At 71.1% G+C, this 115,343-nt stretch carries 91 protein-coding genes, 2 tRNA genes, 2 pseudogenes and 1 riboswitch (1 of these 96 running past the window's edge); of the genes and pseudogenes, 30 read left to right on the forward strand and 65 right to left on the reverse strand.

The annotated features are described in order from the left end of the window. Positions 1-275: pseudogene (locus AC4H2H_RS09500) on the forward strand (phospholipid carrier-dependent glycosyltransferase); the annotation flags it as partial. Between the two features lies 1 nt (position 276). On the opposite strand, the gene AC4H2H_RS09505 reads toward AC4H2H_RS09500, so the two are convergent. From AC4H2H_RS09505 to AC4H2H_RS09515, 3 genes are all read right to left on the reverse strand, one after another. Further along, entirely contained in the window at positions 277-1,959 is a 1,683-nt protein-coding gene (locus AC4H2H_RS09505) for a hypothetical protein (RefSeq protein WP_494370565.1), read from the reverse strand. Between the two features lie 84 nt (positions 1,960-2,043). After that, the gene (locus AC4H2H_RS09510; RefSeq protein WP_494370566.1) at positions 2,044-3,513 is read right to left on the reverse strand and encodes a beta-N-acetylhexosaminidase; all 1,470 of its coding nucleotides are present in this window, start codon (positions 3,511-3,513) and stop codon (positions 2,044-2,046) included. A gap of 160 nt (positions 3,514-3,673) precedes the next feature. After that, the gene (locus AC4H2H_RS09515; protein WP_494370567.1) at positions 3,674-5,317 is read right to left on the reverse strand and encodes a hypothetical protein; all 1,644 of its coding nucleotides are present in this window, start codon (positions 5,315-5,317) and stop codon (positions 3,674-3,676) included. A gap of 165 nt (positions 5,318-5,482) precedes the next feature. Here AC4H2H_RS09515 and AC4H2H_RS09520 point away from each other — a divergent pair, with 165 nt between their 5' ends. Then, positions 5,483-5,995 carry a hypothetical protein gene (locus tag AC4H2H_RS09520; RefSeq protein ID WP_494370568.1) on the forward strand — a complete coding sequence of 171 codons (513 nt, stop codon included), beginning with the start codon at positions 5,483-5,485 and terminating at the stop codon, positions 5,993-5,995. 159 nt (positions 5,996-6,154) lie between these two features. On the opposite strand, the gene AC4H2H_RS09525 is transcribed toward AC4H2H_RS09520, so the two are convergent. The 15 genes from AC4H2H_RS09525 to AC4H2H_RS09595 all read right to left on the reverse strand — a co-directional run bounded on the left by AC4H2H_RS09525 (position 6,155) and on the right by AC4H2H_RS09595 (position 17,486). Continuing rightward, positions 6,155-6,817, reverse strand: a complete 663-nt coding sequence (locus AC4H2H_RS09525; protein ID WP_494370569.1) for a 3-oxoacid CoA-transferase subunit B — start codon at positions 6,815-6,817, stop codon at positions 6,155-6,157. After that, positions 6,801-7,613, reverse strand: a complete 813-nt coding sequence (locus AC4H2H_RS09530) for a CoA transferase subunit A (RefSeq protein WP_494370570.1) — start codon at positions 7,611-7,613, stop codon at positions 6,801-6,803. The genes AC4H2H_RS09525 and AC4H2H_RS09530 overlap by 17 nt, the downstream gene beginning before the upstream one ends. After that, a complete protein-coding gene (locus tag AC4H2H_RS09535; protein WP_494370571.1) occupies positions 7,610-8,521 on the reverse strand; it encodes a fumarylacetoacetate hydrolase family protein in 912 nt (303 codons plus the stop codon). The genes AC4H2H_RS09530 and AC4H2H_RS09535 overlap by 4 nt, the downstream gene beginning before the upstream one ends. Continuing rightward, positions 8,518-9,735 (reverse strand): FAD-dependent monooxygenase, encoded by a 1,218-nt coding sequence (locus AC4H2H_RS09540; RefSeq protein WP_494370572.1) that lies wholly within the window; start codon positions 9,733-9,735, stop codon positions 8,518-8,520. The genes AC4H2H_RS09535 and AC4H2H_RS09540 overlap by 4 nt, the downstream gene beginning before the upstream one ends. 10 nt (positions 9,736-9,745) lie before the next feature. Beyond that, positions 9,746-10,345 (reverse strand): maleylpyruvate isomerase N-terminal domain-containing protein, encoded by a 600-nt coding sequence (locus AC4H2H_RS09545; RefSeq protein WP_494370573.1) that lies wholly within the window; start codon positions 10,343-10,345, stop codon positions 9,746-9,748. Beyond that, entirely contained in the window at positions 10,342-11,439 is a 1,098-nt protein-coding gene (locus AC4H2H_RS09550; protein ID WP_494370574.1) for a cupin domain-containing protein, read from the reverse strand. The genes AC4H2H_RS09545 and AC4H2H_RS09550 overlap by 4 nt, the downstream gene beginning before the upstream one ends. Next, positions 11,429-12,064, reverse strand: coding sequence for an MBL fold metallo-hydrolase (locus AC4H2H_RS09555; protein WP_494370575.1), 636 nt, complete (start codon positions 12,062-12,064; stop codon positions 11,429-11,431). The genes AC4H2H_RS09550 and AC4H2H_RS09555 overlap by 11 nt, the downstream gene beginning before the upstream one ends. Before the next feature lie 30 nt (positions 12,065-12,094). Beyond that, positions 12,095-12,790, reverse strand: coding sequence for a DinB family protein (locus AC4H2H_RS09560; RefSeq protein ID WP_494370576.1), 696 nt, complete (start codon positions 12,788-12,790; stop codon positions 12,095-12,097). After that, entirely contained in the window at positions 12,787-13,488 is a 702-nt protein-coding gene (locus tag AC4H2H_RS09565; RefSeq protein ID WP_494370577.1) for a class II aldolase/adducin family protein, read from the reverse strand. The genes AC4H2H_RS09560 and AC4H2H_RS09565 overlap by 4 nt, the downstream gene beginning before the upstream one ends. After that, on the reverse strand, positions 13,485-13,820 hold the full coding sequence (locus AC4H2H_RS09570; protein WP_494370578.1) for a ferredoxin family protein: 336 nt from the start codon (positions 13,818-13,820) through the stop codon (positions 13,485-13,487). Before AC4H2H_RS09570 ends, AC4H2H_RS09565 begins: the two co-directional genes overlap by 4 nt. A gap of 2 nt (positions 13,821-13,822) precedes the next feature. Beyond that, positions 13,823-14,827, reverse strand: coding sequence for an NAD(P)/FAD-dependent oxidoreductase (locus tag AC4H2H_RS09575; protein WP_494370579.1), 1,005 nt, complete (start codon positions 14,825-14,827; stop codon positions 13,823-13,825). Between the two features lies 1 nt (position 14,828). Then, positions 14,829-15,842, reverse strand: a complete 1,014-nt coding sequence (locus AC4H2H_RS09580; protein WP_494370580.1) for a TAXI family TRAP transporter solute-binding subunit — start codon at positions 15,840-15,842, stop codon at positions 14,829-14,831. Next, complete coding sequence (locus tag AC4H2H_RS09585; protein WP_494364593.1) at positions 15,839-16,108, reverse strand: hypothetical protein; 270 nt, start codon at positions 16,106-16,108, stop codon at positions 15,839-15,841. Before AC4H2H_RS09585 ends, AC4H2H_RS09580 begins: the two co-directional genes overlap by 4 nt. An 89-nt stretch (positions 16,109-16,197) precedes the next feature. Beyond that, entirely contained in the window at positions 16,198-16,740 is a 543-nt protein-coding gene (locus AC4H2H_RS09590; RefSeq protein WP_494370581.1) for a cupin domain-containing protein, read from the reverse strand. Then, positions 16,740-17,486: a hypothetical protein gene (locus AC4H2H_RS09595; RefSeq protein WP_494370582.1), complete on the reverse strand. Its 747-nt coding sequence runs from the start codon at positions 17,484-17,486 to the stop codon at positions 16,740-16,742. Before AC4H2H_RS09595 ends, AC4H2H_RS09590 begins: the two co-directional genes overlap by 1 nt. A 274-nt stretch (positions 17,487-17,760) precedes the next feature. On the opposite strand from AC4H2H_RS09595, the gene AC4H2H_RS09600 reads away from it, so the two are divergent. Beyond that, positions 17,761-18,801, forward strand: coding sequence for an alpha/beta hydrolase (locus tag AC4H2H_RS09600; protein WP_494370583.1), 1,041 nt, complete (start codon positions 17,761-17,763; stop codon positions 18,799-18,801). A gap of 36 nt (positions 18,802-18,837) precedes the next feature. After that, positions 18,838-19,875 (forward strand): helix-turn-helix domain-containing protein, encoded by a 1,038-nt coding sequence (locus AC4H2H_RS09605; RefSeq protein ID WP_494370584.1) that lies wholly within the window; start codon positions 18,838-18,840, stop codon positions 19,873-19,875. A gap of 28 nt (positions 19,876-19,903) precedes the next feature. On the opposite strand, the gene AC4H2H_RS09610 is transcribed toward AC4H2H_RS09605, so the two are convergent. The 6 genes from AC4H2H_RS09610 to AC4H2H_RS09635 form a co-directional block, all read right to left on the reverse strand. Then, on the reverse strand, positions 19,904-20,692 hold the full coding sequence (locus AC4H2H_RS09610; RefSeq protein WP_494370585.1) for an IclR family transcriptional regulator: 789 nt from the start codon (positions 20,690-20,692) through the stop codon (positions 19,904-19,906). A gap of 65 nt (positions 20,693-20,757) precedes the next feature. After that, complete coding sequence (locus AC4H2H_RS09615) at positions 20,758-21,063, reverse strand: hypothetical protein (protein ID WP_494370586.1); 306 nt, start codon at positions 21,061-21,063, stop codon at positions 20,758-20,760. 27 nt (positions 21,064-21,090) lie between these two features. Next, on the reverse strand, positions 21,091-22,704 hold the full coding sequence (mhpA, locus tag AC4H2H_RS09620) for a bifunctional 3-(3-hydroxy-phenyl)propionate/3-hydroxycinnamic acid hydroxylase MhpA (RefSeq protein WP_494370587.1): 1,614 nt from the start codon (positions 22,702-22,704) through the stop codon (positions 21,091-21,093). A gap of 3 nt (positions 22,705-22,707) precedes the next feature. Continuing rightward, a complete protein-coding gene (locus AC4H2H_RS09625) occupies positions 22,708-23,463 on the reverse strand; it encodes a GntR family transcriptional regulator (RefSeq protein WP_494370588.1) in 756 nt (251 codons plus the stop codon). Then, a complete protein-coding gene (locus AC4H2H_RS09630; RefSeq protein ID WP_494370589.1) occupies positions 23,463-24,326 on the reverse strand; it encodes a fumarylacetoacetate hydrolase family protein in 864 nt (287 codons plus the stop codon). The genes AC4H2H_RS09625 and AC4H2H_RS09630 overlap by 1 nt, the downstream gene beginning before the upstream one ends. Then, entirely contained in the window at positions 24,323-24,958 is a 636-nt protein-coding gene (locus AC4H2H_RS09635) for a VOC family protein (protein ID WP_494370590.1), read from the reverse strand. Before AC4H2H_RS09635 ends, AC4H2H_RS09630 begins: the two co-directional genes overlap by 4 nt. 385 nt (positions 24,959-25,343) lie before the next feature. Here AC4H2H_RS09635 and AC4H2H_RS09640 point away from each other — a divergent pair, with 385 nt between their 5' ends. After that, positions 25,344-29,726, forward strand: coding sequence for a family 78 glycoside hydrolase catalytic domain (locus AC4H2H_RS09640; protein ID WP_494370591.1), 4,383 nt, complete (start codon positions 25,344-25,346; stop codon positions 29,724-29,726). A gap of 91 nt (positions 29,727-29,817) precedes the next feature. On the opposite strand, the gene AC4H2H_RS09645 is transcribed toward AC4H2H_RS09640, so the two are convergent. The 12 genes from AC4H2H_RS09645 to AC4H2H_RS09700 form a co-directional block, all read right to left on the reverse strand. Further along, positions 29,818-31,077: an alpha-hydroxy acid oxidase gene (locus AC4H2H_RS09645; RefSeq protein WP_494370592.1), complete on the reverse strand. Its 1,260-nt coding sequence runs from the start codon at positions 31,075-31,077 to the stop codon at positions 29,818-29,820. After that, positions 31,074-32,513, reverse strand: a complete 1,440-nt coding sequence (locus AC4H2H_RS09650; protein WP_494370593.1) for a rhamnulokinase — start codon at positions 32,511-32,513, stop codon at positions 31,074-31,076. The genes AC4H2H_RS09645 and AC4H2H_RS09650 overlap by 4 nt, the downstream gene beginning before the upstream one ends. Further along, positions 32,510-34,546, reverse strand: a complete 2,037-nt coding sequence (locus AC4H2H_RS09655) for a bifunctional aldolase/short-chain dehydrogenase (protein WP_494370594.1) — start codon at positions 34,544-34,546, stop codon at positions 32,510-32,512. The genes AC4H2H_RS09650 and AC4H2H_RS09655 overlap by 4 nt, the downstream gene beginning before the upstream one ends. Positions 34,547-34,612: 66 nt before the next feature. Next, on the reverse strand, positions 34,613-36,046 hold the full coding sequence (locus tag AC4H2H_RS09660; RefSeq protein WP_494370595.1) for an arabinose isomerase: 1,434 nt from the start codon (positions 36,044-36,046) through the stop codon (positions 34,613-34,615). Between the two features lie 3 nt (positions 36,047-36,049). Continuing rightward, complete coding sequence (rhaI, locus tag AC4H2H_RS09665) at positions 36,050-37,216, reverse strand: L-rhamnose isomerase (protein ID WP_494370596.1); 1,167 nt, start codon at positions 37,214-37,216, stop codon at positions 36,050-36,052. Between the two features lie 136 nt (positions 37,217-37,352). Continuing rightward, on the reverse strand, positions 37,353-38,357 hold the full coding sequence (locus tag AC4H2H_RS09670) for a LacI family DNA-binding transcriptional regulator (protein WP_494370597.1): 1,005 nt from the start codon (positions 38,355-38,357) through the stop codon (positions 37,353-37,355). A 71-nt stretch (positions 38,358-38,428) separates the two neighbouring features. Further along, positions 38,429-40,906, reverse strand: coding sequence for a family 43 glycosylhydrolase (locus AC4H2H_RS09675; RefSeq protein WP_494370598.1), 2,478 nt, complete (start codon positions 40,904-40,906; stop codon positions 38,429-38,431). Positions 40,907-41,005: 99 nt separating this feature from the next. Further along, positions 41,006-42,007, reverse strand: a complete 1,002-nt coding sequence (locus AC4H2H_RS09680) for a substrate-binding domain-containing protein (protein WP_494370599.1) — start codon at positions 42,005-42,007, stop codon at positions 41,006-41,008. 85 nt (positions 42,008-42,092) lie between these two features. Next, entirely contained in the window at positions 42,093-43,154 is a 1,062-nt protein-coding gene (locus AC4H2H_RS09685; RefSeq protein WP_494370600.1) for an ABC transporter permease, read from the reverse strand. Then, positions 43,141-44,154: an ABC transporter permease gene (locus AC4H2H_RS09690; protein ID WP_494370601.1), complete on the reverse strand. Its 1,014-nt coding sequence runs from the start codon at positions 44,152-44,154 to the stop codon at positions 43,141-43,143. Before AC4H2H_RS09690 ends, AC4H2H_RS09685 begins: the two co-directional genes overlap by 14 nt. Further along, positions 44,151-45,671: a sugar ABC transporter ATP-binding protein gene (locus AC4H2H_RS09695; protein WP_494370602.1), complete on the reverse strand. Its 1,521-nt coding sequence runs from the start codon at positions 45,669-45,671 to the stop codon at positions 44,151-44,153. The genes AC4H2H_RS09690 and AC4H2H_RS09695 overlap by 4 nt, the downstream gene beginning before the upstream one ends. Positions 45,672-45,906: 235 nt before the next feature. Next, positions 45,907-46,974, reverse strand: coding sequence for a hypothetical protein (locus AC4H2H_RS09700; RefSeq protein ID WP_494370603.1), 1,068 nt, complete (start codon positions 46,972-46,974; stop codon positions 45,907-45,909). 145 nt (positions 46,975-47,119) lie between these two features. Between AC4H2H_RS09700 and AC4H2H_RS09705 the strand changes: the two genes are divergently transcribed. Continuing rightward, a complete protein-coding gene (locus AC4H2H_RS09705; protein WP_494370604.1) occupies positions 47,120-47,605 on the forward strand; it encodes a MarR family winged helix-turn-helix transcriptional regulator in 486 nt (161 codons plus the stop codon). A gap of 954 nt (positions 47,606-48,559) precedes the next feature. Here AC4H2H_RS09705 and AC4H2H_RS09710 read toward each other — a convergent pair. From AC4H2H_RS09710 to AC4H2H_RS09740, 7 genes are all read right to left on the reverse strand, one after another. Continuing rightward, entirely contained in the window at positions 48,560-50,740 is a 2,181-nt protein-coding gene (locus tag AC4H2H_RS09710; protein WP_494370605.1) for an ATP-binding protein, read from the reverse strand. 458 nt (positions 50,741-51,198) lie between these two features. Further along, positions 51,199-52,596 carry a DNA cytosine methyltransferase gene (locus tag AC4H2H_RS09715; protein WP_494370606.1) on the reverse strand — a complete coding sequence of 466 codons (1,398 nt, stop codon included), beginning with the start codon at positions 52,594-52,596 and terminating at the stop codon, positions 51,199-51,201. 162 nt (positions 52,597-52,758) lie between these two features. After that, positions 52,759-53,793 (reverse strand): HNH endonuclease, encoded by a 1,035-nt coding sequence (locus AC4H2H_RS09720; protein ID WP_494370607.1) that lies wholly within the window; start codon positions 53,791-53,793, stop codon positions 52,759-52,761. Between the two features lie 90 nt (positions 53,794-53,883). After that, complete coding sequence (locus AC4H2H_RS09725) at positions 53,884-59,253, reverse strand: DEAD/DEAH box helicase (protein ID WP_494370608.1); 5,370 nt, start codon at positions 59,251-59,253, stop codon at positions 53,884-53,886. Beyond that, entirely contained in the window at positions 59,250-62,438 is a 3,189-nt protein-coding gene (locus AC4H2H_RS09730) for a hypothetical protein (RefSeq protein ID WP_494370609.1), read from the reverse strand. Before AC4H2H_RS09730 ends, AC4H2H_RS09725 begins: the two co-directional genes overlap by 4 nt. Positions 62,439-62,711: 273 nt before the next feature. Then, on the reverse strand, positions 62,712-63,203 hold the full coding sequence (locus AC4H2H_RS09735; protein WP_494370610.1) for a very short patch repair endonuclease: 492 nt from the start codon (positions 63,201-63,203) through the stop codon (positions 62,712-62,714). Positions 63,204-63,273: 70 nt separating this feature from the next. Continuing rightward, entirely contained in the window at positions 63,274-64,905 is a 1,632-nt protein-coding gene (locus AC4H2H_RS09740) for a DNA cytosine methyltransferase (RefSeq protein ID WP_494370611.1), read from the reverse strand. A 258-nt stretch (positions 64,906-65,163) separates the two neighbouring features. On the opposite strand from AC4H2H_RS09740, the gene AC4H2H_RS09745 reads away from it, so the two are divergent. Continuing rightward, entirely contained in the window at positions 65,164-65,745 is a 582-nt protein-coding gene (locus tag AC4H2H_RS09745) for an HNH endonuclease (protein ID WP_494370612.1), read from the forward strand. Here AC4H2H_RS09745 and AC4H2H_RS09750 read toward each other — a convergent pair. The 6 genes from AC4H2H_RS09750 to AC4H2H_RS09775 all read right to left on the reverse strand — a co-directional run bounded on the left by AC4H2H_RS09750 (position 65,663) and on the right by AC4H2H_RS09775 (position 74,258). Then, positions 65,663-66,889 carry a hypothetical protein gene (locus AC4H2H_RS09750; protein ID WP_494370613.1) on the reverse strand — a complete coding sequence of 409 codons (1,227 nt, stop codon included), beginning with the start codon at positions 66,887-66,889 and terminating at the stop codon, positions 65,663-65,665. The genes AC4H2H_RS09745 and AC4H2H_RS09750 overlap by 83 nt on opposite strands. 364 nt (positions 66,890-67,253) lie before the next feature. After that, positions 67,254-67,326, reverse strand: a tRNA-Ala gene (locus AC4H2H_RS09755). A 64-nt stretch (positions 67,327-67,390) separates the two neighbouring features. Further along, on the reverse strand, positions 67,391-68,629 hold the full coding sequence (locus AC4H2H_RS09760; protein WP_494370614.1) for a hypothetical protein: 1,239 nt from the start codon (positions 68,627-68,629) through the stop codon (positions 67,391-67,393). Between the two features lie 61 nt (positions 68,630-68,690). Then, positions 68,691-69,341, reverse strand: a complete 651-nt coding sequence (locus AC4H2H_RS09765) for a GNAT family N-acetyltransferase (protein WP_494370615.1) — start codon at positions 69,339-69,341, stop codon at positions 68,691-68,693. A 134-nt stretch (positions 69,342-69,475) separates the two neighbouring features. Next, entirely contained in the window at positions 69,476-71,932 is a 2,457-nt protein-coding gene (locus AC4H2H_RS09770; RefSeq protein ID WP_494370616.1) for a glycoside hydrolase family 94 protein, read from the reverse strand. Between the two features lie 61 nt (positions 71,933-71,993). Further along, positions 71,994-74,258: an NTP transferase domain-containing protein gene (locus tag AC4H2H_RS09775; protein ID WP_494370617.1), complete on the reverse strand. Its 2,265-nt coding sequence runs from the start codon at positions 74,256-74,258 to the stop codon at positions 71,994-71,996. Between the two features lie 188 nt (positions 74,259-74,446). On the opposite strand from AC4H2H_RS09775, the gene AC4H2H_RS09780 reads away from it, so the two are divergent. Continuing rightward, positions 74,447-75,079: a 5-formyltetrahydrofolate cyclo-ligase gene (locus tag AC4H2H_RS09780; protein WP_494370618.1), complete on the forward strand. Its 633-nt coding sequence runs from the start codon at positions 74,447-74,449 to the stop codon at positions 75,077-75,079. Positions 75,080-75,727: 648 nt separating this feature from the next. On the opposite strand, the gene AC4H2H_RS09785 is transcribed toward AC4H2H_RS09780, so the two are convergent. Beyond that, positions 75,728-78,247: a penicillin acylase family protein gene (locus tag AC4H2H_RS09785; protein WP_494370654.1), complete on the reverse strand. Its 2,520-nt coding sequence runs from the start codon at positions 78,245-78,247 to the stop codon at positions 75,728-75,730. 300 nt (positions 78,248-78,547) lie between these two features. On the opposite strand from AC4H2H_RS09785, the gene AC4H2H_RS09790 reads away from it, so the two are divergent. The 3 genes from AC4H2H_RS09790 to mscL all read left to right on the forward strand — a co-directional run bounded on the left by AC4H2H_RS09790 (position 78,548) and on the right by mscL (position 80,428). Then, positions 78,548-78,859, forward strand: a complete 312-nt coding sequence (locus AC4H2H_RS09790) for an FmdB family zinc ribbon protein (RefSeq protein WP_494370619.1) — start codon at positions 78,548-78,550, stop codon at positions 78,857-78,859. A 150-nt stretch (positions 78,860-79,009) separates the two neighbouring features. After that, positions 79,010-79,780: an SAF domain-containing protein gene (locus AC4H2H_RS09795; RefSeq protein ID WP_494370620.1), complete on the forward strand. Its 771-nt coding sequence runs from the start codon at positions 79,010-79,012 to the stop codon at positions 79,778-79,780. 186 nt (positions 79,781-79,966) lie between these two features. Further along, entirely contained in the window at positions 79,967-80,428 is a 462-nt protein-coding gene (mscL, locus tag AC4H2H_RS09800; protein WP_494370621.1) for a large conductance mechanosensitive channel protein MscL, read from the forward strand. Between the two features lie 90 nt (positions 80,429-80,518). Here mscL and AC4H2H_RS09805 read toward each other — a convergent pair whose 3' ends face one another. After that, positions 80,519-80,755: a hypothetical protein gene (locus tag AC4H2H_RS09805; RefSeq protein ID WP_494370622.1), complete on the reverse strand. Its 237-nt coding sequence runs from the start codon at positions 80,753-80,755 to the stop codon at positions 80,519-80,521. Positions 80,756-81,073: 318 nt separating this feature from the next. Further along, positions 81,074-85,177: a PDDEXK-like endonuclease domain-containing protein gene (locus tag AC4H2H_RS09810; RefSeq protein ID WP_494370623.1), complete on the reverse strand. Its 4,104-nt coding sequence runs from the start codon at positions 85,175-85,177 to the stop codon at positions 81,074-81,076. A 637-nt stretch (positions 85,178-85,814) separates the two neighbouring features. Between AC4H2H_RS09810 and AC4H2H_RS09815 the strand changes: the two genes are divergently transcribed. Further along, positions 85,815-86,873 carry a hypothetical protein gene (locus AC4H2H_RS09815; RefSeq protein ID WP_494370624.1) on the forward strand — a complete coding sequence of 353 codons (1,059 nt, stop codon included), beginning with the start codon at positions 85,815-85,817 and terminating at the stop codon, positions 86,871-86,873. 24 nt (positions 86,874-86,897) lie between these two features. Here the strand turns inward: AC4H2H_RS09815 and AC4H2H_RS09820 are convergent, their stop codons facing one another. The 3 genes from AC4H2H_RS09820 to AC4H2H_RS09830 all read right to left on the reverse strand — a co-directional run bounded on the left by AC4H2H_RS09820 (position 86,898) and on the right by AC4H2H_RS09830 (position 90,153). Next, positions 86,898-89,096, reverse strand: coding sequence for a DEAD/DEAH box helicase (locus AC4H2H_RS09820; RefSeq protein WP_494370625.1), 2,199 nt, complete (start codon positions 89,094-89,096; stop codon positions 86,898-86,900). A gap of 324 nt (positions 89,097-89,420) precedes the next feature. Beyond that, a tRNA-Arg gene (locus tag AC4H2H_RS09825) sits at positions 89,421-89,493 on the reverse strand. 180 nt (positions 89,494-89,673) lie between these two features. Continuing rightward, a complete protein-coding gene (locus AC4H2H_RS09830; RefSeq protein ID WP_494370626.1) occupies positions 89,674-90,153 on the reverse strand; it encodes a MarR family transcriptional regulator in 480 nt (159 codons plus the stop codon). 47 nt (positions 90,154-90,200) lie between these two features. On the opposite strand from AC4H2H_RS09830, the gene AC4H2H_RS09835 reads away from it, so the two are divergent. Continuing rightward, on the forward strand, positions 90,201-91,136 hold the full coding sequence (locus AC4H2H_RS09835) for an alpha/beta fold hydrolase (RefSeq protein WP_494370627.1): 936 nt from the start codon (positions 90,201-90,203) through the stop codon (positions 91,134-91,136). A gap of 10 nt (positions 91,137-91,146) precedes the next feature. Here AC4H2H_RS09835 and AC4H2H_RS09840 read toward each other — a convergent pair whose 3' ends face one another. Beyond that, complete coding sequence (locus tag AC4H2H_RS09840) at positions 91,147-91,527, reverse strand: DoxX family protein (RefSeq protein WP_494370628.1); 381 nt, start codon at positions 91,525-91,527, stop codon at positions 91,147-91,149. A 78-nt stretch (positions 91,528-91,605) separates the two neighbouring features. Here AC4H2H_RS09840 and AC4H2H_RS09845 point away from each other — a divergent pair, with 78 nt between their 5' ends. Continuing rightward, positions 91,606-92,484 (forward strand): sigma-70 family RNA polymerase sigma factor, encoded by an 879-nt coding sequence (locus tag AC4H2H_RS09845; RefSeq protein WP_494370629.1) that lies wholly within the window; start codon positions 91,606-91,608, stop codon positions 92,482-92,484. A 389-nt stretch (positions 92,485-92,873) separates the two neighbouring features. On the opposite strand, the gene AC4H2H_RS09850 is transcribed toward AC4H2H_RS09845, so the two are convergent. Further along, complete coding sequence (locus tag AC4H2H_RS09850; RefSeq protein ID WP_494370630.1) at positions 92,874-94,076, reverse strand: GDSL-type esterase/lipase family protein; 1,203 nt, start codon at positions 94,074-94,076, stop codon at positions 92,874-92,876. 106 nt (positions 94,077-94,182) lie between these two features. On the opposite strand from AC4H2H_RS09850, the gene AC4H2H_RS09855 reads away from it, so the two are divergent. Beyond that, on the forward strand, positions 94,183-94,641 hold the full coding sequence (locus tag AC4H2H_RS09855; protein ID WP_494370631.1) for a MarR family winged helix-turn-helix transcriptional regulator: 459 nt from the start codon (positions 94,183-94,185) through the stop codon (positions 94,639-94,641). A 111-nt stretch (positions 94,642-94,752) separates the two neighbouring features. Next, entirely contained in the window at positions 94,753-95,184 is a 432-nt protein-coding gene (locus AC4H2H_RS09860; protein WP_494370632.1) for a MarR family winged helix-turn-helix transcriptional regulator, read from the forward strand. 52 nt (positions 95,185-95,236) lie between these two features. Here AC4H2H_RS09860 and AC4H2H_RS09865 read toward each other — a convergent pair whose 3' ends face one another. Then, a complete protein-coding gene (locus tag AC4H2H_RS09865) occupies positions 95,237-95,872 on the reverse strand; it encodes an HD domain-containing protein (protein ID WP_494370633.1) in 636 nt (211 codons plus the stop codon). A 53-nt stretch (positions 95,873-95,925) separates the two neighbouring features. On the opposite strand from AC4H2H_RS09865, the gene AC4H2H_RS09870 reads away from it, so the two are divergent. The 4 genes from AC4H2H_RS09870 (at position 95,926) to uriH (ending at position 98,476) form a co-directional block, all read left to right on the forward strand. Then, positions 95,926-96,375 carry a hypothetical protein gene (locus AC4H2H_RS09870; protein ID WP_494370634.1) on the forward strand — a complete coding sequence of 150 codons (450 nt, stop codon included), beginning with the start codon at positions 95,926-95,928 and terminating at the stop codon, positions 96,373-96,375. Then, positions 96,372-96,704 (forward strand): hypothetical protein, encoded by a 333-nt coding sequence (locus AC4H2H_RS09875; RefSeq protein ID WP_494370635.1) that lies wholly within the window; start codon positions 96,372-96,374, stop codon positions 96,702-96,704. Before AC4H2H_RS09870 ends, AC4H2H_RS09875 begins: the two co-directional genes overlap by 4 nt. Before the next feature lie 62 nt (positions 96,705-96,766). Then, positions 96,767-97,351, forward strand: coding sequence for a GNAT family N-acetyltransferase (locus AC4H2H_RS09880; RefSeq protein WP_494370636.1), 585 nt, complete (start codon positions 96,767-96,769; stop codon positions 97,349-97,351). Positions 97,352-97,513: 162 nt separating this feature from the next. Continuing rightward, entirely contained in the window at positions 97,514-98,476 is a 963-nt protein-coding gene (uriH, locus tag AC4H2H_RS09885) for a uridine-preferring nucleoside hydrolase UriH (protein WP_494370637.1), read from the forward strand. 51 nt (positions 98,477-98,527) lie between these two features. On the opposite strand, the gene AC4H2H_RS09890 is transcribed toward uriH, so the two are convergent. Both AC4H2H_RS09890 and AC4H2H_RS09895 read right to left on the reverse strand, forming a co-directional pair. Continuing rightward, the gene (locus AC4H2H_RS09890) at positions 98,528-99,133 is read right to left on the reverse strand and encodes a dihydrofolate reductase (protein WP_494370638.1); all 606 of its coding nucleotides are present in this window, start codon (positions 99,131-99,133) and stop codon (positions 98,528-98,530) included. Positions 99,134-99,151: 18 nt separating this feature from the next. Then, on the reverse strand, positions 99,152-99,970 hold the full coding sequence (locus AC4H2H_RS09895; protein WP_494370639.1) for a thymidylate synthase: 819 nt from the start codon (positions 99,968-99,970) through the stop codon (positions 99,152-99,154). 131 nt (positions 99,971-100,101) lie between these two features. Between AC4H2H_RS09895 and AC4H2H_RS09900 the strand changes: the two genes are divergently transcribed. The 4 genes from AC4H2H_RS09900 to AC4H2H_RS09915 all read left to right on the forward strand — a co-directional run bounded on the left by AC4H2H_RS09900 (position 100,102) and on the right by AC4H2H_RS09915 (position 102,479). Beyond that, a complete protein-coding gene (locus AC4H2H_RS09900; RefSeq protein ID WP_494370640.1) occupies positions 100,102-100,365 on the forward strand; it encodes a GlsB/YeaQ/YmgE family stress response membrane protein in 264 nt (87 codons plus the stop codon). An 88-nt stretch (positions 100,366-100,453) separates the two neighbouring features. Next, positions 100,454-100,966: an OsmC family protein gene (locus tag AC4H2H_RS09905; protein ID WP_494370641.1), complete on the forward strand. Its 513-nt coding sequence runs from the start codon at positions 100,454-100,456 to the stop codon at positions 100,964-100,966. A 23-nt stretch (positions 100,967-100,989) separates the two neighbouring features. Further along, complete coding sequence (locus tag AC4H2H_RS09910) at positions 100,990-101,907, forward strand: hypothetical protein (protein WP_494370642.1); 918 nt, start codon at positions 100,990-100,992, stop codon at positions 101,905-101,907. 86 nt (positions 101,908-101,993) lie between these two features. Next, positions 101,994-102,479 (forward strand): SRPBCC family protein, encoded by a 486-nt coding sequence (locus tag AC4H2H_RS09915; protein WP_494370643.1) that lies wholly within the window; start codon positions 101,994-101,996, stop codon positions 102,477-102,479. Between the two features lie 90 nt (positions 102,480-102,569). Here AC4H2H_RS09915 and AC4H2H_RS09920 read toward each other — a convergent pair whose 3' ends face one another. Further along, on the reverse strand, positions 102,570-103,463 hold the full coding sequence (locus AC4H2H_RS09920) for a PadR family transcriptional regulator (protein ID WP_494370644.1): 894 nt from the start codon (positions 103,461-103,463) through the stop codon (positions 102,570-102,572). 303 nt (positions 103,464-103,766) lie between these two features. On the opposite strand from AC4H2H_RS09920, the gene AC4H2H_RS09925 reads away from it, so the two are divergent. From AC4H2H_RS09925 to AC4H2H_RS09935, 3 genes are read left to right on the forward strand one after another with little or no spacing between them, the layout of a single operon-like run. Then, positions 103,767-104,711: a dimethylarginine dimethylaminohydrolase family protein gene (locus AC4H2H_RS09925; RefSeq protein WP_494370645.1), complete on the forward strand. Its 945-nt coding sequence runs from the start codon at positions 103,767-103,769 to the stop codon at positions 104,709-104,711. Then, the gene (rocD, locus tag AC4H2H_RS09930; protein WP_494370646.1) at positions 104,708-105,940 is read left to right on the forward strand and encodes an ornithine--oxo-acid transaminase; all 1,233 of its coding nucleotides are present in this window, start codon (positions 104,708-104,710) and stop codon (positions 105,938-105,940) included. The genes AC4H2H_RS09925 and rocD overlap by 4 nt, the downstream gene beginning before the upstream one ends. A 10-nt stretch (positions 105,941-105,950) precedes the next feature. Beyond that, positions 105,951-107,288, forward strand: a complete 1,338-nt coding sequence (locus tag AC4H2H_RS09935; protein WP_494370647.1) for an aspartate aminotransferase type Ic — start codon at positions 105,951-105,953, stop codon at positions 107,286-107,288. A 40-nt stretch (positions 107,289-107,328) separates the two neighbouring features. Here the strand turns inward: AC4H2H_RS09935 and AC4H2H_RS09940 are convergent. After that, positions 107,329-108,497, reverse strand: a pseudogene (locus tag AC4H2H_RS09940) (IS30 family transposase). Between the two features lie 1,109 nt (positions 108,498-109,606). Between AC4H2H_RS09940 and AC4H2H_RS09945 the strand changes: the two are divergent. After that, positions 109,607-110,608 (forward strand): ATP-binding cassette domain-containing protein, encoded by a 1,002-nt coding sequence (locus AC4H2H_RS09945; RefSeq protein WP_494370648.1) that lies wholly within the window; start codon positions 109,607-109,609, stop codon positions 110,606-110,608. Beyond that, entirely contained in the window at positions 110,608-111,459 is an 852-nt protein-coding gene (locus AC4H2H_RS09950) for an ABC transporter permease (protein ID WP_494370649.1), read from the forward strand. The genes AC4H2H_RS09945 and AC4H2H_RS09950 overlap by 1 nt, the downstream gene beginning before the upstream one ends. An 8-nt stretch (positions 111,460-111,467) precedes the next feature. Here AC4H2H_RS09950 and AC4H2H_RS09955 read toward each other — a convergent pair whose 3' ends face one another. The 3 genes from AC4H2H_RS09955 to AC4H2H_RS09965 all read right to left on the reverse strand — a co-directional run bounded on the left by AC4H2H_RS09955 (position 111,468) and on the right by AC4H2H_RS09965 (position 114,448). Then, positions 111,468-112,409 (reverse strand): universal stress protein, encoded by a 942-nt coding sequence (locus AC4H2H_RS09955; RefSeq protein WP_494370650.1) that lies wholly within the window; start codon positions 112,407-112,409, stop codon positions 111,468-111,470. A 175-nt stretch (positions 112,410-112,584) separates the two neighbouring features. Next, on the reverse strand, positions 112,585-113,349 hold the full coding sequence (locus AC4H2H_RS09960) for a C40 family peptidase (protein ID WP_494370651.1): 765 nt from the start codon (positions 113,347-113,349) through the stop codon (positions 112,585-112,587). Between the two features lie 50 nt (positions 113,350-113,399). Next, a riboswitch (cyclic di-AMP (ydaO/yuaA leader) is annotated at positions 113,400-113,590 on the reverse strand. A gap of 138 nt (positions 113,591-113,728) precedes the next feature. Further along, positions 113,729-114,448 carry an iron-dependent transcriptional repressor DtxR gene (locus AC4H2H_RS09965; protein WP_494370652.1) on the reverse strand — a complete coding sequence of 240 codons (720 nt, stop codon included), beginning with the start codon at positions 114,446-114,448 and terminating at the stop codon, positions 113,729-113,731. A 158-nt stretch (positions 114,449-114,606) separates the two neighbouring features. On the opposite strand from AC4H2H_RS09965, the gene serC reads away from it, so the two are divergent. After that, positions 114,607-115,343: the 5' portion of a phosphoserine transaminase gene (serC, locus tag AC4H2H_RS09970; protein ID WP_494370653.1), read on the forward strand. The gene runs 406 nt beyond the window's last position; only the first 737 of its 1,143 coding nucleotides appear in the window; its start codon is at positions 114,607-114,609; the stop codon falls past the right edge of the window.

Below are 115,343 nucleotides of genomic sequence, written 5' to 3' on the forward strand. Positions count from 1 at the left end.
GGGCCCCGTGGTTCCTCTACGCCGAGCGGACCATCTTCACCTTCTACTCGATCGTCTTCACGCCGTGGGTCGTGCTCACGCTCGTCTACGTGCTGACGGTCGCGCTGGAACGGACGGAGCGCGACGCCGCGGCCCGCTCGCGGGTACGCGTCGCGATCACGGTCCTCCTCACGACGATCGGCGTGGTGAGCGTGTTCTTCTACCCGGTCTGGACGGGGTGGCAGGTCCCCTACTGGTTCTGGAACATGCACATGTGGCTGCCGAGCTGGATCTGACTCACTGGTAGCTGATGAAGTCCGGTGTCGGCTGGACCGCCCACGTCTGCTCGGGCGTGAGCATGGGCGCGTCCTCGTCGTAGAAGTTCTTCCAGCCCCAGAACACCCCCGGCGGGGCGTCGCGGTGGAGGTTGGCCCACGTCGCGGCCTTCGCCTGTTGGCCGCCCTGCCCGTCGGCGTGGATCACGGTCGCGAGCTCGGGATGGGCGGTGTCGAGGCGCTGGCGGTCGGTGATCATCGCCGTCCGGAACTGGTGCAGCAGGAAGATCTTCTGCGGCAGGTCGCGCTCGCGCACGAGCCCCGCGAGGTAGTCGCCCACGGCGTTCACCTCGTCCACGCCGACCGACCCGATCTGCGCGAGGTGGACCTGGTCCGGCGCGAGCCGCCACTCCGGGTCGAGCGCCACGCCGACGTGCGGCTCCACGACGAGGTCCTCGTAGGCGCGCACCTGCGTGAGGAAGTCCGTGCGCCCGGGCTGGAAGTCGAGCACGACGTACACGCCCGCGTCGCGCGCGGCGTCGACGTACGGCCGGATCAGGTCGGCCGACCGCTCGTTCGAGTAGTTCCCGTCCCCGCCCGCGCTCCCCGAGGCGACGGTCGTGATGATCTCGAGCGTCGGGACGACGGGCTCGGCCGTGAATCCCTGGTACCAGGCCGCGTGCTCCTGGGCGCGCGCGATGGTCGCCGGCGCGTCCTGCTCACCGAGCACGCCCAGCACGGGCGCGCCGGGCGACCCGTACAGGGCGACGTACCGCTTGCCCGGCAGGGCGAGCTGTCCGCCGCCCGGCAGCTCGACGCCGGTCGCCGCGGTCTCGACGCGCCACGCGAGGTCGTCGGGGCTCCCGAACGACGGCCCGAGGCCGACGGTGGCCGTCGGACCGCCGTCCGCCGCGGCGGCGTGGACCCCCTGCACGCTCGCGGAGGTCGCGCGCGGGTCGCCCCCGGGCACGTCGAGCACGGTGGCCCCCGACGCGCGGGCGGTCGCGGCGGCCGGACCGCCTCCCGGCGTGGTCGCCAGGTCGGTGAGCGCGAGCACGCCCGCCGACGTCTCGGGGTCGCCCGCCACGGGCAGGTCCGCCAGCGCCGCGTCGAGCGCCGCGTCGAGCGCCCCCTCGTCGACCTGGCCGCCGGGCGCGAGGGTCGCCGGGTCCACGGACGCGGTGGCCACGCCGTCGGGGACGTCCGACGGCGGCGCCGCCGCCCCGGCCCCGGCGTCGCCGCCCGGCGTGACGACCACGACGCCCTCGACCGCGAGACGCCGCAGCTCCTCGGCGAGATCGCCCGGAGGGACGGCCGCACCTCCGACCAGGACCGGACCGGCCACCCGCTCCGCCGCCGCCTGGGCGACGCCGAGCGCACCGGCGTCGGACGCGGCGTCCGCCGGGACGAGGACGGCGAGTGGCGCCGACTCGAAGAACGTCCGGCTCGCGGCGAGAGCGAGAGCGTCGGTCTCCTGCTCCGGGACCGTCACCGTGCCCTCGGGCGTCGCGGCGCGTGCCGTGGCCGGGGCGGGCGCGCTCGTCGTGCCCGTGGTGTCGGTGGCGTCCGGCGACGGCTGCGGCGAGCCGCCCCCCGTGCACGCGGCGAGCCCCAGAGCGAGCACAGCCGTCACGGCGAGGGCGCCGCCGCGTCGGGTCGGGCGCGCACGGGTGAGGACGGAAGCACGGGGCGTCGCGGGGGGCATCGCTCGATGCTCGCAACCCTGCGCGGGGTTCGCGACCTCAGCGGCGACAGCGAGGCGTGTCGCCCGCCACCGAGCGCGGCGCCGTCACCAGTCGATCTGCGGCGACTCGTGAAAGGCGGTGCCGGTACGTCGCCACGTCGCGGCCTCGACCGCGACGCGGCGGCGGTAGTCGTCCCAGTCCTTGCGCTCGGGCGCGGTCCAGGCGACCTCCGCGACGGCGGTGAGCCGGGGCAGGAGCATGGTGAACAGGTCGTCGAGCGCGGGGATCCGCTCGGTCCAGACGGCCGCCTCGACCCCCTCGATCGACGCCGCGGGAAGATCCGGCACGACGTCCTCGGGCTCCCAGGCGTAGGAGTCGCGGACCTCGACGAGGCCGGCCCACTCCTGGCCCAGCGGGAAGTCCGCGGTGTACTTCATGTCGAGGTAGACGCGGTTCGCCGGCGACAGGAGCACGCGCGCCCCCGCCCGGGCGGCGTCGACGAGGTAGGTGAGGTCCGCCGGGTGCGTGTCCCAGTACTGCACGATCGTCCCGGGACGCAGGGGCGCCTTCGCCACCTCCTGCCACGCCACCGGCTTCTTCCCCGCCTCGAGCACGATCCGCTCGCACAGCTCGACGAAGCGCGCGTACTCCGCGGGCTCCATCTTCAGCACCTCGTCCCCGCCGAAGTGGACGTGCTCGCCGTCGGTCGCGTGCGCGAGGTCGGTGAGCACGTCCCGCAGGAACGGCTCCGTCGCGGGCAGGTCGAACGTGAGCCGCGAGAAGCCGACCTCGACGCCGGAGTACTCCTCGGTCGGGGTGCCGTCGGGCGTGAGCTCGCCGTACACGTGCGTCGCCGCGTTGATGTGGCCGGGCACGTCGATCTCGGGGACGACGCTCACGAACCGCTCGGCCGCGTAGTCCTGCAGGAGGTGGAAGTCGGCCAGGGAGAGGCGGCCCCCCGTGCCGCCGGAGACGTCGCTCCCGGACGAGAGCTTCGCGAGCTCGGGCCGCGACGGCGTCTCGATCCGCCAGCCCTGGTCGTCGGTGAGGTGCAGGTGCAGCACGTTGAGCTTGTAGGACGAGGCCACGTCGATCACGGCCTCGAGCTCCGGGACGCCGAAGAAGTGCCGCGCGACGTCCACGGACAAGCCGCGCCACGGGTACCGGGGCGCGTCGTGCACGACGACGGAGGGCACCCGGGCGGCCTGCTCGCCCGCGCCGGGAGCCTCGACGAGCTGGCGCAGCGTGTGCACGGCATGCAGCAGACCGGCCGGCTCGGGCGCGGAGAGCGTCACCCCGTCCGTGTCGACGACGAGGCTGTACCGCTCGGCGCTCGTCGAGCCCTCGGGCCCGGCGGTCTCGTCGATCTCCAGCACGACGGCGGTCGGCGACCCAGCGCGGTCGGCAGCACCCTCGACGGCGGGCCGGGCGACGACACCGGCCAGGATCTCGCCGGCCAGCCCGGTCAACCAGGGTGCCCGCGCGAGCCCGGTCGAGCGGACGTCGAAGGAGTCGACGGAGACGTACCTGTTTCCGGCCCGGACCTGCAGGGGCTGGGGGATGATCGAGACCATCGAGAACCTCGTTGTCGTGGGCTGGCGCGTCAAGGACCGTGCGCGAACACCGGACGCGACGGTGCGGCGGGCGGTCGAAACGATTCGGTTTTGCTAGGAGCACACCCTAACCCCGACACCGGAGCGCGACCAAGCGTCGCCGGCCCCGGGAGGAGGACCGTCAGCCCGCCGCGACGTAGCGCGGGCTCGGCTCGAGCGAGAGCACGCCGTCGACGTCACGCGCCGGGTCGGACGAACCGGTCGTCCAGCCGCCCACGACGCCGTCGGGCAGGTCGTCGAGGAGCTCCTCCCAGTCCTGCACGCGCGCACCGTAGCCGCCGCCCGCCGTGGACTGCAGCACGACCGCCACCTCGCCGGAGCCGACGTCGAGGGCGCCGGCGTCCTGGATCGCGTCCGCGTCGGGGCGCTGCACGACGACGAGCTTCTGCGGGAGCGACTCCGTACGCACGATCGTCCCGACGGCCTCGACGGCCGCCGTGAGCTCGGCCGACCCGACCGTGCCGGAGCCCGAACCCTGCGTAGCGCGGCGCGCCTCGACGTCGAGCACCACGCCCACGGTCGGACGGGCGAGGACGTCCGCGTACTCGGCGACCTGCTCGTCGAACGTCGACCGGCCCGGCTCGAACCGCAGCACCACGAGGACCCCGGCGGCCGTAGCCGCGTCCACGAGCGGCAGGAGCTCCTCCGGAGGGATCTCCGTCGAGTAGTCGCGGTCGCTCCCGGCGGTCGACGACTCCCGCGTCGCCGGCACCTCGAGCACCGGCACGACGACACCCTCCGGCGCGCCCTGGGGCGCGGCCTGCGCGTACGGCATGACAGCCTCCTGCGCCCGCTCGATCGCGTCGGCCACCTCCTCCTCCCCCACGGAGTCGAGGCCCTGCGTCACCGCGTCCGCGCCGACGACGACGTACCGGACGCCGTCGGCCAGGACGAGCTGCGTGCCGCTCGGGAGCAGCGCGCCGGCCTCGGCGACGTCCAGGCGCCATCCGAGGTCGTCCGCGGTGCCGAAGCTCGCGCCGATGCCCACGACCGCGAGCGCCTTCGCCGCCGAGATCTCCTCGACGACGGCCGCGGACGAGCGCGGGTCGCCCTGCGGCACCTCGAGCGGCACGGCGCCGGCGGCCCGCGCGGTCGCGAGGGCGGCGGACTGCGTTCCTCCCGGCTCGGCGAGGGCGCCGGGCTCCGTGAGGACGAGGACCTCGGTGAGCGTCTCGGGCTCACCACGCTCGGGGAGAGCGGCGAGGACGTCGTCGAGGTCGTGCGGGTCGAGGATGCCGGTGGCGCCCAGCGCGTCGACGTCGAGCGGCACCTCCTCGACCTTGTCGACCGCGCCCAGGGACGCGCCGCGTGACGACGCGCCCTCGTCGGCCGGCTCCTGACCGGGCGGCACCTCGTCCTCCCCCACCACGACGACGGCCGCGGCCCCGAGACGGCCCAGCTCGGTGCGCAGCCCGCCGTCCGAGATGGCGCCGCCGACGAGGAGCACGGGCGCGGCGAGCTCGACCGCGGCGGCGGCCGCGGTCGCCCGCGCGGCGGCGTCGTCCGCGCGCGCGAGCACGACGACCGGGGCGGTCGCGAAGAAGGACTGGCTCGCGGTGAGGGCGAGCTCGGCGGGGTCGGTCGAGCCGAGCACGAGCACGCTGTCGCTCGGCTCCGCGGCGCGTGCGACGAGCCCCGTCTCGCCCGACGTCGGGCCGTCGGCCTCCGCACTCTCCGCAGCACAGCCGCCCAGGACCGCCCCTGCGCACACGGTGAGCACGGCAGGGAGCGCGACGGGGACGAATCGGACCTTCCGAGAGTTCACGACCCCATCATCGCGTACGGCGCGCACCCCGCCGACCGGAGGATGTGAGGGACTCGTGACGGCGGGCAGGCGCGGCCAGGGCCGGACGCGCCGTCAGATGTCGAGACGGCGGCGGGACCGGACCGGCATACTGGCCGGGCCCATCCCCACCGCCGAGGAGATCGCATGTCGACCCCCGACCAGCCCGACCAGAACCCGCAGCCCGGCGGGACGCCGACCGGTCCGCCCGCCTACGGCGCGCCCCAGCCCGGCCAGCCTCAGCAGCCGCCGCAGGCCCCCCAGTACGGCGCGTCGCAGCCGCCCCAGGCCCCGCAGTACGGCGCGCCGCAGGCGAGCCCGGTCCCCGGGAGCAGCCCGGGCTACGCGGCACCCGCCCAGGACCCGGGCAAGACCATGGGCATCGTCGGCCTCATCCTGTCGTTCCTCGGCTGCCTGTCGATCGTCGGTCTGATCCTCAGCATCGTGGCGCTCAACAAGTCGAAGAAGGCGGGCTACAAGAACGGCATCGCGCTCGCCGGCATCATCGTGGGCGCCGTCGTCCTGGTCGCCACCGTGATCGGCTCGATCATCTTCTTCAGCACGATCGGGGAGGTCGCCCAAGAGGTCGTGGACGCGTGCTCTGGCCAGCCGTCCGGGACGGTCGTCGAGGTCCGGGGCGAGTCCGTCACCTGCCCCTGACCGGTCCGGAGGCCGCACGGGACACCCGCAGCACGTCGACGAGGGCCCCCACCCACGGCGGGGGCCTTCGTCGACGAGCTGGCACGCAGCCAGCGGAGGAACAGCCCTGTCTGCGGCTTCCCGGCGGCGACGGCGACCATCACCTCGTCGGGTGGCCGCTCACGCCCCGACCTTCACGATGGACAGCCCCGCACTGACCGAGAAGCCCGGCTCGGTACGCTCGCGCACCTGCTCCACGCCGACGTCCGGGGCGAGCTGGACGAGCTCCAGCCCGTCACGCGTGATGTCGAAGACCGCCAGGTCGGTGATGACCCGGTGAACGACCGCCTTTCCCGTCAGCGGGAGGGAGCAGGAGCCGACGATCTTGGCCGAGCCGTCCTTCGCCGTGTGCTCCATGAGGACGATGATGCGCTGGGCACCGTGGACCAGGTCCATCGCTCCGCCCGGGCCCTTGATCATCTTGCCCGGGACCGTCCAGTTCGCGAGATCTCCGGTGGCGGAGACCTGCATCCCTCCGAGGATGGCGATGTCGATCTTCGCGCCTCGGATCATCCCGAAGGAGGTGGCGGAGTCGAAGAACGACGCCCCCGGCAGGACGGTGACGGTCTCCTTGCCGGCGTTGATCAGGTCGGGGTCGACGTCGTCCTCGGCCGGGTACGGGCCCACCCCCAGGATGCCGTTCTCCGACTGCAGCATCACCTGCCGACCGTGGGGGAGGTAGTTCGGCACCAGCGTCGGCAGGCCGATGCCCAGGTTGACGTAGTCGCCGTCGGCGAGCTCCGCCGCCGCCCGAGCGGCCATCTGCTCACGCGTCAGTGCCATCGCCGACCTCCGCCTTCCGTACGGTGCGCTTCTCGATCCGTTTCTCGATCCCCGTGCCGACAGCCACCACGCGATGGACGTAGACGCCCGGCAGGTGAACCTGGTCGGGATCGATCTGCCCAGGCTCGACGAGCTCCTCGACCTGGGCGATGCACACCCGTCCCGCCGTCGCCGCGACCGGCGAGAAGTTCCGGGCTGCCTTGGAGAAGACCAGGTTGCCGTAGCGGTCTCCCCGGACCGCGTGAACGAGGGCGTAGTCGGTGGTGATCGACTCCTCGAGCACGAACTCCCGAGCCACGCCCGCCGTCGTGAACCGGCGCACCTCCTTCGGCGACGACGCCTGCACGACGCGTCCTTCGCTGTCGTAGCGCTGCGGCAGCCCGCCCTCGGCGACCTGCGTCCCCACCCCCGTCGGGGTGAAGAACGCCGCCACGCCTGCCCCTCCCGCGCGCAGCTTCTCCGCGAGCGTTCCCTGGGGAACGAGCTCGAGCTCCAGCTCGCCGGAGAGGTACTGTCGGGCGAACTCACGGTTCTCCCCGACGTACGACGAGGTCATCTTCCGGATCATCCCGGCGGCCAGTAGCAGGCCGAGACCCCAGTCGTCCACGCCGCAGTTGTTGGACACGACCGACAGGTCGCGGACGTGCCGCGCCAGCAAGGCCTCGATCAGCGCCATCGGGTTCCCCGAGAGCCCGAATCCCCCCACGGCCACCGACGCTCCGTCGGGTATGTCCTCCACCGCAAGGGCCACGGACGGGAGGACCTTGTCCAGCCCTGCGCCTCCCGCGCGGGTCATCGCGTCCGGACCGGAGTGACGGTCTGCGGCGGCTTGGGACCCCGGTTCGCCCCCTTCGTCGGGCAGCTCACCGCCCCCTCGCTCGACACGGCGACCTCGAGGCGACCCAGCCCGGTGACCTCCACGGCGATCCGGTCGCCGTCGGCGACCCGTCCGATGCCCGCCGGCGTACCCGTCGTGACGATGTCACCCGGGTGCAGGGTCATGACCGAGGAGGCGTACGCGATGAGCCGGGGGACGTCCCAGATCAGGTCGCTGACGTCGGCGTCCTGGCGCAGGTCGTCGTTCACCCAGGTGCGCAGCCGCATCGCGTCCGGGTGCCCCGCCTCGTCCGGCGTGACCAGGTAGGGGCCGACGGGCGAGAAGGTGTCGAAGGACTTCCGCGTCGAGCGGTCCTCTCCGCCACGCATCGTCATGTCGAGCAGCATCGTGTAGCCCGCGACGTGGTCGAGCGCCGTCTCGACGGGGACGTGCGACGCCGTGCGGCCGATGACGAGCGCCAGCTCGCCCTCCTGGTCGAAACGACGGTCCGTGTAGGGCAGGCGCACCGTCCCGCCCGACCCGAGGACCGACGAGGACGCCTTGAGAAAGATCCCCAGGGCGTCGATGTGGAAGTCCTCCTGCATCTCCGCCTGGTGGTCGCGGTAGTTGACCGGGGCGGCGATGATCTTGCTCGGGTCCGGGACGACCGGCGCGAACCGCACCTGGGACACCGGCACGCGTTCGCCGTCGAGGTCGCCGAGGATCGCCGCGGGCGGCTCGGGGCGAGAGAGCAGGGCGCGCAGGGGGCTGACGCCCGCGTGCCGGAACTGCTCCCCGAGCCGTGGGGTGACGTCGACGACGTGCTCGCCGTCGACGACGCCGAGCCGGAGCTCGCCGTCGGGGGTGAGGATGCTGGCCAGCTTCATCGGCGGGGCTCCAGTTCTCGTCGTGCGGGTCCGAGCAGGTTCTCGAGAGCGTCGTCGTACAGCCACGCCAGCTCGCTGTAGTCGTCCGGTGCACGCATCCGCAGGTAGCGGTCGCGGTACGCGCGCAGCATCGGGTCCTGCGTGTGCCACGAGGCACCCCACGGGCGGGCGGCCCGCTGGCAGCGGGTGGTCCGCGGCACGCGGAGGGCGTCGTACCGCGCCAGGCCGGAGACGTCGTCGACCTGGCCGCCGAGGACCGCCGCGAGGGTCAGGCCGTCCTCGAGCGCCTGGCACGCACCCTGCCCCAGGTACTGCAGCATCGGGTGCGCGGCATCGCCGATGAGCACCGCGCGGCCGGCGACGAACGTGCTCAGCGGGTCCTTGTCGAAGTTCGGGTACGCCGTGGCGTCGGCGTGGGCGGCGACCGCGGTCCGGACCGCCTCGCACATGGGGGCGAACCGTTCGAGCAGCTCCTCGCTCGAGCCCCACCCGTCACGACCCACGGTCTGCCGGGCGGTGCGGAAGACGGCGACCTGGTTGTACATCGACCCGCTGCGCACCGGGTACTGCATGAGGTGGACGTCCGGGCCGATCCAGAGGCGGACGTCGGACAGGTCCTCGCGCGCCGACGTCGGCTCGATCGGGGTCGCGGCCCGGAACGCGACGTACCCGCTGAAGACGGGCTCGTCGACGGCGATCAGCCGGCGCACCCTCGAGTTGAGCCCGTCGGCGCCGACGACGAGCCGCGCCGTCACCTCGTACCCGTCCTCGCAGCGCACCCGCATCCGCATCCCCTCGTCGGTGACCTCGACGACGGCGCGGTTCGTCTCGAGCGTGACGTCGGGGTGCTCCCGGCACGCGTCGAGCAGCGGGGTGAGCACGTCGTTGCGGTGCAGGACGACGTAGGGGTAGCCGAACCGCTCGGAGAACGCGTCGCCGAGGTCGAGGGTGCTCAGCACCTCGCCGGTGACGGCGCTGGACAGCACGCCGCGCCGCGGGAAGACCGCCGTGGCGTAGATGGCATCGAGCACGCCCAGCCGGTCGAGAGCGCGGACGGCGTTGGGCCCCACCTGGAGCCCTGCCCCGACCTCGGAGAACTGCGGTGCCCGCTCGAGGACGCGCACCCGCAGGCCGGTGCGCGCGAGCGCGAGGCCCGTGCCCAGGCCCCCGATCCCGCCCCCGACGACGACCACGTCGTGATCTTCGTGTGTCATGACTGCTCCTTCACGCTCGACCGAGGGCGTCGACGCGGCGGGATGCCGGCGCACGACCTGTTGCAGCACGTCCCTGCGCCCCCTGCTCGACGGCGAGCCGCTCGAGCAGATCCGGGTGGAGGTCGGCGAACCGTCCGCCGTTGCCGAGGTCGACGGCCGCGAGCCAGGTCTGCCGGGCCCGGAGCCACGGCGTCCGGTCGACGCGCAGGGGTGCGCCGTCCCCGTCCCGGCCCTCGCCGTCCCAGGCGTCGGCCGGCAGGTCGCGCCACTCCACCGCGAGGTGCACCGCCGCGTGCTCGACCAGGTGCCGCAGGGCTCGCGGGGGCAGCGTGGCGCCCGACGAGATGGCGGCCTCGCGCTCCCCCGGCGCGAAGGACGTCGCGACGGGGCGCCCCTCGCGCAGGGCCTGTGCGAGGTGTGCCCAGCCGCGCGCGTCGTAGCCGACCGTCGCGATCGTCGTGCGACGATCGGCGGGGGCGTCCGGGTGGCCGGGTTCGTCGTAGGCGCGCTCGGGCAGCAGTGCGAGCTGACGCAGGAAGTACGCGGTGCCGCGGTACGCGAGCAGCAGGTCCTGCGTCGGGCCGCCCAGCGCCGTGCGCGCCCCCGTCATCGCTCGGCGTCCACGACGTGCGTGCGTGCGAACCCGAGGCGCTCGATCATCGGGCCGTCGTTGAAGCGGAAGAGGTCGAACGTCTCCTCGGCCTCGATCGACCACGGCACCCACGACGGGACGACCGCGAGGTCGCCCCTGCCCACGGCGTGCCGGACGCCGCCGATCACGAAGGTCCCCCGGCCGTCGAAGACCTGCCACACCGACGACCCGACCTCGTGCCGCGTCGGGGTCGTCGCACCCTCCCGCAGCCGGTGGAACTCCGCCCGCAGCGTCGGCATGACGTCCCCGCCCGTCGTCGGGTTCACGTACCGGACCGCGGCGTGCCCCTGCTCGACGGTCGCCGGATGCCCCTCGTCCTCGAGCCGGAGCTGCTCGGTGACGGCCCGGTCCGTGTACTCCCAGCGGTAGGCCGCGATCGGCGAGCTCACCCGGTCGTCGAGTCCCGACAGGGGTCGCAGACCGGGGTACGCCCACAGCCGTTCGGACCGCGAGACCTCCGGGCTCGACTCGTCGGTGACCCGTTCGGTGCCGTACTCGAAGAACCCGACGTCGATGTGGTCCGAGAGCGGGACGTCGAGGCCGTCGATCCAGGCCATCGGCGAGTCGGTGTCGTTGTGGTGACCGTGGAAGTTCCAGCCCGGCGTGAGCAGGAAGTCGCCCCTGCGCATCGCGACCGGGTCGCCGTTGACGACGGTCCAGACGCCCTCTCCCTCCACGACGAACCGGAACGCGTTCTGGGCGTGGCGATGCTCGGGCGCGGTCTCGCGCGGCCCGAGGTACTGGATCGCGGCCCAGATCGTGGGAGTGGCGTACGGCGCGCCCCCGAGGCCGGGGTTCGCCAGCGCGATCGCCCGCCGCTCCCCGCCACGTCCCACGGGGACGAGCTCGCCCGAGCGCGCCGCCAGCGGGTACAGGTCGTCCCAGCGCCACACGAACGGGACGGCGTCCGACCGAGGGTGGAAGGTGAGCACCTCCGACGCCTGCGTCCACAGCGGCGCGAGGTGGTGGGCGGCGAAGTCGGCGTAGAGCTGCTCGAGCTCGGGCGTCGCCTCGAGCTCGGCGTTCTGCAGGTTCTCGAGGTCAGAGCTCACGGGCCACCCCCGTCTCGAGGACGACGAGCTCCGCCGGGACGAGCGCGCGCAGCAGCCCGTAGTGCAGCTCGCGGTGCACGTCGGCCAGACCGCCCTGGTGGATGGGGACGACGACGCGCGGGCCGACGGCGCGCGCGAAGTCGATGGCTTCGGAGATCTTCATCCACGGGCCGCCCACGGGGAGCAGGAGCACGTCCACCGGCCGAGGATCGGCGTCGAACGCGTCACCGGGGTGCCACACCTGCCCGTCGAGGACGAACCCCGTGTTGGCGACGGGTGGCAGCGCCGGGTGGATCGTCCCGTGCGTCCGGCCGGTGGGTTCGACGCGGGCACCGGCGATGTCGAGGGCCGACCCGTCGACGACGACCCGGTCGCCCTCGCGACCCGGTCCGGCTGCGGCAACGGCCTCCTCGTTCGCGACCAGCACCGCCTGGGGGTTCGCGTCACGCAGTGCGGGGAGCCGCGCGGCGTCGACGTGGTCGGGATGCGGGTGCGTGACCAGGATGAGGTCGAGTGCGTCGAGCTCCTCGAACCCGCGGGCGTAGGTGCCGGGGTCGAACAGGGCCCGCACACCCGCACCGGTCTCGACCAGGACGGTGGCGTGCCCGAAGTGCGTGACGATCATCGAATCCGTCTCCTCGCTCGATGTGATAGGTCAGAACCAGGGACGACCCGCGAGCGCGGGAAGGTCCGCGCCCGCCAGGTCGACGCCGGCGGTCCGGCCGGACGCCCAGGCCAGCAGGAGCCGTGGGTCACCGGTGACGACCGTCGCGCCGTCGGCCGACTCCCGGGTGTCAAGGGCCGCGCCCGGGTGGGCGCGGAGCCGGACGCTCCCGCGGTCCTCCGCCAGGACGGTGCCGAGCTGCGACACCGCGATCGCGGCGTCCTCGGGCGGCACGGCGTCCCACGGTCGCCGCAGATCGGCATGGTGGACCACGACCTGAACGAGTCGGCGACCCGGGACGGCGCGGGAGGCCGCGTCGAGCACCTCCCAGTCGCCCACGCCGGAGACCGCCTCGGTCAGGCGCGCGCAGGCCTCGATGAGGTCGTCGACGAGGACGGCCCCCGGGCGCAGGCCGCCGTACTCCACGTCCCACCGCCGCTCGCCGTCCACCGGTGGGACAGGTCGGTCCGTGGCGAGCAGGAGCTCGTCGGCCATCCGGTCCGCCTCGCGTGCCAGGTAGGTCAGGACGTGGCCCCCCGTGATCCCGGGGCGGACCTGCTCGCCCTGCAGGTCCAGCTCGAGGAACGCGTCGAGCATGTGGCCGAGGAGCACGGCCGTCTCGCGGTCGAGAGCCGCCACGACGACGTCGGGGTCCACGGTGGCTGCCGGACCGCGCGGGCCCGTCACGATGCCCCCCTTCGACGCACGAGATAGCGGAAGCCCGCCTCGAGCTGCGCGGAGGTCCAGACCTCGTCGCGCTTGGCCGCCGTCTCCTCCTCGTCCGACCAGACTCGCGGCCCACCGGCGGCGAGAGCGGCGAGCTCGGTCCGACAGGCGCGCTCGAGCAGCACGGCATGCATGACGGCGGACGCGACGTCGGGCCCGACGGTGACGGCGCCGTGGGCGGGCAGCAGGACCCCGTTCGCCGCGCCGAGCGCCGCGGCGGTCGCCGCACCGAGATCTGGCGTCGAGATCAGCGACCCGGTCACCGACGTCAGGCGCGCCAGCGGTGGCTGCATGAACGGGACCGCGTCGTGGGACAGCGGGTGCAGGGGGACGTCGAGCGAGGCGAACGCGGCCAGCGACGGCGCGTGGGTGTGCACGACCGCCTGCACGTCGGGGCGCGCGCGGTAGATCTCGGTGTGGATCGGATATTCCAGGTGCCGCCGCCCGGAGCCCGCGAGCACCTCGCCGGTCCACGACACGAGCACCACGCGGGCGTCGTCGACCTCGCCGAAGCCGTAGCCGGCGGCCTTCATCCACGCTCCCCGGCCGCCGTCGTCGCGCACCGACGGGTGGCCCCACACGAGGTCGCCCAGGCCGGCGGCGTCGAGCGCGGCGCAGGCCGCCACGACGTCGTCGGCTCGGGTCGTCGGCGCCGTCACGAGCCCGCTGCTCGTCGGGCGACCAGGGGCGTGTCCACACCCAGCGGGCCGAGGCCCGACGCACCGCCGGGATCGCCGATCGGCTCGGGCCTGCCGGGCAGGGCGAGCGTGAAGAAGTCGGCGTTGTCCTGCTCCCAGACCGGGTCGTGGCCGTCCTGCGGTGCGGTGATCGCGGTGACCGGGCAGACCGTCAGGCACGCCCCGCAGTCGATGCACTCGGCCGCGTTGATGTAGCGCTTCTTCTCCCCCTCGTAGATGCAGTCGACAGGGCAGACGTCCACGCAGGACCCGTCCATCTCGTCGATGCACGCCTCGCCGATCACGTACGCCACGCTCAGCCTCCGATCGCTGCGGCCGTCAGCCGGGGCAGCTCGGACGAGTGCCCCGGGAAGATGTCCTCGTCCGGCCGCAGGACGACGGCGATGTTGTTCACGGCCGTCGCGGCCTCGCCGAACCCGACGACCATCAGCCGCACCTTTCCCGGGTAGTCGGTGATGTCGCCGGCGGCGTAGACGCGTCGTCTTCCGGTCGCCATGTCCGTGCCGACCTGGATCTGTCGCCCGGTGATCTCCAGGCCCCACTCGAGGAGGGGACCGAGCGACGCGATGTGACCGAGCGCGGGGATGACGACGGACGCCGCCAGGACCTCGGGGGCCGCCGTCTTCGCGTCCCGCACCACGACGTGCTGCACCTCGGGCGCTCCGCCGACCTCGAGGATCTCGGCTCCCGTGATGATCCGGGCGCCCGAGGCTCGCAGCAGCTCGACCGAGGACGGGTGGGCCGTGAAGCGTTCGCGGCGGTGGACCACCGTGACCGACCTGGCGGTCGCGGCGAGCGAGTTCGCCCAGTCGACCGCGCTGTCCCCTCCGCCCACCACCACCACGTCGTGCCCGTCGTAGTCCTCTGCCGGGCCGACCACACGATGGATGCCGCCGCCCGGGTACGTGTCGACGGCGGGGAGCGGGCGGGGGGTGAACCGCCCGATCCCGCCCGTGACGAGGACCGCGCCGGCCTGGATCCTGGTGCCGCCGGCGGTCGTGACCACGACCGACCCGTCGGGCTCGTCGGTCAGCGTCGCGCACTCCTCGCCGAGGAGGACCCGCGGATCCGCGCTCATCGCCTGCTCGACCAGGCCCGAGACGAGGTCGCGCCCGCGCACCGCCGGCAGGCCCGCGACGTCGTAGATGAGCTTGTCCGGGTACAGGGCGGCCACCTGCCCGCCGAGGTGCGTGAGGCTGTCGACGAGCACGACGTCGAGGCCCCGCATGCCGGCGTAGTAGGTGGCGAACAGGCCCGCAGGTCCGGCGCCGATGATCAGCAGCTCGCAGCGCATCGTCATGTCAGCTCCACAGCAGGCCGTCGGTCAGAGGTCCCTCGTCGGCGAGGTCGGCGTACGCGCGCGCCGCGCTCGCGTGCAGCGGCACCGGGGTCCTGCGCATCTCTGCCGGGTCGAGGGGATAGCCGACCGGGGTACGGTCGGCGGGGATGTGCTGGTACTGCGCCTCGAGCGCAAGCCTGGTCTTCACCATGCACCAGGCGGCCAGATAGGCCACCTCGTCGTCCAGGTCTTCGCGGCACAGGAGCAGGAAGTCGGCGAAGTCGAGCGTCAACAGGTCCTGGTCCAGCAGGGGCAGGTAGCCGGCCTCCATGATCGCGCTGGGCCATCCGAGCGCGGCGAACCCGTCGAGGACCTCGTCGCCCCACTCGAGGTACCGCACGGCCCGTCGGTCGGCGATGCGCTGCCACGCCGGCATCATCACGGCCTCGGTGATCAACACGTTGATCGACCCGGTCGCGAACGCGTGCACAAGGGGAAACGGTCGCTCGTCGTAGCGGAAGGTTGCCCCCGAGCGCCGCAGCTCGTCCGGGGCGGCACCGGCCAGCGTCAGCGCGTGGTGCGCCGCCAGGCCGATCGCGTTGACGCCGTCGTCCGCCGAGGTCCCGATCACCAGCTCGGCGGCGACGTCCGCGAGATCGGCGACGGTGCGCACGGGGAGGTCCGCGTCGACGGCGACGACGAGCCGGTCGCGGTGCGCGATCGTGCCGAGCGCCCGGAGCCACGGTGCCGGGGGGCGCCCTGCGGGACCGGTACCGTCGAACAGCAGACGGCCCGCAGCCGCGGGGGTGACCAGCGCGATGTCGGCCCTTCCCTCGCTGAGCGCGTCCACCGCGTCGGCCCCGCCCCGTCCGGCGTGGATCGAGAACTCGGACCCGCTGGGGGCCCGGTCCCCGATCTCCTGCGCCAGCCAGCCGGAGATGCGGGTCAGGTTCGCCTGTCCCCAGTCGGCCTTGAAGCGCAGCGTGACCGGCGCCGACAGGCGCGGCGCGTCCGTATGCTCGCTCGTTGCCGTCATGTCGCGGAGATCGCCGCGAGCCCTGCAGCGTCGACCGAGAGGTGGACCTCCGTGACGGTGTCGACCGGCCAGCCGATGCGGTCGAACTCGTTGCGGACCGCCTCCTCCGAGTCGCCCTCGTACACCGTGACGATGTAGCCCTGCTCGAGGTTGATGAAGCACTGCTGGAACTCGGCGAACGTGTTCTGCTGGATCTCGGGCACGTAGGAGGCGACCTCCTCCGGCGCGAGCGCGGGAGCCTGGTGGACGCTGACGTAGGTGGTCATCTGCTGCTTCTCTCTTCGGCGAACGGTCTCGGAAAGGTCACGAGGCGGACGGGCGTGCGCCCTCTCCCCACGGTGCTGCGGTCAGACGGTCAGACGGCCAGCGGCTCGGAGGCCCAGCCGAGGCGGTCGAACGAGACCTCCTCGGCCGTCGTGCCGCACGTCCGGCACGTCCGGGCCTCGACGTCCTCGTTGAACCTGCGCGAGACCTCGGTGTAGATCGCGACCGCGTCGATCTCGAGGTCCTGCTGCCACTCCAGGCGGTGCAGCTGCTCGCCGCACCGCTCGCAGGCGAAGATCGCGGCCCGGTAGGCGGGCTCGTTGCCGATGTAGCGGATCAGCACGCACTCCTCGACCGGTTCGAGCCGGTGCGGCGTCCCTGCGGGGACGTAGACGTGGTCCCCCGCGATCATCGACCAGCTGTTGACGTTCGAGTCGCGGAGCCGGACCGTCGCCCGGCCGGACATCAGCGCGATCACCGTGTCCTCCTCGAACGCGAGGTAGAACGGCTGCGTCTCGGTGTTGCGTGACAGCGTGATCTGGGGGTCGACGTCGGCCGGCATCACGGGGACGTCCGCGTAGTTCCCCACGCCCTTCGCGGCCTGGAAGGCCTGCACCATCCGTCGTCGTGCCATCAGCCGAGCACCTCCTTCGCGCTCGACCGCAGCGCGTGGAAGGCGGCGTTGGAGACTCGCGTCTGGTTGACCAGCCGGTCCCAGCCCCACGGCTTGAGGTCGAACACGTAGTTCTCGTGGCCGCAGTGCCGGCAGATGCGCACGTCGTCGGAGTTGCGCTGCCGGACGAACTCCGTGCCACCCCACTGCGTGGAGAACTGCCGGAAGACGTCGTCCGCGTCGCCGAAGGCGGTCGCGTCGAAGTCCGGCGCGCCGAAGGGCGCGGCGTCGTACTCGAGCTTGAGGATGTCCTGCTTGCACTTCTCGCACTTGGCCGAGAGCGCCTCGCGCTGGCCCGCCTCGGACGACTGCCGCTGCGTGATGGTGACCAACGCGAACGCGCCCTCCTTCGTCTCGTCCCGCATGAACGAGTTCACGCCGTGGAACGGCTGGGTCGCCATGAGCGATCCGGTCGGGATCATCGCTTCGTTGGACCCCCAGGCGACGAGCAGCTCCGAGGCCGTGTTCCAGTGGAAGAAGTGCCCGTGGAAGCGCTCGTCCCCGCCGTACAGCATGGCGCCGCAGGGAACCATGGCGCCGGCCTCGTCGTAGGGGAAGATCGGCATCAGCTGCGCGTTCGACTTCGACATGCGCTCGTACACGCTCACCTTGAGCGGCTCGCGTGCGCCGCTCGGTGGCCTGACGTGCTCCGTCGGCGTGATCTCTGGCAGCACCACGGTCTCGGGGGGGTTCACGGTTGCCGTCACGAGAGTCTCCTTTGACCTCCGAACATGTGTCACCTGGAGACACATGGATCGCTCGTTGCAACAACGATAGCGTGCGATCCGCGTCGCAGCAAGCACGCGTGCCCGAATCTCGGGAGGGGTGCTCCTCGCGCACGGAGGGCTGCTGCACCCGCCACCGGCGCAGAGCCGCGCCCCGCCAGGTGGCGGGGCGATCCCGACGGGCGGCGGTGGTGTCGGGGCTTGAAGGATGAGTCAATCGAGCGGCACTCGACCCGACGACGTGGAAGGCACCATCGTGAGCGACACACGTGGAACTGAGAAGATCGGCGCGCCCGTTCCGTTCGATCCGGAGCTCGCAGCAGCACTGGCTGTCGTGGGCGACTACGTCCCGAAGTTTCCGAGTCTCGACTCGATCGCGGCCGGCCGTCAGATGGTCATGGCGGGGATGGACACGTCCGGGCTCGACCGGCGGGTGGACGCCGGCACGCTGAAGGTGAGCGAGAGGACCGTCCCCGGACCGGCCGGAGAACCCGACGTCGGGCTGTTCATCGTGCAGCCGACCGCTGCCGCCGGACCGACCCCGGCGCTGTATTACACCCACGGCGGCGGGATGATCTTGGGCGCCGCCCGCGGGGTCTCCGAGGAGTACCTGGAATGGGTGGAGCAGTTCGGGTGCGCCCTCGTCTCGGTGGAGTACCGGCTGGCGCCTGAGACCCCGCACCCTGGCCCGGTCGAGGACTGCTACGCCGGCCTGGTGTGGGTGGCGGAGCACGCCGACGAGCTCGACATCGATCCTGCGCGGATCGTCGTGCTCGGCAGCAGCGCAGGTGGCGGTCTCGCGGCTGCTACGACGCTCATGGCACGTGACCGGCACGGCCCGAAGATCGCCGGGCAGCTCCTGATGTGTCCGATGCTCGACGACCGGAACGACACCCCCTCGGCGATCCAAGGTGAGGGACGCGGAACCTGGGACCGTCGAGACAACCTGACCGGATGGACCGCTCTGCTCGGCGACGCCCAGGGCGGACCCGACGTGTCGCCGTACGCGGCACCGGCGCGCGCGACGGACCTGGCCGACCTTCCGGCCACCTTCATCGACGTCGGCTCGGCCGAGACCTTCCGGGACGAGGCGGTCACTTTTGCCAGCCGACTCTGGCGCGCAGGTGTCGACGCGGAGCTGCACGTCTTCGCCGGTGGGTTCCACGGCTACGACGCGCTCGCCCCGTATGCCGCAGTGTCGAAGGACACCCGCGACGCGCGGACCAGGTGGCTCACCCGGTTCTTCGAGCGGGCCGCCGTGGCACAGCCCGATCCCGGGAACGGTTCCCGCGGCTGAGTCGGCAGGCTTCCACCGATCGCGGCACGGAGAAGGGTGCCGGGGCAGGATGGGCGAATGAGAGACCTCACCGCGCGGATCACCGCACTGGCGCCGGAAGCGGCCGAGGCGCTGAAGGCCATCGCGTACTTCGACGAGCTCAGTCAGCACGGTGCCGGTGCTCGATCCGTCGTCCGCGCGGCCGCCGCGCTGTCGGGCATCCCGGCGAACCTGATCGACAGGACCGGAGGTGCCTCGATGCGGGTGACCGCCGACGGCACCTCCACCCCCGTCGTGGTGGACGTGGATCCGTCATGGCCCCGCGCTGTGACCGCAGACGGTGCCCTGGAGGTTCTGCTCGAACGTCCCGCGCCGAACGAGACCCACCTCGACGCGCTCGTGGCAGAGCGGGCGCTCCTCGCAGTCGCGACGGCCGTCGGTCGCCCGGTAGAGGCCAGACCGCGGGACGAGAACCTTGCGATCAGGACCGCCGTCGACCCGAGAGCGCCCCAGCAACTGAGGCACCAGGCGCTCGACCGACTCGGGCTGACCCCGCGGACCGCGGTGTGCGTCACCGCCGTGCGCGGGGCTGTACCGATGATCGCGAGCACCGTCGCGGAGGCACGCGCGAGAGCAGCCTCGAGCAGAGCCGGGATCGGACCGGTCCTGCCGGCAGACCATGCGCCCCGGTCGTGGAAGCGCGCATGGTCGGCACTCACCCTCACCGCGGAAGGAACCCGCATCGACCCCGGGGAGCGGATCGTCGTGGCCGACGAGGCCGGCACGCTGGTCTGGCTCGCAGAGAAGGCTCCGCTCGCTGCCGACGACCCGGAGGACGTGCGGAGGATCAGGACATACGCGGCATCCACCCCGTGGCTGCTGGAAACCCTCCAGGCCGTCAGCACCACCGACAGCATCCGCGATGCCGCGGCGGCGCTCGGCCTGCACCACTCCACCGTCCAAGAACGCGTCACCCGCGCATCCCACCTCCTCGGATGGGCGATCGCCGACCAGCAGGGGAAGTTTCGCACCCAGCTCGCACTCGCCGTGCGGCGTATCGGCAACGCACATCGAGCGAACCCGGCGATGCCGTAGCCCGGCCCGTATACCGCCGGCGAGATGCCTAGGCGACGACGCCGCGGAACTCGTCCGCGATGGCGACCGCTGTCTTGGCCGTCGCGCGCATCCAGGTCTCGTCGGCCCGGGTGCGAGGAGCCGTGACGGACAGTGCGGCCAGTGCGTGGTCCTGGCGGTCCCGCAGGACCACGCCGACAGCGCTCACGTCCGGCTCGCTCTCGCCGAAGTTGGTGGCGTAGCGGTGGGTCCGCACGGTCTCGAGGGAGGACAGCAGGTCGCTGCGCCGCAGCGCGGGCGTCTGCCCGGTCGCGGGGATCGTCTCGCGGGGGAACAGAGCCGTCACCTCGTCGACCGACAGCTCGGCCAGCAGAGCGCGCCCCGCCGCGGTGGCGTGCGCCGGCAGGGTCCAGCCGAGCCTGCTCCCGGTGCGCACGGTCTGGCGGCTCTCGATGCTGTCGATGCACACGATCTGGTCGCCGCGCAGGACGCTCAGGTGCGAGGTCTCGTCGGTCTGCCGGGCGAGCTCGGACAGGGCCGCCCGCCCGACGGTCCGCAGGTCGTTGCTCGTGACGGCGACCAGCCCGATGCCGGCCAGCACCGGCCCGGGGCGGTACACCCGCGAGACCGGGTCGTGCACGACATAGCCGTAGGAACCGAGCGTGCTCAGGAGCCGGTGGACGGTCGACCGCGACAGGCCCAGCCGCTTGCTCGCGACACCGACCTGGATGCTCGAGCCGTCGAGGAACAGGCGCAGCAGCTCGAGGGCCTTGGCGACGGCGCTCACGGCCTCGGGTCGCCGGTCGGCGCCCTCCGTACCGTGCTCTTCGTCGTTCATCGTTGGGAGTATGCCAGACCCCCACGATGTCCTGGGCCGTCGTCGTCACGGTCGAACTCCCGCGGCTACGCGCGACGCACCCCGCTGAACTTGGACGCGGGAAGGAACCTCATCTTCCCTGTCCCGGTGAACACGTCAGGCCCGCCGAGCGTCAGCTCGACGTCCGCCTTTCCCTTGATCGGCTTGACCAGGTGCGTCGTCAACGTCAGGGTCTCGTCGTCGCACCGGATGTCGGAGACGGTGCAGACGACCTGCGGGGAGTCGAAGACGACGTCCACCACCCCCGCGTCCTCCGTCACGGTCATCTCCATCGTGAAGGTGCCGACGATCGAGGACTGCTCGACGTCCCATGCCCCACACCAGCTGTTCATGCGATTCCTCTCCGAGTGGTCGATCGTTCAGCCGGCGACGGCGGGAGCGGGGGATCCGCTCGCGGCGTCGCCGGTGGCGGTCAGCGTCGTCACGTAGGCCTCGGCGAGCCGCCGCGCCGCCCCGGCACCTGACTCGGTGCCGAAGACGTACAGGTCCGGTCGCACGAGGACGGCGTCGGCGCCGACGTGCGCGAACCACTCCGCGTAGGTGCCGCTCGCGTCGCGGAAGGCTGCGACACCGTGGGACCCGGTGAAGCGGGGGTCGAAGCACACGACCGCGATCCCGAGGGTGCGCAGCCGTTCGAGGTGCTCGACGGACAGCTCGGCGGCCTCGTCGCCGGACCTGATGATGAGCGCAGCGGACCCGAACACGTCGTCGAAGCGGACGTCGTGCCGGTCCTCGACGTCGATGGTTCCCTGCCAGGAGAGGTAGCCGCCCTGCTCGCCGCGGTAGAGCCCGCTGCCCAGCCGCGGGCGCGGTGGTGGCTCGGGCGCCCTGCCCGACGCGAGCGCGGCCGTCATCGCCGCGTCCCGCTGCGCCGCCTCCTCGGGGTCCAGGATGCAGATGATCCTGCCCAGCGAGATCGAGAAGTCGATGAAGTCCGACACGTGCGCCGCCCGCTCGGACCCGTAGGTGTCCAGCACGGCGTCGTCGAGCACGCCCCGCAGGACCAGGTCGAGCTTCCAGGACAGGTTGAGGCAGTCCCGGAGGCCCGCGGCCAGACCCTGGCCAGCGAACGGCGGCATGAGGTGCGCCGCGTCGCCCGCGAGCAGCACCCTGCCCCGGCGGAACTCCGAGGCCCACCCGGAGGCGAACGTGTACACGACGCCGCGCTCGATCCGGGCGTTGTCGGGAGTCACGTCGAACGGCCGCAACAGCTCCCAGATGCGTTCGGGCTGCGTCAGCTCCTCGCGCGTCTCGCCCTCCAGACGCATGAACTCCCAGCGCCGCCGGCCCGGCCCCGCCGGGACCACGGTCGTCGGGCGCACGGGGTCGGCGACCTGCTTCGCGATCGTCAGCGGCGCCATGCCCGGGCCGGGTAGGACGTCGACGACGAGCCAGTCGAAGAAGTACCCCAGGTCCGTCCACTCGATGCCGAGCTGCCGGCGCGTCGCACTGTTGGCACCGTCGGCGGCCACGACGTAGCGCGCTCGGAACGACCCGTCCGGTCCGGAGACCGTGACACCGCCCTCGTCCTGGTTCTCGACGACGGCATGGAATCCTCGACGCATCGTCACGCTCGCGCACGACTCCAGCGCAGCCTCCAGGTGACGCTCGAGCGCGGGCTGGTTGTAGAAGTAGGTGTTGTTCCACCCCGAGGTGTCGATGCCCCGCCAGTCGACCAGGTGCAGGGTCTCCCCCGCGGCGTTCACCCAGACGTAGAGGTCGTCGTAGGGCTCGACGGCGTCGGGGATCGAGTCCACGGGCATGCCGACGCTCTGGAACAGGCGCGCGATCTCCGCGTCGTGCGCGACCGCGCGCGGGAGGGGATAGGTGTCGTCCTTGCGCTCGAGCACGAGCACGGAGTGACCCCGTCGGCCGAGCATGAGAGCGGCCATCTTCCCCACGGGGCCGCCGCCGACGACGACGACGTCGTAGTCCGTCTCACGCCTCCCGATCGCCAGTGATCCGGATGCCATGTGTCAGTTCCCTTCGGGGATCGAAGTTGTCGGCGGCCCGAGGAATCGGGAGAGCCGGGGCTGCTGCTCGTCGGGGAGCTCCGCGACGACGGACTCGAGCGTCCGGTTCAGGTGGGAGACCAAGGCACGCGCGCACGCGTCCGGGTCGCTGTCGACCGCAGTCTGGAGCAGCTCGCGATGCTCCGCCTGCGAGACCGCGAGACGATCGGCGGACGCGTCGCCGAGATCGCCGACCTCGGCGTGGAGGTAGCGCAGCCGGTACCGCTCCGAGTGGTCCCACAGCTCACCGACCAGCCTGACGACCCGGGTCCCCGCATGGGCACCCAGCCCGAGGTGGAACGCCCGGTGATTCATCCGGAAGTCCGCCATGTCCGCGTGCGCCATCGCATCGTCCATGCCCGAGACGTAGGAGGCGAGCCGAGACTTCTCGGCGTCCCCCAGCCTCGGGACGGTTGCCCGGATCGCCAACGGCTCGATCGACATCCGCAGGGCGTAGATCTGGTCGAAGTCGTGCAGGTCGAGCTCCGTGACCCGTAACCGGTGGTGGAAGTTCCCGGCGACGAGACCCTCCGACGCCAGCTGCCGAAGCGCCTCGCGCAACGGTGTCCGGCTGATCTGCATCGACCGTGCGAGCGTGACCTGCGACAGCACCGCCCCCGGCGCGAGGGTGCCGTCGAGGATCTGCCGGCGGAGCGCGTGGTACGCGAACGCCACCGCATCGTCCGAGACGTCGCTCACGACGCGGGGGTCGCGGTCCATCAGCCGACGATGTTCTGCGTGATCGGGTAGAGCTGTTCGATCTCCGTGCGGAGGACGCTCCCGGACTCGAGGAACTCCTGCGGGTCACGGCCGAGTCCGACCCCGGAGGGCGTGCCCGTGAAGATGAGGTCGCCCGGCCGCAGCTCGACCACGGCGCTGAGCCTGCTGATGATCGCCGGGACCGGGAACACCATGTCGGACGTCGTACCGTCCTGCAGGACCCGTTCCGTGCCGTCGCGGCCGGTGACCGTGCTCCTGATGCGCAGCGCGTCGCGCCCGACGACGTCGACGAGCGGGAGCACCGGGCCGACGGGCGCAAAGCCGGCGAACGACTTCCCGAGGCTGAACTGCGCGGGCTTGCCGCGTTGCTGCACCGTGCGGTCGCTCAGGTCCTGCCCGACGGCCAGGCCCGCCACGTGGTCCCACGCCTGCGCCTCGGCGATGTCCCGGCCCCCGCGGCCGACGACCACGACGAGCTCGGCCTCCCAGTCCACGGTCGACCCCGTCAGGCGCACGTCGGTACGGGCGCCCGCAAGGCTCGAGCCGAACTTCGTGAAGACGACCAGGTGTTCCGGCAGCTCCATCCGGGACTCCGAGGCGTGGTCGGCGTAGTTGAGCCCGATCGCGAAGATCTGGCTCGGCCGCGGGACCGGCGTCAGGACCTCCTCCTCCGACACGGGTGCACGGACAGACGTCTCCAGATCCGTCGCACGCATCCACTCCACGAACTCGTCCCAGCGCTCGTAGGCATCGGCGGGCGCGGGCCCGAAGCGGCCCCCGCTGGCGTGCTCCACGTCGACCGCCCCGACGCCGTCGAGGAGGCTGAGCCGCCCGCCGACGTTCGCGACGAACACCGCGCTCACCAGAACTCCGGGAGGTAGACCTCCGGGACGACGTCCGGCAGGTACTCCCCGGCGGTCGCCCTGGCGTGGATCTCCTCGAAGCCGAGCCCCTCGCGCCGCGCGGCGGAGACCTTGGCCGGGTCGAAGTGGACCCCGATCGGGTTCTCGTCGAACTGCTGCGACGCCCACATGAACTGCTTCGACCTCGCCCAGTCTCCGAAGACGTCGACCTGGATCTCGACCCCGTTGCCTTCGGGGTCCTGGTAGTACATCGACATCGTCATGCCGTGGTCGAGGTTGAGGAACGGCTCGATGCCCTCTGCCGCCAGACGGTCGTAGTTGTCGATCCACTGCTCGAAGCTCGCGTACTCGAAGGCCGTGTGGTGCAGCCCGATGGTGTGGCCCTTGTCCTCGGGCTCCTTCAGACCGGGAAGCGCGAGCAGGGCGATGCGATGGTTCGCCGCGTCGTTGGTCAGCCAGGCCGCGCCCGGCCCGTGGTAGACGGGCTCGAGCCCCGCCACGTTCTCGTAGAACGCGACCATCTCGTCAAGCTTCAACGTCGCGAAGGTCGTGTGATGGAAGACCGGCCGAGTGATCGGCCTCGGTCGGCGCCGGCGGTTGTCCGACATGATCGCTCCTCCGCTGGAGTTCATGGACACGCGACACCTTATTCACGCTGGGCTCTTTTGTCTACAGTTGGCTCTGACCTGCGCTTTCGCTGGACCGGCCACGTCTCGAGCGCCACGAGCTCGGGCTCGAGACCGTCGCCGACGTCCGGTGGTCGAAGCGGCCGGACACGCCGGGCGCCCTCTCGGTGGCCACTCCGAGTGCTCGCTCATTCCCAGCGTGCTAATCTGACTTCACGCCAATTCTGAATCGTTTCAACGCAGACGACGGTTCCACCTCGATCGACGCGTCCGGGTACGGGCGAACCGCCGACAGGCGTGATTCCTGATCAACGACGATGGGACGTTGCGCGATGCGCCATCCGCGATCACCTCTCGTGCATCGGCCCGCGGCCGACGAACGGAGACCTTCATGAGGACATCCCCACCACCTCGGAACCTGACGACGTCCAGACGACTCGCCGCGCTCGTGGCCACCGCTCTGCTGGCCGCCGGAGTCTCGGTGCCGGCGAGCACCGCGTCGTCCGCCGCAGCGCCGACCCCGGCCCTCGTCGTGGCGTCGGACGCGGCCCCGACGCTCACACGCCTCCAGGTCGAGAAGAAGACGGAGCCGGTCGGCATCGACCTCGAGCGGCCACGGTTCTCGTGGGTGATCGAGAGCGACGCCCGCGCCGTCGTGCAGGCGTCGTACCGGCTCCGCGTCGCGGAGTCGCAGGAGGCGCTCGACGCCGGCGACGCCGTCTGGGACAGCGCCGTGGTCGAGTCCGCGGAATCGGCGAACGTCGAGTACACCGGTCCACGCCTCGGCACCGCGACCGAGTACTACTGGCAGGTCGACGTCGCCACGAACGCCGGCAGCGCGAGCGCCACGTCGCAGTTCCGCACCGGCCTGTTCGACGACGCGGACTGGGCGGGCAGCGAGTGGATCGGCAACGACCGCACCGACGGACCTCTCACGGACCTCACGCTCGCCGGCTCCTCGTGGGTCTGGACGCCCGAGTCCACCTCGCCGGTCGCGCCCGCCGAGCCGCGCGCGTTCCGCCGCACGCTCGAGACCCCCGTGGGCAAGACCGCGGTGAGCGCGGAGATCCTGCTCACGGGCGACGACCTCTTCCGCCTCCACGTCAACGGCGAGCTCCTGGGCGAGTCGACGGGCGCGACCAACGAGTGGCAGCAGGGGCGCCTCTTCACCACCGGGCTCGAGCCCGACCGCAACGTCGTCGCCGTCTCGACCGACAACGGCGAGGGCTCCCCCGCAGGCCTCGTCGCCGTCGTCCGCGTCACGTACTCCGACGGGACGAGCGAGCTCGTCCGCACCGACACCGCCTGGAAGGGCTCCAAGACCGTCGCCGCGGACTTCGCCGACCCCGCCTACGACGACTCGGCGTGGGAACCGGTCGCCGTCCAGGCCGCCTACGGCTCGGGCCCGTGGGGGTCGGGCGTCGGCGCGCCCGTCGCCGATCCGAGACCCGCACCGCTGCTGCGCAAGGAGTTCGACGTCGACGACGTCCGAGCCGCCACGCTCTTCGTCGCCGCCGGCGGCTACGCCGACGTGACCCTCAACGGGGAGCCGGTGAGCGACGCCGTCCTGTCCCCCGGGTTCACGGACTACGACGACACCGTCCAGTACGTCGCCGACGACGTCACCGACCTCCTGGAGGAGGGGACCAACGCGATCGGCGTCGAGCTGGGTCGCGGCTTCTACGGCATGACCGGCTCCAACGTGTGGAACTGGCAGGCGCCGCCGTGGCACGACGAGCCGGTGGTGCGGGCGGTCCTGCGCGTGGAGCACACCGACGGTTCCGTCGAGCACGTCGTGACCGACGACAGCTGGACGATCCACGACGGACCGACCGTCTTCGACGACCTGTTCGGCGGTGAGACGTACGACGCGGCCGAGGTCCAGCCCGGCTACGACACCGTCGGGTTCGACGACGCCGCGTGGGAGAGCGCGAGCGCCGTCGACGGCCCCGCGGGCGTGCTCGTGAACCAGCGCCAGCAGCCCATCCGGATCACGGAGGAGCTGCCCGCGGTGGACGTCACGGAGCCCGAGGACGGCACCTACGTCGTGAAGTTCCCGCGCGTCATCGCCGGCTGGGTCGAGTACACCGTCGAGGGTCCCGCCGGGACCACGGTGCGTGCCCAGGCGGCGGAGAAGCTGCGCGCCGACGGTACGATCAACGCCGACAACAACGGCGGGTTCGGCTCCGGTTTCCAGACCGACCGGTTCGTCCTCGCGGGCACCGGCGCACCGGAGACGTGGGAGCCGAGCTTCTCCTACAAGGGCTTCCAGTACATCGAGGTCTCGGGCTGGCCCGAGGGCGCCGAGCCGTCCGTCGAGAACTTCACGGCCAAGGTCGTGCACACGGACGCCGAGGAGTGGGGCACGTTCGAGTCCGCCGAGCCGATCATGAACCAGGTCCACCGAGCCGTCGTCGACACCCTGAAGAACAACATCCACGGCATCCCGACCGACACCCCGATGTTCGAGAAGAACGGCTGGACCGGTGACGCCGCGGTAGGCGCCGAGATGTTCATGACCAACCTCGACACCCACGAGCTGTTCGCCAAGTGGATGCGCGACGTCCACGAGACCCGTGACGAGAACGGCGCGCCGCTCGTCATCGCCCCGAGCTCGGGCGACTGGGGCCAGTGGGGCGTCAACCCGATCTGGCACTCCGCCTACACGTCGATCCCGTGGTGGCTCTACCAGTACGGCGGCGACGACCGCGTGCTCACCGAGCAGTACGACGGCATGAAGACGTACGCCGACCTGGAGTTCGACCGCTCGGCCGACGGCCTCGTCACGAACCCGCGCCTCGGCGACTGGGTCAGCCCCGAGGCGAGCCCCGCGGGCGGCAACGCCCCCGAGGACACGCGGGTCTCCAACACCGCCTACCTGTACGAGATCCTCGTGACGATGCAGCGCACGGCGGAGCACCTGGGCCGGGTCGACGACGCGGCACGCTTCGCCGCGAACGCCGCGACGGTCAAGGACACCTTCAACGCGACGTTCCTCGACGGGGCCCGCGGTCACTACCGCGGCGACGGTGACCGCGGCTACCGCCAGACGCACAACGTGCTCGCGCTCGCGTTCGGCCTCGCGCCCGACGGCGAGACCGCGGACCGCGTCGCCGCGAGCCTCGTGGCGGACATCGAGGCCAAGGGCGGCAAGCTGAACACCGGCGTCGCCGGGACCAAGTACCTCCTGCCCGTGCTCACCGAGCACGGCCACGCGGACGTCGCGTTCGACCTCGCGGTCGAGACCGGCTACCCGAGCTGGGGGTACATGATCGAGAACGGCGCCACGTCGATGTGGGAGCACTGGTCCACCGACTCACGGTCGCTGGGGCACTACTTCCTCGGGACCGTCGACGACTGGTTCTACCGCAGCGCAGCCGGGATCGCACCGTCCGTCGACGACGGCTACCGCACGATCGAGATCACCCCGGCCGTCACGAGCCGGATGAGCTGGGCCAAGGGATCGACCATGACGCCGTTCGGGCAGGTCTCCATCGACTGGCGCTCGACCGGCGGGGACCTCGTGGTCGACACCCGCATCCCGGTGGGCTCGACGGCGCACGTGACCCTCCCGACGGCGGACCCGGGCACGGTCACCGAGGGCGGGCTGCCGCTCGACCAGGTGGCTGGGGTGACCGCCGTGGAGGTGGTCGACGGCGCGGTCGTCGTGACCGTCGGCTCGGGCGCCTACGCGTTCACCGCGACCGGCGCGGGGATCCTCGAACCGGCCGTCGCGATCGACGCCACGGTCGACCCGGCCTCCGTCGCCCCGGGTGGGCAGGCCGACGTCCTCGCGACCGTGACCAGCACGAGCGACGAGCCGGTCACGGGCCGGCTCGAGGTGGGGACGCCGTCGGGCTGGACCGTCCCGGAGCCGAGCGCTCCGGTGACGATCGAGCCGGGAGAGGGCGTCGAGCTCCGCACGACCGTCACGGCACCCGTCGCGGCGACCGAGGCCTCGGCCCAGGCGCCGCTCACGGTGCGGTTCGTGCACGACGGCACGGTGCTCGGAGCGTCCACGGCGCGGCTGGACGTCGAGATCGAACCCGTCACCGAGGTACCCGAGGGCTACGACCACGTGGACCTGGGCGACACCGCGTCCGAGGAGGCGCACGACCTGACGGCGTCGCCGTCGTCGGGCACGAGCACCGAGGCCGGGCTCACGCGGCGCTACGCCGGTCACCTGACCGACTTCTCGTTCTTCGAGCACGACGTCGCCGTCGTGCCGGGCGAGCCGTTCGTGCTCCGCGCGACCGAGACCTACGACCGCTCGCAGACCAAGCGGTACAAGGTCTACGTCGCCGGCGAGGAGGTCCACCTGCGCCAGCATCCGCACGACGGCGCGGGGACGGAGACGTTCCAGGTCGTCGTGCCGGCCGAGCTGGCCGTCGCGGACACGGTGCGGGTGCGGTTCGAGACGCAGGACGACCACTCCTTCTACGACCCGTCGATCGCCGACGTGTGGTCGCTGCCGGTCCCCGCGAACGCGGCCCCGGAGCTCGACGTCGACGTCACGGCCCAGGCTCGCTGCCTCGGGGGCAAGGCCTACGTCGCGGTCCGGGCCACCAACGGCGAGGACGTCCCGCTCGACGTCACGCTCACGACGCAGTACGGCTCGCACACGGTGACCGGCGTCGTGCGGGGTGCGAACGCGTACCAGTCGTTCGCGGTGCGGGACGCGACCGTGGGGGCGGGCACTGCGACGGCCACGGCCGCCGGGGCGCAGGTCACCACGGAGATCGACGCGCCGTACGACGCCCGCGACTGCGGCTGACGCCGTCGGTCGCTCCGAAGAGCCCGCCCCCCGCTGCGTGCGCAGCGGGGGGCGGGCTTCCTCGTGCTCGGATCCAGGAATCAGGACGTGCTCAGGGCCGCACGGCCTCCGGGTGGACCGAGGCGATCGGGACGAGCGACCTCAGCTGCGTGACGTGACCCGGGTTCAGCTCCTCGAGGCTCGTGACCTGGAGCAGCTTCATCGTCCGCACGACCTGCTCCGAGAGGATCTCGATCGCGCGGTCGACACCCGCCCGACCCCCGGCCATGAGCCCGTAGAGGTAGGCGCGTCCGACGAGCGTGAACCGCGCGCCGAGCGCGACGGACGCGACGATGTCCGCGCCGTTCATGATGCCGGTGTCGACGGCCACCTCGAGGTCCTGGCCGACCTCGCGGACCACGCGAGGCAGCAGGTGGAACGGCACCGGGGCACGGTCCAGCTGCCTGCCGCCGTGGTTCGACAGGACGATCCCGTCGACGCCGAGGTCGGCGAGCCGGCGCGAGTCCTCGACGTTCTGGACGCCCTTCACGACGAGCTTCCCAGGCCACATGCCCCGGATGACCGCGAGGTCGTCGAAGCTGATGGACGGGTCCATCGCGGAGTCGAGCAGCTCACCGACCGTCCCTCCGGTCGAGCTCAAGGAGGCGAACTCGAGCTGGGGCGTCGTGAGGAAGTCGTACCACCACCAGGGCCTCGGGAGCGCGTCGAGGATCGTCGACAGCCCCAGCTGCGGCGGGATGGAGAACCCGTTGCGCTTGTCCCGCAGCCGCGCGCCCGCGACGGGTGTGTCGACGGTGAAGAAGAGCGTGTCGAACCCCGCGCGCGCGGCGCGCTCGACGAGGCCGTAGGAGATCTCGCGGTCGCGCATCACGTACAGCTGGAACCAGTTGCGCCCCGCCGGGTTCGCGGCCTGTACCGCCTCGATGGACGTCGTCCCGAGCGTGGAGAGCGTGAACGGGATGCCCGCAGCGCCCGCGGCGCCCGCGCCCGCGATCTCGCCCTCGGTCTGCATGAGCCGGGTGAACCCGGTGGGCGCGATGCCGAACGGCATCGCCGACGGCCCCCCGAAGACGTGCGTGCTCGTGTCGACGGTCGACACGTCCCGCAGGATCGACGGGTGCAGCTCGACGTCGCGGAACGCCCGGCGCGCGCGCGACAGCGAGATCTCGCCCTCCGCCGCACCGTCGGTGTAGTCGAACACCGCACGCGGGGTGCGGCGCTTGGCGATGCTCCGCAGGTCCTCGATCGTCAGCGCGCCCGTGAGGCGGCGCCGCCGGCCGTCGAGGTCGGGCCGCTTGAACCGGACCAGCTCGAAGAGCTCACGGGGTCGGGGAAGCTGGCGTTCGGTCATCGGATCGCCTTCCGGGGAACGTGGCGGACAGGAGGATGGGATCGGAGAACGAGCGCGCGCAGGTCCTCGAGGTCCCCCTCGAGCGCGCCCAGCGCGCGCGCCTGGACGAGGACGTTGCCGATCGCGGTGGCCTCGACCGGGCCCGCCAGGACGGGCAGACCGGACCGGTCGGCCGTGGCCTGGCACAACAGGGTGTTCTGCGCTCCCCCGCCGACGACGTGGATCGCCGCCACACGTCGTCCGGCGAGGCGCGCCGCCTCCTGCACGGTGTCGGCGAACGCCTGCGCCAGACTCTCGACGATGCAGCGCACGACCTCCCCGCGCGTCGCCGGTCCGCGGACCTCGTGCTCGCGGCACCAGTCGGCGATGCGCGCCGGGATGTCGCCGGGCGGCAGGAAGCGTGGGTCGTCGACGTCGAACACCGGGACCGGGGTCGTGACCGCGCGCGCGTCGTCGAGCAGCTCCGCCAGCGTGCTGGAACGCTGCGCGGCGGTCGCGGACCGCTCCCAGGTCCGCACCGACTCCGACAGCAACCACAGGCCCATGACGTTGTGGAGGAAGCGGGTCCGTCCGTCGACCCCGCCCTCGTTCGTGAAGCCTGCGCGCCGCGCGTCCTCCGTCACGACCGGAGCGTCCAGCTCGAGCCCCACGAGTCCCCACGTGCCGCACGACACGAACGCGACGTCCCGGTCCGTGCTGGGCACGGCCACGACCGCGGAGGCCGTGTCGTGCGAGCCGACGGCGGTCACCGGCACCGCAGCCCCGACGAGCCCCGCGACGTCGGGCACGAGGTCCCCGAGGGCGCTCCCGGGATCGACGAGCGGCGGCAGGATCCTCGCCGGCACGCCGAGGTCGGCGGCCAGCCCGGTGTCCCACTCCCGGGTCCGCGCGTCGAGCAGGCCGGTGGTGGAGGCGTTGGTGCGCTCGCCCACCTGCACCCCGGTGAGCCAGAAGGCCAGGAGGTCGGGCACGAGCAGGAGGCGGTCGGCGACCGGCAGGAGCACGTCCTCGCACGCGAGCTGGAACACCGTGTTGAACGGCAGGTGCTGCAGGCCGTTGCGGCGGTAGAGCTCGGCGGGGTCCACGCGGGCGTGGACGCGTTCGACGCCCTCGGCCGTGCGCGCGTCCCGGTAGTGGTACGGCACGCCGAGCAGGCGTCCGTCGCGGAGCAGGCCGTAGTCGACCGCCCACGAGTCGACGCCGAGGCTGTCGAGCGGACCGTCCCCCGTACGAGCTGCCGTCGTGAGACCCGCGAGCACCTGCCGGTACAGCTCGAGCAGGTTCCAGTGCAGCCCGTCGCTCGTCCGGACGGGTTCGTTCGGGAAGCGCGCGACGTGCCGCAGGCGCACCTCGTCGGCCCCGACGTGCCCGACGATCACCCGGCCGCTCGTCGCGCCGAGGTCGACGGCGGCGACGGTCGCGGTCCGCGGGCTCATCGCAGGAACGCTGCGGCGACGCCGGAGTCCACGGGGACGTGCAGGCCGGTCGTGCGGGACAGCTCGGGGCCGGTCAGCACGTAGACCGCGTCGGCGACGTTCTCAGGGACGACCTCGCGCTTGAGGATGGTCCGGTTCGCGTAGAACTGGCCGAGGTCCTCCTCCTTGACGCCGTAGGTCGCGGCCCGGTTGGCGCCCCACCCGGCGGCGAAGATGCCGGACCCTCGCACGACGCCGTCGGGGTTGATGCCGTTGACCCGCACGCCGTGCTCGCCGAGCTCGACCGCGAGCAGGCGGACCTGGTGCGCCTGGTCGGCCTTCGTGGCTGAGTAGGCGATGTTGTTGGGTCCGGCGAAGATCGAGTTCTTGGACGAGATGTACACGACGTCGCCGCCCATGCCCTGGTCGACGAGGACGCGCGCCGCCGCCTTCGAGACGAGGAACGCGCCCTTGGCCATGACGTCGTGCTGCAGGTCCCAGTCCGCCTCCGTGGTCTCCAGGAGCGGCCGGGACAGAGACAGCCCCGCGTTGTTCACGACGAGGTCGACCCCGCCGAACGCGAGCACGGTGGCATCGATCGCGGCCTGGACGCCCGCGGCGTCCGCGACGTTCGCGGCGACGCCGATCGCGACGTCCGCGTTCCCGAGCTCCGCGGCCACGGCCTGGGCCTTGGCGAGGTCGAGGTCCGCGACGACGACGCACGCGCCCTCGGCGGCGAGCCGCGTCGCGATGGCCTTGCCGATGCCGGACGCCGCGCCGGTGACGAACGCGACGCGTCCCTGATGGGTCCTCGGCTTCGGCATGCGCTGGAGCTTGGCCTCCTCGAGGGCCCAGTACTCGATCCGGAACTTCTCCGCGTCGGAGATCGGCGCGTAGGTCGAGAGCGCCTCCGCGCCCCGCATGACGTTGATCGCGTTGACGTAGAACTCGCCGGCGACGCGTGCGGTCTGCTTGTTCGCGCCGTACGAGAACATGCCCACGCCCGGGACGAGCACGATGAGCGGGTCGGCGCCACGGATCGCCGGGCTGTCGGCGTCGGCGTGGGCGTCGTAGTAGGCCTGGTAGTCGGCGCGGTACCCGGTGTGCAGCTCGCGCAGGCGCGCGAGCGCGTCGTCCGCCGACGCCGACGCCGGCAGGTCGAGGATCAGCGGCTTGACCTTGGTCCGCAGGAAGTGGTCGGGGCAGCTCGTCCCGAGCGCGGCGAGGATCGGCGCCTTCTCGGACGCGAGGAAGTCCAGCACGACGTCGGAGTCCGTGAAGTGGCCGACCATCGGCTTGTCCGTCGACGCGAGACCGCGGATCGTGGGAGCGAGCGCTGCCGCCCTGGCCCGCCGCTCGTCGTCGGGCAGGGCCTCGAACCCCGGACGCACCGCGCCGAACGGCTCGGCCGCGCCGTGCTCGGCGATGTAGGTGGCCGCGGTCTCGATGATCCAGCGCGACGCCGCCTCGGCCTCCTGGGACGTCTCGCCCCACGCGGTGATGCCGTGCCCGCCGAGGATCGTGCCGATCGCCTGCGGGTTCTTGGCCCTGATCTCCGCGATGTCGAGTCCGAGCTGGAAGCCCGGGCGGCGCCACGGCACCCAGACGACCTTGTCGCCGAAGATGCGCGACGTCAGCTCCTCGCCCTCGGCCGCGGTCGCGATCGCGATGCCGCTGTCGGGGTGCAGGTGGTCGACGTGCGGCGCGTCGACGAGGGCGTGCATGGCCGTGTCGATCGACGGCGCCGCCCCGCCCTTGCCGTGCAGGCAGTAGTCGAAGGCCGCGACCATCTCGTCCTCGCGCTCGACACCGGGGTAGACGTCGACCAGGCGGCGCACGCGGTCCAGGCGCAGGACCGCGAGCCCCTTCTCGGTCAGCGTGCCGAGGTCTCCGCCGGACCCCTTGACCCAGAGCAGCTCGACCGGCTCCCCCGTGACCGGGTCGACGTCGGTGCCCTTCGCCGAGGTGTTTCCTCCGGCGTAGTTGGTGTTGCGCGGGTCGGCGCCGAGCCGGTTCGAGCGCGCGACGAGGTCGGCGACTGTGGCGTTCGTCATGGTGTCCGTCCTGGGTGGTGTCGTGGTGGTCCCGGGCGCGTGCGCGTGCCGCGGCAGGTGGTCCGGTCAGACCTGGCGGTAGTCGATGCCGAGCAGGCTGGCGGCGGCGCGGTAGTCCCCCGCACGGTGCCCGATCGAGAGCGACCAGTGGTGCCCGACGCCGGTCGCGCTCCACTCGTCGACCCACTCGCCGGGGTCGCGGGCGAAGTCGACGCGAGACGTGGTGTTACCGATCTCGAGGAGCGGTCCGGGGACCACGGTCCCCTCGGAGGCGATGAACGAGAGCGATCCGTCGGCGTCCTGGCCGAGGCCCAGCAGGGTGACCGGGCCGTGCTGCACGTCGAACTCGACGCTCACGCCCCAGCCGCGCTTGCCGTGGTAGACGCCGAGCCCGCGCAGGAGCGGGTCGCGCGCGGAGACGGCGAGGTGGGCGGGGCCGTCGTGCCCCATCTCCACGACGCCGTCCTCGAAGTCCAGCGCCTGGATCTCGCAGAACGAACCGCCGGCGCCCACCACCTGCGTGGCCAGCTGGGCGACGGTCGTTCGCAGCTCGTACTCACCCGTCGTCGGGACGCCGCGCCCGGTCAGCAGCGACGCTCCGAGGATCATGCCGGCGCCCAGGCGCTCGTGCTGCTCGCCGTCGAGACCCCGGTGGTAGTACGCGAGGGAGTCGAGCTCGAAGTCCTCGACCAGCCGGTCGAGGCCCACCGACACCCGCGCACCCCACGCGAAGTCCTCCTCGACGACGCTGTCGTCGAGCGTGAAGACGTCGCGCGCGAGGTCCATGCGCGCCGACACCTCGGCATCCGTCACCTTCTCGACGCGCACCCGGAGATCGTCGAACTCCAGGACCTCGACGTGCGAGCCGAACGTCACGGGAAGCAGCGTCAGGTCGGTCGAGACGTCGAGCATGCCGGGGTACACGTGGCCCATGAGGCCGTGCCGCGCGTGGCGGAGCGCAGCGCGCACCTGCGCGGCGTTCACCCAGCGCTCGATGCGGCGCCATGCCGACTCCTGCCGCAGCCAGCCCGAGACGGAACGGAACTCGATCCCGGCACGGCGGAAGACGTTCCCGACCTCGGGGACCGGGCACTGCCCGCAGTACGCGAGCCACTTGCCGGTGTCGAAGGTCGCATGGTCCATGCGCTCCGTCGGCTGCAGGTCGATGACCAGCACGGGGGCGTTGCTGCGCTGCGCGATCGGCAGCACCATCGACGCCGTCAGGTAGGTCGTGAGGAACAGGACGATGAGGTCGCAGTCAGCCTGGCGCAGCGTCTCCGCAGCGCGCGCACCTTCCTGCGCGTCGGAGATGAAGCCGACGTCGGTGACCTCGGCATCCATCTCCTCGAAGCGTTGCGAGACGTAGCGCGAGGACTCCTGCAGCTGGGGCAGGAGGTCGGGGAACTGGGGCCAGTACGTCCCGAGGCCCCCGGCCACGAGGCCGATCCGCGCCTTGCGCCGGGTCACGGGTTCGAGGGCGGGGTGCGTGGGAGCGATCATGGCTCAGGCCCCCCAGCTCGCCTGGACGCCGCCGACGCGCTCGTCCGTGATGCGCTGCGCATAGCCGCTGTCCAGGTAGGCGCGGAAGGGGTCGGCAGGCAGGCCGCGGGACTCGCGCCACTGCGCGAGCAGCGGCCGGACGTCGGTGTAGAACGCGTCCATGAACACGGCGTTGGCGCCGAGCACGTCGCCCGCCTCTTCGGCCACCGCGAGCGCGTCACGGTCGAGCAGGAGCGCCCGTGCGGTCATCTCCTGCACGTTGAGCACGCTGCGGATCTGACCGGGGATCTTGTCCTCGACGTTGTGGCACTGGTCGAGCATGAACGCGACGTCCGGGTTCGCATAGCCGCCGCCGCGCACGACCTCGACGATGATGCGGAAGAGCTGGAACGGGTCCGCCGCCCCGACGATGAGGTCGTCGTCGGCGTAGAACCGCGAGTTGAAGTCGAACGACCCGAGCTTTCCGAGGCGCAGCAGCTGCATCACGATGAACTCGACGTTCGTCCCGGGTGCGTGGTGGCCCGTGTCCAGGCAGACCATCGCGCGGTCCCCCAGCGCGGCGACCTGGGCGTAGCTCGTGCCCCAGTCCGGGACGTCCGTGTGGTAGAAGGCCGGCTCGAAGAACTTGTACTCGAGCACGAGGCGCTGGTCGTCGGCCAGCGCGTCGTAGATGGTGCGCAGGGACTCCGCGACGCGGTCCTGGCGGGCGCGCATGTCGCCCTGGCCCGGGTAGTTCGTGCCCTCGGCGAGCCAGACCTTCAGGTCGCGCGAGCCCGTGGCGTGCATGATGTCGATGCACTCCAGGTGGTGGTCGATCGCCTTCTGGCGGACCCTCCGGTCCACGTGCGAGAGCGCGCCGAACTTGTAGTCGTCGTCCTGGAAGGTGTTCGAGTTGATCGTGCCCAACGAGACGCCGTGCTCCTTGGCGAACGTGGCGAGCGCGGCGTAGTCGTCCACCTTGTCCCACGGGATGTGGAGCGCGACCGTGGGCGCGAGACCGGTGTACCGGTGCACCTGCGCTGCGTCGGCGATCTTCTCCTGCGGGGTGCGGGGTGTCCCCGGCGTGGCGAACACCTTGAAGCGGGTGCCCGAGTTGCCGAACGCCCAGGAGGGCAGCTCGATCGTCTGCTCGGCGAGGAGCGGTGCGATGTCCGAGAACGTGGTCGCCATTGAGTCCATCTCTCTACGAGCCCGGTTCGTCCCGGGCTATGAATCGTTTCACTGTTATACCTCTCGGCCACACCGGGATGCAACCGAGCGCAGTTCGAGGGTCCGTCGGCCACCCTGCGAACCGCCCTGCCCGCGGTCAGTTCCCGGTCGACGCGCGCGCGACGAGCTCCGGCTGGAACTCGATCTGCTCGCGCGGGCACCCCGGGTCCTCGGCCTCCCGCACGAGGATCTCCACGCCGGTCTGCCCGATGAGGTGGCTCGGCTGACGGATCGACGACAACGGCGTGAAGGCCGCCGCGGCGAACGCGATGTCGTCGTACCCGATGATCGCGATGTCCTGCGGCACCCGCACGCTCCCGGACAGGGCCGTCGCCTGCAGGACTCCCACCGCCAGCAGGTCGTTCGCCGCGAAGACGGCGTCGGGCCGCTGCCGGGGCTCGCGCCCGGCGAGGGCCGCCCCCGCGAGGGTTCCCTGCCGGACCGACAGGGAGTCGGTCTCGACCACCTCGAGCGTGCACCCGCGCACGGCCTCCACGGCCGCGCGCGCCCCCGCGAGCCGGTCGCGCACCTGGTGCAGGTCCCGCGGACCGCCGACGAAGGCGATGCGCCGCCGCCCCTGGTCGATCAGGTGCTGCGCCGCGAGACGCCCTCCCGCGACGTCGTCCACGGACACGGACGAGAACGGCAGGTCGCCGGCACGCCGGTCGACGAACACGGTCGCCGTCCCTCGGCTCCGCAGGCGCTCGAGCTGCTCCGTGACCTCGCCGACCGACGAGATGAGCACGCCTCGCACGCGCTGCTCCTCGAACAGGTCGAGGTAGCGGGCCTCCCGCGCCGCGTCCTCGCCGCTGTTGCCCAGCAGCACCGCCAGCCCCAGCTCGGCGGCGCGCTCCTCGGCGCCCCGTGCCAGGTCCGTGAAGAACGGGTTCCCCACGTCGAGGATGACCAGGCCGAGCGTCTGGCTCCGCCCCGCCCGCAGCTGACGTGCCGCATCGTTCCGGACGAACCCGAGCTCGCGGATCGCCTCCCGCACGCGGTCGACGGTGGTGCCCGACACCCGCTCGGGACGATTGAGCACGTTCGAGACCGTCCCCACCGACACGCCCGCGAGCGCCGCCACGTCACGCACGCTGACGGACATGCGGCCTCCTGCGGGGTGGTGTTCCGACGTCGAGGATTATCCAGGTCCGGGGCATGCGCCGCTCACTCTCCTCAGCAGCTGAGCGCGTCGTAGGCGACCCGGTAGGTCTGCGAGCCTCCGCCGTCGGGCAAGGTACCCGTCACCGTGGCCGATCCGGCGTCCACCGACGGTGCACGCACCGCGAAGGACTGGTAGGCCGCCGTGCCGGGCGCGACGGATCCGCTCTCGCGCTCGCCGAAGGGCGTCGACAACCGGATGCCGACCGGTACCTCGTCGTCGTTCGTCGCACGCACCGCGACGTACGCCGTGCCGGCGAGGCAACGTGACTGCGCGGTCACCTCCAGCACGGGATCGTTCGCCGCCTGGACGTCCGCCTCGAAGTGGAGGACGCGCCCCTGCTCGACGGTCCAGGTGCTGCCGCCGTCGTTGCTGATCAGCGCCTGTCCGCCCGCGAGCGGCGTCGTGTCGCTGTAGGCGACGCCGTACGGCCGTGACGAGGTCGTGGAGACGACGATCGCGAAGCGGTCCCCCGCTTCGACCTCGAGAGCCTCGTCCAGGTCGAGCGTGACCCAGCGCGCTGCGTACGACATCTCCGACTGCGGGACGGAGAGCCGCTGGATCGCCTCCCCCTCGACGCCTTCACCGGTGATGCGGCGCAGCTCGAGGTCGAACGCTCCCGTCGGTGCGGGACGATCCCGCTGGAACCCCGTGAACCGGACGGCCGAGAGGGTGCCGGGCTCGTCGACGGTGAACGTCTGCGCCCGCTGCAGCCCGCCGGCGATGTCCCAGTGCGTGAGGAAGCCCTCGTCGCCCGACGAGATCTCACCGCGGTCGGGAAGCTCCGTGGCAGGACCCGTCGGGATCGTCACGTCGTACCTTGCGTCGCACTCGATCGGGGCGATGCGGCCCTGCTCGTCGAACTCCAGGGGCTGCCAGTAGTGCTTCGCCACCGCCTGGTTGCGCTGCCCGGCGGAGGACTTCTGGCCGTCCGACCAGACGTCGGACTGGTACAGGTACACGGTGCCGGAGGACGTCTCGATCGGGAGGACGTCCGTCGGCTGGCCGCCGCACGAGGTCGTCGTGAGGTTGGTGCCCGTGATGATCGTGCCGCCGCGGTCCCACTGGCTCAGCCCCTGCGAGAAGTCGTCCGTCAGGAGGACCGCTCCCGACGGGTCAGTCACCGTGACGTCGTGGACGGTGACGCGCTCGCCCGCCCTCTCGTCCTGCCGGAAGCCGACCCGACCGGAGAACGCGCTCGTCCTCGGCGTCGTGTCGACGACCTCGCCGTCGAGCAGCGTGGTGATGGTGTCGCCGACGGCCCGGATCTCGATCTCCAGGTTCTGGTCGACGGCGATCGGGTCGGGCGTCGCGACGATCTGGATGCCGCCGTCGGGCCTGATCTTCGTGAGGTTGCCGTCCGGCCCCGCCGCGTGGTCGTAGTTGCCGACGAGCCATTGGTAGCCACCGCCGAAGGCGATGCCGAACTGCGCGTAGTCCTCGTTCGCTGCCGGACGCGTGGTCACGTTCGCACGGACGATGACATCGCCCCAGTCGTCGCCGATCTTCGAGAGCCCGACGCCGCCACCCTCGATCTGCAGCGCGCCGTCGCGGACCTCCCAGGCGTCGGGGGTCGAGGTGCTACCGCGCCACGGCCCGAGCGGGCTGTCCGCGGTGACATAGCTGGTGCCCGTCGTCTGGTAACCGCGGTTCGGGTCGGAGTACGTGAGGTAGTAGGTGCCGTCACGCTCGAAGAGCGTCGGCGCCTCGGTCGACTGCAGGTTGAGCCGGGTCCAGTCGCCCGATCCCGAGCGGTAGTCGTCGTCGAGGCGCTCGACGAGGATGTCGCCGCCGCGGAGCCAGTCGGTGAACGCGAGAAAGGCCTGTCCGTCGTCGTCGACGAAGATCTGGTGGTCCCCGTAGTTCAGTCCGCCCTCCGCACCCTGGGGCGCGGCGAGCTCGGGCTCGTCGATCTCGCTGAACGGGCCGAGCGGGCTGTCGGAGACGAAGACGCGGTAGCCGGACACGTTGTCGTAGACGTTGAGCCACATGACGTACTCGTCGTTCTTCGCGTTGTAGGCGACGTGCGGCCGGAAGCAGCCGTAGGTCGTGCCTCCGCAGCGCTCCTGCCACACCTCGGTCGAGGCGTCGAACAGGTCGTCGTGCGGCGTCCAGGTCACCAGGTCGGGCGACGAGTACACGGCGACGCCGCAGAACGTCGACCCCTCGGCCTGCCACTGGAACCCACAGCCATACGTCGTGCCGTACAGGTAGTACGTGTCGCCGAACCGCAGGATCTGACCGTCGTGGGCGTCGAGCGCCTCCCCGTCGACGTCGAACCGGATGGTCCCGTCGCGAAAGCCGACCACGTCGCCGTCCTGGTCCCGGACCTCGTACCCGTCCTGGTCCCTGTTGACGAGCGTCACCGTCTGCTCGTCCGTGGGGAGCGGCGGCACCGCGGTGGCCGCGGGAACCGCCATGCCCGCGAGGGCGAGCGCCCCCACGGCGATCATCGCGGCAGCGCCGCTCAGACGCTGTCGAGCTCTGTTCACAACTCCTCCTTGAGTCGGTGGTTCCGGCCACGCGTACGTCGCCCGCCTGCGGGCTGCAGATCCCGGGGGCGGCGCAGTCGCGCCGCCCCCGGGTCGTCGTCAGCCGAGGAAGTCGGCGACGTTCTCGCTCGTGATGAGCGTCACGGGCTGGAAGACCTCGCGCTCCTCGGGGTTGTCGAACGCGATCTCCTCGCCGGCGACCGCCTGGCCCGCGAGGTCCACGGTCAGCTCGCCCATCGCCCGCGGGTCCTGGGCGACCGTGGCCGACATGCTGCCGCCGTCGATCGCGGTCAGCGCCTCCGCGTCGCCGTTGAAGCCCACGGTGACGACGTCGGACACCGGGTCGAGGCCCGAGTCCTTGATCGCGTTGGTGGCGGCGACACCCATCGGGTCGTTGCACGCGAAGACGCCCGCGACGTCCGGGTCCTTGGCGAGGGCGTCCTTCATGATCTTGTAGGCCTCCTCCGCCTTGGAGTTGCCGGAGAGCTCGGTCACGACGTCGTAGCCGCGCTTCTCGATCTCGTTCACGAACCCGACGTTGCGACGCGCCGCGTAGGTCGCCGACGGCTCGCACGTGATCGACACGACCTTCTTGGACCCGCCGTTCGCCTGGATCTGCTCGTCCATGAACGCCGCCGCCTGGGTGCCGCCGTCCTCGTTGTCGGAGATGACGATCGCGTCGTAGGGCACGCCGCCCCCACCGATGTCGTTGATGATGACGGGCACGTCGAGCTCCTGGGCCTTCGCCACGATCGGGCCGAGGGCGTCGGGCTTGAACGGGCTGATGATGAGGACGTCGACGCCCTTGTCGAGGAGCGCCTGGGCGCCGGTGACCATCTCGTTCTCGTCGCTCTTCTGGTCGTGGAGCTCGAAGGTCCAGCCCTGGGCCTCCGCGGCCTCGCGCGTCCCCTCCTCCATGTACTGGAAGAACTCGTACTGCATGTCGTAGACCGAGAACCCGACGGTGATCTCCTCGTCACCGGTCGTGGTGTCGCCGTCGGTGCCGCCTCCGCCGGTGTCACCCGTGGAGCAGCCGGCGAACGTGAGGGCGGCGGTCGTCGCGAGTGCCGCGGTCGCAACCCACTTCTTCGTGATCTTCATTGCGAGAGCCTTTCTGGGACCGAAGCACGCTGGTCGGGTACCTCGAGAGGGAGATGTGACAGGCAGGACGGCCAGGGCGGCCGGACTACGCCGCCTGGGGTTTCCGGAGGCCGAGCGACCTTCGGAAGACGTTGGAGCCCGCGTACCGCGTGCGCAGTCCGTCGATCGCCAGAGCGACGATGAGGACCGTGCCGAGCACGATGTTCTGGTACGACGCGTCGACACCGTGGGCGACGAGCACGTCGTTGAGGACGGTGACCAGGAGGACGGCGGAGAACGTCCCGACGAGGGACCCGCGTCCGCCCTGCAGGCTCGCGCCCCCGAGCACGGCCGCCGTGATGACGCTCAGCTCGAACCCGTCCTGCGCGGCGCCGTCCGCCGTCCAGACCCGGGTGATGTAGGTGAGCGTCGCGATGCCGACCGAGAGACCCACGACGGTGAACACCGCGAACCGGATGCGCACGGCCGAGACGCCGCTGAAGCGCGCCGCGACCGGCGACGAACCGAACGCCACGACCCGGCGACCGGTCGGCGTGCGACGCAGCAGCACGTAGGCGAGCGCGAAGACGACGACCATGAGCACGAACGGGAAGGGCACGAGCGCGAGGTTGAGGCTGCCGATCTGCGCGAACGGCGAGTCGACCTCCGTGTACGGCAGCGTCGCGGGTCCGGCCTGCGTCAGCAGGTAGGCGATGCCGCGGAACACGAACAGCATGCCGAGGGTCGCGACGAACGGCGGCACGCGCAGCGCCGTGACGAGGAAGCCGTTGACCATGCCGCACGCGGTGCCCGCCGCGATCGCCGCGACGACGGCAAGGCCGGTGCCGCCGACGCCGTAGGCGAAGAGCGTCAGCACGCTGACGAGCGCGAGCTGGCCGCCCACCGACAGGTCGAAGGCGCCGTTGATGATGAGGATCGTCATGGCGCACGCGACGATCCCGAGGTAGGCGCTCTCGCGCAGGATGGACTGCAGGTTGGAGATCGCGAGGAAGTCCGGCGTCGTCGCGACGGCGACGAGCACGAGCAGCACGAGCACGGACGTGATGCCCCAGGTGTCCCAGTACGACCCGAAGTCGAACCGACGACGTGTGCGCGACCGTTCGACGGCCGAGGCATCGGGTGCGGTGGTCAGGTCAGGGCTTGGCATCGAGGGCCTCCACGGGTGCCTTGCGGCGGATCGCCTGGATCGCGAGCGCGGCGACGAGCAGGAGTCCGACGCTGATGCGCTGGTAGGCAGGGGGGACGTTGAGCAGGTTCAGGCCGTTGCGGATCGTCTCGATGAGCAGGGCACCGACGACGGTGCCCATGATCGCGGCGCGGCCGCCGAGCAGGCTCGTCCCGCCGATGACGACGATCGTGATCGCGTCGAGCTCGAAGCCGAGGCCGAGCTGACCGGACCCCTTCTGCAGCTGGGCGGAGATGAGGATGCCCCAGATCGCACCCGCGACACCGATCATCACGTAGACGGCGAGACGGATGCGGTCGACGGGCAGGCCGGACAGGTGCGCCGCGTCCCGGTTGCTGCCGATCGCGGCGACGTGCCTGCCGAACCGTGTGCGGTACGTGACCCAGAGCATGACGGCGACGGCGATCACGGCGAGGAGGATCGGCATGGGGATGCCCAGCGGCCTGCCGGCCGCCATGTACTTCAGCGTGGCGTCGTTGACGATGACGTCGCGCCCGCCGGACAGAGCCGTCGCGGTGCCGCGCACGATCACCATGGTGGCGAGGGTCGCGATGAAGGGGGTGACTCCGAACCGCGTGATGACGAGGCCGTTGAGGAGGCCGACGAGCGCGCCGGTGACGAGACCGGCGAGCATCCCGACGGCTCCTGGGGCGCCGTCCGCGATGACCGTGCACGTGATCACGCCGGTCAGCGCCACCGTGGAACCGACCGAGAGGTCGAACTCGCCCATGGTGATGCACAGCGTCATCGCGAGGCCGGGGATGACGATGATGCTCGCGGCGACGAGCACGTTCTCGAGGTTCCCCAGCGTGAGGAAGCGGGACGTCGCGAACGACAGCGCGACCGCGACGAGGATCAGCGGGATGGTCAGCGGCGCGGACCGGAGCGCGTCGACGACGACGTCCACCGGAGTGCGTCGGGTCGGCGCGTCCGTGGAGCGGGGCCGGGTCGTGGTGCTCATGCCGCCACCCCGATCCGCAGGCCGGTCGTCGCGCACGCGATGACGTTCTCCTCGGTGCGGTCCTCGCCGTCGAGCCGGCCGACGACGCGCCCCTGGGACAGCACGACCACGCGGTCGCTCATGCCGAGCAGCTCCGGCAGGTCGCTCGAGACCATGAGCACGGCGACCCCGTTCTTCGTGAGCTCGCCGATGAGCTGGTGGATCTCGGCCTTCGCGCCGATGTCGACGCCGCGCGTCGGTTCGTTGAGCACGAGCAGGTCCCCGCCCGGCGCGAGCGCGCGGCCGAACAGCACCTTCTGCTGGTTGCCGCCGGAGAGCTGGCCGATGAGCTGGGCCGGGCTGCTGGCCTTGATGCGCATGCGGTCCCGGTAGGTGTCGTAGGTCTCGCGCTCCTTCGCGAACGACAGGAGCCGGGCGGCTCCGCGCATCCGGTCGAGGATGGTGATCGTGACGTTCTGCGCGACCGTGAGGTGCGGCAGGTTCCCCGCCGACTTGCGATCCTCGTGGAGGAACCCGACGCCGGCGCGCAGCGCGTCGGCGGGGCTGGCGGGTGCGTAGCGCTCGCCGTGCAGCGTCATGGTGCCGCCGCGGGTCGCGATCGCGCCGTACACGGCCTCGGTGAGCTCGGTCTGCCCGGCGCCCGCGACGCCGCCGATCCCGACCACCTCGCCGGCACGCACCTCGAGGCTGACCTCGCGCAGGATGCGCCCCGCCGACACGCGGTCGACGCCGAGCACGACCTCGCCCGGCGTCCCCGGCTCGCGCGAGAACACCGAGGAGACGTCACGGCCCACCATGTGGCGCACGAGCTCGTCCTCGGTGGTGCTCGCGATGTCGAGGGTCACGACGTGCTTGCCGTCGCGCAGCACGGTGGCGCGGTCCGCGATCTCGAAGACCTCCTCGAGGTGGTGGCTCACGTAGATGACGGAGCGGCCCTCGTCGCGCAGCCGGCGCACCACGTCGAGCAGCCGTGCCACCTCGCTGCGGGACAGTGCCGCCGTCGGCTCGTCCATGACGATGACCTGACCGTCCACGGAGAGTGCCTTCGCGATCTCGACGAGCTGCTGCTCCGAGACGGACAGATCACCGACCCGGGCGTCGGGGTCGATCTCCCAGTCGAGCATCGAGAAGACCCTGCGGCACTCCTCGCGCATGAGCCCGTACCGGATGCCACGGCTCGCCGCGACGATCGGCTCGCGACCGATGAACACGTTCTCCGCGACCGTGAGGTCGGGGAAGAGCGTGAACTCCTGGTAGATCACCGCGATGCCCGCATCGAGCGCGTCGTGCGGCTTCGCGGGCGAGTAGGGGTCACCGTCGAGGACGACCGTCCCGGCGGTCGGCGTGTTCACTCCGCCGAGGACCTTGAGGAGCGTGGACTTGCCTGCCCCGTTCTCCCCGACGAGGGCGTGAACCTCGCCACGGGCCACTGAGAATCCCACCTCGTCGAGCGCCCGAACCCCCGGGAACTCCACGGTGAGACCGGTGATCTCGAGCACCGGGTCGTGTTCCGACATCTGTGTCGTCGTTCCCTTCCGCACCATTGCGTCGGCCGTGCATGAATCGTTTCATGCTGCTTCGCTCGACTATAGGGGCGCCGTCCGCGACCCGTCAACACCGCGTCTTCTGGGTCGTCAGAGGATGCGCCCCGAGCAGCTCCCGCGTCTCCGATCTCGCCGCCCGCATGCACGGACGCGTTCGCGGCAACCGCCACAGCCCCAGGTGGTTGCCCAGATTCCCTGGGACGGACCGTCACTCGGCTGCGGAGACGCGGAGGGCGCGACCGGTCCTGCGACGATCCGCGAGGACGTCCAGGCCGGTCACGATGCCGAGGCTCGCGACCACCCACACGCCGAGCACGACGAGGCCGAGCACATAGCCGTCACCGTTGAAGTAGGACTCGCCGTACAGCGCTCGCGTCCCCACGCCCGCGGGCAGGATCTCCGAGAGCGGTCGCAGCCAGTCCGGGAGGAAGGCAGCGGGCAGCGTGCCGCCGCTCGTGGCGTTGCCGAGGATCAGGAGCACGAGCGAGGCCAGCAGGGTGCCCGCCGGGCCGCCGATGTGCATGAGCAGCACGGTTCCCGCCCCGACCGCCGCAGCGAGCATGACGGTGACCGACATGATCGAGAACAGGTTTCCCGGCAGCACGTCGAACCCGGTGCTGCCCGCGATGAGTGCGACCGCAGCCCCGGCGGCGATGGAGAAGATGCCGAGGCTGAGCAGGCGCCACCGCAGCTGGAGCTTGGGGGCCATCTGGGCCGAGATCAGGCCGAACAGGAAGCCGCCGAGCACGAGGCCGAAACCGGTGTAGAAGATCGCCAGGCCGCGCGTGTCTCCGCTGGCGGCCGGGACGACGTCCTGGCTCTCGAGAGTGGCGTGGGAATGCTGGGCGACCCCGCCGAAGATGCCTTGGAGAGTGCTGGTGACGCCGGGGCCGTTGGCACCGGCGTAGAGCAGCTGGGCCGTCGTCCCGTCCTCCGCCATGACGTAGGCACCGAAGATGTCGCGGTTCTCGATCGCCTCCTGGGCGTCGGCCGCGGAGTCGTAGGTGGTGAGCTCGACCGCTCCGGGGGCGCTCTCCTCCAGCCCGTGCTCGACCGCCTCCACCTGCTGCGTGGCGCCCACGATCCCGACCGACAGGTCATGAGGTTCCGGAGCATGGAACGCGGTGAGGAACACCGTGACGAACAGGATGCTGATCACGAGGCCGATGAGCGTCGGGTTCATGATCGACTTCCGGACGCTCGGCCCGCGGAACGGCGGCGTGGAGTCGACGAGGTGGTGGGGAGCCGGGCTCGGCTGAGGGCTGACGGGAGGCATGGATCGCCGACCTTTCTGGGGAGGGGAGTCGCGTCGGGAGCACGTGCGGCGGGTGATGGCGTTCCATGACGTCGGGCTTCAGCCGACGGTCGTAGGTGACGTCGAAGATCGACCGTAAAGCACGTTTACGTTTAGACTAGCACGCATGACGTCAGGCGGTCAGTCACAACCTTCCGAGCACCTCGAGCCCCAGGACGCGCAGATGCCGTTGGTGACCCTGCTGCGCGACGGGTTCCGCTGGTTCTCCGAACGCCTCAACGAAGAGGCGGCGGCACTGGGCGACGTCCGGCTCAGCACCTCGGCAGCGCTCGTCGTGTCCCAGCTGAACCAGGACGGCGTGCGATCCGCGGATCTCGCCCGGACGACCGGCATGACGAGGCAGCACCTGCACGGCGTCCTCCGCGAGCTGGACGCCAGCGGGATCATCACCGTCGAACCCGATCCCCGCTCGGGTCGTGACCGGCTCGTCAAGACCACGCCGGCGGGTGAACGACGCCGGCAGCGGGTGCACCAGACGATGCAACGCCTTGAGGGCGAGCTCGCCCAGGACATCGGCCAGGAGCAGGTCGGGCAGCTGCACTCGCTGCTCAGCCGCGCATGGGGACACGACGCGCGATCGGAGCAGACGTAGGAGCCGGTAGCCGGCCGACGGGGTGAGGCTCAGGCGCGTGGGCCCGCGCCGCGGAGCAGCGTGCCGATGACGCGGACGGCAACGTTTTCGGGGTCGGACCCGCCCACCTCGCCGCCCGGGGACTCCCCGATGAGAACGCAGTATTGCGGGCCGTGCCCGGGACGAGCAGCGCGGCCGGCGGTGCGCGGGACAGCGCTCGCGACAGCAGTTCCGGTCTTCGCAGTCGAAGACCTCGGGACACACCGAAGGCCGTCGACCAGGACGTTCATCCTGACCAACGGCCTTCAAGGAGTGGAGCTAGGGGGATTCGGACCCCCGACCTTCTCTTGGCGGGCCACTAGGCCCGGCACTCCCGAAGTCCGCTGCTCCATTCGCCTGCCGCCGAGGCCACTACCAGCAGAATCGGCACCTTCTCGGGGATCGGCGGCCTAACTCCACCAGCCTCACACCGCTCGACGACGTCAGTCAAACATGGGCGCTCGCCGAGCATTGCCCCGTGGAGGACGCGTGCCGTGTACGCCTCGCGTGGAACTCGCGTGGAACCACCGGCGAGTGCCATGCTCGCACCGACCATACTCGGTCGATCGGCCTGGCGTGGACGCAGTCGTCGCGGGTGTTCGTGGAGGGCGACGCCGGCAATCGAGGCGTCGCCAAGGGGGGCCGCGCACCGTGCAGAGCTCGCGAAGTCGACGCCGGCGACTCGGCTTACGGTCCTAACCGCGATAGCGAGCGCGTCGCCGTCACCAGACTCCAAGACGAGGTCGACCACGATGGCACGCGGGGACCGCGCGGCCACGAAGCGCCGGAGAATCCCTCGCCGAGAGAAGGCGCGCCTTGCATACGCGCCAGCCCGCAGATCGATGACGTCCCTGAGCATCCGCGCGCACTCGTCCTGGGTTTGCTCAACTGGACCGAGGTTGCGAGCAGCCCTGCTCCGTCTGCGAACGTCGCCTCCTAAGTGCCGCTCGGGCCAGCGGTTCGGCTCGCCAGAACCGCCCGCAACTGCACGTTCTCAAGTTCAAGTTCCTTCAATCGTACAGCCTCACCCGAAGGCGCGAAGTATCGCTCCAGGTAGGCGGAAAGCCCACCCTCGACAACGGCTTCCCAATGCTCAACGATTAGGGAGTCATAATAGTCGCGCGCAATTCTTCCTTCCCGAGACATTTCGACCATTGTGGGGAACTCGACAGGAGTGAACAATACGATTGGGCTCTCCCCCGCGATATCGCGCCCGCGGTTCAGGTGCTCAATCATCGGATTGAGGACGCCATCGATGAGGTAGTTGTGAATGTCCGGACGCAACTCAATCGCATTGCCGGAACCAAGCAGGACCGCCTCGCCCCTTCCATTGGTGAGCCACGAGGGGATCGAGCGGTACTCGACATTCAGCTTCAAGTACTCGCTCACGGCTCTGGTTGCCCAGCCCGCGCCAGCTTCAAAAAGGCAGAACTGACTAGCCACAAAGTTCTTGCTGGTCATATAGAAAACCAGACAATTGTCATCGGTGATGTTGCGCTTGACGAGTTCGCCCAGTGCGCGATCGTCCAGCAGAACCTCAGTCGTCCCGAGGCGCGACGTGAAGAAGATCTCCTCCGCTGTCGCTCCGCGTGCCCTTAGGAGCTCGTCGATGAAGGCAGCGAATGCCCGGTCCGTGCTGGCATGAGAGATGAAAACCCGATAAGACTGCTTCGGTGAGACATCACCTTGGATCTTGTTCGTGATCACCATCTGGAGTTCGTCACGAGTAGGTTGTGGAATCTCCTCGTGCAGATCGAGGTCGGCCCTGAGCTGCTCAGAAAAGTGCCGTTTGCTCGCCGTATCCCGCCGCTCCTTCTCCTCGGCGACCTCGGCAGCGATCCGTCCCGCCAGGTTCACACGACCCTGAATCAAACTACGGACAAGCGGCCGCACGAGCGCACGGAGCAGCGTCACCCGCTTGTCAGTCTCATCGAAATCTTGGCGGTTCGACGTGGCGATATCCGGGAGCGAATCGTCATCAAGCAAATCGAAGGAAATCTCACCCTCGATGTAGTTGGCGTAGGTGCCTGTGAGCCCGAGCTGAGAAAGCAGTCGATCGCTCGCGAGCTTCCCGCGTACATACACTCGGATCTGAGCCGGATTGTAGTACTTGTTCTTGGTAAAGCGGTCGTCGTTCTCCTGTGCAACCACGTTGTCGATCGTCGCGTGCACACCGATCCAGCCGGTAAGGGTAAAACGAACGCCCATATAAGTACGGCGAGTAAGATCGACGTCGCGTGCAACTTCTGCCCACGCCACATCCTCCTCCGGCTTTGCCACCATCGGCGAACACTCTGGAGTATGGGTGTACTTCCCGCCCGGTAGACCCTTGGCCGGGATCTTCAGTTCTGGAAGCGGAACCGCAAACTCCGGTGGCCGCACCGACGAGTCAGGGAAGTTCACAACGGCGCTCGAGAGATTCTTTAGCGCGACACTCTTCATGACTGGCACGTAGTTGGCAACCGCCTGGTCACTGCTCGTATGAACCCATAGCAGAATGCGCGGAGTCGAACTGACGGGTAGCAGGAACTGATTCGCAAGCCGAGTACCCAGGGCGCGAACGGCCTGCGGCCCGTACCCTGTTAGGTCAACTCCGAGCATCGTGAGTCTCGTTCCCGTGGTCAGGCCAGACCACAGGTTGTCATTCGGAGTCGTGGGCGTTTGCTCAACGGCCGCGAGACTCGGCCTCTCCTCGTCATTGACCTTTCCTTCGCGTGCATCCAACTGCCAAGTTGATGCGCCCTCCGTGTGACGGGTCGATAGGTAGAAGTGGGGTGAAAGAAACAGTGCGGCAAGTTTACCAATTCCCTTCCGGCCTTTCGGACGGGCATCGACGAGATCGCTGCGCACCTCGGCCCTACGCTTGTCGTGTCCAACTTTCACGTAGGTGTCGATGTCCGCCCGCGACATGCCACTGCCGTTGTCGATGACTTCAACGACTGCGTTCGACTTGTTCCGCGCGTCGATGTACACATAGACGTCGGCGGCTCCTGCGTCCAGTCCGTTAGCGACGAGCTCAGACAGCGCGCTCCAGGGGTTGGAGTAGAGTCCACGGCCCAGCAACTTCAGCGCGAGCCAACTGAAGGTGAACGACGCTTCGTCTTTCGCTGAGCCCATCGGATCTTCCTCCCACAGATCGATTGGGCGAGGCTCGCCCGTGCGTCAAACGGTACACGTCCACGCAGCACCCCGGGGTCGGCCGGACTCCGCGCCTGCATCGACCGGATGATTCTTCTGAGACACGGTCGCCGATGAGCCGCCATCGTGTGCACGCTTCCGTCCGCGGTCACAAGGCACCGACCCGTGTCAGTGCGTGTACTGGTGCGGCGCGCGGGTGCACAGCAGGAGATGCGAAGCCCGGGACATGGTGGTCCTTCTTTCCTAGGCGTTCCCGCGGTGCCTTGTCTCGATCGAACCGCATGCGCAGCGCCTGAGGGATCTAGATGCGGTCGCGCTGGTCATTCAGATCACGTGTAGCCCGGAGTCTGCTGCGCCCTACGCTAGAGCGTGCGCTCAGGGCCCCTGATTTTAGACACATTGAGTGAAGCACTTGAAGAGCTTGACCTTGTCGCGCTTTACACCGGAACACCTGCCATGTGAACCTCGGCCCGTTCTCTTGCTCGTGCGAGAAGCTCTGACGCTTTCGAGATTCGAGGGTCGTTCGTCGGCAGGAGATCAGCGTTTGCGTCGCTCATCAGCCAACCACGGATTGCATTTCCATGCGTTTCAGTAAATCGCGGAGGCACCGCCTCGCCAATCATCTCCCGGACACCCGTGTGGCCAAGGCGCTTGAAAGCAGTACCCCACTCGAAATCGGGCGGCAGGGTTTGGAGATGTGCGCATTCCAGCGGGCTGAGGACCCGATTCTCCGACGGATGGATGGTCTTGTCGCTTCCGATGCGACCGCTTGCGGTGGTCACCGTTGACGCGGGCGCATCGCTCTTCATGCGGGCGTAACTGCTATTCTTGAATCCTTTGATGAGACGCCATTCGCCCTCCATGTCCTTAACCACTGGGCGCAACAGCGGTGATCTGCAGATCTCGCATGTCGCCGCATCAGGGTCAACCGTGAGAGCATCACATCGTGAGCAGTTCTCATTTTGCCAGGCGCTCTTTCCGGAGTTCCCCGGGATCGATGCGATCATTCGATAACGTTCGGCACTCCAAACCGGCACCGAGTGCATTGGATTGCTAGGATCGGCTGCACTCTCCTTGCTTGATGCGTCCAGCGGGGGCGCAGCGAGTTCGGCAAGCGAATCGCTAATCGACGTGCGCGAGCCACCCCAATCAGGCGCGTGAGTGGGCTGTGGGAACGGGGCGAAGGCGTCCGCTCGCTCACTAGAGGACTCGTCTTTGCTAATGAGTGTCAAGAAGGATCGCTTGCGGGTTTGGGGCACACCCCAGTCCGCCAAGTCAGAAACCATCGCATAGGCCTGATATGTTTCGGCGAGTGCTTCTATGAGCAGAAGCGCCGCGCTAATCGGGCCACCTGTTGCCGGGTGAGGGACTGATCGCGTGAGGAACGCGGGTACGTTCTCGACGACAATTGCCCGTGGCCGGAGTTCCTTCGCGACCGCCTCGATCACGGTCACAAGGAGATTGCGGGGATCCTTCCCGCCTTTCTCTAGGTCATCGTGCCGCCCAAGGCCGCTTCGGGCGCTGCTCATTCCTTGACACGGTGGACACGCTGCGAGCAGGTCTGGCTGGCGTTCACCTTCGGCCTTTCGCCACTCACTGATTACGTCCGACCATGTCTCTCGGAGGTCGCCCGGGACGCCAACGGCGTTAGGGTGGTTGGCAAGCGCAACCTCGAGACGGTGCGGGTTCAGTTCGGCCATCACCCGGAAGTCGAAGCCAGCGGACCGATAGCCCACGTCTCCTGCTCCACAGTTCGAGAACAGACTCAGCGCCTTCAGGTGGGGCGTGGCGGCTTGCGCCGCGTCGTGGGCATCGTCTGCTGCACTTGCATCCATGTGGCAGAGCGTAGCTCCAGCGTGCGACAGCCAGTAGACAGGCTCGACGGCATGCGCGGGGTGAGTCCGTCGGTGGAGGAGTTGTAGGACGGTGTGCGCTCGCGAGAGGTCTCTCGCGAGCGCATCGTGCGGAGCTCGCGAAGGGTAGGTCGCGCAGGTGGACTATCGACTCGCCGCTGCCCTACGCGTGGTCTCTGGGGCCGGAGACCCTCCTCGGTCAAACACGAACTCGTGATGCCAGTCGAGGTAGTCGACGGCGACCGGTACTGACAACGCGGCGAGCGGCACGCTCCGACGAAGGCGTGGAGGCCCAAAGTAGAACGCCGCTGCGGAATTCGTGTTGATGGCGTTCTGCAGACGCCTGCCCAGCCGGACTGTCAGGTCTGACGAGGTCACATCGAGGGTCATGAGCCCTGCGTCGAAGGCCGCATCGTGCGGCGGACACGCGGCGACGCCGTTGGCGATGTCGAGGCGCTCGAACCCGCCTGAGTCCTTCCACGGTTTGATGTGTCCGGCGCGCAGCAGGGATGGCCGCGCACCGTCGCCGATCGTGAACCCGCAGAAGAGGCAGGCGTTGCCGCAGTTGTGAAGCACCCCGTACGCGAAGCGGCACTGCCCCATTCGGAGGTACTGCAGGAGGAACTTTTCCGTCACTCCCGAGGGTTGGTCAGGAGTTCGCGCGCGCCACGCGGGGATCTCCTTCTCCATGACCGCCTCGATCGAAGCGCTGTCCAGTTCGTCCTGGCCCATGAGGCGCAAGTCACCGCCGCCCTCGATTCTCAGGAAGTCTGGGAGATCAAGCGGGTCGATGCCCTGGGTCCGAGCGCCGGTCAGGACTCTTCGGTAGATCTCGCTCATGAGGTCTTGATCGACGGCCAGAGCGAGCCCGACCTCGAGGTCGTACTTCGCCCCCCGCGGTCGCCGTCCATCAAGGTTGTTCATCTTCGCGATGATGCTGCTCACTGGGCGCCGGAAGAGTCGCGCCAGCTCCGGTGCAGGCGCCCCGGCCTTGTGCATCGTGGAGCTCCCAAGGCGGGAGTACTCGACGATATGCATCGCCGCAGCGCACATGAGCGTCTCGATGGGCAGGAATACGGCCTGGCGCTGCCCATCGGTGAGTGGCGTGCGGGCCAAGACATGACGCCACTGCACCACCGCCTGGTCGACCGTGATCTCTAGGTAGTCGGTGACGCCCATGAGTCCATCCTCAGCGACAAGTTCAAGGTTTGTGCGCACCCCAGTCCTGATGCGCCACCAGCAAGGTCCAACTGGCCCAAGTGCGTCACCTCACGACTTCCCGGAACCGAGGAGCGGAGCCGCCACGCGACCCGGTCGGCGGATCAGGTTGAACGTGGAGTCCGTGAGCGGAGCGTCGTTCACGACCGTCAGCGCTGCCCTTCCTCGGATCGCGCTGATGCGCGGTGCCGCCCATAGCTCCAAGGGGTGAAGAAGCGCTAGGCGCTTCGCTCCGTTGCCGGAAGCCATGACGATGACGTCATCAAACTCCTCGACCGTGAACCCGAAGTCACGAGCAACGGCTCGTGCTGCACGAAGGTCGCGCGCTCGGTGCCTCGCCGGCTCAAGCGAGTAGCCCTCCAAGAGGTCCAACATGTCGACGGCGAGCCGCCAGTCGAGGAGCGGGTGCCAGCGGCTGTTCGAGTAGTCGCGGAGGCAGCGGTAGCAGGAGGAGTCGCAGGGGACTCCAGAGTTGTGCGTCTCCAGGTCGTTCGCCAGCTCACGTGCCTTGAGCAGGAGCGTCCCGAACTGGTCACCAAGTCGGCGAGCGTACCCGGCACCGTTCGCAAGGCTGTCCGCCATGAACAGTTCGGCGGTCACGGTAATGCCGTCACTGAGCGAGTTGATGCCGACTTCGATCTCGTCCGAGCCGACATCGAGCCATCGCACTGCGGCCGATTGGAGCAGGTAGCCGAGCGAGGCCCACGCCGCCCTGCCGACTGGCTCGCGCGGGTCGATGCGCAGCCCGTTTGGCAACTCGGCGAGCCCCACGGTCAGGACGTCCGTCCGGCGACGAGCCGCGAGCGCGACCGGTTCCATCGCGGCGTTCGGATCTCCCTGGCCCCAGAAGGACGCGGCCTTCGCACGGTCGCGGTCTGTGAGGAAGGTCGTCTCGATGAGTCCCGCCTCTGACACGATTCGCCCGTCGGGCAGCTTGTTGGAGGCGGGCGCGAACTGGTACATGCGGCCGTCGTTGTCGTTGACGACGACGACTTCGGCGTTCGCCGATCGCAGCACGGCATTCTTGACCGCGGGGAGGGTCTCGGCCTCAGTGACCGATAGGCGGGGTTGTCCGGCTCGCGCGGTCGGCTCCGAAAGCTGCTCGTACCTTCTGTGTCGGAAGCTCGTCCTGTAGCCGATCGGATGGGCGAGTTCGACGACCGCGTACTCGGGGTCGCTCGCACCGCAGATGGGGCATGTCTCTGTCGTGCCGTCGCTGACGGACACACATGCCTTGCAGAGGCCCGCACTCCGTCGCTCCCCGAGAGGCTCGGCGCCTTGAGCCCACGAACCGTCGATCCGCTGGTAGAAGTCGACGACGCCGACCGCGGTGTGGATGGCCTTGTCCTTGACGAGCTCGGATCCGGGTGCGAACTCCGAGACCGCGATGGAGCTGTCGCGGTCCAGCGTGGATGCGTCCCTCCTCGGCGCTGGGCGGCGCGTGTAGAGCGTCCTGACTTGGGTTGGGAAGCCGAACATCGGCAGCAGACCTGCCTCTGCAAGGGCCTGCGAGAGTTCGCTGCTTCGGCTCGAATCAGCGACCCGCGTGATCTCGGCGGCGAGGTCGGTGGTCGCGTAGGCGATCAACCGCTCACGCTCGCCAGCTGGAAGCTGCGTGTTCCGCGTGAGGTTGGTTGCGGCGTCAGCGATGTCACGACGGTGAGCGCTGAACCACTCGTCGATTGTGCCCCGAAGCGCCCCGTTCTCGAGCCAGCCGTCGCGTGAGCCGAACTGGCCGTGAACGGAACGGCCGGGCTCAAAGCCCTCTACGGTGGTGGCGGCATTGAACGCGTGAGTCAGGATGTCCGCGACAAGAGCTCGACGCATGATCGGAGCGCTCGACGTGTCGAGGAACGGCTGCGGCGGCCGGTCGCCCGTGATCGCCTCGGGATGAGCGAAGTAGTGCTCGTCGTGGCTTCGAGCGCCTCGACAGACGGTCAGTGCGAGCGCGAGGTGCTCGGAGCGCCGGCCCGCACGGCCCACTCGCTGCTGGTAGTTGAACCTCTGGGGCGGCATGTTCGCCATGACGACGCCCTTCAGCGCTCCGATGTCGACACCGGCCTCCATCGTCGTCGTCACAGAGAGCACGTCGACCTGATCTGCCAGTGGCACTTCCGACTCGTCCAGGAAGACCTTCTGGAAGCGCGCTTGGCGGGCCTGAGCGTCCAGCAGGTCCGTTTGGCCAGACAGCTCCTCGCAGTGGAGGCGCGAGAGTCCGCCGGCCTCGGTCGCGAGCCATCGGTAGTAGTCGTCCGCGACACCCGCTTCCAGCGACTCGCTTACGAGTTCCCCGCCACAGGAGACGCAGTAGCCGGCGCTCGCATGGAGATGCCGACTCCGGCAGGCATTGCAGCGCCAGACCTCGGCATCGGCTACGTGACGCAGACGGACCTGTTCGGGCTTGAGCAGGAAGCCCGAGGGCACACCCACCTTGAGGCGTGCGCCGACGAGGTCGAGCAGGGCATCGCCGTCACCGTCGCCATGCTTCTGGGCAACCCTCTTGGCGTACGCACGTACCTCTCCGGGCCAGTTCGTCTTGGCGTCTGTGGAGATCGACGTGATGCGACGACGCCGCAGCATGAGGCGCAGGAACGACGACACAAACTCGTCCGCGACCCCTTCCGGCAGGGCGGCGAGAGTGATCGGTTCGGCCGGAACCGTGTATGCCAGACCGAGCGACTCGACGTCGCGGTCGCCGCCGGCGAACGCGGTTCGGACAATCTGCCTGCTCAGCTCCTCACGGATGCCGCCGAGGAGCTTCTTCGCGGGAGCGTCGAGCGCGGCTTCGTCGGCACGCGGCGGGGTCACGTTCCATCTGAAGCAGCCCGTCCAGGGCTGCCCGCTGTCGGCGCCAGGGTTTCCCGTGCTCTGGAGAAGTGCGTCCGGGCCGGCAGGGTTGACGCCGAGCCTGAGGAGACGGGGCTCGATTGCGCCGGCGAGGTCCACAAGCGTCGGGGTCCCCCCGAGGTGCTGCTCGACGCGCTCGATGGCCGCGAGGTCGCCGCCGTCGAGGGGGATGCCGTAGGTGCGCTTCATCAGCGCGGTAACGCCTTGAGAATCCCTGCCCTGGAGGTCGGCGAGCGCCGACGTCGCCTCGGGAGAGTTGTCCTTCTTCGCGATCGCGGCCTCGATGAGTTCGAGCCGCTGGCTTCCGCCGGTCAGTTCGTCGAGAACGAGCGCCCTGATGAGGTCGAGGTAGTGTGCGAGCTCGAGGTTGGCGGCGACACGAGCCGCTCCCTGCCTGCTGTCGGAGAAGACGACGAGGCTCGAGTCGAGGAGACGCCTGATCGCTCCCGTGAGGACCTGGTTCGCGCGGTCGAAACCGACACCTTGCGTCCGGATCGGTGACCGCGAGCGTTCGCGGCTCTCCGGCCCCAGGTCCTTGAGCCAGTCCAGCTCTCTGTCGTCACCGCACGACGGGCACTGCGTCGGGAAGCCGGGCATGCGATCGGCCGCGTCGGGGACTCCCTCCGTGGTTACCCGGAATCGCAGACCGGTCTTCCTGCCGAGCGCGCTGATCTTCCCGGTGCCCGGACTGAGGTTGACCTGGGTGAAGTCCATCTTGAACTTCGGTCGCGCGGGATCCGGATCGAGCTGCTTGCCGAGTCGGCTCCAGTCGCCCGCGACCGACGTCCTGTCTGTCGGCCAGTAGACGCGGTAGTTTCCCGCGTTGCGATCGTTCTTGGGTCGGTCCGGGAGCGACTCCAGATCAGTGGCCGATGCGAGAAGGTACTCCTTCTTTCCCTCCTTCACGGCGAAGCCGCCCAGCATCGACTCACCACATGACTCGCAGTACAGCAGTTCGAGAACCCGAGAGCCGCACTCGCAGGTGAACCGAGGTGCCGCGTAGATCTTCCCGATCCGGCGCTCGGCCGACCGATACTCGGCGGCGACGGCGCTGCAGTCGGGGTCCGAGCAGGCCCAGAGTCCCTGGATCGTGCGGAACATGAGATGGGCGCGGAGACGAGCCGCCGGGTTCTTCTCTGCCCCGAGCCGCTGGGTGAGGCGGTCGAACGCGAGCGCGGCGCCGTCTGCACCGACCGACGGGAAGAGCTGCTGAGCTATGGCGTCAACCGCTCGCGGACGGAAATCACCGTCCACTGTCATGGCCGACTCGATCGCCTGGCGGACCCTCTCGCCTTCAGGAAGTGAAGCGGTGGACCAGGCATCAGCGAGCAGGGTTGCGCCGAACTCGTCAAGGTCGATCTTCGAGTAGGTGCGCTCAGGTTCCTTGATGAAGGCAAAGCCGTCCGCCGGACGCGCGAAGAACTCAGAGAGGAAGGCTCGACCGGGCGCGTCGTCGCCGATCGACGCTGACGTCGCGACGATCGAGAGCTGCTTGGGCCGTGTGTCGAGTCCGAGACGCCTGAACAGCCGGCGCAAGAGGAGGGCGACTTCGGTACCGGCGGTCCCGCGGTACATGTGCAACTCGTCGACGACGAGCGTGAAGACGTTGTGGGGAGACGCCTCGATCCACTGGCGAGTTTTCTCAAAGATCGATGCTTCGTCGTCGCGCCCGAGTGCGATCGAGAGCATCGAGTAGTTGGTGATCAGGATGTCGGGTGGCGTCTCCTGCATGTCCCACCTGCTGCGCATCTCTCCACCCGTGAGGGACGGCAGGAAGTAGCGGGCTTCTTCATCCACCTCGTCTCGGCTCAGCCGCTCAAGGAGGGAGGTATGCCGAGCGTCCGCCTGGCGGAGGATCTCTCGCAGCCGGTCGACCCTTTCAGGCTTCGCCGCGACTCGCGTGCCAGCGACCGGCGTCCTCCCCGTGTAGCGGCCGAAGAAGAACGGCTCGCCCTTCGTCTCTCGCGCATACCACTCGTGGGCGGCATCCGAGTCCAGGGCTTGACGGAGTCGGACGAGCTGGTCCTCCACCAAGGCGTTCATCGGGTAGAGCACGAGGCTCCGGACGGCGGCCGGGCGACCGCTTCGGTTCTCGCGCTGTGGTTGGAATGGCCGTCTGGCAGCCCACCATGTCGAGTCGGTCCGAGAACGCTCGGACCAGGAGCTCGCCTCCTTGACCAGGCGTGCGATCACCGGCAGAAGGAACGACTCCGTCTTGCCCGATCCAGTCCCAGTGCCAACCACGACGTCGCGCCCGGCCATGGAGGCGCTGAGTGCTTCGGCCTGATGCTTGTACGGATGAGCGTGCGGAAGGATCCCCGAACGGATGAGATCGGTCGCGTTCGGGACCTCCGCTACGTCGAGGACATCGGCCAGCGTCTCGGTCGATGACTCGTAACTAGGCATCAGCTCGACGTACGGGGTGGTCAGCGCGACGCCGTCGCGGCGGAGCAGGCTCTCTCGCTCGGCGCTGATTGCCCGGTCGCGCAGGCTGTAGGCGGTGTTGTAGAACCGTAGGAACGCCTCTCGTAGTGACGCGTACGCGCCTTCGACCGTCAAAGGCGTGTCGGTCATGCGCACTCTCCATCTGTCGAGTTCTGAAGGTCTTGGCCCAGCAGTTGGGCGACTCGGCTCGCTGCCGTGGGCCCGACATTTTCGTATACGTAGTACACGTCTCCCTGGCCACCCAGAGCGCGCTTTGTCGGCTGGAAGCCCGTACGCAACACCAGGGAGCGTTTCACGAGGTGTGGCAGTTCGAGCGCAACCGGAGCAAAGAGCAGCCGCTTGCCCTGGTTGTGCTTGAGGTGAGTCCGTCGGTTCTCGCGTACCTCGTCCATCCACTTGCCCGTGGCGACATCGGGCAGCAACACCAGGTCGCTCATCAACTTCGGGCGCCAGGCGTGGATCTTCGTCCCGTAGGTGGTTCGGTACTGGTACAGCCCGGGTGCGGCATCGTCACTGGCGTCGCGCCACGTGTAGGACGTCCGCAGGCCGTGGTCGCGCCGCCACACGCTGAACCGACTGGACGGTGAGATGGTGAGCGTCGTGCCGTACTGCACGATCTGTTCAGGCGCCGGGAGAGCTTCGAGCAGGCCGTCAGCAGGCTTTACGTCGCACGCCTCGATACCCAGAGCCTCCAGGCCCTCCGCGATACGCCCCATGGCACCCGGCTGCGGCGCCAGGTAGAGCGTCGTCGGACCAAGCGGCCGGTGTGTTCGCGGATCGGTCTGGGTTCGGCGGAACGGTAGGAAGAGTTGTGCCGCGCGAGCGACCGCCTCGTCATCGTCCGCCGACGAGAAGAGGCGCCTAAGAGCGCCAGTCGGGCGGGCCCCCGTCAACAGGTAGATGCCGTCGGCGCTGGGGAGCCCGACGAGCGCGGCGGGCGCTACGTGCACCGCCTGGTTCGTGAAGTCTCGCTCGATGTGACCCAGGACGCGAAGTCTTTCCAGGGCCAAGCGCCACTCGTGTGCGAGGTCGTCCCCGCCCGTGTAGTGGCAGATCCACTCCCACGTGCTGGCGAATCGTTTCGCGCTGCACTTCGAATTCTCCAGCGTCGAAAGCCACATCAGCGCGACGTCGTAGGGGTTCTTGTGGTCGTATCCTCGTTCTCTCGGCACGACGTCGAGCCGTACGTCCACTGTGACCACGGGCGCCGGCTTAGGTCGAGCGACACCGGTGCTCTTGAGCCCACCAGCGAGTGCCCGCGTCAGGACCTCGCTGCGACGCTTCTCCGCGGGGGCGCCTCTCCACGTCCACTCACGTCCGACGAGAGTCGCAACGAGGTCCTGGCGCTGCTGGAACCGCGAGTTGGCGAACGGCTGGGGTACTCCGCGCTCCACGCGACTCTTGAGCGGTTCACCATCCAGCAACGGCAACAACCGAGGGATCTCCACGGCTTCGATGAGGCCTCTCGACGAGACCGTCAAGAAGAACGCCGGACGGACAATCGGAAATGCCGACTCGTCCAAGCTTGCGACCACGCGCCGGTGCGTCCCGCGCACGGCCCGTCGTACATCCAGGTTCCAGGTCTTCATGCCAGCACGGTCCAACCAGCGCTCGCGTGGGGGCGACGTGAGTTCGAACAACCCGCCCTCGTCGTCGAGCACGAGCGCGGTGGATTTCTCTCGCACCTCCGCGACGATCGTCGGTGCAGGGTCTTGCCCACCACGGAGCATCGCTCCCGCAAGAGTCACTGAGGAAGCATCCTGCCCGTTCAGGTTGGTCGCAGTCGGAACGCCAGATATGTCCCAGCCAAAGCCGGATGCGACGACGCGCCGGCGCGACGGCGCGACGGTCTCGTAGTTGATGCGCTCGCCCGACACAGTGTCAGCGACAACATGCACCCCGGCACGGAGGCGATATGTAGCGAGCTCGCGTCCGTCGGACGTGCCATCGACCTGGATGCTCTCGTCTAGCGTCGCTGAGTGCCGCTCAGGTATCAGTACCTGTGGCTCGTAGCCGACGATGTACCGCGCTTGGGCCAACCGAAGGCCACCGCGCAGCTCCATGCCGATCGGCGCCGGGGGTGCGAGCACGCCCAAGCCGAGCGCCTGAAGTGCTGGGCCGATCTCGCGTGCGGAGACATCATGGAACCAGGACCAGCCATCGGCCGGACCGGGTTCGGCTGCACTGCGAGCAACGCCGAGTTCGGCGGCGACCGCCCTGACGTGCTGGTTGGCGACGAGAACGTCGTAGTGGGTCGCGGAGGCGTTCCCACGGACCTCGAGCATTCCCTCGAGCAGGGGCTCGTCGCGGAACGCGTACGCCTGCGCTGGGTTGATACGTAGCGTGAGCCCGGATCTCAGCGGGACCTTTGTTCCGTCGGCGAGAAGCGTGGACGAGTTCGTCGGCGCGCGGACGATGCGGTACGACTCGCTTGGCCCGATGGTCTCGGGCCCGTCCCCCAAGTCGACAGGAGCGTCGGTGACGCGTGCGTCGACCTCGATCGCAAGGCCGAGATAGTCTTCGTCCGGCTCGTAGTAGAGCAGCCCCTGGACGGAGCGTCCGATTGCGGTCCGCGAGAGTTCTCGACCCGCAGCAAAGCGCTGCACTTCGTCGTCAAGGACTTCCGCGAGGATCTCCCGCGCCTCCGGGTTGTCGAACCGCGCACGGAAATGCCGCACACGGTCGCCGCCGCGGTACGAGAGCCACGCCCAGAAGTCGCTGACACGCCGATGGGGGTCGACATCGGTGACCTGCGCGGCGCGAACGGTGCTGAGGTAGTCGTCGATCAGGTACCGGTCCCGTAGCCGAACGAGCCCCTGACTCCTTGCCCAGCCCTGGTTCGTGTATCGCGACGTGGGGGCGGCGCTTGCGAGCCCGAGGTGCGAGCCAGCGCCTTCGAGCCACTCGTTCCAGATCTTCCAGAGAGCGGGCACATGGAGGTCGTACTCAGGTGGCATCCCGCCATCGATGGGGATCCCGAGCAGCTCGTTCTGTCGGGGGTAGACGCTCGAGACGTGCCCCAGTGGCATCTCGGTGACCGCCAGAACCGTCATGGCGAGCGCAGCGACGATCGGCGGGTCGCCGAGCCAGCCACTCGCCCTCCAGCGGAGGGCGTCCAGGTACGCCCGCTCGAACGGCTGACGACCACACGCATCTCGGAACGCCCGCGAGAAGTCCTCCACGGCCACCGCTGCGTCGAGGCCCGAGACCGTCGCTAACGTCTCGCGGTCGACGTACAGGTAGAGGCGGCGCTGTGGTCTCGCGTCAGCCTTGACGCGGTCCAGCAATGCCTTGTTCCAAGCGTGTAGATCCACTGAGCAGGTACTCCTTTGTTCCTGCTGCAACGTACAACGAGGCGCCGACACGACCCACGGCGGCGGCGGGTGAAATGACGACGAGTTTCCGCAGTTCAGCGCAGGTAGCACCTGCGCATACGGAACCCCGTCCCCGCACCGAGCACTCCACACTGCCTTCGGTACAAGACGCCCTGCCGTTTCGAGCCCCTGCGGCCGCCCTCGCGCCCTCGTCCGCGAAGTGTCGTTCCGAGCCCGCGGCACGTTCAGCTCGGGCTGTGTCGCTACTCCCCGTCACCCTTCCGAGTATCTCGCCGGCCGAGAACCGCTCCGGGCGGAACCGGGGCGCGCGAGCAGTGCCAGCACGCGTGCGACTGCCGTCGCCGCTGGCTCGTGCTCCCATATGCGCACGACGGTCCAACCCAGCTCGGTGAGCATGCGGTCTGTATCGCGGTCTCTCGTTCGATTCGCAGCGAGCTTGGCATTCCACCACTCACTGTTGGCCCGCGGGCTCGTACCGTGCTCCGGGCAGCCGTGCCAGAAGCAGCCGTCGACGAAGACAGCGACCTTGGCTCGGGTGAACGCGACGTCGATCGTGCGGCGACGCTGTCCCGGAACCGGGAACGCGACGCGATACCTGAGACCCCGGGAGAAGAGTTCGCGGCGCAGGGCCAGCTCGGGCGCTGTGTCTCGCCTGCGAGCCGTGCTCATCCTCCGCGAGACCTCGGCTGATGACGAGCCAGGGTGCGCGGGTACATGCTGCGTCCGCGCGGCTCCCGCTTCCATCACGCGTCACGTGCCCTTCGCTCTTGACCGAGGACGTTCGCCCCCCGAACCTGGCCTCTTCGTTCTTGACCTATTCGTGCACGCCCGCCCCGTTCCTTCGAGTCGGGCTAGGACCCGAAGCACCTGGTGCGTCGAACCAGTCCGCCGCGCTGAAGACACGGACCGGAGCGTCGAGCTCGTCCACAGGAACGGCCTCGATGATCCTCCGGCCGGCGGGCGTGAGCTTGAGCAAGTCCTTGTCGCGGCGGACGTGCTCGCGCAGGATGTGCCGGACGACGCCGACGTTCACGCCGTTGCCCATCTGCTTGTAGGTCGCTGCGGCACGCTGATCACCGAAATCGAACCACTCCGGTAGTCCCTGCAAACGGGCGGTCTCGCGCGGCGACAAGCGTCGTTCCAACGGGCCGATGATCGACGTCTGCGTGATCGCAACGAGCGCCGGCAGGTACGTCGGACGCTTCGCCCGGATACCGGACGGACGGAAGTGCATCACCGTGTCCCACAGGCGCGGTGCGTCCTGAGCCTGCCACTCCAGCTTGCGACGGGACGCCGGGAACAGGTCGGTATAGACACCCCAGCGGTACGCCCACTCGATGATCTCCGCATAGCGCTGCTCGAACAGGTCGTAGTTGCGACGCAGGTGCGACTGCTTCCAGGCGGGCAGGGTCCTATCGATCACAGGCCGCTTGACCGAGGCAGGGACGAAGCCCTCGGGCATGTCCGTGCGCGCGACGAACCGCTTGCGGTCGTGGATCAACTCGCGCTCCGGCGTCTGGAACTTGCGGGCGGCCACGAGCTTCCCTAGTTCGGGGAAGTCGGTCCACGAGTCAGCCCAGTAAGGAAAGCCCTCCAACCGTTTGCCGGACGCGCGTCGGATCGTTGCCTCAAAGTCGTCCCATGCGTCGATCCACAACGTCTCCGTCTCCGTGAGGCGCAGGTCGACGTTCTCTGGAACCGGGTCATCCTCACGGATGATCCCGCTGGTGAGCAGGTTCCAGCCGGTCTCAGGGTCACCCGGCTGGAACAGATCGGTCGACCCCTCGGCGGCAGGGAACCGATCCGTCATCGTTGCAACCGGGTTGGGACCGAGCGCCTGAGGATCGATCTCGCCCTCCTCGGTGCGTGGGATCCTCTCGTCCCGCAGGTGCTCCGGGATGAGCGTCGCGGTGATGAAGACGCGCTCCCGGACCTGGGGAGTGCCGCCCATCCATGCCGGTAGCAGGTGGGGCGAGAAGATCGCGGGCGCGCCCGAGACTTCGTAGCCAAAGAACCGCAGGGTCTCGATGATGGTCAGCCACTCGTGGCGGTGACGCGGCCCAACGAGGTTGCGGACGTTCTCAAGGATCAGGACCGTTGGCTCGCGCTCCTCGATGATCCTCGCGATGTTCCAGAACAGGGTGCCGCGGGTCTCCGCCATGCCGTGCTGGGCACCGGACTTGGAGAACGGCTGGCAGGGGAACCCGCCCGTCAGGACGTCGATCGAGCCGTCGTAGCCCCGGAGCGTCACACCGTCGTCGTTCGCGTCCTTGGTGATGTCACCTAGCGCGGGCTTGTTCCAGTTGCGTTCGTAGACGGCGGCGGCGTCCCTGTCGATCTCGACCGCGTACTCGCACACACCGCCAGTGGCAGCCAGGGCGGCATGGAACCCACCGATGCCTGCAAACAGGTCGATGAAGCTGTACTTTGCGTCGGCCTTGCTCAACTGGTCTCCCACCTCTGAAGCTTGACAGCTCTCCGCGCCTTGCGCAAGTAGGGCGCGCCCGACTGCGGAAGAGCTGTAGACAACCTAGCTCGCGACACCAACACGGCGTACCCACTCGTCCACAGGGCTCGGTTCCGCGCCGCTCGTCCGTCACAGACTCGTTGCGAAGACGTACTCCGCGACCGCGCGTCGTGTCCGAAAACGGCCGAGCACCGCGCACACACCCTGCCTGCGAGGCAGGTCTGGTACGACTTGGCCATGGGTCTCCGCTCCTTCTCAGACGTCCCGAACCGAATCGTGCGGCTGTACCTCCAAGAGGCCGGTCGCCAGTACGACGCCAACCGTGGTCTGCCGCGGTTCGGCTCGATGACTCGCGCCCTCATCGCGAGGTTCGGGTCGTGCTGCGCGTACTGCGGCGAACCGGGCCTACGACTTGTCGAGGAGCACCTCGTCCCGATCAACCGAGACGCCGTCGGGCTGCACGCCTGGGGCAACATCGTCCCGGCCTGCAAGCCCTGCAACGACATCAAGTCCGGGAAGCCCTGGTCGACCCATCCCATGCTCGATGAAGCCCGACGCACAGCGATCGCCGCCTACGTCGCCGAGTACGACTACGCGCCGAACGTCACCGAGCTCCGCACGGTGGTGGAGAAGCTCTATGCCCTCGCCGACAGCCAGACACGATCACTGGTGGACTTCGGCCTCGTCGCCTCGCGACCGTTCATCACTGGCCTCCACGTCGACGCCGGCAACGGTGTCAGACACGTAGATCGCTCGGCAGCTCAGGCAGTGCGCTGGAGAAGATCAAGAAGTTGTCGATGTGCTTCTTCAGGATCTTGACCTTGGGCTCGCGCGCGGCACCGCTGGGTTGCCGGCCCTGGTGATGGTCACCGAGAACGAGACTAGCGTTCGCCTCGTTCACCTCAAGCACCTGCATCCGGGCAAAACGCACCGACTCCTTGAACCGCCCAGAGTAGGAGAGCGGGCTGTACTTCTTGCCCTGAACGTGCCCGACGGACCGCCGCCACTCGTTCCACTCGATCGTGGCGACGTCGCCGTTGTCCTTCCCGTGCACGGTGTCGTGCTCGTAGATCACGTACCAGAACTGACCGAACTCCTCGAGGCACCGGACCAGGTCGTCGCGGTCGTTGCCGATGGCCTCGTGCTTCTCGATGTTGGAGGCCTTCAGATCACCGTAGAAGTCGACACGCGGTCCGTCGTGGAAGACCAGGTCGTAGTCGTAGCCCCCGCGCTGCTTCTTCTTCTGGAACCGGACGATGTCAGCAAGCCCCTCCGCTCTCACGAACCTGTCGAAGCGGTACTCGAGGTAGAAGCCAGCCCACTCGTTCTGAAACCTGTCGGGCCAGGCGGCGGCGTGCATCTCCTGAACTGCGTCGAGGGCGCGGAGCCAGCTGCCCGTGAAGAAGTCCTCGTTGAACCGCCGGAAGACATCGATGCTCGGGTGAGTCGTGTCTGCGAGGCCCAAGACGTAGTCGGCGAACAGCTCAGTCCGGACGCTGGTCAGACGGTTCCCGTTGCGATCGACGCGCTCGAACACGCCCAGCGTCTGCGCCTGGTGCAGGTCGTTGGTCGCGACGTGGGCGGCAGAGTTGTTGGCAGCGCGCTGGATGTACGTCCGCGGGTCGAAGTCGACGAAGACGGTGACGCTGCGGTACCGGTAGATGCCGACAAAGCGGGTCACCAGTCCGTCGCGCGTGGCCTGACGCTCGACCTCCAGCCACGCCTTCGGGATCTGGATGCGCTTCCTGTAAGCGGGCCATGGGTACCCGAGGTGCGTCACCTGCGCCTTGAGTATGACCTGGTCGCGGAACCTGACCACGCGGGCACCGCCGTACGTCGAAGTCGTGGCGCCGGGTAGTGCGGACAGGAGGAGCTCGTTCTTCTCCTTCTCGGTGAGCGTCGTGTCGACGTCTGGAACGAGCTCGCCGTCTGGGCCGATCTGGTCAACGACGATTGATCCCACGCGCGCTCCTGCAACTGGTTCTCGTTGGACTGCGGATCACCTAGCCGACCCGAAACGCCGCGCTCGAGGCGCGGTCCGCGCTAACTCTGGCACAGGGGTACGACACTCTCGCTCGGGCACACCACGGGCACACCGCGGCACTTCCCCCGCCGAGGCAATCGAGCGGCGCGGTCAGAGAGCGAGTTGTGCGGCACTGCCACCGTTGTCCAAGGTCGATCAAGGTCGCCCTCACGCAGTACCAGTTAGCACTCGCGTGGAATCTCGCGTGGAGTCACAGTCGTTCCGGTCCTCTCGGTCGAGGACCTCGGGGAACGCCGAAGGCCGCTGACCAGGACTTTCATCCTGACCAACGGCCTTCAAGGAGTGGAGCTAGGGGGATTCGAACCCCCGACCTTCTCATTGCGAACGAGACGCGCTACCAACTGCGCCATAGCCCCTTGAGCGGTGTACAGACTAACACCCCGGGGGCGGGGTCTCGCAAACCAGCCACCCCCGGGGGAGCTACTGCCCCGCGGCCCGGCGACGCGCGAGGATCTCGTTGAGATCGAGGCCCAGCGTCTCCGTCCTGGGCTTGCGCTCGTCGCCGTCCGCGGGCTCGGGAGCGCCGTTCGCCGGGTCGCTCGCACCCGACGGCGCACGCTCGGCACGGGTCGGCGCATCCGACGCGACACCGTCCGCGACGGCGTCCTCCGCTCTTGTCGGAGACACGTCGTCGGCCGTGAGCGGAGCGGGCTCGCGACGCGGTGCCGTGGCCTTCATCGTGTACGTCGGCGGCGGGACCGGGACGGGGTCCCACGCTCGCCCCGACGGGACGTCGGCGCGCCGCGTCTCGGTACGCTCCGGCGCAGGCTCCTCGGAGTCCGAGCCGGTGCCGGCGCCGTCGGACGCCGTCGTGCTCGCCGGGGTGCCGCGCTCGCGCGCGGACGAGGCGGTCGACGCCGGAACGGCCTCGGCCGTCGCCGCGGCCGTCGCCCGTGCGAGGTCCTTGGCCGTGACGCGCGGGATCATCTGGGTGCTCACCTGCGAGCCGTGCACGGCGCGACCGGTGACACGGGGCCGCACGTTGCGCGGCGCGGCGGGGCTGCCGAGGACCGCCCCCCGTGCCGCCCGTGCGGCGGCGCGGCGCTCGGCCAGCCAGGCGGCGTCGGACCGCTGCGCGGCGAGCACCGCACGACGGCCCAGGACGAGCACGAGCCCGAGGACCGCCGTCGGGACCAGGCCGGCCCACCACGGGACGAATCCCAGCGCGACGACGACCCACACCGCCACGCTCGCGAGCAGCAGCACGACCGTGAGCGCGAGCCTGCGGCGCGCCGCGGCGGCGCGCCGTTCGAGGAGGGCGAGCCGGGACGACTCCGGACGTGGCTGCGCCCCGCGAGAGGGTGACGCGCTGACGGTGCTCCCCATGGCGTGCGATCCCTCCTCGTCGTGCGTCCGGCCGTCCGACCGGTCCTGCTGCCCTGCTCCCCCGCTCCCGAGGAGGGCGCGGGCCCCACCTGCCGCGTCGCCCGGCCCGGCCGCGATGGCCGCGACGGTCGAGACGCCGTCGAGCCTCGCGTCCCACCGGTCGAGCGCCCCGCCGGCCGGGCCGGCGACGGCCAGGACGCGCAGGGATCCCGAGAAGCGATCCTCCGTGCGCGCCTCCAGCAGCTGCTGCCGGTGACGCACCCGGTGGGGGACGTAGAACCCGAGCCACAGCAGCACCACCGCGAGCGCGACGATCCCCGAGGCCGATTCCACATCACGACGGTAGGCGAGGCGCACGGCGACGCCCCGCACGCGCCCCGGCGTGTCGGACGCCTCAGGTGGCCTCGCGCCGTGTTGCCTGCCACCGGGCGAGGAGCCCGTCGGGGACCTCCTCGCTCGTGATCGCGAAGGTCCGGTGGTCACGCCACGCGCCCTGGATGTGCAGGTAGCGCTCGCGCGTGCCTTCGTCGCGCAGCCCGAGCTTCTCCACGACGCGCAGGCTCGGGCCGTTCTCCGGGCGGATGTTGATCTCGATCCGGTGCAGCCCGAGGACGGCGAAGCAGTAGTCCGTCGCCATCGCGACGCTCGTCGGGATGATCCCGCGACCGGCGACGTGCTCGCTCACCCAGTAGCCGATGCTCGCGCCGCACAGCGACCCGTACGTGATGGACGAGACGGTGAGCTGGCCGACGAGCTCGCCGTCGAGCTCGACGGCGAACGGCAGCGACGTCCCGGCACGCGCCTGGGACGACAGCACGCGGACGTACTCGGTGAACGTCGGCGGGCCGCCTGCCGTCCCCGGGCGCGGCGACGTGCCCTCCCACTGCTCGAGCCACTCCGCGTTGCGCGCGCGCAGCCGCATCCAGGTCTGGGCGTCACGACGGCGCAGCGGCCGGAGCACGACCGTCCCGTCGAGCGCGTCCTCGCGGAGCGTCACGGGCCACGGCTTGGCGACGGTCCAGCCGCGCGCGATCTTGTGCGTCATCCGGCGGTGACCGTCCTCGGTGTCTCTCGGCGGGCACGGGCGGGCGCCCGGTCCTCGGTGCACAGGGTGGCACCACCGGGCGCCCGCACGCCACCGGCCGGTGACCCGGGCACACCCGACGGCGACCGACGTCGTCAGCCCAGCGTGACGACGACGCTCACCTCGGTCCCGGCCGGCTGCGCGGGGATCGGCGCGGCCGGGTCGTGCTCGACGCCGTCGACCGTCACCGAGCGCACGCCCTTCGACACGTGGTCCGGGTTGCGGACCTCGATGTCGTAGACCGCGCCGCGCCACTCGCGCCGCACCTCGAACCCGTCCCAGTCCTTCGGGATCGAGGGGTCGACGACGAGCCCGTCGAGCGCGAGGCGCACGCCGAGGACGTACTTGGTCACCGCGGTGTACATCCAGCCGGCCGTGCCCGTGAGCCACGGGTTCTGCGCCTTGCCGAACCACTCGTGGTCGCGGCCGTAGAGGAACTGGACGTAGGCGTACGGCTCGGCGCCGCGGACCTCGATGTTGTCGTTCTGGTGGTACGGGAGGATCGCGTCGTAGAGCTGCACCGCCTCGTCGCCGCGCCCGAGCATCGCCTCGGCGATGATCGGCCACGCGTTCGGGTGGGAGAAGATCGCCGCGTTCTCCTTGATGCCGGGGTAGACGCGCGTGACGAACCCGACCGTGTCGTCGACCGTCGTGAACGCCGGCCAGTTGAGGTGGCTGCCGTACTCGGAGCCGAGCAGCTCGCGCACCGCGTCCATCGACGCCTCGCCGCGCTCCTGGCTCGTGATGCCCGCGATGACGGGCCAGGCCTGGTGCTCGAGGAAGATCTTGCCCTCGGCGTTCTCCGCCGAGCCGATCTTCACGCCGTCGCGCGTGTATCCACGGATCCACCAGCGCCCGTCCCAGAGCTGGGTGTCCGCGACCTTGGCGATGCGCTCGCGCTCGGCCGTGAACCGCACGACGTCCGCCTCGGCCCGCTCGTCGCCCGCCGCCGCGAGCGGCTCGGCGATCTCGAGGAACGCGCCGATCGCCCATGCGTGGAGGAACGTCACGAGCGACGTCTCTCCCCCGCCGAGGTTGAGGCAGTCGTTCCAGTCGGCGCGCAGCCCGAGCGCGACGCCGTTCTGACCCACCTGCTGCGCGGAGAACTCGAGCGCGCGGACCAGGTGGTCGTAGACGGTGCCGGGCGTGCCCTCCGCGAACGGGATCTCCAGGTCGAGGAAGGACCGGTCGCCCGTCTCCTTGACGTACTCGACGACCGACGGCACGAGCCACAGGTGGTCGTCCGAGCACGTGTCCTCGAGCCCGTGGATGAGGTCCTTCGGGTCGACGGTCGGGACGATCGTCGGCGACGGGACGTCGGGCAGCTTCTCGGCGTCGGGGTCGAACGCCTTGGGGTCGAACAGGTGCAGGCCGTACCCGGCCTCCGTCTGGGCGCGCAGGAGCTCGACGATGCGCTGGCGCGTCTTCGTCGGGTTGGAGTGGATGACGCTCATGACGTCCTGCGCGGTGTCGCGGTAGCCGAGGCCGGCGCGCCCGCCCACCTCGACGAACGACGCGAACCGCGACCACTGCACGCACGTCTCCGCCTGGAGCAGCGTCCAGGCGTTGATCATCGTGTTCATGCCCTCGTGCGGTGTGCGGATGCGCAGCTTGTCCTGCTTGGCGCGCCAGTACCCGCGCAGGCGCTCGCGCTCGGCGTCGACCGTCGCGACGTCGGCGTACTTCGCCTGGATCGCACGCCCGGCCTCGTCGCGCGAGCCGTACCCGAGCATGTAGACGAGACGCTTGGTCTCGCCCGGCGCGAGCGTGACCTTGTGCTGCAGCGCGCCGCAGTGGTTCTGCGTCGTGGCGCTGGTGTTCGAGCCGTGCCCGCGCTCGATCGCGATCGGGTTGGCCTCGGACCGGTAGGGCCCGATGAAGCTGTCGCGCAGCGAGTCGTACGACGACGGCGTCTCGCTCGACGCGAAGTAGTGGAACGTCCACGGCTCGTAGTAGAAGTCGTACTCGATGATCCCGTCCTCGTAGGAGGACCCGGACGCGTAGAGCGACATCTGCAGGTTCTGGTTGTCGATCGTGATCGTGTGGAAGCTGAACTCCACGTACGACCCGACGGTGAGCTCGCGCACCTCGTCCGTCGTGTTGGTGACGCGCACGTCCCACAGCTCGACGTCGTCGTCGAGCGGGATGAACACGGTCTGCTCGGCGTCGATGCCCTTGTACTCCGAGCGGAACGTCGTATAGCTCAGCCCGTGACGCGTCGTCCAGCGTCCCGCACCGCCCGCGGGGTCGAGCTCCTCGTCCGGCCCGACGAACGGCTTGCCCACCGGCTGCCACGACACCGACCAGTGGTCGCCGTCGGCGTCGTCGCGCAGGTAGACGTAGTGGCCCGGCCGGTCCAGCGGGACGCCGTTCTGGCGGAAGCGCGAGATGCGCCCGTACTGCGAGCTCTTGTAGTACGAGTACCCACCGCCGGTGCTGGACAGGACCGTGCACAGGTCACGCGTCCCGAGGTAGTTGGTCCAGGAGACGGGGACGTCGGGGCGCTCGACGACGTACTCGTCGCGCGCGGTGTCGAAGTGGCCGTAGCGCATCGTGTGCTCTGGTTCCTATCCGGAGTGCTGCGAGGTGGGGCTGGGGGCGGGTGGGTGCCGGTCAGACGCCGGCGGTGACGAATCCCTGGAGCCACTCGAGGAGCTCGGCGGCCTTCTCGGGAGAGTCCGCCTCGACGAACATGCGCAGGACGGGCTCGGTGCCGGAGAACCGCAGCAGCGCCCAGTTGTCGTTCTCGAGGAGGATCTTCGTGCCGTCGAGGTGCGAGACCGAGACGACGGGGTACGGGCCGACGTGCGTCAGCGGCTGCGCCTCGAGGCGCCGGGGCACCTCGACCCGCATCTCCGGCGTCGCGGGCACGCCCGCCTCGAGCGTGTACAGGCGGCCGGTGATCTCGTAGATCATCGCGCGCAGCTCGGAGATCCGCTTGCCCGTGCGGGCGAGCATCTCGGCGACGAGCGCGCACGCGAAGATACCGTCCTTGCCGAGGATCCAGCCGCGGACCGTCAGGCCGCCCGACGACTCGCCGCCCAGGACCGCGTCGATCTCCGCCATGCCCGCCGTGACGTGCTTGAAGCCGACCTTGACCTCGCGCGACTCCTCGCCGAGGTGGGCCGCGAGGCGGTCGAGCAGGTGCGTCGTCGCGAGGTTGCGCACGACGCCGCCCTTCTCGCCCCGCACCTCGTGCAGGTACCAGTAGAGGAGCAGGAGGAGGTCGTTCGTCGAGATGTACTCGCCGGTCTCGTCGACTATGCCGATGCGGTCGGAGTCGCCGTCGGTCGCCATGCCGAGGTCGTAGCGTCCGCCGCCCTGCTGGATCATCGTCACGAGCGTGCTCAGCCGCTGCAGGTCGGGCGCCGGCGCGATGCCCCCGAACAGCGGGTTGTGCGTGGCGTGGATGAACTCCGCCCGCACGCGCATGTCCGACAGGATCGTGCCGAGCGTGAGCTGGCTCGTCCCGTACATCGGGTCCACGACCACCTGCAGGTCGGAGCCGCGCACGGCCTCCACGTCGACGATCTCCTCGATCGCGTCGACGTACGGGTCGGTGAGCACGCGGTCCACGACGACGCCCGTGCGGCGCGCGACGTCGATGTCGAGCGTGATGACGTCGTCGACGGACAGCGCGTTGGCCTCGTCCTGGTAGCGGTCGGTCTCGTCGTCGAGCGGCAGCGAGCCGTCCTGGCGGAACACCTTCATGCCGTTCCACTCGGGCGGGTTGTGGCTGGAGGTGACGATGATCCCGTACGCCGCGCCGAGGTAAGGCGCGGCGAACGTGACGAGCGGCGTGGGGACGTCGTCGGGCAGGAGCGTCACCGCGATGTTGTTGCCCGCGAACACCTCGGCCGCCGCGACGGCGGACTCGCGCGACAGGAACCGGCGGTCGCCGCCGATGACGACTCCCTTCGCGTCGAGCCCCCGCCGTATCGTCTCGTTGGCGATCGCCTGGCACAGCCGGCGCACGTTCGCGAGCGTGTACCCCTCACCGATCACGGCACGCCAGCCGCCCGTGCCGAACACGATCTTCGTGTCCGTGTTCTTCTTCGGCACGAAGAGGCGCTTGAGGACGATGTCCGCGGCCTGGGCGAGTTCGTCCGGCGTGTTGATCCCCCGCACCTCGTCGACGTCGACGATGCGGTATGACGAGATCCGCCGGCCCGCGCCGATGACGCGGCGCGCGAGCTCGGTGAGGCGGTGCTCACTGTCGGCCGCCATGCGCTCCAGCTCGGCGAACAGCAGGCCCGGCGCCGCGACGTACGCGCCGACGTTGATCTCGGCGCGCGGCTCGGCGACGGCCCCCGCGAGCTCCGACGACTCGAGGATCGCCGCGATCTCCCCCTCGGCGCGCACGACGCGCCCGTACCCGTCCGGGTCGTCGACGACGGCCGACAGGAGCGACAGGTCCGCGCCGGTGAGCGTGTGCCGGTTGAGCAGCCCGAGCAGGGACTCCGAACGCAGGAGCGGGGTGTCGGCGTAGGCGACGAGGACGGTCGCGTCCGCGTCTGTGCCCGCGCCCAGGACCGAGGCGATCGTGCCGCGCGCGGCGAGCACGGCGTCGCCCGTCCCGAGGGGCTCGCCCTGCTCGACGTAGACGACGTCCTCGCCGAGCAGCTCGCGCACCGTGGGGTCGTCGGGCGAGACCACCACGACGATCCGGGACGCGTCCACGACCCGGCGGACGTTGGCGACCGCGAGCTCGACGACCGTCGCGCCCCCGAGGGGTTGCGTGAGCAGCTCGCGCGACGCGACGTCGTGCCCGGCGGCCAGGACGACGGCGGCGCGGGTCGTCGCGGGACGCGCGACCCGGGCGCGCGGGGTCCTCGCTGCGGTGATGGCGGTGGACATCGCGGGCGTCGTCGCGGTCATGGGCGTCCTCACTGGTCGGCACCTTCTGGTCGGCACTGCGGGCTGGTTCCGGACTTATTTGTCAGGAGTCCGTACTACTAATCGGTCCCGATCATAGGCACCTCGACCGCGCGCACGAAAGCGACACGGGACCGCGCCACGGCCGGAGCAGGCCCGTCGCACTCCCTCGGCCGGGTGACAATAGGGACATGAGTGGCCTGGCCCAGCCCTATCCCCTGCACGGAAGCATCGAAGCCGAGGACGCGAAGGAGATCCTCCGCAAGGCCATCCGCACCAACCGCCAGACGAGGTCCGAACGGCTCCGCAAGGAAGCGGCCGCTGCGATCGCCGACGTCGTCGAGACCATCCCCGAGGTCGCCGCCGCCACGTGCGTCGCGACCTACGCCGCGCGTCCCACCGAGCCCGGCACCCTCGCGCTCCTCGAACGACTCGCCGCACGCGACGTCCGGCTCCTGCTCCCCGTGCTCGGCGCCGGCCTGCAGCGCGACTGGGCCGTCTACGACGGCCCCGCCGACCTCCAGGTCCGCGCCCCCGGGCGACCACCCGAACCCGGGACGCCCACCCTCGGCCCCGACGCGATCTCGCAGGCCGACGTCGTCATCGCCCCCGCGCTCGCCGTCGACTCGCGCGGCGTCCGGCTCGGCCAGGGCGGCGGGTGGTACGACCGTGCCCTCGAGCACGTACGCCCCGGGACCAAGGTCGTCGCCGTCGTCTTCCCGGAGGAGGTGTACGACGCGGCGGACCGCCCCCTCCCGCTCGAGCAGCACGACAAGACCGTCGACGCCGTCGCGACCCCCCTCGGCTGGCGCTGGCTCCCGTAGCGGTCGGGTCGGGTTCACCGCCCGCGTGGTCGGGTCGGGTTCACCGCCCGCGTGGTCGGGCTGGGTGGCCGGGTCGGGTTTACCGCCCGCGTGGTCGGGCTGGGTGGCCGGGGTGGGTGGTGCGCTCGGGCTGCCGCGCCGTCACCCTGGTCCTTTCGTCCTCGCCTCACGAGCGCGGCTCTACGCCCTTCGCACACCACCCACCCCGACCCGGCTCCGGCCCACCACTGCCATCGCCAGGCCCACGAGTTGTCAGCACACCACGGGTCACAGCACCCGTCCGGCGCTGACAACTGCGCATCGCACGAAGCTGTCAGCGCTCCACCGGTCTCCAGACCCGTGGAGCGCTGACAAGTCAGATCGACCGGCAAGCGAAGTCCCGACCGGACCGGGCCACCGAACCCCGGCCACGCGGCCTCGCGCGACGACGGGCTGGACTAGCGGCGGGGGCGGACCGTGTGCGAAGGGCGTCAAGGGCGCGCTCGGGGAGCGAGGCCGAATGGACCAGGGCGACGGCGCGCCAGCCCGAGCACACGGTCCGCCCCCGCCGCGGGCGCAACCACGGACTGCCCAGCCGAGCCCGAGCACACGGTCCGCCCCCGCCGCGGGCGCAACCACGAACGCCCCGACCCGAGCGCTGCCGCCGAACTACGGGACCAGGGTCAGCTCGTCCTTGCCGGCCTCGGCGACTGCGGCGGTCGTGAACGGCCAGGGGTAGGTCTCGCCCGCGGCCCAGGTCTCGAGCTGGTCGGCGTAGTGCTTCGAGGCCGGGTGGGCCGACGTGCCCGTGACGGTGACCCAGGTGGAGCGGTCGAGGTCGTCGAGGTCGACGACCATGCGCATGGACGGGCCGGCCGTCACGCCGAAGGACCCGGACGCGGCGTCCCAGGCGGTCGCGTTGACGATCGACGAGCCGCCGGGCATGCCGACGGGGTTCGGGTTGACGTAGTCGCGCACGGGCCAGGGGATCGACTCCCCGCCGAGGACGGGGTGCTCGAGCGCGAGGACGTGCAGGTCGCCCCACGCCCAGTCCGTCGGCAGCTTGCTCTGCTCGACCGTCAGGTCGAGTCGCGCGGAGACCAGCGCCTGCGTGAGCACCTCGTCACGCGTCTCGACGAGGTTCACGGTCTGCCGGTCGTCCCAGAACGGGTCGGTCGGGTTCTCCAGGAGCCCCTGGACGACGGCGAGCCAGCGGCTCCCGCCGTTCGGCCGCGCCGACTCGGGCAGGTCGTCCCAGAAGGTGAGCTGGAGCAGGTTGCGCCAGACGGCCGCGAAGTAGGCGGCCGCGGCCGAGTCGGTGTCGGTGCGGTAGTCCCAGTCGGCGAGGAGCTCCTGGCCCTGGGCGGCGAAGTCGTCGTCGATCTCCTGGTCGAGCAGGCGCGGGACGAGCACCTCGGCGTACGGGCTGCGGTCGTCGATCTGGATCTCGTTCATGGTGTCGACGTCGATGGTGCGGCCCGCGGAGATCTCGGCCTCGAGCAGCTCGCGGATGCGCTGCGAACGGTAGCCGTGGTCCCAGTCCGTCGTGAGGAACGGCTCGACGCCGGTCGGGAGCACCGCCTGGTTCGCGGCGACGACGAAGCCCTCGGCGGGGTCGACGACGCGCGGCATCTGCTCGCTCGGGACGTAGCCCTGCCAGTCGTACCGCTCGTCGGAGCCGTCGCGCGGCCACGTGCCGTCGGACGGCACCTCGGCGTCGGGCACGGCCTGGCGGACCGGGATCTTTCCGGGCGCCTGATAGCCGATGTGGCCGTCCGTCGTCGCGAACACGATGTTCTGCGCGGGGACCTCGAAGAGCGCGGCGGCGGCCTGCATGTCCTCGGCGTCCGCGGCGAGGTTGAACGCGAAGACGGCGTCCGCCGTCCGGCCCGGCTCGAGCGCGGTCCACTGGAGCGCGACGGCGTACTCCCCCAGGCGCGTGTCGAGGGCGGGCGTGCCGACGGACGCCTCGAGCTGCGGGATCGCGGCCGAGACGATCGGGCCGTGCACGGTCGAGCGGATCTCGAGGTCGACGTCGTCGCCGCCCGCGACGCGCAGCGTCTCCGTGCGGGTCTCGAGCGGCACCCACTCGTCGCCGCGCAGGTAGGTGTCGTCGCGCACGCGCTCGACGAAGAAGTCGGTGACGTCCGCGCCCATGTTCGTCAGGCCCCAGGCGAGGTCGGCGTTGTGCCCGATGACGACGCCCGGGAACCCGGCGAAGGAGAACCCGGCGACGTCGAACGCGCACTGCGGACCGACGTCGTTGCAGTGCAGACCGACCTGTGCCCAGATGCCGGGTGCGCCGAGGGCGAGGTGCGGGTCGTTCGCGAGGATGGGCTTGCCGCTCGCGGTGTGCTCACCCGAGACGACCCAGGAGTTGGACCCCGTGCCCTCGCCGCGACCGATCAGCACGGGCACGGCGTCGAGCGCGCGGTCGGCTGACTCGAGGGCCGCCTGCAGGTGGTCAGACCCGTACTCCTCGCGGGCCCGGGGGCCGAGCTCGAGCGCGACCTGCTGCGGGTTCTCGAGCTCGCCGGGCTGGAGGATCGGCGCGTTGACGTCGCTCGGATAGGCCGGGAAGAGCTCCGCGACCCGGGCCGTGTCCTGGATCGTGCCGTAGGCGAGCGCCCGCTCGAGCTCGTCGTCGTAGTTGCCGCGCAGGTCCCACGCCATCGCCTTGAGCCAGGCGAGCGAGTCGATCGGGTCCCACGGCTCGGGGTCCGCGACGTCGACCTGCAGGCCGAGCACCGTGTACTCGAGCGCGATCTCGCTCGGGCTCCGGTTCTCGAGGTAGGCGTTGACGCCCTCGGCGTACGCCTGGAGGTACGCCTTCGTCTCCGGCGAGACGATCTCCCACTCCTGCTCGGCGACCTCGCGCCAGCCGAAGGTGCGCGTGACCGTGTCGGCCGCGATCGCGTCGGGGTTGTCGCCCACGAGCTCGGCCATCCTGCCGGACGTCACGTGCCGACGGTAGTCCATCTCGAAGAAGCGGTCCTGCGCCTGGACGTAGCCCTGGGCCCGGAAGAGGTCCTCGGGCGTGTCCGCGTAGATCTGCGGGACGCCCTGGGCGTCCCGGAGCACCGTGACCTCGCTCTGCAGGCCCGTGAGCTCGATCTCCCCCGAGGCCTGCGGCAGCGGCCGGCGGACCGTGGCGACGACGAACACCGCTCCGGCCACGAGGGCCAGCACGAGGAGCACGGCGACCCCGATCAGGACCCGGCGGCGCGTCGACCGGCGACGCCGTGGCGGCGGAGCACCGGCGTCGGCCGGGCTCGCGGGAGCAGCGCCGGGAGGAGCATCACCAGCAGGGGCCTCGGCGGGTTCGTGCACAGACACGGATGCGAGACTACCTCGGCCCGTGTCGCGCACCGGCCCGCGTATGATTGGCACTCGGAAGTTTCGAGTGCCAGGCGGTGTTGAGTCGGTCGGACCGCCGAGCCCGACCCGCCGCACGCCGCCCAGCGGCCGTCTCGTGAACGAGGAGAACCCGTGCCCACCTACGCGTACACGTGCACCGCCTGCGGTCACGCCTTCGACATCCACCAGTCGTTCAGCGACGACGCCCTGACCGTGTGCCCCGAGTGCTCCGGGCGTCTGCGCAAGGTGTTCTCGTCCGTCGGTGTGACGTTCAAGGGTTCCGGGTTCTACCGCACCGACTCCCGCTCGGGCGGCGCGTCGTCGAGCGCGCCCGCCGCGAAGCCCGCTGCCGCGTCCACGTCCTCCTCGACCGGATCGTCCGGCAGCTCGAGCGGTTCGAGCTCCTCCGGCTCCTCGGCGAGCACCTCCGCCGCGTCCTCCTGACCGGCGGTCCGCCTTCGGCGCGACGCCGCCGCCCAGGGCGGACCACAGACCTCCGGCCGTGACTGCTCCCGCCGCCTGCTCCGCGCGCCGTCCACAGGCGGCGGTCCCGACCGGGCGCGACGTACCGGCTCGGCGCTACGGTCGGCGACCATGGCTCCCTGGTCGTCTCGTCCTCGTGCGTCGTCCGACGCCGGCCCGCACCCGACGAGGTCCGCGCTGCCCCGCCGTGCGCGCGCGCTGTGGTGGCGTGCTCGTCTCGTCCTGGCTGCGCTGTGCTGCGGTGTCGCCGCGTCGCTGATCGTGTCGGCCGCGCGGCCCGCTCCACCCCCGACGACGCCGGTCGTCGTCGTGGCGCGCGCCGTGCCCGCCGGTGCGACGCTCACGGCCCAGGACCTCCGGGTGGACCAGGTTCCGGCGCGGCTCGTCCCGGAGGGTGCCTCCTCGCGGGCCGACGACGTCGCCGGGCGTCGCGCGTCGGTGGCCCTCACGCCGGGCACCCTCGTCCAGGGCTCGCTCGTCGCCGCGGGCGAGCTCGCGGCCGCCGCGCCCGACGGGACCGTCGTCGCGCCGGTGCGCCTCGACCCGGGCGTCGCCGCTCTCCTCGGCGCCGGGGACCGCGTGGACCTGCTCGTCGCCTCGGACGGCGTCGCGAGCGACGTCGGCGCGGTCGGCGCGACCGACCCGCTCGACCCGACGGGGAGCACGTCACAGGACCCGGGGACGAGCCCGGTCCACGACCCCTTTCTGGCGCGGGGCGCCGTCGTCGTGCCGAGCCCGGAGCCCGCGGACAGCGGCGGGCTGCTCGGGACCGGCGCGTCGGGGACCGACACCGTCACGCTGGTCGCCGTCCGTCCCGAGGAGGCCGTCCGGCTCGCCTCGGTCACGGGGTGGGCGACGATCACGGCCGTCCTCGTCCCCTGACCGCGGTGGTCGTCGCCCCATGACCGGCGCCAGTCAACCGGTCCGCGGGTGCGACCTCCTGTCCCGTGGTCGGCATCGACGGACCAGGGCGCCCGTTTTGCCCCGGCGGACGTCCGTTGAAAGGATCACCCGGCACAGTCATGGCACCGCAGCCACGCGGGACCACCGACGTGAAGGGATCCATCCATGCAGAACGTGCTCAACGGGTTCAAGGAGTTCGTCCTCCGAGGCAACGCGATCGACCTGGCGGTCGGCGTCGTCATCGGCACGGCCTTCTCCGCCATCATCACCTCCGTCGTCAACGGCCTGATCAATCCGCTCGTCGCGGCGATCTTCGGCCAGCCCGACCTCACCGGCGTCGGCAACTTCACCATCAACGAGGCGAACTTCAGCCTCGGTCTCATCCTCGACGCGCTCTTCAAGTTCCTGTGCGTCGCGATCGCGCTCTACTTCTTCATCGTCCTCCCGATGAACCACCTCGCCGCGCGCCGCAAGCGCGACGTCGAGCCGGAGCCGGCGGCGCCGGCCGAGGACGTCCGCGTCCTGCAGGAGATCCGCGACATCCTCGTGGCGCAGTCCTCCGGCCCGGGCGGGTCGGCTGCGGGAGGGCCGACGCCCGGCGGCCCGACCCCGCCGCGCAACCTCTGAGCACCACCCACCCGACGAGCAGGCGGTCGTGACCGGTCCCGTAGACAGGCGGCCACGACCGCCTCTCGCGTGTCGAGAGGGCTCGGCCCGTCAGTCGCGCCCGTAGTGCGGCGGGACGTCACCCAGCAACCGAGCGTCGTTCGCGCCGGTCCCGGCACCGCCCGGCCGCGCGTCGTCGCCCCACCCGTCCGCACGCTCGTCGGCGCTCGCCCCTGGCACGGACGTCGTCTCGGTCCCCCGCCGCACGGCACGACGCGCCCCCCGACGCCGCCCCCCGCCGTCGGGCACGGACGAACGGTCGGACGAAGTCTCGGACGCGCTGCTCACGCCTCCATGGTCCCACCGACAGGAAAGAGTCCCGTCGGACGAGGAACCCCGACACCGCCGTGCTGGGCCTGACGGGGGCGGAGAAGGTGACCCGACATGGCGGGTCGGACGCGCGCGCCGTTCCCGGCCGACGGTCCGGAGAAGGTGACCTGACATGGCGGGGTCGGGGGCGTGCGCGCCGTCGTGGTCGGGTCTGGCGGGAGCGCCGCGAGGAACGAGCGGCGCGGATGGTAGACGGCGCGCACGCCCCCGACCCCGCACCCAAGGCGACCACACGAAGCACCCAAGGCGACCACACCAAGCGCCCGAGGCGAGGGATCAGAGCTCGTCGTCCCCGTGCTGCTCGTCGTCGTCGATCACCGGCACGACGACGATCCGGTCCCCACCACCGGTCTGCGCGACACCCCCGGACTCGGGGAGCCGCGCGTCGCGCACGGCTTGCACGACCCGCCGGATGCGCTCGGCCTCCTTCGCGGGGTCGAGGAACGCGGCGGCGGACCACACCTGCGCGACGGTCCACCCGATGCGTTCGAGCCGTTCGGCGACCTGGCGGTCCCGGACGCGGACGCTGCGCTCGGCGACGTACGCGGCGTCGTCGGTGAGGACGGCGACGAGGAGCTCGCCGGGGAGGTCGGGGTGGCCGACGACGAGGGGGATCCGGTCGCCGTCGCCGATGCCGTAGTCGGTCTCGACGACGAGGCCGGCGCGCCAGAGGCGTTCGGCGAGGTCGAGGACGAGGCGGTCGGGGGTGCCGCCGACGTCGACGCCGTTGCCGAGCGTGACCTGGTCGGCGATCCCGCTGCGCTGCTCGGCGAGGTCGAGCACCTCGGCGAGGAGCTTCGCCCCGGCGCCGCGCAGGCGCTCGGGGTCGAGGTCGCCGGCGGTGAAGCACGAGACGACGTGGAGGCGGCGCCGGGTCGCGCCGACGCTGTCGAGGAGCATCGCGTCGGCGCCGGGCGTGTTGAGGATGCCGAACCGGTGCAGCACGCGTCCGTGGGGCGTGCGCCCGAACCCGACGGACAGGACGATGGTGTCGCGCACGAGGCCGGCGACGCCGGACACGTCGGCGACGACCACGGGCTCGGGACGGGACGCGGCGAAGAAGCCGGCGAGCGCGGGGTTCTGCCGCACCTCGACGAGCAGCGCCTCGCGGATGCGGTCGGCGTGCAGGGGCGTGACGGTGACGACGGCGAGCGACTCGTCGGGGCGGGTCAGGGCGTGCTCGATCGCGACCTCGACGACGCGGTCCACCTCGGCCTGCGTGCTCTCGACGGCGCCCGAGACGGGGTCGGGCATGCCCGCGCCGTCGACGACGTCGAGCTGGACGAGCGTCTCGGCCCGCGGCAGCGGGGAGGGGCGCAGGACGCCCGCGTACCCGTGCTCGGCGAGGAAGGTCGTGACGTAGGGGTCGCGGCGCGACCCGTCGGCGAGGAGCGTCACGGTGGGCAGCAGGTCGGCGAGGTCGCGCACGGTCGACGTCGACGCGGCACGCGGGTCGCCGACGGCGACGACCTGGCGCCCGCGTGCGAGCGCGGACAGCACGAGCTCGACGGGGGCGTGCTCGATCGCGTCGAGCACGACGAGGTCGACGGTGCGCGTGGCGGGCACGAGGTGCGGGACGAGCGTGGGCGTCGCGACGAGCACGGGACGCAGCCGTCGCAGCACGTCGGGGTGCTTCTCCGCGGTCTCGCGCAGGCTGACGAGGCGGCCCTCGAGCAGCTCGGTGAAGAGGTCCTCGGCCTCGTCGCGGTGCTCGCGCATGGCGACGCCTAGGTGCTCGCGCACCGCGGAGCGGACGGGCGCGCAGAGCGCGGCGACGTGGGCGCGGTCGAGGTCGCGGAACCGGCGTGCGAGCGCGTCGAGCCCGGCGCCGTCCTGGCCGGCGAGCGCCTGGTCCTGCGCGAGGACCTGCTCGAACACCGAGCTCCACCACGTGAGCTCGAGCTCGGGCCCCACGAGATCGGGTTCGACGTGCCGGTCCGTGAGGTCGGTGAGCAGGTCGTCCAGGCCTGCGCCCGTGAGCCGGCGCAGGATCGCCGTCCGCGCTGGCAGGGTGTCGAGCGACTCGGAGTCCTCCGCGAGCGCCTCGAGGCGTGCGGCGAGCGCGTCGAGGGGCACGTCGAGGAGTCCGGCGCCCTGGGGCGTCCCGGCGAGCACGGGCTCGAGCTCCTCGACGTCGATCCGCACGGCCTCGTGCGTGTCCTCGATGGCGGACAGTCCCTCGGGCAGGGTCGGCCAGCCGCCGCGGGGGCACTGCGCCTGCCAGACGGCGCGCTGCGCCTGCACCTCGATGAGGGCCGTGTGCAGGTCGGGCACGCGGACGCCGGGGCGGACCATGTCGCGCGCCTGGCGGCGCAGGCGACGGCGCACGAACCAGCCCATGTCGATGCCGCGCTCCTCGCGCCACGCGCGCGTCGCCGTCGCCTCGACGAGGTCCTGCGCGGTGCGCTCGAAGATCATCGGCTGGAAGACGTCGAGCGTGCCGCGCATGCCGCCGAGCATGGTGAGCTGGTCGCCCCACTGGCGCAGCGTCGTCGCGGGCGTGAGCCCGGTCTTCTGCGCGACCTGGTCGACCTGCGCGCGCAGCTGCGGGAGCGTGTGGGTGCGCAGACGCTCGACGCGCACGAGCGCGTCGTGCGCCTCCTGCGGGGTGGTCAAGCCGGCTCCGGACCAGGGCGTCGCCGTCGCGCGCGCGGTGAACGCGCCGAGCTCGGCCGCGGCGCGCAGGTCCTCGGCGAGCTGCGACCGCTGCGGCCCGACGGCGAGCACCGCCTCGGGCGTGAGCCGCACCCGGGTGTCGGGCGCGGGGTTCTCGGCGGTGAGACGCGCGAGGGCCTGGAGGGCGTCGTAGGCCGAGACGTTCCACGGCTCACGGACGAGGTGCAGCGCCTCGATGTACCCGGCGAGACGGGCCCGGGAGCCGAGGAGCGCGTCGCGGGTGCGCGCGAGCTCCTCGTCGTCGACCGCCTCGGGCTCGCTCGCCATGGCCGCGAGCAGCCGGTGGGAGGCCGTCTCACGCCACGTGGGCTCGGGGGCGATGTCGAGCACCAGGCCGCCGAGGCCCAGCGCGTCGAGACGCGCGACGAGCGCGTCGGCCGCCCGGCGGTGCCCGGGGACGTAGAGGACGTGCCGACCGGACGCCGCGGCCTCGGCGACGACGGCGGCGAGCGTGCCCGCGACGTCGGAACCCGCGGGCGCGTCGACGAAGAGGTGGGACCCGCTCGCGAGGGCGTCGACGACGTGCCGCTGCGAGGGGTCGAGGTCGCCCGCCCCGCGCTCGTGCACGGGGTCCGCGTCCCCGACGCGGGGGGTCGGCAGCTCGCGCCGCAGGGCGGCGGCGGACGTCTCGTCCCCGGCGATCGCCGCGACGACCTCGTGCCGCTCGAGCGCGGGCGCGAGCTCGTCGAGGTCGTCGACCAGCACCTGGCCGGGGTGGACGAAGGTCCCGACGAGGACGCGGTGCGTCAGCTCGAAGTCGCCGAGGACGGCTCGGCCCAGCGCGGTGATGCGCGCCATGGCGTCGCTCGGGTCGAACCCGGCGCCCGTGAAGGTGGAGCGCGCGAGCGTCACCGGGTCGAGCAGCGCCCCGTGCGCGCGCAGGGTGCGGGCGAGCAGCGGATTGATCTCCGCCGTCGGCTCGAGGGTGAGCTCGTAGTCCGTCTCGCCGTCGCCCCGCGGGGTGACGGTGAGGGGGCGCAGTAGGACGGGCGCGCGGACCGTCCGGGGCGTGGGCGCCTCCGCGGGGCCGTCCGGCGTGGTCTCGTCGCCGGGCCTCGCGGGTGCGGAGTCGTCCGGCGCGACGTCGTGCGGGTCCTCGGGTTCCGGTGCAGCGGGCTCGCCGTCCGCCTCGGGTGCCGGACCGGGCACGAACGGCCGGGTCAGGGTCGGGGCCCCGCGGCCGGCGACGCGTGCGAGCGCGGCGACGTCGTTCTCCGGCTGGGGCGCGCCGGGGTCCTGCGTCCAGGTCGCGACGCCGATCGCGAGGTACGTGGGCGCGACGCCGTAGCGCTGCGCGTGCTCGGCCGCGCGCACGACGACGGCACGCGCCCGCCGGCGTGCGGCCGGGAGCGAGCCGCCCTCGCGGAACAGGTTCGCGAGGCGCGTGGGCCGACCGGCGAAGAGCTGCGCGACGCCGGACGGGTGCGCCGCCGTGAGGTCGACGACCGCGTCGCCGAGGAGCGAGATGTCGGCGAGCGAGGAGCCTCCCGCGAGCTCGACCAGTCCGGCGCGCCAGCGCGTGACCGCCTCCTCGACGAGGGCGGCGGCGGTGGGCTCGGTCACGAGCACGGGGCGAGGACGGTCGGCGCCCTCGGCCGCGTCGTCGGGGTGCGCTCCTGCGGGGACCTCGGGGGCGTCGTCGTGCAGCCGAGCAGGATCGGCCACGCTCCGGGCGGCTGAGCTGGTGCGGGCTGCGGCGTTCACGCTCCGACGCTAACCGCAGAGGCGCACCGGGCCCGCCACGGCACGCCGGGCGGGTCCCGACACGATCACAGGGACGTCACGACCCGCTCGCGAGAAGATCGCGGTCTCGACGGCATCCCGCGAGGTCGCCGCGCCGCCCGGGGACGACGAAGGCCCCGAAACGCGATTCTCTGCGTTCCGAGGCCTTCGTCCATCGTCATTCCAGGAGGCTCTCCCGGAGAAGTGTGAAACAGCGCGCACCGCGCAGGGGGCAGGCGATGCGCGCTGTCGAGGACTATCTTGCACGGCGCCCTGGCTCGCGTCAACACGGCTCGACACACCTGGACGGGTGAATCGACGAATGGTCGGGAACCTCCTGAGAACGACCTGGACGATCGTCCACAAGAAGTGCGCGATTCCGCGAATCCGCCAGCGCCGACCGCGTGCGACGGTCCCTCCAGGCTACGACGTCACAGGATCTTCTCCCTTCCTCACGGCGGCAGGCACCGCCCCCCTGAGCGAGGTCCACACCGGGCGCCTACCGTGGGAGGACGCCCGTGGCCCGACGCCGGTCCTGCGGCGCGCGGCCGTCGCACCGGCCGGTGGCGGCGGGCGACGACTCCCCCGACGAGCCCCCGACGACCGGAAACCGCACCACGTGACGACACCCCCAGACAGCACCCGCGACACCGCGCCGGCGACCGAGGAGCCCTCGACCAAGGAGCGCGAGGCGCCCGCCCGGCTCTCGCTCACCCAGGTCCTGGCGAGCGCCCTCGCGGCCGTGAGCACCACCGTGCTTCTGTCGTACTTCGGCACGGCCGGGACCATCATCGGCGCCGGGATCGCGAGCGCTCTCACCGTCGTCGCGAACTACGTCTACACGCGCTCGATCCAGAAGACGCGCGACCAGCTCGTCCCGGCCGTGGGCAAGGTCGTCCACGTCACCACCGGGACGATCGTCCCGCGCGACCGGGGCGCGACGGCGCGCGTCGTCGCCGTGCCTCGCGGCACGGATCCGGCGGCCGCGCAGGACGTCGTCGACCCGACCGGCGATGTCGGCGCCGAAGCCGCAGCCGACGGGACCGGCCGGACCGGGCCGGCCCCGACCCTCGAGACCGTCGAGACTGTCCAGCCTCCTGCGACGTCCCGGTGGCTGCGGCTCGTCGACCGGTACGGCAAGGGACGGGTGCTGACGGTGACGGCGCTCGCGCTGTTCGTCGTGGTCATGGGCGTGGTCCTCGTCGTCGAGCTCGCCATCGGCAAGCCGATCTCCGACGCCGTGCGCGGCCAGGAGGGTGCGGGGACGTCGATCAGCCGCACCACGACGCCCGACGACGGCACCGTGACGCCGTCGCAGGACCAGCCGTCCGACGGCGGCACCCTGCCGACCGAGGACCCGTCCTCCGTCCCCACCGACGACATGACGACCGACCCCGACCCGGCGCCCACGCAGGAGCCGACGGACGTGCCGACCGGCGGCCCGACCGACGATCCGGCCCCCGTCGACCCGACGACGCCCGACGGGCAGACCGGTGCCACGGGCGGGACCGGCTCCGACGGCGACGGTGGCGGCGGGACCGGCGAGCCGTCGACGGGCGCGGGCGACACGCCGTCGGGCGGCGGCTCGGGAACCGGCGGCGCAGGGGCGGGCGACACCTCGGGCGGGTCGGCCGAACCCGACCCGGCGCCGACGACGTCGGGCGCTCCCGAGGCCTGACGCCTCGCGGCGTCTGCGCGCGGCTCAGCCCTGGTCGGCGGCGAGCGCGTCGGCGAGGAGCTCGACCAGCGTCTCGAGCTGCACGTCCCTGGCCGAGGAGTCGTCGTCGTCCGCCGCGCCGTCCAGCGCCCTCGCGGCCAGTCCGGACTTGCTGTCGATGAGCTCGGCGATCTTCGAGTCGATGGTCTGCGCGGCGATGATCCGCCACGCCGTGACGGGCTCGTCCTGACCGATCCGGTGGACCCGGTCGATGGCCTGCGTCTGCTCCGCGTCGGTCCAGGACAGCTCGGCCAGCACGAGGTTGGAGGCGACCTGGAGGTTGAGCCCCACGCCTGCCGCCGTCAGGGAGCACACGGCGACCGACACGTCGGGGTCGCCCGTGAACGCGGCGATGTTCCGCTCGCGCACCTTCGGTGTCTGGTCGCCGCGGATCGAGGCGTAGCGGATGCCGCGGTCGGCGAACGTCTGCTCCGCCTGGTCCATGACGTCGACGTGCTTGGCGAAGAACACGACCTTGCCGACGTTGCGCGCGAGCTGCGCGGTGTAGTCGGCGGCCGGCCCGGCCTTGGCCTGGCCGATCCGGCGGACCATCGTGAACACGTTCTCGCCGCGGGCCTTCGAGCTCGAGTCCTTGAGCTCCGCCGCCGCCACCCGGCGAGCGAGGTCCAGATCGACCCGGTCGCCGGCGGAGTCGTCGGCCGTGACCTCGACGACGGCGCCGCGCGCCTGGACGGCGGACCGGTAGCGCTCGACCATCCGGCGGGTCAGCGCGGCTTCGGCGGCGCGGATCGAACGGCCTTCTGCGCCGTCGAGCTCCACGGGCAGGTCGGCCACGCGGCGGGCGGGGATGTCGGCGACCACGTCGGCCTTGCGACGGCGGACGATCCCCATGTCGATCACGGCGGACCGTGCGGCGGCGTAGAAACCACGGTCCGCCGGGGTGAGGCCGGTGTCCTCGAGCGCGGTCATCAGCCTGCCGAGGGGCTTCGCGTCGTCGATCCAGCCGAGGAACTGCCAGATCGCCCGGAAGTCCTCGATGTCGTTGATGAGCGGCGTCCCGGTGAGCGCCATGAGCAGCGGCCGTGCGGTGCGCGCACGGATCCGCTCCGAGAGCGCGAGGACCCGTTGGGAGCGTTGCGAGGACTTGTTCTTGATGAAGTGCGCCTCGTCGACGACCATCCCGCGGAAGCCGAGCTCGCCGAGCCAGCCGACGTGCCGGTCCAGGATCTCGTAGTTCACGACGACGACGTCCGCGAACGCGTCCACCTGCTCGCCGTCGCCGTGGACGACCGTCACGCGCCGCAGCGGCGTCCACATGCCGACCTCGTGCGCCCAGTTCGCCTTCACGACGTTGGGGACGACCACCAGCAGGGGGAAGGCGTCGGCCGCCTGCGCCGCGAGCAGCGCCTGGGCGGTCTTGCCGAGGCCGGGCTCGTCGGCGAGCAGGAAGGTGCGATGGCCCCGGGCCGTGGCCGCGACGACCTGCGCCTGGTGCGGCATCAGGGCACGCCCGGGCGGAGCGGACACCACGCGAGGCTCCGGCAGCGCCATGCACGCCGGCGCGCCGGGGCCGGCCTGCTCGAAGGACCGGAAGAGCGGTTCGAGCAGCTCCCAGCCCGCGAGCCGCCGAGGTCGGGCCGCCCTCCGCTCCGCCGCTGCCTCGAAGTCCGGGGCGAGGAACGGGTTCGCCAGCTGGCGCGAGATCACGGACCGGGGCACGACGCGCTTCTCCGCGGCGGGCGCCTGCGCGGTCGGCTCGGCCGTTGCAGCGGGTGGCGCGGAGTCCTCGGGCGGCTCCAGACCGCCGGCGCGCATCACGGTCGCCCGGTAGGCGCGCGCCGCGTCGGAGACCCGCGCGTCCTCGGCGAGCAGCGTGAGCAGCGAGGTGTCCCGGGCGGCGATCCTCGCCAGCAGCGTCGCGACCCCGTCGAGCCTCTTGAGCTCCTGGTCGCGCTTGGACGCGGTCAGGGTGCGGTCCGACGTCACCCGCGCCCGCTCCTCCCGCACCAGCAGAGCCACGACCTGGAACTTCGTGCGCACCGTCGGCCGCGTCGGCGGTCGTCGCACCGCGCCGTCGAGCTCGCGCGCGATCCCCGCGAGCACCGGGACGATCCCCTGGTCCGAGGGCCGCGGGGCACGGCGGCGCTGGGCGCCGGCCTGAGCGCGCTGGGCACCGGGCTGGGGGCGCGCGCGGCCGGACCGACCTCGGCCTGTTCGAGCCACGACTCCTCCTTCGTTCGATTCCCGGAGCGACCGCTCCGGCATGCCGGGTCGCAGCCACCCGGCCTCGACGGGCACCGGGTCGCCGCACGGCGTCACCGTCCGTGCCTGCAGGTGCGCAGGCGTGCCGACGGCGTCCGGCGTCACGCGTCGGCCGTGCCGGGTGACCCACGTTCCGGTACCGACCATCCGCAGCACGCGACGATCAGCCGGCCGAGCGCTCACCAGGAGCCCTGACGACGCCAGGACGTCGCCGGACGCCTCCTGCGCGCCGGTCCCCCCGAGGCTCCTCACGGGACGAGCCTCGCCGTGAACACACCCACCCTGTGCGCCTGGGCAGATTCGAACTGCCGACACCCGCTTTAGGAGAGCGGTGCTCTATCCCCTGAGCTACAGGCGCGGGACTGGGCGACAAACCGGGCCGAGATCGGCGGCAGGGCTCTGCAGCCTGAGTTCCGGCCGGGTGTCTCCAGTCCTGCGATCGGGCGCGTACGGCGATGGCGCTGCTACGCCCGTCCGGGACGCAGCAAGGGTACCTGCAGAGCCGTGGAGTGTTCGACTCTGCGGGTACGAGTGGCTGCTAGGAGGCGTCGGCGTGGAGCGTGTCACGTGCTTGCTGCAGCACCGTCTCGACCACTCTCCGCTCGTCGGCGTCCAACTGGACGACGACGTCGAGCAAGCGCTCGACGATCGGACCGAAGTGTCGCCAGCCCAGTTCGAGCGCCTGGGCGGTCACGATGATCTGGACGTGACGCCTGTCGCGCGGGTCGCGCCGCCTCTCGATGTGCCCGGCCTCCTCGAGGCGCCGCAGCAGCGCCGTGGTGGCTTGGGTCGACATGCCGAGCGAACGCGCGAGGTCTCCGGCGTAGAGCGGAGTCGCGGCGCGCTCGGCATCGAGCAGGACGACCAGCGCCCGCAGATCGGTCGCGGGGATCTGCGCCTGCGCAGCAGCGTCGGCGACCTGATGGTGGTACGCGAAGGCGAAGGCGCGCATCAGATGGACGGTGCCCAGAGCCTCGCGTCGATCAGGGTCGGGGGGCACCACCAGGGATCGCTGCATGAGCAAAGCGTAGCGATTATCTCACCGAGTGAGTTAATGTCGCCGGCATGAGTCGGACCCAAGCGGCCACGTCCCAGCGCACAGAGTTCCTCGCAGCGCTCGACGCTGCTCTCTCCCAGGCAGGCGAGGGGCACACCGAGGTATCGCCGGTGGACGTCGAGACGGATTACGGTCTGACTCGTGTCACGTCGCGGGGTGCTCCGGGCGCGGTGCCCGTGGTGCTGCTTCCTGGCCACGGGGCCACGTCGGCGTCGTGGGGCGCGGTTGCTCGCCGGCTGGCACGAAACCACCGCGTGCTCGTGGTGGAGCTCGTCGGCGACGTCGCCCACTGCGCCGCCCGGGCCGCGGACCGGTCGGCGCGCGATCGCACCGGCACAGCGGCGACCGCGAGGACCGCAGAGGACCTCGTGCAATGGCTGGACGACGTCCTGCAGGCGCTAGCTCCCACCGGCCAGGTGGTCCTCGGCGGGCACTCCTACGGTGCGGGGCTCGCACTGGTGTACGCGCTCGCCCGGCCGGATGCGGTCAGCCGGCTGGTCCTCGTCGACCCGACGGACTGCTTCGCCAGGCCGTCCGTCCGCTACGTGGTGCGGGCACTGCCGCTGCTGGTGCGTCCCACGCCGCAGCGATGGCGCGCGTTCGTGCGGTGGGAAGCGAGCGGTGTCGCGCTCGACGACGCGTGGCTCCACGTCGCCGCCCTCGGCGCCGGGCTGCCTGCGGACCGCGTCGTGCGCCCCCGTCGACCGTCCCCCCACCAGCTGGAGCGACTGTCGTGCCCGACGCACGTCCTGCTCGCCGCCCGGAGCCGGGCCCACGACCCACGACGGGTCGCCGAGCGCGCCCGCCGCGTCCCGGCCGTCACGGTGCAATGGCTGCCGAGCTCCAGCCACCATTCCGTGCCCGCGGCGCAGGTCGAGGAGCTCAGCGACGCCGTCGCCCGGTTCATCGCGTGCGAGAGCGAGCGAGGCGACACGGTCGCATGACCGCCATCACCTAGAGCGGCTGGAGGTCGAACCGCCCCCAGGCCAGCACGAGGAAGAGGCTGAGGTAGAACATGTCAATGAGCATCAGTTTCCACTCGCTGCGACGGAAGCGGGTGGTCGCGGCGCCGGCCATGAAGAGCGCGAGGCCGCTGGCCGCGAGGGGTGTCAGGATCGGTGCGACGCCGACTGCCGCCGGGAGGATGAGGCCGAGGCTCCCGATGATCTTGACGACACCGATGATCTTGAGGTGGCGGTCGTCGAGGTCGTCGACCCAGTGCTGGCTGGCCCCGAGGGCGCGGTACCGCTCCTTGGGCATCCGAATCAGGCTGGTGCCGCCCGCGGTGTAAGCGATGGCGAGTGCGCCGGCGAGGATCCACAGGGCGAGGTTCACGAACTTCTCCTTCGTCGGTTACGTCGGCCCGATCGGGCCCGTCGTCGTGATGACGGGGCAGACCGAGGAGAGGTAACGATGAGCACCCAGACCGACCTGGCAGAGGACTTCGAGGCGGAGCGCGGGCGTCTGCTGGCGATCGCGACCCGGGTACTCGGGAGCGCGAGCTCCGCGGACGATGTCGTGCAGGAGGCGTGGGTGCGTCTCGCACGTCAGGACCCCGCATCGATCGAGAACCTCCCCGCATGGCTGACCACCGTGGTGGGGCGGTTGAGCATCGACGTCCTGCGCTCCCGGGCGGCCAAGGGCGAGACGTCCTTCGAAGAGCAGTTCCGCGACCCGGTCGTCACGGCCGACGTCGTCTCCACCGACGGGGACCCGGAGAGCCACGCGATCGACAGCGAGGCGCTCGGCCTGGCTCTGCTCACCGTGCTGGGCTCGCTCCGGCCAGACGAACGGCTCGCCTTCGTGCTGCACGACGTGTTCGGGGTCCCGTTCGCCGAGATCGGCGTGATCATCGACAAGTCGGTCGACGCCGCGAAGATGGCAGCGAGCCGTGCTCGCCGCAAGATCCGTGGCGCCGCGCGCCCCACTGGTAGCCACCACCAGCAACGACGTGTCGTCGACGCGTTCCTGGCCGCCGCGCGCGACGGCGACTTCGAGGCCCTGCTCGAGGTCCTCCACCCGGACCTGGTCTGGGAGGTGCGCGGCCCGCGGGGCGTGACGGTGAGGCGAGGCCGCGCAGAGCTCGTCCGGGCCGTCGTGCGGGGCAGCGAGCTGGGGTTCACCGCTCGCCGGGTCCTGGTGGACGGGCAGCCCGGAGTGCTCGCGTTCGCTCCCACCGGTCGTCCGGTAGGCCTGATGACCTGCACCATAGAGCACCGACGCATGACGGCTATCGCCGCCGTCGCCGACAGGGCGACGCTCGCCCGGATGAAGCTTCCGGACCTGGCATGACCTGTTTGCCGACGGATCTGGCCAGGTTCCGGTAGTCATCGGTGAGCCCGGACCGCGCGCTCGACGAGGGCGACGCCTGGTCCAGGCCTCGATCGCGGCGACGCGTTCGCCCAGGCTCGACGCGGCAGCCACAGGGCCGGGGCGCGGTGTGTTGACCGCCCACCGCTCAATCAGCGGTAGCGAGACCCGCTCGGTGAGAGCGACCCCCATAACCCGGACCGCCCAATCAGGTGCACCACCGGGACCAGGCCGGCCACCCACACGAGACTTCGGCTCGTCGAACGCCGCCCCCCTGACTGATGCCGCCGCGCCTCCGCGCAACCGTGGCATGAGGTTGAGGCGCGACAGACTCCCCGCGTTCTCGTGGACAGAGTGGAATGTCGCGCGCGTCAGGCGACGGCGCGGACGGCCCCGGTCAGGGCCGCTAGGTCGACGGCGTCGGCGATCTCGCGGGCGCCGGCGTCGTTGAAGTGCAGCCCGTCGCCGCTGTCGAGGTCGGCCCGCAGGCGCTCGGGCCGGGCGGGGTCGGCGAGGATCGCTGCCACGTCGACGACGGTGTCGAAGGCCCCGCTGCGGCGCACCCAGTCGTCGACGTCGGCGCTCGCCCGCCGCACCTCTGGTGCGTCGTAGCCGTCGTAGCTCACGCTGCCGGTAGGGCCGAGCGTCGTGCCGACGACGGTGAGCCCGGCGTCCCGGACGTGGGCCGCCAGCTCGGCGAGGCCGGCCACGACGTCCCCCGGCCCCGGCCTGGTCTCGCCGACCGTGCCTGGCAGCCCGAGGTCGTTGAGCCCGATGTGCACGAGGACGTGGGCCACCCCGGGGACCGCGAGCACGTCGCGGTCGAGCCGCGCCAGCGCGCTCTCGCCGACCTCGTCGACGAGCAGCCGGTTGCCGGCGATGCCGGTGTTGACCGCCCACCCGCGGGCGAGCCGCGCGGTGAGGCGGTCCGAGATGCGGCAGTTCGCGCCGAACGTGGTCCCGGTGCCCTCGACGAACGAGTCGCCGAACGTCACGACGACCGGCTCGCGGTGCGGGGCGAGCACGTCGACGCCCGCGACGAACGAGCGGGTCTCGAGCTCCTCGGGCGCCGCACCGCCGGGCCCGGCGAGGTCGGTCGCCGCGGCGCGGTCGCCGGGGACGACGTACGCGCGCTCGCGCGGGTCGGCCTGGTAGGTCGCGAGGCCCGTCGGCGCGGGCAGGTACAGAGAGAGCGTCAGGTCGACGCCCGCCCGGACCGCCAGCTCGACCGGGTCGCTCACGACCTCCCCGCCGGGCGGGATCGTCACGGACGTCGAACCGTCGAAGCGCAGCGACCGGTCGCTGCCAGCGACGACGGTGGCCCCGGCGGCGCGCACCGCCAACCGCGCCCGCCCGACGACCAGAGGGACGAGCCCGTACCGGTTGGTCAGCGTGACGCGCGCCGCGGAACCGCCGCCGGCCGGGCGGATCACCTGGCGGACGGTCTCGTCGTCGAACGCGCGGGGCGCGAAGAACTGGATCGTCTCGTGCGGGTCGACGGTCGCGGCGCGGAAGACGGACACCCAGGTGCCGTCATCGGCGTGCCGGGACGTGCTGCGGGCTGCTGCGGTCATGATGGCCTCCTCCGTGACGGGCCGGGGTGGCACCGCCACGACCTACGATGAAGTCCAACTATTGGACTGTCAATATATTGGACCATACTCCTCGAGGGAGGCACGCATGACAGACCCCCGCCGCTCGGCCCGCAAGCAGGCCGAGCCCGACCTGGAGACGCTCGCCGGACGACTGCTCTTCGGCGTGCACCGCGACGTCTTCGAACGCGTCGCGCACGCAGGGTTCGACGACGTCGGGTCGCGGCACGCCGGGATCATCGCCTTCCTCGACGACGAGGGCGTGCGGCCGGGCGACGTCGCCCGGCTGATCGGGCGGAGCAAGCAGACCACCGGCGCGACGCTCGACGAGCTCGAGCGCCTCGGCTACGTCACCCGCCGGCCCGACCCGGCCGACCGGCGCGCGCGCCTCGTCGTCCCGACCGAACGGGGCCGCGCCCTCGCCGAAGCCTTCGACGCCGCGGTCGCCGAGGTCGAGGAAGGACACCGCTCCGCGCTGGGCGCGACCGAGTACGACGCGCTCCTCGCGTCGCTGCGTCGCCTCGTCGCCGGCATCGGCGACCGCTGACCGCCCGATGTGGGATACACCCGCAAGCGGTAGCGCCGTGACCGTGCGCCCGCCGCCGCCCATCTCATGCATCGGCAGCGGGACAGGCTTCATCTGGGTGACACTGGGCGCGTGTCTCGCCAGCGACCCGAAGCGCCAACCGCCAGCCCTTCCGTCCTCGTGCTGACTCTCGCGCATCGTGTCGAGGTCGCACTGGCCGGATCGCTGCGCGAGCACGGGGTCTCGGTCAGCGAGCTCGGTCTGCTTGCTCACATCGCGGCCGTACCGGGAGCGTCGTTCAGCCAGCTGGCGCGGATGTCCGGGATCACGGTGCAGAGCGCCCATGCGGCGGTGCGCGGCCTGGTTGCCAAGGGCTTGGTCATGGACAGCACAGCGCGACCGGGCGCAGCGTCCACGATCGAGCTCACCGCGCTCGGGCACGATCGGTTGGCAGGCGCCATGACCGCGGTCGAGGCGGTGGACCACGAGATCTTCGGTGCGGCAGCCGCCCCGTCGATGAGAGCGCTTGCCGGCGCGTTGCGCGACGTCGTCCGGGGCGGCTGAGCCGCGCCCAGCCCGGTCGGCGACCTCGTTCGGCGGCTGATACGAGGCGACGTCACCGGGTGATCTCCTCCCAGGTCGGCCACTGCTGCCCGGTTGCCTGACGAACCAGCTCGCCCGGCACCGTGAACGGCGGCGCCTTCAGGGGATTCCGCGCCGCCTGGGCCAGGATCGTCTCCTTGATCTCGGTGGCCGGCGCCTGCCTCGGAAGGAGCAGGTCGACCCGGTCGAGGTCGAGGCCGGGCAGCGCCTCGGCGCTCAGGTCGTGGCCCGCTCCGGCACTGACGTAAGCGATCTCGGGGCGCTTGCGCGTCGCTACCAACGGATCGAGATGGAGGGCAACGGCGTCCCAGACGATGCCGACGCGGTCGTCGGAGACCCCGGCGGCGGCGAGGTGCCCCGCAGCCAGGTCGGCGCCGTCGATGTTGAACGGCTGGTCGCCCTCCCCCGCCCTGGTGAGCCCCACGTCGTGCAGGACGCAGCCGAGGAACAGCAGCTCGTCGTCGAAGTCCGCCTCGGGTCGCAGTCCGTCGAGGTGCGCCAGCCGACGAGCGTAGAGGTAGGTACGGACACTGTGGGCGAAGATCGTGGCACTCGCGATGCCGTGGACGAAACGCAGTGTCGCCGTCGCGAGGTCAGTGCTGGGGAGCGCGAGCCGGTCGGTCAGGGTGAGGGGGTCGGTCGCTGTCACGGGGAGTGGTTCCTCTCGTATGCAGTGGCGCCACCTTCAGATAGCCTGAAGGTGTGGAAAGCCTACTCCTGTCCCTTCACGTCGTCGCCGGCATCCTTTTCGTCGGTCCGTCGGCGGTCGCCGCCAGCCTGTTCCCCCGCTTCGCTCCGACGATCCCGGCGACCGAGCCGAAGGAGCGGTCGGAGAGCGTGGCGCGGATGCTGCACCGCATCACCCGGGTGTACGGGGTGCTCGCGCTCGCCGTACCGGTTATCGGGATCACGCTCGCCGTCGTCCAGGGCCGCTTGGGCGAGATCTGGATCATCGTGGCCATGGTGCTCACCGCCGTCGCCGGTGGTCTCCTCGCGCTCCAGATCGCACCGCGCCAGCGTGATGCGCTCGACCGACCCGACGACGGCAGGCAACTTCGTCGGATCGCGATGCTCGCCGGCATCTTCAACCTGATCTGGGTCGCGGTCGTGGTGCTGATGATCGTGCGGCCGGGCTCGGACTACGCGGCATGATGCGCTCACGCGAGGTCATGCCGTCGCCGCAGCTGCTCCGCGCGATCGAGGTGCTCTCGCTTCTCGAGCTCGCGAGCCTCGCGGCGCTGCTGATCAATCTCACGACGACTCGCCACGAGGTACTTGTCGGTGCCCTCGGCCCGGCCCACGGCGTGCTCTACCTCACCGTTGCGGTCACCGTGCTCTTCGGTCGCGGTCTGCGGACGAGCTCTCGGCTCCTCCCGCTGACCCCCGTCCTCGGCGGCGTGCTCGCCCTGTGGCGCGTGCGGGTGGAGCGAAGTCGGGCGAGGGCCGGGGACGCTCAGGTGGGGAGCGTCCGCACCCGGTGACACCATGGCACTGCATCGTCGGTGCGTCGTCGACCCGAGCGGGTCCGATCGGAGGCCGGAGCATGGCGACCTACACCACCCGCGCGCTCACCACCGAGACGTGGGAGGACTTCGCAGCGCTCGTCGAGGCGCACCACGGCGTGTGGGGCGGGTGCTGGTGCATGAGATTTCATCCCGAGGGCGTCGGGCGGGACAGCACCGCCGCCGGCAACCGCGAGGCCAAGCGGGCGCACACGGTGGCGGGGACCGTGCGCCAGGTGCTCGTCTACGCCGACGACGAGTGCGTGGGCTGGTGCCAGTACGGGACGCCCGACGAGCTGCCGAACATCCAGAACCGCAAGACGTACGACGCCGGCCTCGTCGACCTGCCGCGGTGGCGCATCGGCTGCATCTTCACCGCGAGCACGCACCGGGGGCAGGGGGTCGCGCGTGCCGCGGTGGCCGCGGCGCTCGACGAGATCGCCAGGGCCGGCGGCGGGAGCGTCGAGGCGTACCCGGAGCAGACCGCCGAGCGGCCTCCGCAGCGGGGCGCCTACCTGCACACGGGCCCGGAGGCGCTCTACGAGCAGTTCGGGTTCGTCCGGGACCGCAAGATCGCCAAGTGGCGCTGGGTGATGCGGGTCGAGCTCGCCGGAGCGTCACGTTGACGGTCATGCGTCGGAGGGCCGACGGCGCGAGCGTCGATTCGCCCGCAGCGTCGCGGCGCTCCGAGGCGGGCCCGGCAGGCTTGCCGCCGATCGGTGCGTGCGCCGCCTCCCGCGCGCCGTCCTCCTCGCGCCCGGCGACGTCGTGCGCGCGAGGATGGCCGCATGCCGCAGCCCGCCGACGCACCCCGACGCCTCCTCCTCGACTGCGACCCCGGCCACGACGACGCGATCGCGATGCTCCTCGCGCACGGGAGCCCCGCCGTCGAGCTCGTCGCCGTGACGACCGTCGCCGGGAACCAGACGCTCGAGAAGGTCACGCGCAACGCCCTCGCGGTCGTGGAGGTCGGCGGGATCGACGTCCCCGTCGCCGCCGGCTGCGACCGCCCGCTCGTCCGACGACGCACGGTCGCGCCGGACATCCACGGCGAGTCCGGGATGGACGGGCCCGAGCTGCCCGCGCCGCGGCGCGCCGTCGACCGTCGGCACGCGGTCGACCTGATCGTCGAGACCGTCATGGGCGCGGAGCCCGGTGAGATCACGCTCGTGCCGACCGGTCCGCTGACGAACGTGGCGATGGCCGCGCGCAAGGAACCGCGGATCGTGCCGCGCGTGCGGGAGGTGGTGATGATGGGCGGCGGCTACCACGTCGGCAACCGCACGCCCGTCGCGGAGTTCAACGTGCTCGCCGACCCGGAGGCCGCGCACGTCGTCCTGAACGAGGCGTGGCCCCTGACGATGGTGGGCCTGGACCTCACGCACCAGGCCGTCGCGACGCCCGACGTCCGCGAGCGGGTCGCGGCGCTCGGCACCGCGCCGGCCCGGTTCGTCGCCGAGCTGCTCGACTTCTACGGCGCGACGTACCGCTCGGCGCAGGGCTTCGCCTACCCGCCGGTGCACGACCCGTGCGCGGTCGCGTACGTGATCGACCCGGACGTCCTGACGACACGGCGCGCCTCCCTGGGCGTCGAGCTGCGCGGTGAGCTGACGACCGGCATGACCGTCGCCGACCTGCGCGGCGACGAGCCCGGACCGGACGAGTGCCGCACCCAGGTCGCCGTCACGCTCGACCACGCCCGCTTCTGGGACCTGGTGATCGACGCTCTCCGGCGCCTCCCCGCCCGCTGAGTGCATGAAATAGTCGCGCCCAAGCCGTGCGAACGCGACTATTTCATGCACTCAGCGGGTGGTGGTTGGGCGGGCGTGGGTGACGAAGCGGTAGCGCAGGCCGGTGGACGACGACGCCCACTCGCCCGGGGCGGCGGTCCACCCGTCCGGGACCGCCGGGGCGAACGTGTCGCCCTCGATCACGGCGTCGATCTCGGTGACGACGCACCGGTCCGCGGCGGCGATCGTCGCGGCGTAGAGCTGCGCGCCCCCGATCACCCAGACCTCACCCGAGCCGCCGAGCCTCGCCGCCTCGCGAGCGGCCGCGAGCGCCGCGTCGGGCGTCCCGGCCACCAGCACAGGAGCACCCTCCGCGCCACCGGGGCGACCGCCGTCGGACGCCCGGTCCCCGGGGACCCACCCCGCCTGCCGCGTCACGACGACGTTCGCCCTCCCGGGCAGCGGCCGGAACCGTGGCGGCAACGAGTCCCACGTGCGCCGCCCCATCACGACGGGGTGCCCTGACGTGACCCGGCGGAAGTGCGCGAGGTCCTCGGGCAGGTGCCACGGCATCGTCCCGCCGGCACCGATGACGGGCCGCCCGGCGAGGTCGCGCGCCTGCGCCCAGATCAGGCCGAGCGTCGGGCCCTCGTGCGCACGGCCGGTCGTCGTCCTCACCACGTCTGCTCGACCGCGTCAGACCGCGATCGGCGCCTTGATCGTCGGGTGGTGCTGGTACCCGACGACCTCGATGTCCTCGTACTCGTACGCGTCGATCGAGTCGCGCGGCGCGAGGCGCAGGGTCGGGTAGGGGTAGGGCGCGCGCGTGAGCTGCTCGCGCACCTGCTCGACGTGGTTGTCGTAGATGTGCACGTCGCCCCCCGTCCACACGAAGTCGCCGACCTCGAGCCCGGTCTGCGCGGCGACCATGTGGACGAGCAGCGCGTAGGAGGCGATGTTGAACGGCACGCCGAGGAACAGGTCCGCCGAGCGCTGGTAGAGCTGGCACGACAGCTTTCCGTCGGCGACGTAGAACTGGAAGAACGCGTGGCACGGGGGCAGGGCCATGTTCTCGATCTCCGCGACGTTCCACGCGCTCACGATGTGCCGGCGCGAGTCGGGGTTCGTGCGGATCTGCTCGACGACCTGGGCGACCTGGTCGACGTGCCGCCCGTCCGGCGTCGGCCACGAGCGCCACTGGACGCCGTAGACCGGGCCGAGCTCGCCGTCGACGTCCGCCCACTCGTCCCAGATGCTCACGCCCTGCTCCTGGAGCCAGCGCACGTTGGAGTCGCCGCGCAGGAACCACAGGAGCTCGTACGCGATCGACCTGAGGTGCACGCGCTTCGTGGTGATGAGCGGGAAACCCTGTGCCAGGTCGAAGCGGATCTGCCGTCCGAACACGCTGCGCGTGCCCGTCCCGGTCCGGTCGCCCTTGGGCGTCCCGTGCTCGAGGACGTCGCGCAGGAGGTCCTCGTAGGGCGTGGGGACGGCGGACGTCGAGTCGGTGACCACGGCCGCCATTCTAGGCGCGCGCCCTCGCGACCGCGGCGAGCACCGTCTCGACGTGCGTGGTCGCGAGAACGGTGCCAGTGTTCACGGTCGCAGGGGGGAAACTCGCATCCCGGATGAAACGGAGATTTACCATGGGCTGGATCGCCTACATCGTGCTCGGCCTCGTCGCGGGACTCATCGCTCGTGCGGTCCTCCCGGGGAAGCAGACCGGATCGGTGATCATCACGATCCTCCTCGGCATCCTCGGCGCGCTCCTCGGCGGTTGGCTGGGCTCCGTGCTGTTCGGCACGAGCCTCGGAGACCTCGGCGACTTCCGTACGTGGCTCCTCGCGATCCTCGGCTCGCTCATCACGCTCGGCGTCTACGGCGCGGTCACCCGCCGCAGCCACGCCTGACCGGCACGCCCCACGGGCCCGACGTCGTCCCCGGACGGCGTCGGGCCCGTCGTGTCCGTCGGGAGCCGACGAGTGGGAGGATCGTCGTATGACGACCCAGCCTGCCGAGAACGCCCTGAACCCTGCCGACGAGGGCGACGTCCCCCCGCCCTCCCACGCCCCGGCCGACCCGCTGTGGGTCGAGCGCACCGGGGACCGGACGTACACGGGGCACTCGGCCCGTGGCGCCCAGGTCTCGATCGGCCCGGCGAGCGAGGGCGCGGTGTTCACGCCCGGCGAGCTGCTGAAGATCGCCCTCGCCGCGTGCGCGGGCATGAGCACCGACCGCACGTTCGCGCGCCGGCTCGGCGACGACTACCAGGTGACGATCCACGTCGAGGGCGCCAAGCTCCTCGAGGAGGAGCGCTACCCGAAGATCACAGGCACGTACGACATCGATCTGACCGCGCTCGACGACGACGCGCGCGACCGGCTCGTCACCGTCGCCGCGCGAGCGATCGACAAGGCGTGCACGGTAGGACGGACGGTCAAGGCCGGGGCCGAGGTCGAGTACCTCCTCCAGCCGGAGGGCGCCGGCCGACAGGTCGAGACGCAGGTCTGACGCTTGCGATGACGGGAGGCGCCATGGCGCACCAGCAGAACCCCTCGAGAACCCCCGCGCCGTACGGCGCCCCGGAGTACGGGACGCCACCGCCCGCGGGCCCACCCGCCGACGCGTCGACGAAGGACGCCGTCGAGTGGTCCGCCTACCGGCCCACCCCGCTGCTCGACGCCGCGCTCGACAAGGCCGTGACGATCCCGTCGCACGTGATCCGCGCGCACGTGGACAGCGTGCGCCGTCGTAACCCCGAGGCGACCCCGGCGCAGATCGTCCGGATCCTCGAGCGCGAGTACCTCCTCGTCATCCAGGCGGCCGGCGGCGCCGTGGGAGCCGTGGCGGGGTTCCCCGCCGTGGGCACCGGGGTGGGGATCGTGCTCACGTCGAGCGACATCGCGACGTTCTTCGCGTCGTCGGCGGCCTTCGCGCTCGCCGTCGCGGACGTGCACGGCATCGCGGTCGACGACGTCGCTCGCCGCCGCGCCCTGCTCCTCGCCACGGTCCTCGGCGAGAAGGGGGCCCGCGACGTCGAACGTGCGACCCAGGGATCTGGCCTCGCGTGGGGCAAGGTCCTGCTCACGAGCATGCCGGCGGGGACTCTGGTCAAGGTGAACAAGGCGCTCGGCAACCGCTTCCTGCGCACGCAGCTCGCGAAGCAGTCCGGTCTCGCGATCGGGCGACTGGTCCCGTTCGGCATCGGCGCGGTCGTCGGCGTCGCAGGGGCCCGTGCGCTCGGCCACGGCGTCATCGGTCAGTCGCGCCGCGCGTTCGGCCCGCCGCCGTCGGTGTTCGGCCGCCTGCTCGAGGTCGTGGAGTCGCCCGTCGAGGACGCGCCGCCGCAGCTCGTGGCCGTGCCCGACGACGCCGCGAGCCCTCGCCGCCGCCGTCGCCTCCTGCCGGGGCGCGGGGGGCGGGACCGCTCCGCCGCGCGCGACGCGGAGTGACGGTCGACGGGTCTCCGGACGACGCAGGCCCCCGCGAGCGGTTCGGCGACGGCTCCCCCGGCGTCCGGAGCGGTGCCGGACGTGGCGTGCGGCGCGTCGCCGTCGGGCGCGACCTCGACGTCGACGCGTCGGTCGCGTTCGCGTGGGTCGCCGACCCGCGCACGCACCCCCGCTTCATCCCGCTGACCCGCATGACGACACCCACGGCGCGCGGGCCCGAGGTGGGCGACCGGTTCACGATGGTGAGCGGTCCGCTCGGGCACCGCGGAGCCCCGGGGTTCACCGATCGCATGGTCGTCGAAGCGATCGAGCGACCCTCCACGGTGGTAGGCCGCACGGGGAGGACGCGCGTGCGCAAGCTCGGGCCCGTCCTGCTCGGCGACGCGGGGTTCGACGTCGTCCCCCGCGGCCCGGGTCGCTGCCGCGTCGTGTGGTGGGAGGAGGCGTACCTCGCCGGCCCCCTCCCGCGGGTTTTCACCGCAGCGCTCGTCGGGCTCGCGCTGCGCGCGATGATGCACGTCTCGTTGCGCCGCCTCGACGCCCGCCTCTCCCGCCGCGACCCTCGGCCCTGAAGGCCACCGGACGTGCCGAACCCGGGGTCGTTCCCCCCTCGCGGCTGCGGGTGGGGAAACGACCCCGGGTTCGGCGGGTCGGGGTGAGCCTCAGGCGGTCGGTTCGTCCTCGACCGGGGCATCCTCGACCTGCGCGTCCGACGGCGAGGCGGTGCCTCCCGGGTCGGACGTCGCCGCGTCGGTGCTGGCCGGGCCGGCGAGGACCAGGTAGAGCTCGCGGCGCGTGCGCTCGAGCAGCTCGGCCGCAGCCTTCGCCTGCTCGTCGGTGCCCGTGCGGGCCACCTGGTGGACCGCCGCGGCGACGGCCTCGACCCCCGCGCGCAGCTCGCGGCGGGACCGGCCCGCGCGACCGGCGGCGTCGGCGAACGGGTCGCCGAGCTCGGCGGCGTGCTCCGCGACGTACGTGGTGCCCGCCTCGGTGAGCGTCGCGAGGCGGCGCCCGCCGTCGGCCGAGAGCTCGACGAGCCCCTCGTCCTGGAGCAGGTTGAGCGCGGGGTAGACCGCGCCCGGGCTCGGGCGCCACTGGCCCTCGCTGCGCTCGGCGATCTCCTGGATCACCTGGTAGCCGTGCACGGGCTGCTCGGCCAGGAGCAGCAGGACGGCGGCGCGGACGTCGCCGCGACCGGCGCGGCCCGGACCGCGTCCGCCGTGCCGACGGCCGCCGTGCCCGCCGGGGCCGAACCCGGGTCCGAAGCCCAGCCCACCGGGACCGAAGCCGGGACCACCGCGACGCTCGGGGCCGAAGCCCCGGCCGCCGTCGGCCGGACCGCCGAAGCCGCCGCGACCGCCGCTGCGCGGCGCGCCGCCGCGACCACGGCCGGGGCCGGCGTCGCCGCGGAACCAGGCCGCGTCGTCGGGCACGGGTGGGAAGCCGTCACGACGACGGCGGCCCGGGCGCGGCCCGGGTCGCCCGCCGGAGGGCTGGGAGAAGTTCTGGGACATGTCGTCCGGGGTACGGCCCCGGTGCTGGTGTGCGTAGCTCATGGGATGCGTCTCCTGTTCGTGGGCCCCAGGCGTGTGCCGCAGGGCGGTGGCGGGCCGTCGGCCTCGCGGGCACCGCGAGCGCTCTGGCGTTGGAAGTCGGATCCAGGAGCTGGCTCAGCGATACGCTAACGATATATCGATAGAATATCGCTGTCAACGATCGCTCGTCGTTCGCGCGGTCCCAGGACGCGCCGGCCCGCCGGACGTACGCTGGCAGCCAGCAGGTCACCGGGCGGCTACCCCGCCCGGCCCCGATCCGGGCCGCACCACCCCCGCGGCCCGACTGTCCGCGAGGAGGCGGCGATGCGCCCAGGCCACCCCCGGCACTACCTCATGTGCCGGCCGACGTACTTCACCGTGAGCTACGAGATCAACCCGTGGATGGACCGGCGCAACCCGGTCGACACCCCGCTCGCGGTCGCCCAGTGGGAGCGCCTGCGCGACGCCTACCGCGACCTCGGGCACACGGTCGAGACGATCGACCCCGTCCCCGGGCTGCCCGACATGGTCTACGCGGCGAACGGCGCGACCGTGGTCGACGGTCTCGTCTACTCCGCGCGCTTCACCCACCCCGAGCGCGGCCCGGAAGGTCCCGCCTACCTCAAGTGGTTCGCCGACCACGGTTACGTGACCCACCTCGCCGAGCACGTCAACGAGGGCGAGGGCGACCTGCTCACCGTCGGCGACGTCGTCCTCGCCGGCACCGGCTTCCGCACCGACCGCGCCGCGCACGACGAGGCCGCCGCGCTGTGGGGTCGCGACGTCGTGACGCTCGAGCTCGTCGACCCGCGCTTCTACCACCTCGACACCGCGCTGATCGTGCTCCGCGGGAGCGAGGGGACGCCTCCCGGCGCGCGGGGCGCGGGCATTCAGGGTCCCGGCCGGCGGGTGCCCGACGACGCGGCGCACCCTTCGCTGACCGGCCCGCCCGGCGTCGACGTCGCCTACTACCCGCCGGCGTTCTCGCCCGCGGCGCGCGAGATCCTGCGCGACCGCTTCCCCGACGCGCACCTCGCGACCGAGGAGGACGCCGTCGTGCTGGGGCTCAACGCCGTGAGCGACGGGAAGCACGTGGTGCTCAACCCCCGCGCCGAGCACCTCGCCGCAGCGCTGCGCGATCGCGGCTACGAGACGATCGGCGTCGACACGTCCGAGCTCCTGCGCGGCGGCGGCGGGGCGAAGTGCTGCACGCTCGAGGTCCGCTCCGCCCCGCCCGTGCCCGCGACGACGTCCGGGAGCGCGTCGTGACCGCGCAGGACGTCCGCGCGACGGACGCGCTCGCGCACAACTACCACCCGCTCCCCGTGACGGTCGCGACCGCCGACGGGTCCTGGGTCACGGACGTGCACGGGCGCCGCTACCTCGACTTCCTCGCAGGCTACTCCGCGCTGAACTTCGGGCACCGGCACCCCGCGCTCGTCGAGGCCGTGACCCACCAGCTCGGGCGCGTGACGCTCACGTCGCGCGCGTTCGACCACGACCTCCTGCACCCGTTCGCCGACGCGCTCGCCGCGCTCGTCGGGCCGCTCACCACGGGCGGTGACGACGCGATGGTGCTTCCCATGAACACCGGCGCGGAGGCAGTCGAGACCGCGATCAAGACGGCGCGCAAGTGGGGCTACGACGTCAAGGGCGTGCCGCCCGGGGAGGCGACGATCGTCGTCGGCTCGGGGAACTTCCACGGGCGCACGACGACGATCGTGTCCTTCTCCGACGACCCCGACGCGCGCGCGGGGTTCGACCCGTACACACCCGGGTTCCGGCTCGTCCCGTACGGCGACGCCGAGGCTGTGGCGGCCGCGATCGACGAGACGACCGTCGCCGTGCTGATGGAGCCGATCCAGGGCGAGTCGGGCGTCGTCGTGCCGCCCGCGGACTACTGGCCACGGCTGCGGTCGATCACCGCCGAGCGCGACGTGCTGCTCGTCGCCGACGAGATCCAGTCCGGCCTCGGCCGCACCGGTGCGACCCTCGCCACCGAGACGTGGGCCGTGCGGCCCGACCTCGTGACGCTCGGCAAGGCGCTCGGTGGCGGGATCCTGCCGGTGTCCGCCGTCGTCGGGCGGCGCGACGTGCTCGAGGTGCTCACGCCTGGCACGCACGGGAGCACGTTCGGGGGGAACCCCCTCGCGTGCGCGGTGGGCCTCGCCGTCGTCGAGCTGCTGGCCACCGGCGAGCCGCAACGTCGGGCGCGCGAGCGCGGCGGCGTCCTGCACGCACGGCTCTTCGCGCTCGTGGAGGCCGGGCTGCTCGACGGCGTGCGCGGACTCGGGCTGTGGGCGGGGATCGACCTCGACCCCGCGCGCGGGACGGGCCGCGACCTGTGCGAGGCGCTGCTCGCGCGCGGCGTCCTCGCCAAGGACACGCACGGCTCGACCATCCGGCTCGCGCCCCCGCTGACCATCACGGAGGACGACCTCGAGACCGGCCTGTCCGCCCTGGAGAATGCGCTCACGGGGCTCGCGCGCGGTCGGTAGAGTCCGGAGGGTGACCACCGCGCAGCCCGAGCCCACCGCCCCTGCCGACGTCCCCACCGCCGGCGCCACCGCCCCTGAGGCCGACCGTGCGACCGACCTCGCGACGTCGCTCGACGACCTGCGCCGCGCCTACGCGGACCTGCAGGCGCTGGGACTGAAGCTGGACCTCACGCGCGGCAAGCCGTCGGCCGAGCAGCTCGACCTCTCCGAGGCTCTGCTCGCGCTCCCGGGTGAGGGCGTGCACACCGACGCCGACGGCACCGACGTCCGCAACTACGGCGGCATCGACGGGCTGCCCCAGCTGCGCCGCATCTTCGCCGAGCTGCTCGGCGTGCCGGTCGAGCAGCTCCTCGCCGGCGGCAACGCGAGCCTCACGCTCATGTACGACACCCTCGCGTACGCGATGCTCTTCGGCGTGCCCGGGTCCGAGCGGCCGTGGGGCCGCGAGGAGACCGTCCGGTGGATCTGCCCCGCGCCCGGCTACGACCGCCACTTCACGGTGTGCGAGGCGTTCGGCATCGAGATGGTCACCGTCCCGATGACCGCCGACGGACCCGACGCCGACGCCGTCGCGGCCCTCGTCGCCGACGACCCGAGCATCAAGGGCATGTGGGTCGTGCCGACGTACGCGAACCCGGACGGGTCGGTCGTCTCGGAGGCCGTCGCGCGCGCGCTCGTCTCGATGCCGACCGCCGCCCCCGACTTCCGCATCCTGTGGGACAACGCGTACGCGCTGCACCACCTCACCGACGACGAGGTCGCAGGTGCCGACGCTCTCGGCCTCGCCGCCGAGGCCGGCAACCCCGACCGCGTGATCCTCTACGCCTCGACGTCCAAGATCACCTTCGCCGGCGCCGGCGTGTCGTTCCTCGGAGCGTCCCCCGCGAACGTCGCCTGGTACAAGAAGCACCTGTCCGCCCAGTCCATCGGCCCGGACAAGGTCAACCATCTCCGCCACGCGCTCTTCTTCGGCGACGCCGACGGCGTGCGAGCGCACATGCGCAAGCACCGCGACATCATCGCGCCCAAGTTCGACGCCGTCACGAGCATCCTCGCCGAGCGCCTCGGCGACGCCGGCGTCGCGTCGTGGACCGAGCCGAAGGGCGGCTACTTCGTCACCCTCGAGGTCGTGCCCGGCACGGCGTCGCGCGTCGTCGAGCTCGCGAAGGACGGGGGCATCGCCCTCACCCCCGCCGGCGCACCCTTCCCCTACGGCAAGGACCCCGAGGACAAGGTCCTGCGCCTCGCCCCGACCCTTCCCCCGATCGAGGAGGTCCGCGTCGCCATGAACGGTGTCGCGACCTGCGTCCTCCTCGCCGCCGCGGAGCACGCCGCCCGCGCGAGGTAGAACCGGGCGGTTTCAAGTCGTCCTGCGAACAGGGGCTGTTTCAGGCGGCTAACAGTAGCTTGGTGAAGGCTTCGGCGGGGGTTGCCCAGCCGAGGGTTTGGCGGGGTCGGCGGTTGAGTGCTGCGGCGACTTCGTCCAGGCGTGTCGCGGGGTGTTGGGACAGGTCGGTGCCTTTGGGGAAGTACTGACGGGCCAGGCCGTTGGTGTTCTCGTTCGTGCCGCGCTGCCAGGGCGAGTGCGGGTCGCAGAACCATAGGTCGAGGTCGTCGATGATCTTGATGTGTGCGCTGGTAGCATCTCGGCGCCCTGGTCCCAGGTCAAGGACTTGCGCAGGTGCGCGGGCAGGTCGGTGATCTGGGCGGCGATCGCGTCGCGGACGTGTTCGGCGCGGTGCCCGTGGGGCAGGTGCAGCAAGATCGTGAACCGGGTGGTGCGCTCGACCAGGGTCCCGATCGCCGACCGGTTCGCGGTCCCCATGATCAGGTCGCCCTCCCAGTTGCCGGGCACGGCCCGGTCGGTGACCTCGGCCGGCCGGTTGGCGATCAGCACCTCGTCCGGGACCCGGGCGCGACGCCCGTCGCTGGTCCGCGAACGCGGCGTTCGCCGAGTCCGTCCGGTGCGTAGCGCGCTGGTCAGCTCCTTGCGCAGCCCGCCACGGCCCTGGACGTACAACGCCTGGTAGATCGTCTCGTGGCTGATGCGCATGGACTCATCCTCGGGGAAGTCGGTCTTCAACCGGTTCGCGATCTGCTGCGGGCTCCACCGCTCGTCCCCGTCCAGCTTGTCGCCGACCCAGGCCGCCAGCCGCGGGTTCGTCTCCAGCTTGCGCGCCTGAGGCCGAGACATGCGCTCGGCCGCGCGCTGGTGCGCGATCTGCGGCCGATACACCCCGTCCGGGCTACGTCCCGCCCGCAGCTCCGTACTGATCCCCGACGCCGAACGACCCAACCGGCGCGCGATCTGACGCACCCCAGCGCCCTGCGCGGCGAGCAACGAGATCTCAACCCGATCGTCCAACGTCAGATTCCGCTTACCCGGCTCCTTCAACGACACGTCCGCTATCCCACCAGCCGCAGCGAACCACGCCTGCCCCGTGCGCGCCGAGACACCCGCGGCCGCGGCCGCGACCCCCAGATCCCCACACTCGCGCACCCGCCGCCAGAACACCCGCCGCAACGACCGCGACACCGGAACACCACCACGAACCATCGAACACTCCAATCCTCAAGTGTTCGCACGACGCCCTGAGCCCGCCCCGCAGTCGGCCGAGGTAGAACCCTGGTCGCGCGACGTAGAACCGTGGTCGGCCCAGGTAGAACCGTGGTCGCGCGAGGTAGAACTCTGGTTCTTGTGTCGGACGGCGCGTGGCGGGGTTGGGTGGTCGGGGTGGGTGGGGGCGCCGCGTCTACCATCCGCCGCTCGTTCCTCGCGGCTCCCGCCAGGCCCGACCACGACGCGGCGCCCCCACCCACCCCGCCCGGCGTCGTCTCGCCCTGGTCTTCGCTCACCTGGGCGGCCCGGGCTACGCCGAACATGCCGTTGCGGCTCGTCCCGGGCGCCTGACGGGCCGCGACCGCATGCTCGACCGGGCGGGACGGGGCGCTCGCACCCGGGTGGACGGCCCACCTGGTGCTGGGCCGGGCGGGTCGGCGGGCTCGCCCGCACGAGCCACCGGGCTCGGTGTCGTCGAGAAGTGAGAAACGGCCCCAGGTTCGCGCGATTCCAGGGCTGTTTCTCACTTCTCGACAACGCGACGGCGTGACACCTGGTCAGCTCCCCGCCCACCGCCGTCGTCGGCCGACCAGGGTTCTACTTCGGCGGGACCCCGGGCCCGGGCGTCTGCCAGGGTTGAGGTGATGGTTGAGCGGGTGGGGCGGCGTCGGATGCGAAGGGCGTCAAGGCCGCGCTCCCAAGACCCATGCCCGACAGGCCATGGTGACGGCGCGGACAGCCCGAGCACCGACGCTGCCCCACCCGCGGACCCGACCACAGAACGCCCGACCCAGCCCGAGCACCGACGCTGCCCCACCCGCGGACCGGACCACAGAACGCCCGACCCAGCCCGAGCACCGGCGTCGCCCCACCCGCGGACCCGACCACGAACCGCCCAGCACGCCCCGAGCACCGCGACCCTCCGAACGCGGCGGCGATCGAGTTATGCCCCTGACGAATCTCACTGGTCTTGGGACCCCGACCCGGCGCACGATGGAACTCGTGCGCGACCGATGAGTTCTGCCGGCCCGGACGGTCGGTGGTGGGTGGCTCGGAGACCCGGGCGGCTCGTCGGCACCGGCGAACGACCATCCCGCGGAGGGGACATGACCGACACTGCAAGCGGCGACCTCGCCGTCGAGGCACGTGGCCTCGTCAAGCACTTCACGACCGGCAAGTCGGTGACCAAGGCCGTGGACGGCGTCGACCTGCTCATCCCTGAGGGAACTGTCTTCGGTGTCCTCGGGCCGAACGGCGCGGGAAAGACCACTGCCGTGCGGATGCTGGCGACGCTCCTGCGGCCGGATGCGGGCACGGCGCGCGTGCTGGGCCACGACGTCGTGCACGACGCCGACAAGGTGCGCTCCGTCGTCGGGCTCACGGGACAGTACGCGTCGGTCGACGAGGACCTCACGGGCACGGAGAACCTCGTGATGCTCGCGCGGCTCTACGGGTTCCTCGGCGGGACGGCGCGCAAGCGTTCCGCGGACCTGCTGGACGCGTTCGGCCTCGGCGACGCGGGTGACCGCCAGGTCAAGACGTACTCGGGCGGCATGCGGCGCCGCATCGACCTCGCGGCGAGCCTCGTCATGAGCCCGCGCGTGATCTTCCTCGACGAGCCGACGACCGGGCTCGACCCGCGCAGCCGCAACCAGGTGTGGGACATCGTGCGCGTGCTCGTCGCCGACGGCGCGACGGTCCTGCTCACGACGCAGTACCTCGAGGAGGCGGACCAGCTCGCGGACCGCATCGCCGTGATCGACCACGGCAAGGTCATCGCGGAGGGCACGGCGACGGAGCTCAAGCGCTCCGTGGGCGAGGGTGCCGTCACGCTGCGCCTCGCCGACGCGACGCAGCGCGGCCGTGCGGCGGAGGTCGTCGGAGGGCTCCTGGGCACGGAGGTCTCGCTCGCCAACGACCCGTACGCCTTCTCGGCCCGCGTGCCCGACGACGGCACGCTCGCGGTCGCACGCATCCTCCCGGCGCTCGGCGACCAGGGCATCGTCGTGCCGGAGTTCACCCTGGGCCAGCCGAGCCTCGACGAGGTGTTCCTCGCGCTCACGGGCCAGCCTGTCGAGGACGACGAGACGATCGAGGAGGTGGCCTGATGGCCGTCGATCCCACCACCACCGCCGCGGACCTGCGGGCTCCTGAGGCGAACGCGCTGCGCGCCGCCGTCGCGCTCGACCGGAGGCCGGACCGGCCCTCGCCGGTGTCCGCGACGCTGACCTATACGTGGCGCGCACTGCTCAAGATCAAGCACGTGCCCGAGCAGCTCTTCGACGTCACCGTCTCGCCGATCATCTTCACGCTCATGTTCACGTACCTGTTCGGCGGCGCGCTCGCCGGCGACGTGACGAGCTACCTGCAGTTCCTGCTGCCCGGCATCCTCGTGCAGGCCGTGCTCTTCACGACGATCTACACGGGCTACACGATGAACACCGACATCAGCAAGGGCGTGTTCGACCGCTTCCGGTCGCTGCCCGTGTGGCGCCCGGCACCGATCGTCGGCGCGCTGCTCGGCGACACCGTGCGCTACACGATCGCGTCGATCGTCACGCTGGCGCTCGGCCTGGTGCTGGGCTTCCGGCCGCCGGGCGGCGCCGTGGGGGTCGTGCTCGGGGTCGTGCTGCTCCTCGTGTTCGCGTTCGCCCTGAGCTGGGTGTTCACGGCGCTCGGGCTCGTGCTGCGCTCGCCCAACGCGGTCATGGGCACGTCGATGCTCGTGCTCATGCCGCTGACGTTCGCGTCGAACATCTTCGTCGACCCGTCGACGATGCCCGTGGTGCTGCAACGCTTCGTCGACGTCAACCCGGTGACGCACCTGGTGACCGCGGTCCGCAGCCTGATGGCCGGCGAGCCGGACATGCAGGGGATCATGTGGGTCCTCGTGGCGTCCGTCGTCCTGACGGCGGTCCTCGCCCCGATCACGATGCGCCTCTACCGCAACCGGAGCTGACGCCAGCCTCAGCTCGCCGGCGTCTCCTCGTCGTCGCACTTCTTCGTCACGACCATCACCGGGCACGCCGAGTGGTGCAGGACGGCCTGGCTCGTGGACCCGAGGAGCAGCCCGCGAAACCCACCGCGGCCACGCGACCCGACCACCATCAGGTCGGACGCCGTCGAGAACTCGGTGAGCAGCTCGGCGCCGGTGCCGTCCAGGACGATGCGCTTGATCTTGAGCCCCGGGTGCTCTGCCTCGTGCCGGTCGATGATGACGTTGAGCCCCTCGGTGACGTCCGCGAGGACCTGCTCGTGGTCGATCGAGGCGGGCAGCCACGCGAGCAGGCCGGCGCCGGCACCCACGGGGACCCCGGCGACCGCGACGAGCTCGGCACCCCAGGCCCGCGCCTGGCGGATCGCGTGGCGCAGCGCGATCTCGGCCGACGGCGAGCCGTCGACCCCGACGACGACGCGCCGGAGCGGCTTGATCTCCGGCAGCTCCTGCGAACCACCGTCGCCTCCCTTGCCTCCGGTGCGGAAGGGCACGACGACGGTCGGGCAGTGGGCGTGGGCGGGCAGCGCGGACGACACGGTACCGAGGAGCCGCTCGGTGAACCCGCCGCGGCCGCGCGTGCCGACGACGACGAGCGAGTGCTCGCGCGACATCTCGACGAGCACGCCCGCCGCGTCACCGGTGGTGACGGTCGCGGTCGTCCGGACGCCTGCGGCCTCCGCCCTCGCCCGGGCTTCCTCGAGCACGGCGCGCGCGCCCTCCTGGATGGCCGTGTCGTCGAGCGCCGCGTAGCCGCCGTCGAGGGACGCCGCGGTGAAGGACGGCAGCGAGTACGTGCACACGACGTGCAGGGGCCATCCGACCTGCCGCGCGTAGGCGGCGGCCCAGTCGAGCGCGTGGAGGCTCGGCGCCGACCCGTCGACGCCGACCAGGACGGATTCGGTGCGGGTCATCGGTGACACTCCTCTCGACGGCCGGGTGCAGCGATCCGAGACGCCCGACCGAGACGAAGACCCGCCGTCCGTCCACCACGGGTCATGAACGAGTCAAGAATGCCACGAACCCCGCCTCCTCGCGACGACTCGCGAGGGACGGGGTTCGTGGATCGGGCTCGACGGGCCCTGGAGATCAGGCGACGCGGATGAACGTCGGGTTCGACTGCCAGATCTGACGGAACTCGACGGACTTCCCGGGACGCGGTGCGTCGATCATCATGTTGTCGCCGGCGTAGATGGCGACGTGACCCGGGGTCCAGATGAGGTCGCCCGGCTGCGCCTGGTCGCGCGAGACCTTGGTGCCGACCGAGCCCTGGGCGCCCGACGTGCGCGGGAGGTTGATCCCGACCTGGGCGTACACGTAGCTCGTGAAGCCGGAGCAGTCGAAACCGTCCGGGGTGGTGCCGCCGTAGACGTACGGGACGCCCACGTAGCGGGCGGCGACCGAGACGATCGAGGAGCCGTAGGCGGAGGCCGGGACCTCGACGGCGGCCTGCTCCTGCGCGGGCGCCTCGGCCTCGTCGGAGGTGGACTGACGCTCCTGCGTGCGGCTCGTCTGCGTGGTGCGGACGGGTTCCGGCTCCGGCTCGGGCTCGGGCTCCGGCTCGGGAGCCGGGGTCACGGCCACGGGCGCCTGCTCGACGGTGAACGTCGCGTCGGATGCGACGGTCACGACGGGGGCGGCCTCGAGCGCCTGGCGCGCCTGCGCGGTGAGAGCGCTGAGGTCGACGGCGTTGAGCTTGCCGGACTCGTTGTCGACGGGTGCTGCCGTCGCGGGGGCGGCGGCGCCGATCATCGAGACGATGAGGCCCGAGGACGCGGCGACGACGGCGGTGCGGCGACCGACCGTCGACATCTGGTCCGAGGCGGCCTGGGCGATGGTGCTGAGTGGCGTCATTGGACGCCGCGCCGCGCGGTGGCGGGCGCGAGTCGAGCTCACGGTCACTTTGTGCCTCTCCATGACGCCTACGAGGTCAGCTGTCGGGTTCGGGTGGAAGAGTCACCCGGCCTGGCAGACCGAGGTCTGTCGGGCTTCACCCCAAGGGCACCGTCTCCGGTACCCGGTTATTGGGTCCCCCGCCCCTGTCTTCGGGTCGTCGTGGGCCTCTCGCGGTGACAGGGTTCGGCGTTCCGCTCGAGGACTCCCTCGGATGAGTATTCCGATGGAGCAGCACCGACCGTACAGGACGCCCCGGCAAAAGTCACGTTTCGATGACGACCGGGGGTGGGCGCCCGTATTCCTGCAGGTCAGGAGCGGTATCGCCGAGATCGTCGGGTTACCCGCGGGCGACGAACAGGTGGCGGGCCACCTCGTCGGGGAGGTCCAGCACGACCTCGGCGCCCTCGCCCTGGACGCTGAGCGTGCCGTCCACCTCGGGGCGCACGACGAGCGTGCGGCGCGGCAGGACCCCGGCCTCCGCGAACCGGGACAGGAGCTCGACGTCGACCTGGATCGGCTCGGCGATCCGCTGCAGCACGACACGCAGCCCCTCCTCGCCCGAGCGCGTCCCCGCGCGCTCGCGCACGTAGGCCGGGAGCGACACGACGCCCTCGAGGAAGTCGACCTCCTCGAACTGCTCACCGAGCTCCGGGAGTCCCGGGATCGGGTTGCCGTAGGGGTCGAAGTGCGGGTGGTCGAGCAGTCCGATGAGCCGCTCCTCGACGAGCTCGCTCATGACGTGCTCCCAGCGGCACGCCTCGGTGTGCACGTACTCCCAGTCGAGCTTGATGACGTCGGTCAGCAGTCGCTCGGCGAGGCGGTGCTTGCGCATGACGCGCGTCGCCTTGTCGTTGCCGGCGGGCGTGAGCTCGAGGTGCCGATCGCCCGTCACCACCACGAGCCCGTCGCGCTCCATGCGCGCGACCGTCTGCGACACCGTGGGACCCGAGTGCCCGAGGCGCTCCGCGATGCGCGCGCGCAGCGGGACGATGCCCTCTTCCACGAGCTCGTAGATCGTCTTCAGATACATCTCGGTGGTATCGATCAGATCGGTCACGTCACGCTCCTGTCGCTCGTCGGCTCGGGGCGCCGACTCACCCGCCCCGGGGGCACCTGCCCGCACCGGCGGGCCGCTGGGGACAGTCTATGGCGCGGCCGTGACCCGCCCTGGGGACGGCGCGGGGCCCCTCGTGGCGGACCGCGTATCGTGACGCTGTGCCCGAGCCTGCGAACACCCCGATCACGATCCCCGCCGACCTGCTGCCGAGCGACGGCCGCTTCGGGTCCGGGCCGAGCAAGGTCCGTGCGGCGCAGGTCCGCGCCCTGTCCGACGCCGGTGCCTCCCTCCTCGGGACGTCGCACCGCCAGGCGCCGGTCCGGTCGCTCGTGCGCCGCACGCGCGAGGGTCTCGCGGAGCTCTTCGCCCTGCCCGACGGCTACGAGGTCGTGCTCGGCAACGGTGGCTCGACGACGTTCTGGGACGTGGCCACGGCGTGCCTCGTCCGCACGAAGGCGCAGCACGCGGCGTTCGGGGAGTTCGGCGCCAAGTTCGCCGCCGCGACGACCGCCGCGCCCTTCCTCGAGCCGTCACAGGTCATCACCGCCGCCCCGGGCACCGTCGCCCTGCCCGCGCCGGCCGACGACGTCGACGCGCACGCCTGGCCGCACAACGAGACCTCCACGGGCGCCATGGCCCCCGTCCGCCGCGTACCCGGCTCGCGGGACCGCGGCGCGCTCACGCTCGTCGACGCGACGTCGGGCGCCGGCGCGCTCCCGGTGGACGTCGCGGAGACCGACGTCTACTACTTCGCACCGCAGAAGGTCTTCGGGTCCGACGGCGGCCTGTGGCTCGCCCTGTGCTCCCCCGACGCGCTCGCGCGCGCGGAGGAGGTCGAGTCGAGCGGCACGCGCTGGGTGCCCGAGTCGCTCTCGCTGCGCACGGCTGCGGCGAA

Source organism: Cellulosimicrobium sp. BMG9.22, from assembly GCF_059159975.1.

Bases quoted from the DNA above. Each gene is read 5' to 3' on its own strand.
- AC4H2H_RS09505 (WP_494370565.1), bottom strand. From the start codon at position 1,959: ATGCCCCCCGCGACGCCCCGTGCTTCCGTCCTCACCCGTGCGCGCCCG.
- AC4H2H_RS09510 (WP_494370566.1), bottom strand. From the start codon at position 3,513: ATGGTCTCGATCATCCCCCAGCCCCTGCAGGTCCGGGCCGGAAACAGG.
- AC4H2H_RS09520 (WP_494370568.1), top strand. From the start codon at position 5,483: ATGTCGACCCCCGACCAGCCCGACCAGAACCCGCAGCCCGGCGGGACG.
- AC4H2H_RS09525 (WP_494370569.1), bottom strand. From the start codon at position 6,817: ATGGCACTGACGCGTGAGCAGATGGCCGCTCGGGCGGCGGCGGAGCTC.
- AC4H2H_RS09530 (WP_494370570.1), bottom strand. From the start codon at position 7,613: ATGACCCGCGCGGGAGGCGCAGGGCTGGACAAGGTCCTCCCGTCCGTG.
- AC4H2H_RS09535 (WP_494370571.1), bottom strand. From the start codon at position 8,521: ATGAAGCTGGCCAGCATCCTCACCCCCGACGGCGAGCTCCGGCTCGGC.
- AC4H2H_RS09540 (WP_494370572.1), bottom strand. From the start codon at position 9,735: ATGACACACGAAGATCACGACGTGGTCGTCGTCGGGGGCGGGATCGGG.
- AC4H2H_RS09545 (WP_494370573.1), bottom strand. From the start codon at position 10,345: ATGACGGGGGCGCGCACGGCGCTGGGCGGCCCGACGCAGGACCTGCTG.
- AC4H2H_RS09555 (WP_494370575.1), bottom strand. From the start codon at position 12,064: ATGATCGTCACGCACTTCGGGCACGCCACCGTCCTGGTCGAGACCGGT.
- AC4H2H_RS09575 (WP_494370579.1), bottom strand. From the start codon at position 14,827: ATGACGATGCGCTGCGAGCTGCTGATCATCGGCGCCGGACCTGCGGGC.
- AC4H2H_RS09580 (WP_494370580.1), bottom strand. From the start codon at position 15,842: ATGACGGCAACGAGCGAGCATACGGACGCGCCGCGCCTGTCGGCGCCG.
- AC4H2H_RS09585 (WP_494364593.1), bottom strand. From the start codon at position 16,108: ATGACCACCTACGTCAGCGTCCACCAGGCTCCCGCGCTCGCGCCGGAG.
- AC4H2H_RS09590 (WP_494370581.1), bottom strand. From the start codon at position 16,740: ATGGCACGACGACGGATGGTGCAGGCCTTCCAGGCCGCGAAGGGCGTG.
- AC4H2H_RS09610 (WP_494370585.1), bottom strand. From the start codon at position 20,692: ATGAACGACGAAGAGCACGGTACGGAGGGCGCCGACCGGCGACCCGAG.
- AC4H2H_RS09615 (WP_494370586.1), bottom strand. From the start codon at position 21,063: ATGAACAGCTGGTGTGGGGCATGGGACGTCGAGCAGTCCTCGATCGTC.
- mhpA (WP_494370587.1), bottom strand. From the start codon at position 22,704: ATGGCATCCGGATCACTGGCGATCGGGAGGCGTGAGACGGACTACGAC.
- AC4H2H_RS09625 (WP_494370588.1), bottom strand. From the start codon at position 23,463: ATGGACCGCGACCCCCGCGTCGTGAGCGACGTCTCGGACGATGCGGTG.
- AC4H2H_RS09635 (WP_494370590.1), bottom strand. From the start codon at position 24,958: ATGAACTCCAGCGGAGGAGCGATCATGTCGGACAACCGCCGGCGCCGA.
- AC4H2H_RS09640 (WP_494370591.1), top strand. From the start codon at position 25,344: ATGAGGACATCCCCACCACCTCGGAACCTGACGACGTCCAGACGACTC.
- AC4H2H_RS09645 (WP_494370592.1), bottom strand. From the start codon at position 31,077: ATGACCGAACGCCAGCTTCCCCGACCCCGTGAGCTCTTCGAGCTGGTC.
- AC4H2H_RS09650 (WP_494370593.1), bottom strand. From the start codon at position 32,513: ATGAGCCCGCGGACCGCGACCGTCGCCGCCGTCGACCTCGGCGCGACG.
- AC4H2H_RS09655 (WP_494370594.1), bottom strand. From the start codon at position 34,546: ATGACGAACGCCACAGTCGCCGACCTCGTCGCGCGCTCGAACCGGCTC.
- AC4H2H_RS09660 (WP_494370595.1), bottom strand. From the start codon at position 36,046: ATGATCGCTCCCACGCACCCCGCCCTCGAACCCGTGACCCGGCGCAAG.
- rhaI (WP_494370596.1), bottom strand. From the start codon at position 37,216: ATGGCGACCACGTTCTCGGACATCGCACCGCTCCTCGCCGAGCAGACG.
- AC4H2H_RS09670 (WP_494370597.1), bottom strand. From the start codon at position 38,357: ATGTCCGTCAGCGTGCGTGACGTGGCGGCGCTCGCGGGCGTGTCGGTG.
- AC4H2H_RS09680 (WP_494370599.1), bottom strand. From the start codon at position 42,007: ATGAAGATCACGAAGAAGTGGGTTGCGACCGCGGCACTCGCGACGACC.
- AC4H2H_RS09685 (WP_494370600.1), bottom strand. From the start codon at position 43,154: ATGCCAAGCCCTGACCTGACCACCGCACCCGATGCCTCGGCCGTCGAA.
- AC4H2H_RS09690 (WP_494370601.1), bottom strand. From the start codon at position 44,154: ATGAGCACCACGACCCGGCCCCGCTCCACGGACGCGCCGACCCGACGC.
- AC4H2H_RS09695 (WP_494370602.1), bottom strand. From the start codon at position 45,671: ATGTCGGAACACGACCCGGTGCTCGAGATCACCGGTCTCACCGTGGAG.
- AC4H2H_RS09700 (WP_494370603.1), bottom strand. From the start codon at position 46,974: ATGCCTCCCGTCAGCCCTCAGCCGAGCCCGGCTCCCCACCACCTCGTC.
- AC4H2H_RS09705 (WP_494370604.1), top strand. From the start codon at position 47,120: ATGACGTCAGGCGGTCAGTCACAACCTTCCGAGCACCTCGAGCCCCAG.
- AC4H2H_RS09710 (WP_494370605.1), bottom strand. From the start codon at position 50,740: ATGGGCTCAGCGAAAGACGAAGCGTCGTTCACCTTCAGTTGGCTCGCG.
- AC4H2H_RS09715 (WP_494370606.1), bottom strand. From the start codon at position 52,596: ATGGATGCAAGTGCAGCAGACGATGCCCACGACGCGGCGCAAGCCGCC.
- AC4H2H_RS09720 (WP_494370607.1), bottom strand. From the start codon at position 53,793: ATGGGCGTCACCGACTACCTAGAGATCACGGTCGACCAGGCGGTGGTG.
- AC4H2H_RS09725 (WP_494370608.1), bottom strand. From the start codon at position 59,253: ATGACCGACACGCCTTTGACGGTCGAAGGCGCGTACGCGTCACTACGA.
- AC4H2H_RS09735 (WP_494370610.1), bottom strand. From the start codon at position 63,203: ATGGAAGCGGGAGCCGCGCGGACGCAGCATGTACCCGCGCACCCTGGC.
- AC4H2H_RS09745 (WP_494370612.1), top strand. From the start codon at position 65,164: ATGGGTCTCCGCTCCTTCTCAGACGTCCCGAACCGAATCGTGCGGCTG.
- AC4H2H_RS09765 (WP_494370615.1), bottom strand. From the start codon at position 69,341: ATGACGCACAAGATCGCGCGCGGCTGGACCGTCGCCAAGCCGTGGCCC.
- AC4H2H_RS09770 (WP_494370616.1), bottom strand. From the start codon at position 71,932: ATGCGCTACGGCCACTTCGACACCGCGCGCGACGAGTACGTCGTCGAG.
- AC4H2H_RS09775 (WP_494370617.1), bottom strand. From the start codon at position 74,258: ATGACCGCGACGACGCCCGCGATGTCCACCGCCATCACCGCAGCGAGG.
- AC4H2H_RS09780 (WP_494370618.1), top strand. From the start codon at position 74,447: ATGAGTGGCCTGGCCCAGCCCTATCCCCTGCACGGAAGCATCGAAGCC.
- AC4H2H_RS09795 (WP_494370620.1), top strand. From the start codon at position 79,010: ATGGCTCCCTGGTCGTCTCGTCCTCGTGCGTCGTCCGACGCCGGCCCG.
- mscL (WP_494370621.1), top strand. From the start codon at position 79,967: ATGCAGAACGTGCTCAACGGGTTCAAGGAGTTCGTCCTCCGAGGCAAC.
- AC4H2H_RS09830 (WP_494370626.1), bottom strand. From the start codon at position 90,153: ATGCAGCGATCCCTGGTGGTGCCCCCCGACCCTGATCGACGCGAGGCT.
- AC4H2H_RS09835 (WP_494370627.1), top strand. From the start codon at position 90,201: ATGAGTCGGACCCAAGCGGCCACGTCCCAGCGCACAGAGTTCCTCGCA.
- AC4H2H_RS09845 (WP_494370629.1), top strand. From the start codon at position 91,606: ATGAGCACCCAGACCGACCTGGCAGAGGACTTCGAGGCGGAGCGCGGG.
- AC4H2H_RS09850 (WP_494370630.1), bottom strand. From the start codon at position 94,076: ATGACCGCAGCAGCCCGCAGCACGTCCCGGCACGCCGATGACGGCACC.
- AC4H2H_RS09855 (WP_494370631.1), top strand. From the start codon at position 94,183: ATGACAGACCCCCGCCGCTCGGCCCGCAAGCAGGCCGAGCCCGACCTG.
- AC4H2H_RS09875 (WP_494370635.1), top strand. From the start codon at position 96,372: ATGATGCGCTCACGCGAGGTCATGCCGTCGCCGCAGCTGCTCCGCGCG.
- AC4H2H_RS09880 (WP_494370636.1), top strand. From the start codon at position 96,767: ATGGCGACCTACACCACCCGCGCGCTCACCACCGAGACGTGGGAGGAC.
- uriH (WP_494370637.1), top strand. From the start codon at position 97,514: ATGCCGCAGCCCGCCGACGCACCCCGACGCCTCCTCCTCGACTGCGAC.
- AC4H2H_RS09900 (WP_494370640.1), top strand. From the start codon at position 100,102: ATGGGCTGGATCGCCTACATCGTGCTCGGCCTCGTCGCGGGACTCATC.
- AC4H2H_RS09905 (WP_494370641.1), top strand. From the start codon at position 100,454: ATGACGACCCAGCCTGCCGAGAACGCCCTGAACCCTGCCGACGAGGGC.
- AC4H2H_RS09910 (WP_494370642.1), top strand. From the start codon at position 100,990: ATGGCGCACCAGCAGAACCCCTCGAGAACCCCCGCGCCGTACGGCGCC.
- AC4H2H_RS09920 (WP_494370644.1), bottom strand. From the start codon at position 103,463: ATGAGCTACGCACACCAGCACCGGGGCCGTACCCCGGACGACATGTCC.
- AC4H2H_RS09925 (WP_494370645.1), top strand. From the start codon at position 103,767: ATGCGCCCAGGCCACCCCCGGCACTACCTCATGTGCCGGCCGACGTAC.
- AC4H2H_RS09945 (WP_494370648.1), top strand. From the start codon at position 109,607: ATGACCGACACTGCAAGCGGCGACCTCGCCGTCGAGGCACGTGGCCTC.
- AC4H2H_RS09950 (WP_494370649.1), top strand. From the start codon at position 110,608: ATGGCCGTCGATCCCACCACCACCGCCGCGGACCTGCGGGCTCCTGAG.
- AC4H2H_RS09955 (WP_494370650.1), bottom strand. From the start codon at position 112,409: ATGACCCGCACCGAATCCGTCCTGGTCGGCGTCGACGGGTCGGCGCCG.
- AC4H2H_RS09960 (WP_494370651.1), bottom strand. From the start codon at position 113,349: ATGACGCCACTCAGCACCATCGCCCAGGCCGCCTCGGACCAGATGTCG.